At 57.3% G+C, this 112,700-nt stretch carries 107 protein-coding genes and 1 other RNA gene (2 of these 108 cut by a window edge); 52 read left to right on the forward strand and 56 right to left on the reverse strand.

Translation table 11 applies throughout. The annotated features are described in order from the left end of the window. Positions 1 to 373: the 3' portion of a uracil-DNA glycosylase gene (gene ung, locus JYB84_RS03200; protein WP_207322015.1), read on the forward strand. Its footprint begins 308 nt before the window's first position; only the last 373 of its 681 coding nucleotides appear in the window; the start codon falls outside the window, past its left edge; its stop codon occupies positions 371 to 373. Between the two features lie 67 nt (positions 374 to 440). On the opposite strand, the gene ispB is transcribed toward ung, so the two are convergent. After that, positions 441 to 1,412, reverse strand: a complete 972-nt coding sequence (gene ispB, locus JYB84_RS03205) for an octaprenyl diphosphate synthase (protein ID WP_207322016.1) — start codon at positions 1,410 to 1,412, stop codon at positions 441 to 443. Positions 1,413 to 1,683: 271 nt separating this feature from the next. Here ispB and rplU point away from each other — a divergent pair, with 271 nt between their 5' ends. The 7 genes from rplU (at position 1,684) to JYB84_RS03240 (ending at position 5,861) form a co-directional block, all read left to right on the forward strand. Next, positions 1,684 to 1,995 (forward strand): 50S ribosomal protein L21, encoded by a 312-nt coding sequence (gene rplU / locus JYB84_RS03210; protein ID WP_207322017.1) that lies wholly within the window; start codon positions 1,684 to 1,686, stop codon positions 1,993 to 1,995. Between the two features lie 15 nt (positions 1,996 to 2,010). Then, the gene (gene rpmA, locus JYB84_RS03215; protein ID WP_115136184.1) at positions 2,011 to 2,265 is read left to right on the forward strand and encodes a 50S ribosomal protein L27; all 255 of its coding nucleotides are present in this window, start codon (positions 2,011 to 2,013) and stop codon (positions 2,263 to 2,265) included. Positions 2,266 to 2,427: 162 nt separating this feature from the next. Then, a complete protein-coding gene (gene cgtA, locus JYB84_RS03220) occupies positions 2,428 to 3,594 on the forward strand; it encodes an Obg family GTPase CgtA (RefSeq protein WP_207322018.1) in 1,167 nt (388 codons plus the stop codon). A gap of 27 nt (positions 3,595 to 3,621) precedes the next feature. Then, positions 3,622 to 4,383 (forward strand): threonine/serine exporter family protein, encoded by a 762-nt coding sequence (locus tag JYB84_RS03225; protein WP_207322019.1) that lies wholly within the window; start codon positions 3,622 to 3,624, stop codon positions 4,381 to 4,383. 11 nt (positions 4,384 to 4,394) lie between these two features. Further along, positions 4,395 to 4,862 (forward strand): threonine/serine exporter family protein, encoded by a 468-nt coding sequence (locus tag JYB84_RS03230; RefSeq protein ID WP_207323077.1) that lies wholly within the window; start codon positions 4,395 to 4,397, stop codon positions 4,860 to 4,862. A 26-nt stretch (positions 4,863 to 4,888) separates the two neighbouring features. Continuing rightward, entirely contained in the window at positions 4,889 to 5,371 is a 483-nt protein-coding gene (gene folA, locus JYB84_RS03235; RefSeq protein ID WP_207322020.1) for a type 3 dihydrofolate reductase, read from the forward strand. A gap of 76 nt (positions 5,372 to 5,447) precedes the next feature. After that, positions 5,448 to 5,861 carry a DUF3718 domain-containing protein gene (locus tag JYB84_RS03240; RefSeq protein WP_207322021.1) on the forward strand — a complete coding sequence of 138 codons (414 nt, stop codon included), beginning with the start codon at positions 5,448 to 5,450 and terminating at the stop codon, positions 5,859 to 5,861. A gap of 118 nt (positions 5,862 to 5,979) precedes the next feature. On the opposite strand, the gene JYB84_RS03245 is transcribed toward JYB84_RS03240, so the two are convergent. From JYB84_RS03245 to lptD, 7 genes are all read right to left on the reverse strand, one after another. Next, positions 5,980 to 8,004: a methyl-accepting chemotaxis protein gene (locus JYB84_RS03245; RefSeq protein ID WP_207322022.1), complete on the reverse strand. Its 2,025-nt coding sequence runs from the start codon at positions 8,002 to 8,004 to the stop codon at positions 5,980 to 5,982. A gap of 104 nt (positions 8,005 to 8,108) precedes the next feature. Beyond that, entirely contained in the window at positions 8,109 to 8,921 is an 813-nt protein-coding gene (locus JYB84_RS03250; protein ID WP_207322023.1) for a symmetrical bis(5'-nucleosyl)-tetraphosphatase, read from the reverse strand. 12 nt (positions 8,922 to 8,933) lie between these two features. After that, entirely contained in the window at positions 8,934 to 9,314 is a 381-nt protein-coding gene (apaG, locus tag JYB84_RS03255; RefSeq protein WP_207322024.1) for a Co2+/Mg2+ efflux protein ApaG, read from the reverse strand. Between the two features lie 37 nt (positions 9,315 to 9,351). Beyond that, positions 9,352 to 10,155, reverse strand: coding sequence for a 16S rRNA (adenine(1518)-N(6)/adenine(1519)-N(6))-dimethyltransferase RsmA (gene rsmA / locus JYB84_RS03260; RefSeq protein ID WP_207322025.1), 804 nt, complete (start codon positions 10,153 to 10,155; stop codon positions 9,352 to 9,354). 11 nt (positions 10,156 to 10,166) lie between these two features. Beyond that, complete coding sequence (gene pdxA / locus JYB84_RS03265; protein WP_207322026.1) at positions 10,167 to 11,156, reverse strand: 4-hydroxythreonine-4-phosphate dehydrogenase PdxA; 990 nt, start codon at positions 11,154 to 11,156, stop codon at positions 10,167 to 10,169. 5 nt (positions 11,157 to 11,161) lie between these two features. Further along, entirely contained in the window at positions 11,162 to 12,466 is a 1,305-nt protein-coding gene (gene surA, locus JYB84_RS03270; RefSeq protein WP_207322027.1) for a peptidylprolyl isomerase SurA, read from the reverse strand. Positions 12,467 to 12,587: 121 nt separating this feature from the next. Further along, positions 12,588 to 14,885, reverse strand: a complete 2,298-nt coding sequence (lptD, locus tag JYB84_RS03275; RefSeq protein WP_207322028.1) for an LPS assembly protein LptD — start codon at positions 14,883 to 14,885, stop codon at positions 12,588 to 12,590. A 161-nt stretch (positions 14,886 to 15,046) separates the two neighbouring features. On the opposite strand from lptD, the gene JYB84_RS03280 reads away from it, so the two are divergent. From JYB84_RS03280 to JYB84_RS03315, 8 genes are all read left to right on the forward strand, one after another. Beyond that, on the forward strand, positions 15,047 to 16,048 hold the full coding sequence (locus JYB84_RS03280; protein ID WP_407696009.1) for an aminoglycoside phosphotransferase family protein: 1,002 nt from the start codon (positions 15,047 to 15,049) through the stop codon (positions 16,046 to 16,048). A 30-nt stretch (positions 16,049 to 16,078) separates the two neighbouring features. Then, entirely contained in the window at positions 16,079 to 16,759 is a 681-nt protein-coding gene (gene murU / locus JYB84_RS03285; RefSeq protein WP_207322030.1) for an N-acetylmuramate alpha-1-phosphate uridylyltransferase MurU, read from the forward strand. After that, complete coding sequence (djlA, locus tag JYB84_RS03290; protein ID WP_207322031.1) at positions 16,759 to 17,529, forward strand: co-chaperone DjlA; 771 nt, start codon at positions 16,759 to 16,761, stop codon at positions 17,527 to 17,529. The genes murU and djlA overlap by 1 nt, the downstream gene beginning before the upstream one ends. Positions 17,530 to 17,545: 16 nt before the next feature. Beyond that, entirely contained in the window at positions 17,546 to 18,163 is a 618-nt protein-coding gene (locus JYB84_RS03295) for an outer membrane beta-barrel protein (protein WP_207322032.1), read from the forward strand. A gap of 3 nt (positions 18,164 to 18,166) precedes the next feature. Beyond that, positions 18,167 to 19,117, forward strand: coding sequence for a D-2-hydroxyacid dehydrogenase (locus JYB84_RS03300; RefSeq protein WP_207322033.1), 951 nt, complete (start codon positions 18,167 to 18,169; stop codon positions 19,115 to 19,117). A 152-nt stretch (positions 19,118 to 19,269) separates the two neighbouring features. After that, positions 19,270 to 20,733 carry an AAA family ATPase gene (locus tag JYB84_RS03305; RefSeq protein WP_207322034.1) on the forward strand — a complete coding sequence of 488 codons (1,464 nt, stop codon included), beginning with the start codon at positions 19,270 to 19,272 and terminating at the stop codon, positions 20,731 to 20,733. 243 nt (positions 20,734 to 20,976) lie between these two features. After that, entirely contained in the window at positions 20,977 to 22,374 is a 1,398-nt protein-coding gene (gene dbpA / locus JYB84_RS03310) for an ATP-dependent RNA helicase DbpA (protein ID WP_228290866.1), read from the forward strand. A gap of 162 nt (positions 22,375 to 22,536) precedes the next feature. Next, entirely contained in the window at positions 22,537 to 22,839 is a 303-nt protein-coding gene (locus JYB84_RS03315; RefSeq protein WP_207322036.1) for a DUF1289 domain-containing protein, read from the forward strand. Between the two features lie 21 nt (positions 22,840 to 22,860). Here the strand turns inward: JYB84_RS03315 and JYB84_RS03320 are convergent, their stop codons facing one another. The 5 genes from JYB84_RS03320 to JYB84_RS03340 all read right to left on the reverse strand — a co-directional run bounded on the left by JYB84_RS03320 (position 22,861) and on the right by JYB84_RS03340 (position 27,082). Next, entirely contained in the window at positions 22,861 to 24,117 is a 1,257-nt protein-coding gene (locus JYB84_RS03320; protein WP_207322037.1) for an ATP-binding protein, read from the reverse strand. A gap of 2 nt (positions 24,118 to 24,119) precedes the next feature. After that, on the reverse strand, positions 24,120 to 24,830 hold the full coding sequence (locus JYB84_RS03325) for a response regulator (RefSeq protein WP_207322038.1): 711 nt from the start codon (positions 24,828 to 24,830) through the stop codon (positions 24,120 to 24,122). Then, positions 24,830 to 25,219 (reverse strand): DUF3019 domain-containing protein, encoded by a 390-nt coding sequence (locus tag JYB84_RS03330; RefSeq protein ID WP_207322039.1) that lies wholly within the window; start codon positions 25,217 to 25,219, stop codon positions 24,830 to 24,832. Before JYB84_RS03330 ends, JYB84_RS03325 begins: the two co-directional genes overlap by 1 nt. 11 nt (positions 25,220 to 25,230) lie before the next feature. Beyond that, positions 25,231 to 26,100, reverse strand: a complete 870-nt coding sequence (locus tag JYB84_RS03335) for a MipA/OmpV family protein (RefSeq protein ID WP_207322040.1) — start codon at positions 26,098 to 26,100, stop codon at positions 25,231 to 25,233. Positions 26,101 to 26,245: 145 nt separating this feature from the next. After that, positions 26,246 to 27,082, reverse strand: coding sequence for a LysR family transcriptional regulator (locus JYB84_RS03340; RefSeq protein WP_207322041.1), 837 nt, complete (start codon positions 27,080 to 27,082; stop codon positions 26,246 to 26,248). Between the two features lie 196 nt (positions 27,083 to 27,278). Here JYB84_RS03340 and JYB84_RS03345 point away from each other — a divergent pair, with 196 nt between their 5' ends. The 3 genes from JYB84_RS03345 to JYB84_RS03355 all read left to right on the forward strand — a co-directional run bounded on the left by JYB84_RS03345 (position 27,279) and on the right by JYB84_RS03355 (position 31,918). Beyond that, positions 27,279 to 28,454, forward strand: a complete 1,176-nt coding sequence (locus JYB84_RS03345; RefSeq protein ID WP_207322042.1) for an acyl-CoA dehydrogenase — start codon at positions 27,279 to 27,281, stop codon at positions 28,452 to 28,454. 141 nt (positions 28,455 to 28,595) lie between these two features. Then, the gene (locus JYB84_RS03350) at positions 28,596 to 30,854 is read left to right on the forward strand and encodes a dehydrogenase E1 component subunit alpha/beta (RefSeq protein WP_207322043.1); all 2,259 of its coding nucleotides are present in this window, start codon (positions 28,596 to 28,598) and stop codon (positions 30,852 to 30,854) included. Then, positions 30,851 to 31,918, forward strand: a complete 1,068-nt coding sequence (locus JYB84_RS03355; RefSeq protein ID WP_207322044.1) for an ACP S-malonyltransferase — start codon at positions 30,851 to 30,853, stop codon at positions 31,916 to 31,918. The genes JYB84_RS03350 and JYB84_RS03355 overlap by 4 nt, the downstream gene beginning before the upstream one ends. Positions 31,919 to 32,021: 103 nt before the next feature. Here the strand turns inward: JYB84_RS03355 and JYB84_RS03360 are convergent, their stop codons facing one another. Continuing rightward, on the reverse strand, positions 32,022 to 32,282 hold the full coding sequence (locus JYB84_RS03360) for a hypothetical protein (protein ID WP_228289680.1): 261 nt from the start codon (positions 32,280 to 32,282) through the stop codon (positions 32,022 to 32,024). Between the two features lie 222 nt (positions 32,283 to 32,504). Between JYB84_RS03360 and JYB84_RS03365 the strand changes: the two genes are divergently transcribed. Beyond that, positions 32,505 to 33,032: a GNAT family N-acetyltransferase gene (locus JYB84_RS03365; RefSeq protein WP_207322045.1), complete on the forward strand. Its 528-nt coding sequence runs from the start codon at positions 32,505 to 32,507 to the stop codon at positions 33,030 to 33,032. 72 nt (positions 33,033 to 33,104) lie between these two features. Further along, a complete protein-coding gene (locus JYB84_RS03370) occupies positions 33,105 to 33,449 on the forward strand; it encodes a DUF1971 domain-containing protein (RefSeq protein ID WP_207322046.1) in 345 nt (114 codons plus the stop codon). A gap of 6 nt (positions 33,450 to 33,455) precedes the next feature. Here JYB84_RS03370 and JYB84_RS03375 read toward each other — a convergent pair whose 3' ends face one another. From JYB84_RS03375 to JYB84_RS03385, 3 genes are read right to left on the reverse strand one after another with little or no spacing between them, the layout of a single operon-like run. Further along, on the reverse strand, positions 33,456 to 33,875 hold the full coding sequence (locus tag JYB84_RS03375; protein ID WP_207322047.1) for a VOC family protein: 420 nt from the start codon (positions 33,873 to 33,875) through the stop codon (positions 33,456 to 33,458). Between the two features lie 43 nt (positions 33,876 to 33,918). Further along, positions 33,919 to 34,317: a VOC family protein gene (locus tag JYB84_RS03380; protein ID WP_207322048.1), complete on the reverse strand. Its 399-nt coding sequence runs from the start codon at positions 34,315 to 34,317 to the stop codon at positions 33,919 to 33,921. 11 nt (positions 34,318 to 34,328) lie between these two features. Next, complete coding sequence (locus JYB84_RS03385; RefSeq protein ID WP_207322049.1) at positions 34,329 to 34,922, reverse strand: NADPH-dependent FMN reductase; 594 nt, start codon at positions 34,920 to 34,922, stop codon at positions 34,329 to 34,331. A gap of 139 nt (positions 34,923 to 35,061) precedes the next feature. Here JYB84_RS03385 and JYB84_RS03390 point away from each other — a divergent pair, with 139 nt between their 5' ends. From JYB84_RS03390 to JYB84_RS03400, 3 genes are read left to right on the forward strand one after another with little or no spacing between them, the layout of a single operon-like run. Next, the gene (locus tag JYB84_RS03390) at positions 35,062 to 35,679 is read left to right on the forward strand and encodes a helix-turn-helix transcriptional regulator (RefSeq protein ID WP_207322050.1); all 618 of its coding nucleotides are present in this window, start codon (positions 35,062 to 35,064) and stop codon (positions 35,677 to 35,679) included. 1 nt (position 35,680) lies between these two features. Beyond that, entirely contained in the window at positions 35,681 to 36,400 is a 720-nt protein-coding gene (locus JYB84_RS03395; protein WP_207322051.1) for a pseudouridine synthase, read from the forward strand. A gap of 10 nt (positions 36,401 to 36,410) precedes the next feature. Then, a complete protein-coding gene (locus tag JYB84_RS03400; protein ID WP_207322052.1) occupies positions 36,411 to 36,752 on the forward strand; it encodes an FKBP-type peptidyl-prolyl cis-trans isomerase in 342 nt (113 codons plus the stop codon). A 17-nt stretch (positions 36,753 to 36,769) separates the two neighbouring features. On the opposite strand, the gene JYB84_RS03405 is transcribed toward JYB84_RS03400, so the two are convergent. Continuing rightward, the gene (locus tag JYB84_RS03405; RefSeq protein ID WP_207322053.1) at positions 36,770 to 37,117 is read right to left on the reverse strand and encodes a DUF3634 family protein; all 348 of its coding nucleotides are present in this window, start codon (positions 37,115 to 37,117) and stop codon (positions 36,770 to 36,772) included. Between the two features lie 146 nt (positions 37,118 to 37,263). On the opposite strand from JYB84_RS03405, the gene JYB84_RS03410 reads away from it, so the two are divergent. From JYB84_RS03410 to gabT, 7 genes are all read left to right on the forward strand, one after another. After that, positions 37,264 to 37,440, forward strand: a complete 177-nt coding sequence (locus tag JYB84_RS03410) for a hypothetical protein (RefSeq protein WP_207322054.1) — start codon at positions 37,264 to 37,266, stop codon at positions 37,438 to 37,440. Positions 37,441 to 37,585: 145 nt separating this feature from the next. After that, positions 37,586 to 39,082 (forward strand): aldehyde dehydrogenase, encoded by a 1,497-nt coding sequence (locus JYB84_RS03415; RefSeq protein ID WP_207322055.1) that lies wholly within the window; start codon positions 37,586 to 37,588, stop codon positions 39,080 to 39,082. Between the two features lie 216 nt (positions 39,083 to 39,298). Then, positions 39,299 to 40,069 carry a gamma-glutamyl-gamma-aminobutyrate hydrolase family protein gene (locus tag JYB84_RS03420; protein ID WP_207322056.1) on the forward strand — a complete coding sequence of 257 codons (771 nt, stop codon included), beginning with the start codon at positions 39,299 to 39,301 and terminating at the stop codon, positions 40,067 to 40,069. 21 nt (positions 40,070 to 40,090) lie between these two features. Beyond that, entirely contained in the window at positions 40,091 to 41,446 is a 1,356-nt protein-coding gene (locus tag JYB84_RS03425) for a glutamine synthetase family protein (protein WP_207322057.1), read from the forward strand. A gap of 13 nt (positions 41,447 to 41,459) precedes the next feature. Beyond that, positions 41,460 to 42,743, forward strand: coding sequence for an NAD(P)/FAD-dependent oxidoreductase (locus tag JYB84_RS03430; RefSeq protein WP_207322058.1), 1,284 nt, complete (start codon positions 41,460 to 41,462; stop codon positions 42,741 to 42,743). An 89-nt stretch (positions 42,744 to 42,832) separates the two neighbouring features. Beyond that, complete coding sequence (gabD, locus tag JYB84_RS03435) at positions 42,833 to 44,275, forward strand: NADP-dependent succinate-semialdehyde dehydrogenase (protein WP_207323079.1); 1,443 nt, start codon at positions 42,833 to 42,835, stop codon at positions 44,273 to 44,275. A 19-nt stretch (positions 44,276 to 44,294) separates the two neighbouring features. After that, on the forward strand, positions 44,295 to 45,575 hold the full coding sequence (gene gabT / locus JYB84_RS03440; protein WP_207322059.1) for a 4-aminobutyrate--2-oxoglutarate transaminase: 1,281 nt from the start codon (positions 44,295 to 44,297) through the stop codon (positions 45,573 to 45,575). Positions 45,576 to 45,742: 167 nt separating this feature from the next. Here gabT and JYB84_RS03445 read toward each other — a convergent pair whose 3' ends face one another. Beyond that, the gene (locus JYB84_RS03445; RefSeq protein WP_207322060.1) at positions 45,743 to 46,489 is read right to left on the reverse strand and encodes a DUF4097 family beta strand repeat-containing protein; all 747 of its coding nucleotides are present in this window, start codon (positions 46,487 to 46,489) and stop codon (positions 45,743 to 45,745) included. Between the two features lie 339 nt (positions 46,490 to 46,828). Next, on the reverse strand, positions 46,829 to 47,485 hold the full coding sequence (gene rpiA / locus JYB84_RS03450) for a ribose-5-phosphate isomerase RpiA (RefSeq protein WP_207322061.1): 657 nt from the start codon (positions 47,483 to 47,485) through the stop codon (positions 46,829 to 46,831). A gap of 182 nt (positions 47,486 to 47,667) precedes the next feature. On the opposite strand from rpiA, the gene JYB84_RS03455 reads away from it, so the two are divergent. Continuing rightward, positions 47,668 to 48,579, forward strand: a complete 912-nt coding sequence (locus tag JYB84_RS03455; RefSeq protein WP_207322062.1) for a DUF808 domain-containing protein — start codon at positions 47,668 to 47,670, stop codon at positions 48,577 to 48,579. Positions 48,580 to 48,676: 97 nt separating this feature from the next. Here JYB84_RS03455 and JYB84_RS03460 read toward each other — a convergent pair whose 3' ends face one another. The 5 genes from JYB84_RS03460 to JYB84_RS03480 all read right to left on the reverse strand — a co-directional run bounded on the left by JYB84_RS03460 (position 48,677) and on the right by JYB84_RS03480 (position 50,819). Then, positions 48,677 to 48,886: a hypothetical protein gene (locus JYB84_RS03460; protein WP_207322063.1), complete on the reverse strand. Its 210-nt coding sequence runs from the start codon at positions 48,884 to 48,886 to the stop codon at positions 48,677 to 48,679. A gap of 249 nt (positions 48,887 to 49,135) precedes the next feature. Continuing rightward, positions 49,136 to 49,597, reverse strand: a complete 462-nt coding sequence (locus JYB84_RS03465; RefSeq protein WP_207322064.1) for a hypothetical protein — start codon at positions 49,595 to 49,597, stop codon at positions 49,136 to 49,138. Positions 49,598 to 49,667: 70 nt separating this feature from the next. Beyond that, the gene (locus JYB84_RS03470; protein ID WP_207322065.1) at positions 49,668 to 50,270 is read right to left on the reverse strand and encodes a 5-formyltetrahydrofolate cyclo-ligase; all 603 of its coding nucleotides are present in this window, start codon (positions 50,268 to 50,270) and stop codon (positions 49,668 to 49,670) included. A gap of 8 nt (positions 50,271 to 50,278) precedes the next feature. Next, a non-coding RNA gene (gene ssrS / locus JYB84_RS03475) (6S RNA) lies at positions 50,279 to 50,459 on the reverse strand. A gap of 51 nt (positions 50,460 to 50,510) precedes the next feature. After that, a complete protein-coding gene (locus JYB84_RS03480) occupies positions 50,511 to 50,819 on the reverse strand; it encodes a cell division protein ZapA (protein WP_207322066.1) in 309 nt (102 codons plus the stop codon). 230 nt (positions 50,820 to 51,049) lie between these two features. Here JYB84_RS03480 and JYB84_RS03485 point away from each other — a divergent pair, with 230 nt between their 5' ends. The 8 genes from JYB84_RS03485 (at position 51,050) to JYB84_RS03520 (ending at position 62,661) form a co-directional block, all read left to right on the forward strand. Next, positions 51,050 to 51,625 (forward strand): UPF0149 family protein, encoded by a 576-nt coding sequence (locus tag JYB84_RS03485; RefSeq protein WP_207322067.1) that lies wholly within the window; start codon positions 51,050 to 51,052, stop codon positions 51,623 to 51,625. Positions 51,626 to 51,715: 90 nt separating this feature from the next. Beyond that, the gene (gene ubiH, locus JYB84_RS03490; RefSeq protein ID WP_207322068.1) at positions 51,716 to 52,966 is read left to right on the forward strand and encodes a 2-octaprenyl-6-methoxyphenyl hydroxylase; all 1,251 of its coding nucleotides are present in this window, start codon (positions 51,716 to 51,718) and stop codon (positions 52,964 to 52,966) included. Then, complete coding sequence (locus JYB84_RS03495) at positions 52,966 to 54,174, forward strand: FAD-dependent oxidoreductase (protein ID WP_207322069.1); 1,209 nt, start codon at positions 52,966 to 52,968, stop codon at positions 54,172 to 54,174. The genes ubiH and JYB84_RS03495 overlap by 1 nt, the downstream gene beginning before the upstream one ends. 256 nt (positions 54,175 to 54,430) lie before the next feature. Then, entirely contained in the window at positions 54,431 to 55,525 is a 1,095-nt protein-coding gene (gcvT, locus tag JYB84_RS03500) for a glycine cleavage system aminomethyltransferase GcvT (RefSeq protein ID WP_207322070.1), read from the forward strand. Between the two features lie 26 nt (positions 55,526 to 55,551). After that, a complete protein-coding gene (gene gcvH, locus JYB84_RS03505) occupies positions 55,552 to 55,941 on the forward strand; it encodes a glycine cleavage system protein GcvH (protein ID WP_207322071.1) in 390 nt (129 codons plus the stop codon). Between the two features lie 108 nt (positions 55,942 to 56,049). Beyond that, the gene (gene gcvP, locus JYB84_RS03510) at positions 56,050 to 58,938 is read left to right on the forward strand and encodes an aminomethyl-transferring glycine dehydrogenase (RefSeq protein ID WP_207322072.1); all 2,889 of its coding nucleotides are present in this window, start codon (positions 56,050 to 56,052) and stop codon (positions 58,936 to 58,938) included. Positions 58,939 to 60,603: 1,665 nt separating this feature from the next. Next, positions 60,604 to 61,980, forward strand: coding sequence for an AAA family ATPase (locus JYB84_RS03515; RefSeq protein ID WP_207322073.1), 1,377 nt, complete (start codon positions 60,604 to 60,606; stop codon positions 61,978 to 61,980). Positions 61,981 to 61,995: 15 nt separating this feature from the next. Beyond that, positions 61,996 to 62,661: an HNH endonuclease family protein gene (locus tag JYB84_RS03520; protein ID WP_207322074.1), complete on the forward strand. Its 666-nt coding sequence runs from the start codon at positions 61,996 to 61,998 to the stop codon at positions 62,659 to 62,661. Between the two features lie 167 nt (positions 62,662 to 62,828). Here JYB84_RS03520 and JYB84_RS03525 read toward each other — a convergent pair whose 3' ends face one another. Continuing rightward, positions 62,829 to 63,644 (reverse strand): AraC family transcriptional regulator, encoded by an 816-nt coding sequence (locus JYB84_RS03525; RefSeq protein ID WP_207322075.1) that lies wholly within the window; start codon positions 63,642 to 63,644, stop codon positions 62,829 to 62,831. Positions 63,645 to 63,872: 228 nt separating this feature from the next. Here JYB84_RS03525 and JYB84_RS03530 point away from each other — a divergent pair, with 228 nt between their 5' ends. Continuing rightward, on the forward strand, positions 63,873 to 64,982 hold the full coding sequence (locus JYB84_RS03530; RefSeq protein ID WP_228290869.1) for a redoxin domain-containing protein: 1,110 nt from the start codon (positions 63,873 to 63,875) through the stop codon (positions 64,980 to 64,982). 114 nt (positions 64,983 to 65,096) lie between these two features. On the opposite strand, the gene JYB84_RS03535 is transcribed toward JYB84_RS03530, so the two are convergent. Continuing rightward, positions 65,097 to 65,507 (reverse strand): hypothetical protein, encoded by a 411-nt coding sequence (locus JYB84_RS03535; RefSeq protein WP_207322077.1) that lies wholly within the window; start codon positions 65,505 to 65,507, stop codon positions 65,097 to 65,099. A gap of 120 nt (positions 65,508 to 65,627) precedes the next feature. Further along, on the reverse strand, positions 65,628 to 66,530 hold the full coding sequence (locus tag JYB84_RS03540) for a zinc metalloprotease (RefSeq protein WP_228290870.1): 903 nt from the start codon (positions 66,528 to 66,530) through the stop codon (positions 65,628 to 65,630). A gap of 397 nt (positions 66,531 to 66,927) precedes the next feature. Here JYB84_RS03540 and JYB84_RS03545 point away from each other — a divergent pair, with 397 nt between their 5' ends. Beyond that, positions 66,928 to 68,070: a hypothetical protein gene (locus JYB84_RS03545; RefSeq protein ID WP_207322078.1), complete on the forward strand. Its 1,143-nt coding sequence runs from the start codon at positions 66,928 to 66,930 to the stop codon at positions 68,068 to 68,070. Between the two features lie 57 nt (positions 68,071 to 68,127). On the opposite strand, the gene JYB84_RS03550 is transcribed toward JYB84_RS03545, so the two are convergent. Further along, the gene (locus tag JYB84_RS03550; protein WP_207322079.1) at positions 68,128 to 68,682 is read right to left on the reverse strand and encodes a peptidylprolyl isomerase; all 555 of its coding nucleotides are present in this window, start codon (positions 68,680 to 68,682) and stop codon (positions 68,128 to 68,130) included. A 216-nt stretch (positions 68,683 to 68,898) separates the two neighbouring features. On the opposite strand from JYB84_RS03550, the gene JYB84_RS03555 reads away from it, so the two are divergent. Then, positions 68,899 to 69,180, forward strand: a complete 282-nt coding sequence (locus JYB84_RS03555) for a hypothetical protein (RefSeq protein WP_207322080.1) — start codon at positions 68,899 to 68,901, stop codon at positions 69,178 to 69,180. 208 nt (positions 69,181 to 69,388) lie between these two features. Next, positions 69,389 to 69,784: a c-type cytochrome domain-containing protein gene (locus JYB84_RS03560; RefSeq protein ID WP_207322081.1), complete on the forward strand. Its 396-nt coding sequence runs from the start codon at positions 69,389 to 69,391 to the stop codon at positions 69,782 to 69,784. Between the two features lie 53 nt (positions 69,785 to 69,837). On the opposite strand, the gene JYB84_RS03565 is transcribed toward JYB84_RS03560, so the two are convergent. The 5 genes from JYB84_RS03565 to JYB84_RS03585 form a co-directional block, all read right to left on the reverse strand. Next, a complete protein-coding gene (locus JYB84_RS03565) occupies positions 69,838 to 69,987 on the reverse strand; it encodes a hypothetical protein (RefSeq protein WP_207322082.1) in 150 nt (49 codons plus the stop codon). Beyond that, positions 69,977 to 72,514, reverse strand: a complete 2,538-nt coding sequence (locus tag JYB84_RS03570) for a diguanylate cyclase domain-containing protein (RefSeq protein ID WP_207322083.1) — start codon at positions 72,512 to 72,514, stop codon at positions 69,977 to 69,979. The genes JYB84_RS03565 and JYB84_RS03570 overlap by 11 nt, the downstream gene beginning before the upstream one ends. Positions 72,515 to 72,778: 264 nt before the next feature. Next, a complete protein-coding gene (locus JYB84_RS03575) occupies positions 72,779 to 73,267 on the reverse strand; it encodes a DUF3465 domain-containing protein (RefSeq protein ID WP_407696010.1) in 489 nt (162 codons plus the stop codon). Between the two features lie 330 nt (positions 73,268 to 73,597). Continuing rightward, positions 73,598 to 74,467, reverse strand: coding sequence for a universal stress protein (locus tag JYB84_RS03580; RefSeq protein ID WP_207322085.1), 870 nt, complete (start codon positions 74,465 to 74,467; stop codon positions 73,598 to 73,600). A gap of 267 nt (positions 74,468 to 74,734) precedes the next feature. Beyond that, positions 74,735 to 76,255 (reverse strand): DEAD/DEAH box helicase, encoded by a 1,521-nt coding sequence (locus JYB84_RS03585; protein ID WP_207322086.1) that lies wholly within the window; start codon positions 76,253 to 76,255, stop codon positions 74,735 to 74,737. Between the two features lie 367 nt (positions 76,256 to 76,622). Here JYB84_RS03585 and JYB84_RS03590 point away from each other — a divergent pair, with 367 nt between their 5' ends. From JYB84_RS03590 to cydC, 3 genes are all read left to right on the forward strand, one after another. Continuing rightward, the gene (locus JYB84_RS03590) at positions 76,623 to 77,762 is read left to right on the forward strand and encodes a DUF3626 domain-containing protein (RefSeq protein ID WP_207322087.1); all 1,140 of its coding nucleotides are present in this window, start codon (positions 76,623 to 76,625) and stop codon (positions 77,760 to 77,762) included. Between the two features lie 89 nt (positions 77,763 to 77,851). Beyond that, the gene (gene cydD, locus JYB84_RS03595) at positions 77,852 to 79,606 is read left to right on the forward strand and encodes a heme ABC transporter permease/ATP-binding protein CydD (RefSeq protein WP_207322088.1); all 1,755 of its coding nucleotides are present in this window, start codon (positions 77,852 to 77,854) and stop codon (positions 79,604 to 79,606) included. Positions 79,607 to 79,626: 20 nt separating this feature from the next. Next, the gene (cydC, locus tag JYB84_RS03600) at positions 79,627 to 81,438 is read left to right on the forward strand and encodes a heme ABC transporter ATP-binding protein/permease CydC (RefSeq protein WP_207323081.1); all 1,812 of its coding nucleotides are present in this window, start codon (positions 79,627 to 79,629) and stop codon (positions 81,436 to 81,438) included. A gap of 136 nt (positions 81,439 to 81,574) precedes the next feature. Here the strand turns inward: cydC and JYB84_RS03605 are convergent, their stop codons facing one another. The 8 genes from JYB84_RS03605 to JYB84_RS03640 form a co-directional block, all read right to left on the reverse strand. Beyond that, a complete protein-coding gene (locus tag JYB84_RS03605) occupies positions 81,575 to 81,751 on the reverse strand; it encodes a helix-turn-helix domain-containing protein (RefSeq protein WP_207322089.1) in 177 nt (58 codons plus the stop codon). A gap of 252 nt (positions 81,752 to 82,003) precedes the next feature. After that, positions 82,004 to 82,882, reverse strand: a complete 879-nt coding sequence (locus JYB84_RS03610; RefSeq protein WP_207322090.1) for a sulfurtransferase — start codon at positions 82,880 to 82,882, stop codon at positions 82,004 to 82,006. A gap of 1,464 nt (positions 82,883 to 84,346) precedes the next feature. Next, positions 84,347 to 84,802, reverse strand: coding sequence for an SRPBCC family protein (locus JYB84_RS03615; RefSeq protein WP_207322091.1), 456 nt, complete (start codon positions 84,800 to 84,802; stop codon positions 84,347 to 84,349). 421 nt (positions 84,803 to 85,223) lie between these two features. Continuing rightward, a complete protein-coding gene (locus JYB84_RS03620) occupies positions 85,224 to 85,664 on the reverse strand; it encodes a DUF6678 family protein (RefSeq protein ID WP_207322092.1) in 441 nt (146 codons plus the stop codon). A gap of 1,077 nt (positions 85,665 to 86,741) precedes the next feature. Continuing rightward, positions 86,742 to 89,921: a bifunctional proline dehydrogenase/L-glutamate gamma-semialdehyde dehydrogenase PutA gene (gene putA, locus JYB84_RS03625; RefSeq protein WP_228290874.1), complete on the reverse strand. Its 3,180-nt coding sequence runs from the start codon at positions 89,919 to 89,921 to the stop codon at positions 86,742 to 86,744. A 254-nt stretch (positions 89,922 to 90,175) separates the two neighbouring features. After that, positions 90,176 to 90,754 (reverse strand): TIGR04211 family SH3 domain-containing protein, encoded by a 579-nt coding sequence (locus JYB84_RS03630; protein ID WP_407696011.1) that lies wholly within the window; start codon positions 90,752 to 90,754, stop codon positions 90,176 to 90,178. A 110-nt stretch (positions 90,755 to 90,864) separates the two neighbouring features. Next, the gene (locus JYB84_RS03635; protein WP_207322095.1) at positions 90,865 to 92,133 is read right to left on the reverse strand and encodes an inorganic phosphate transporter; all 1,269 of its coding nucleotides are present in this window, start codon (positions 92,131 to 92,133) and stop codon (positions 90,865 to 90,867) included. A gap of 26 nt (positions 92,134 to 92,159) precedes the next feature. Next, a complete protein-coding gene (locus JYB84_RS03640) occupies positions 92,160 to 92,840 on the reverse strand; it encodes a TIGR00153 family protein (protein WP_207322096.1) in 681 nt (226 codons plus the stop codon). A 234-nt stretch (positions 92,841 to 93,074) separates the two neighbouring features. On the opposite strand from JYB84_RS03640, the gene JYB84_RS03645 reads away from it, so the two are divergent. After that, positions 93,075 to 94,544 carry a CYTH domain-containing protein gene (locus JYB84_RS03645; protein ID WP_207322097.1) on the forward strand — a complete coding sequence of 490 codons (1,470 nt, stop codon included), beginning with the start codon at positions 93,075 to 93,077 and terminating at the stop codon, positions 94,542 to 94,544. 67 nt (positions 94,545 to 94,611) lie between these two features. Here JYB84_RS03645 and JYB84_RS03650 read toward each other — a convergent pair whose 3' ends face one another. From JYB84_RS03650 to JYB84_RS03685, 8 genes are all read right to left on the reverse strand, one after another. Beyond that, positions 94,612 to 95,418 carry a potassium channel family protein gene (locus JYB84_RS03650; protein ID WP_207322098.1) on the reverse strand — a complete coding sequence of 269 codons (807 nt, stop codon included), beginning with the start codon at positions 95,416 to 95,418 and terminating at the stop codon, positions 94,612 to 94,614. 13 nt (positions 95,419 to 95,431) lie between these two features. After that, positions 95,432 to 95,773: a hypothetical protein gene (locus JYB84_RS03655; protein ID WP_207322099.1), complete on the reverse strand. Its 342-nt coding sequence runs from the start codon at positions 95,771 to 95,773 to the stop codon at positions 95,432 to 95,434. 4 nt (positions 95,774 to 95,777) lie between these two features. Further along, a complete protein-coding gene (locus tag JYB84_RS03660; RefSeq protein WP_207322100.1) occupies positions 95,778 to 96,422 on the reverse strand; it encodes a hypothetical protein in 645 nt (214 codons plus the stop codon). Positions 96,423 to 96,487: 65 nt separating this feature from the next. Beyond that, positions 96,488 to 97,177 carry a PspA/IM30 family protein gene (locus JYB84_RS03665; protein ID WP_207322101.1) on the reverse strand — a complete coding sequence of 230 codons (690 nt, stop codon included), beginning with the start codon at positions 97,175 to 97,177 and terminating at the stop codon, positions 96,488 to 96,490. 11 nt (positions 97,178 to 97,188) lie between these two features. Beyond that, complete coding sequence (locus JYB84_RS03670; RefSeq protein WP_207322102.1) at positions 97,189 to 97,602, reverse strand: YjfI family protein; 414 nt, start codon at positions 97,600 to 97,602, stop codon at positions 97,189 to 97,191. A 100-nt stretch (positions 97,603 to 97,702) separates the two neighbouring features. Next, positions 97,703 to 99,427 (reverse strand): polyamine aminopropyltransferase, encoded by a 1,725-nt coding sequence (locus JYB84_RS03675; RefSeq protein ID WP_407696012.1) that lies wholly within the window; start codon positions 99,425 to 99,427, stop codon positions 97,703 to 97,705. An 11-nt stretch (positions 99,428 to 99,438) separates the two neighbouring features. Then, positions 99,439 to 100,338, reverse strand: coding sequence for a DUF350 domain-containing protein (locus JYB84_RS03680; protein ID WP_207322103.1), 900 nt, complete (start codon positions 100,336 to 100,338; stop codon positions 99,439 to 99,441). Positions 100,339 to 100,355: 17 nt separating this feature from the next. Continuing rightward, complete coding sequence (locus JYB84_RS03685; protein WP_207322104.1) at positions 100,356 to 101,315, reverse strand: hypothetical protein; 960 nt, start codon at positions 101,313 to 101,315, stop codon at positions 100,356 to 100,358. A gap of 262 nt (positions 101,316 to 101,577) precedes the next feature. Here JYB84_RS03685 and glnE point away from each other — a divergent pair, with 262 nt between their 5' ends. Beyond that, positions 101,578 to 104,376, forward strand: coding sequence for a bifunctional [glutamate--ammonia ligase]-adenylyl-L-tyrosine phosphorylase/[glutamate--ammonia-ligase] adenylyltransferase (gene glnE / locus JYB84_RS03690; RefSeq protein WP_228290949.1), 2,799 nt, complete (start codon positions 101,578 to 101,580; stop codon positions 104,374 to 104,376). Here glnE and JYB84_RS03695 read toward each other — a convergent pair. After that, positions 104,373 to 105,254: a LysR substrate-binding domain-containing protein gene (locus tag JYB84_RS03695; protein ID WP_207322106.1), complete on the reverse strand. Its 882-nt coding sequence runs from the start codon at positions 105,252 to 105,254 to the stop codon at positions 104,373 to 104,375. The genes glnE and JYB84_RS03695 overlap by 4 nt on opposite strands. Before the next feature lie 135 nt (positions 105,255 to 105,389). Here JYB84_RS03695 and JYB84_RS03700 point away from each other — a divergent pair, with 135 nt between their 5' ends. Then, positions 105,390 to 106,856 (forward strand): amidohydrolase family protein, encoded by a 1,467-nt coding sequence (locus JYB84_RS03700; RefSeq protein ID WP_207322107.1) that lies wholly within the window; start codon positions 105,390 to 105,392, stop codon positions 106,854 to 106,856. On the opposite strand, the gene zapE is transcribed toward JYB84_RS03700, so the two are convergent. Beyond that, positions 106,853 to 108,016 carry a cell division protein ZapE gene (gene zapE / locus JYB84_RS03705; RefSeq protein ID WP_207322108.1) on the reverse strand — a complete coding sequence of 388 codons (1,164 nt, stop codon included), beginning with the start codon at positions 108,014 to 108,016 and terminating at the stop codon, positions 106,853 to 106,855. The genes JYB84_RS03700 and zapE overlap by 4 nt on opposite strands. 132 nt (positions 108,017 to 108,148) lie before the next feature. On the opposite strand from zapE, the gene JYB84_RS03710 reads away from it, so the two are divergent. Next, complete coding sequence (locus JYB84_RS03710) at positions 108,149 to 108,715, forward strand: DUF6942 family protein (RefSeq protein ID WP_207322109.1); 567 nt, start codon at positions 108,149 to 108,151, stop codon at positions 108,713 to 108,715. On the opposite strand, the gene JYB84_RS03715 is transcribed toward JYB84_RS03710, so the two are convergent. From JYB84_RS03715 to JYB84_RS03730, 4 genes are read right to left on the reverse strand one after another with little or no spacing between them, the layout of a single operon-like run. Continuing rightward, entirely contained in the window at positions 108,657 to 109,187 is a 531-nt protein-coding gene (locus JYB84_RS03715; RefSeq protein ID WP_228290877.1) for a hypothetical protein, read from the reverse strand. The two genes, JYB84_RS03710 and JYB84_RS03715, sit on opposite strands and share 59 nt — an antisense overlap. Before the next feature lie 7 nt (positions 109,188 to 109,194). Next, positions 109,195 to 109,989, reverse strand: coding sequence for an FAD:protein FMN transferase (locus JYB84_RS03720; RefSeq protein ID WP_228290878.1), 795 nt, complete (start codon positions 109,987 to 109,989; stop codon positions 109,195 to 109,197). Then, on the reverse strand, positions 109,986 to 110,537 hold the full coding sequence (locus JYB84_RS03725; RefSeq protein WP_207322110.1) for an FMN-binding protein: 552 nt from the start codon (positions 110,535 to 110,537) through the stop codon (positions 109,986 to 109,988). Before JYB84_RS03725 ends, JYB84_RS03720 begins: the two co-directional genes overlap by 4 nt. A gap of 48 nt (positions 110,538 to 110,585) precedes the next feature. Continuing rightward, positions 110,586 to 111,485, reverse strand: a complete 900-nt coding sequence (locus tag JYB84_RS03730) for a DUF6662 family protein (RefSeq protein WP_207322111.1) — start codon at positions 111,483 to 111,485, stop codon at positions 110,586 to 110,588. Positions 111,486 to 111,685: 200 nt separating this feature from the next. Here JYB84_RS03730 and JYB84_RS03735 point away from each other — a divergent pair, with 200 nt between their 5' ends. Beyond that, positions 111,686 to 112,700 carry the 5' portion of a class II fumarate hydratase gene (locus JYB84_RS03735; protein WP_207322112.1) on the forward strand. Its footprint extends 359 nt past the window's final position, so only the first 1,015 of its 1,374 coding nucleotides appear in the window; it begins with the start codon at positions 111,686 to 111,688; the stop codon falls past the right edge of the window.

Consider the following 112,700-nt stretch of genomic DNA (forward strand, 5'->3'; position numbering starts at 1 on the left):
TGAGATCCCGAGTCACGGCTTTCTGCAATCCTGGGCCGAGCAGGGGATATTGATGCTCAATACAGTGCTGACGGTGGAGCAGGGTAAGGCCCATTCCCATGCCAAGGCGGGTTGGGAAACCTTCACCACAAATGTGCTCAAGGCCCTTAATGCCAGGAAAGAGCCTATTATTTTCGTGCTTTGGGGCAGCCATGCCATCAAGAAGGGTAAGGTGATAGATGCACCCTGGCACAGGATCATTTCCGGCCCCCATCCCTCGCCGCTGTCCGCTTATCGGGGCTTTTTCGGCTGTCGCCACTTCTCATTGATCAACAGTATGTTGCAGGAACAGGGGCACAGTCCCATCCACTGGCAACCCCGAGCACAAAAATAAGTGCAAAATTAAGTCTCACAAATAAAAAAACCTCGCAGTGCGAGGTTTTTTATGGGGCAAGCGGATATTAATTGCTGCGGGAAACCGCAATCCGTGCCAGGGATTCCAGGGCTGTCTTGAAATCACTCTGTGGCAGCAGTGCCAGTGAGGCAATGGCTTTATCCGCCTCAGCCTCGGCCATTGCCCTGGTGTACTCCAGGGAGCCGCAGCGCTTGAGGGCGCTCAGAATTTCTTCGATGGCATCTGTGCCATCGGCCTTTTCGATGGCGCCACGGATCAGTGCCTTTTCGGTGTCATTGCCATTATGTATGGCATGGATCAGTGGCAGCGTGGGTTTACCCTCGGCGAGATCGTCACCTATGTTTTTACCCAGCTCCTCGGCGTCGCTGGTGTAATCCAGCACATCGTCGATAAGCTGGAATGCTGTGCCCAGGTATTTACCATATTCGCCGAGCGCCAGCTCAATGGTCTCATCACAACCTGCCAGGACAGCGCCAAGGCGGGTGGCGGCCTCAAACAGCTTGGCCGTCTTGCAATAGATCACCCGCATATAACTCTCTTCCGAGGTGTCGGGGTCATTGCAGTTCATCAGTTGCAGCACTTCGCCTTCTGCCAGGACATTGGTGGTATCGGCCAATACCCTGAGCACCTTCATGCTGTCCAGTTCGGTCATCATCTGGAAGGAACGGGTATAAAGGAAGTCACCCACCAGGACGCTGGCGCTGTTACCAAACAGGGCATTGGCGGTTTCCCGACCACGGCGCAGGGTGGACTCGTCCACCACATCATCGTGCAACAGTGAGGCGGTGTGAATGAACTCGATAATGGCGGCCAGTTTGGTGTGCTTGTCACCTTCATACCCCACGGCGCGGGCTGCCAGCACCGACAGCAAGGGCCGCAGACGCTTGCCACCACCATTTATAATGTAGAAGCCAAGTTGGTTGATCAGGGCAACGTCTGACTCGAGCTGCGTATAGATCAATTGGTTGACTGCCTGCATGTCAGCATCAGCCAGCTGACGAATGGCATTTAAATCCATATATAGACTCTGGTTACAGGACAGAGGGTCTGCTGCCCCGAGTTAGGCTTAAGTGTTATAATAGATGCGATTTTACCGGAAAATATCACACATGACAGCCATTGCGGGTCGGATGTGCGAAGGATAGGGATCTTTTTTTGATCTTTGCCAATTAGGGCTTGCCAGTACTGGATTCTTCGCGTAAAATCCGCGCCCATTGTCAATAAAGTTTTTATAGCACCCCAGCTCTACCTGTGAGTCGGCGTGTTAGGAATTTCGGAGTAAAATAGCTATGTACGCTGTTTTTCAAAGTGGTGGTAAGCAACACCGTGTTGCTGAAGGCCATACAGTTCGTTTGGAAAAAATTGAAGTTGCTACCGGTGAAACCATCGAGTTCGATCAAGTTCTGCTGGTTGCTGATGGCGAAAACGTGAAAGTGGGTGCTCCACTGGTTGAAGGCGGCAAAGTAGTTGCTACTGTTGTCAGCCATGGCCGCGGCGAAAAGGTAACTATCCAAAAGTTCCGTCGTCGTAAGCACCACGAAAAGAAGATGGGCCACCGTCAGTGGTTCACTGAAGTTAAAATCACTGCTATCAACGCTTAATTAGGAGTCTGACTCATGGCACATAAAAAAGCTGGCGGTTCTACTCGTAACGGCCGCGATTCAGAAAGCAAACGTCTTGGTGTAAAGCGCTTCGGCGGTGAATCAGTTCTGGCTGGTAACATCATTGTTCGTCAACGTGGTACCAAGTTCCACGCTGGTGTGAACGTAGGTGTTGGTCGTGACCACACTCTGTTCGCCCTGACTGACGGCAAGGTTAAGTTTGAAGTTAAAGGTCCTAACAACCGTAAGTTTGTTAGCATCGAAGACTAATCTTCAAACAGCCTAAGCTGACTAAGCCCCGCCATTGGTGGGGCTTTTGTTTTGTGGTTTCCGCCACAGCTTGTGGTCGGAAAGCTGGGATAAAATGAGTTTTTTGGCGACCCCTGGGGTTAAAAGGTATAATTCCTCCATTCTGGGGTGTCGGGAGTATGTATGAAGTTTGTCGATGAGGCAGTGATCCGGGTTGAAGCGGGTGACGGTGGCAGCGGTTGCGTGAGTTTCCGTCGCGAGAAGTATATCCCCGACGGCGGTCCGGACGGTGGTGATGGCGGTGATGGCGGCAGCGTATTCCTGCAGGCCGATGAAAACCTCAACACCCTGATCGAGTATCGCTTTGAGCGTTTCCACATGGCCGAGCGCGGTGAAAACGGCCGTGGCCGTGACTGCACCGGTCACAGCGGCAAGGACCTGATCCTCAAGGTGCCCGTGGGTACCCGTGCGGTGGATGAAGAGACCGAGGAAGTGCTCGGCGACCTGACCACCCACGGTCAAAAACTGCTGGTGGCGCAGGGTGGTTTCCATGGCCTGGGCAATACCCGTTTCAAGAGCAGCACCAACAGGGCGCCGAGGCAGAAGACCCTTGGTACCCCGGGTGAAGTGCGTAGCCTGAAGCTGGAACTGCTGTTGCTGGCCGACGTGGGCCTGCTGGGGATGCCGAACGCCGGTAAGTCGACCTTTATTCGCTCGGTTTCCCGTGCGACTCCCAAGGTTGCCGATTATCCCTTTACCACCCTGGTGCCAAACCTCGGGGTTGTGAATCCAAGACCCGGACAGAGCTTTGTGATTGCCGATATTCCCGGCCTGATTGAAGGGGCTGCCGATGGTGCCGGTTTGGGGATCCGCTTCCTCAAACACCTGGAACGTTGCCGTGTCCTGCTGCACATACTGGATATCGAGCCCGTTGACGGTTCCAATCCTGCCGATGCCGCCCGTGCCATTGTGGCTGAGCTGGAGAAGTATTCTCCCAAGCTGGCTGCCAAGCCCCGTTGGTTGGTATTCAACAAGACGGATCTCTTGCTGGAAGAAGAGCTGCAGGAAAGGGTGGATGCCATAGTGGCGGATTTGGGATGGGAAGGGGATGTTTATACCATCTCTGCCTACACCCGTTCAGGCACCAAGGAACTGGCCGAAAAGCTGTATGACTTTATCAGCAGTCTGCCTGCCGATGAGGAAGATAAAGATCCCGATGCTGACGTTGAGTTCAAATGGGATAACTATCACCAGGCCAGCCTGGAAGACGCCAACGAAGATTATGACGATGACTTCGATGACGACTTCGACGACGATGATTACGATGTAGAGATCATCTATCAAAGGTAAGCTTTTACCCCTGAAGTTGAGCGTGACGTGTACGCAGAAACGCAAAATGACATCACCCGCCAGGTAGTGCGCGTGGCGCAATTACTTTTGGCCTATGGCGCTGAGTCTGATCTGGTTGAAGAGATCAGCCAGCGCCTTGGCAAGGCGCTGGGCTTGGCCAGCGTCGAGCTTTCCATCTCTTCCAATGCCCTGGTGCTGACCAGTTTGGTCCATGGCAGGTGCATCACTACCACTCGCCGTATTCGTGAACATGGCATCAATATGGCCCTTATCTGCGAATTACAGCGCTTGTGCCTGTTGGCGGAAAAGGGGCTTTACGGGCCCAATGAGGTTCGTCGGCGTCTGGCCAAAATCTCGCCCAAATCTTATCCTGCGCACTTGGTGATCCCCATGATAGGCCTGTCCTGTGGCAGTTTTTGCCATCTGTTTGGTGGCGATCTGGCGGCCTGTTTTATCACGGCCTTTGCCTCTTCCATCGGCATGATAGTGCGTTTGCTGTTGACCCGACGTCATTTCAATCTGTTGGTCACCTTTGCCGCGACCGCCTTTGTTACCAATATCCTGTCCCAGATAGGTTATCGCTGGCCTTTGACCCAAACGCCGGAATTGGCCATGGCAGCCAGCGTGTTGATGTTGGTGCCGGGTTTTCCGATGATTAATGCCATTTCGGACATGGTGAAAGGACACATGAACGTGGGGATCTCCCGTTGGGGGCAGGCGAGCTTGCTGACTCTGGCCTCGGTGATTGGCATTACCTGTGCCATGCAATTGGGAGGCATTTTCCTGTGACCTCAAGCCCAATGGACATGCTGTGGCTGTTGCTTAACGATGCCCTGTTTTCGGCGATTCCGGCACTGGGCTTTGCCATGTTGTTTAATGTCCCCAAGCGTTTTCTGCCTTACTGCGCCATTGCCGCAGCCCTTGGGCACAGTTTCCGCACCGCCCTGTTGCAGCTGGAGTTGCCCATTGAGTGGGCCACCTTTGCTGCTGCGGCTTTGGTGGGCACAGTCACCATAGCCTTTGCCAGGCGGCATTTGGCGCCGCCGCTTTTGTATGCGGTGGCGGCCATTATCCCCATGATCCCGGGGACCTATGCCTTTAATACCGTGATTGCCCTGGTTCAGTTGACGGCACAGAGTCAGGTCAGTCCGGCACTCACAGGAGCCGTTATCAGCAATGGCCTGAAGACGGTATTTATTCTTGGGGCCCTGTCGGTGGGTCTGGCTTTGCCGGGACTCTTGTATTTCAGAACCCGTCCCGTAATATAAAAATTCAATCAAATTAGGGAATAAGCATGCGTATCGCCATGATAGCCGCGATGGCCAACAATCGCGTCATAGGAAAAGACAACCAAATGCCCTGGCACTTGCCTGAGGATCTCAAACACTTCAAGGCCATGACCCTGGGAAAGCCCGTGGTCATGGGGCGCAAAACCTTTGAGTCCATAGGTCGACCATTGCCCGGCAGGCACAATATCGTCATCAGTCGCAATACAGACTATCGCCCAGAAGGGGTGAGCGTTGTCACTTCTTTTGAGGCTGCAAAACACTTGGTGGCTGATTGTGAGGAACTGGTGGTCATAGGCGGAGGGCAACTGTATCAGAGTCTTCTTAGCCAAGCCGATAGGCTATATTTAACAGAGATTGCCTTGGACGTGGCTGGTGACACCCATTTCCCTGCCTGGGATGACGGTTCCTGGGAGCTGTTGGAAAAGAGTGAGCACATTGCCGCATCGGGTATTGAATATCGCTTTATCACATTGGCAAAAAAGTGTTAAATTAGCCGGTGTTGTGTACCCTGATGTGGATTTTTGACGAGTCCACTGAATAATGAAAAATACAAAGGAGTATCGGATGCGTGTATTGCCCGTGGCTATTGCAGCGCTGATTGCAGCTTCCTCTGTTTCTGTGTCCACTCCGGCCATGGCCGACACCGATCAGTTGGTTGCTAGTATTTGTGACTACGTGAAATCCAATGATAAAAACCGTCTGCGTAAAAAGCTCAAAGAAAGCCGGGTGAAATTGCGCAATGTGTACTCAGGCATCAGCTGTGATGGTATCAGTCTGTTGCGCACCGCCTATGTGGCCAATGCCGCGGATGTGGGCGAGTTTATTGCCAAGCGTTTGACAGCTGCTGAGCTCGGTGCTGCCGAAGCCGATGGCAAAACCATCGAAGCCTGGGCCGAGGCCAATGGCCATGGTGGCAGCCCAATCACGGCTGCGATTAAAGAGCGCCTCAGCGGTGGCGGTGGCGAAAGCGAAGATTAACAGTTTCATCAATAGAAAACCGGGCCTCAGCCCGGTTTTTTATTATCCTGATCAACTGCAGCGACAGTCCAGGCACAAAAAAGCCGCCTTATGGCGGCTTTTTTTATGGAACTTAAGCTTAGACCTTGAACTCACCTACCGAGGCTTGCAGTTCCTCCGCCAGACGCGCTACCTGATGGCTTGATTGTGCCGTTTGATCGGCACCTATGGCCGTTTCTTCGGAAATGGCGGCAATGTGTTCCAATTTTTCCGAGACCTGCTGACTCACCAGATTCTGCTCCTGAGCGGCATGGGCAATGTGAGTGCCGGCATCGAAGGCCTGGTGCACCGATTTGCTGATGGTTTCCAGTGCCACGTTGGCTTGCTCTGTCTTGTCGACGCAGGCTTTTGCCTGGGTCTGACCCAGTTCCATGACTGCCACCGCCTGCTGAGTACCCTGTTGCAGTACTTCGATCATTTGCTGGATCTCGCGGGTTGATTCCTGGGTCCGTGAGGCCAGGCTGCGAACCTCGTCGGCCACCACGGCAAAGCCGCGACCCTGTTCACCGGCACGGGCGGCCTCAATGGCGGCGTTCAGTGCCAGCAGGTTGGTTTGCTCGGCAATGCCGCGGATCACGTCGAGGATCGAGCCTATGGAGGCGCTGTCGGCATGCACCTTGTTGATCACCTTGCTGGCCTTGGCCACTTCTTCCGCCAGCGCCTGTATGGTGCGTTTGTTTTCATCGGCTATGGTGCGCATGTGGTGCGCTTCATCATCGGCCTGCTTGATTTGCTTCAGGGCATCATCCGCACTCAGGGTCACCTGATGGGCGCTTGAACTCAGTTCTGTGGTTGCCGTTGCCACCTGATCCACCTGGCTCTTTTGTTCCTGAATACCGGTAGTGGTCTGGGAGGTAATGGCCGAGGTTTGTTCAGCGGCCGCCGCCAGCTGGGTAGAACGATCGAGAATGCCCACGATCAGTGCCCGCAGGCTGTCCACCAAGCGGTTACAGTTGCGCGACAATTCGGCAAATTCATCGTGGCCGGAATCATCCAGCTTATGGGTCAAATCGCCCGATGCCAGCACATTCAGGGCATCATTGACCTCGTCCAGGGAGCGTTTGAGCGGCCTGACCACCCACAAGCTGACACCAATGGCGACAATAATGGCAATGATCACCAGCAACGTGGTTTGCATGGAGGCACTGTCGACATCGCTGATGGCTTTATTGCTGATTTCCTTGGTCACGCCGTCAATGCTCTTGCTCAGCTCACGCATTTTTGCCGAGACTTCCTTGGCATCTTTTTCAACGGCATTGAGTTTGGTCAGCGCGGCTTCTGCATTGTTGAGCTGACTGGCTTTCAGTGACAGCATGGTATTTTGTTTGCCATCGAGCATGCTGAACACCTTGCTGGTATCTTTATTGATGCCCTGCATCAGCTCCTGGTCAAGCAGTCCTTCGCCATGACGATTAACATATTCAATCTTGGTTTTGGCCTCACCGACTATGTAGTCCAGTTCCTTGACTATGATGTCGTACTTACTTTTCTCTTCGGTAGAAACCAGGTCATAGACAGTGGTGATAATGTTGCTCATGCTGGTGTCGATGGCGCTGGCGGCTGCGGCAATTTCCTTTTCCGTTTGGTTGGAGCTGCTTTCGAGATCGATAAGATCCAGCAGGCCAGAAGAGGCATCATCGGCGCTGTTTTCCAGGGTACTGCGCTGTTTAATCAGCTCTTCCTGCTGGGTCAGTGCCTGTTCCCGGGCATCGATCATCGCCTTGCTGTCGTTGGCAAACTTGAGATAGCTGCTGTTAAGCAGGTTTAGCTGGCTGAGATAGTTTTGATTGTTTTCCAGCAATCCACTGAGGGTGGTAAAACCTTCCTTGAAGTTTTTGCTGTGGGTGTTGAATTGCTTTTCCTGCTCGGGAATGGCGCTGGAATGGGCGCTGTGGTAAGCGATAAGGATAAGGCGCTGCTGCTCACTCAGAGTTTCGGACAGGTTACCCGTGGCCTCCAGGGCAGGCATGCTCAATTCCTGCACCAGCACGGTACTGTCCTTGAGACTGCTGTTGGTCACCAGAGAGGCGATACCCAGAATCACCAAGAGAAGGGTTACTACGCTGAAACCGCCAATGACTCGGGTGGCTACATTTATCTTCATATGATACTCCGGTGATTTTTATAGTTTTTCCCGAAAAATAACCAATTCAGTACTGATTGTACGCGACGGGCTCTATATCGGCTGGAACAAGGTTTAGTTTAACCCTATTTCATCCTTTTTTGGCTAATTTTTTCTCTGTTTTCAAGGTGCCAGAGTGTCAAATGTTCTCCCCAGCAGCAGCCGGTATCCAAGGCTATGCGCAGCGGATGGTCCACTTTGCCCATCAGGGCTGCCCAATGGCCAAACACCAGGGTATGGTCTTCCAAATGCGAGGGCAATTCAAACCAGGGATGCAGATCCGGCTCCTTGCAATCTTCCGGGGGGGTTTTACATTTGAAATCCAGTCGGCCATCGCTGTGGAGATAGCGCATTCGGGTCAGGGCATCGATGCAGTAACGCAGCCTCAGCTTACCCTGCAGAGTTTCAGACCAAGCTTCCGGCGTTTCTGTGTACATGAAGGCCAACAGTTCAAAGTAGTCCTCCTGTTGCAGCGCCATGTGCACTGCAGCGGCTTCGGCCCTCAGGGTCGGCAGGTCCCACTGTGGGGGCACCCCGGCATGGGTCATGATCAATTTATGCTCGGGTAATTCCTGCATCAGGGGTTGCTGCCGCAACCAGCCAATCAGCGTTGGCAATCGCTCGGATGCCAGCAGTTTCTCCAGCTTATCGGATGCTTTGGCGCGTTTGAGGCCATTATAGATGGCCAGCAGATGCAGATCGTGATTACCCAGCACTACCCTGGCCGAGCCATCCAGGGATTCAAAAAAGTTCAGTACCTTGAGGGAGTCCGGTCCCCTGGCAACCAGATCGCCAACGGCCCAGAGGGTGTCTTTGGAGGGATTGAAGTCTACTTTCGCCAGCAGAGACTGCAGTTCCTGATTGCAGCCCTGGATGTCTCCGACAAAGTAGTTGGCCATAGCAATCTTATCTCAGTGCAGGAGTCCTGGAACCGCCAATCGGAATGCCGGGATAAGGGCATCGAATGGTTCGCCGGACTCTGACGTCATACCATATTTGCCTTCCATGAAACCCAGTGGCGTTTCCAATACAGTGCCACTGGTATACTGATATGCGGTGTTGGGGGGGATCACCGGGGTTTCGCCTACCACACCGGCGCCCTGAACCTCACTGATATGACCATTGCCGTCGGTGATGACCCAATGGCGGGTCTCCAGTTTGGCGGCTCTGTCACTCAGATTGATGATGGTGATGGTGTAACTGAAGACGTATTTGCCTTCATCGGGATCCGATTGTTGTTCCAGATATTCGGTATCGACTTCTATCTTGATAGCTGGATCTGTGGCTGTCATGGAAATCCTGAATTCCGGGGCCGGGGCCCCCTTACACTTATTTCTTATCGTACAGGTAATTGGCTATGGCAACATACTGCTCGACACTGATGTCTTCCGGACGCAGACCGGCGTCTATCCCCAACTTGGCAAATTCGTCGTCGTTGAGCATGGGCTTGAGGTTGTTGCGCAGTGTTTTGCGCCGCATGTTAAAGGCAGTGTTGCACACCTTGCGCAGCAGCTCCACATCCTTGCAAGGCCAGGGCTTCTCGGCATAGGGCACCAAACGTACCACGGCAGAGTCCACCTTGGGTGGTGGTGTGAAACAGCCGGGCGGCACTTCCAGCACAGGCACTACCTGGCAGAAATACTGCGCCATTACTGTCAGCTTGCCATAGGCCTTGGTGCCGGGGCTGGCTGACAGCCTGAGCACCACTTCCTTTTGCAACATGAAGTGCATGTTTTCAATCTGTCCGGCAAATTCGAACAGGTGGAACATCAGCGGCGTGGAAATATTGTAGGGCAGGTTACCGAATACCTTGAGTTTCTTGCCCGGCTGGCACAGCTGGGCAAAATCAAATTGCAGCGCATCCCCCTGATGGATGTCGAGCTTGTCCTTGAGAGTGGGGTGCACCTTGAGGCGCTCCACCAGATCCCGGTCCAGTTCCACTACTGTCAGCTTGTCTATGGCCAGGGCCACAGGCTCTGTCAGTGCCGCGAGGCCTGGACCGATTTCGACCATGATATGGTCATTGTCCGGTGCTATGGCACCCACAATGCGGTTAATAATGTTACCGTCGGTCAGAAAGTTCTGACCGAAACGTTTTCTGGCCGTGTGGCCCAAGTGGACTTTATTGCTCATCTATCACTATATCAGTTGGTTTTGCCAGCCAATTCAATGGCTTTATGCAAGGCGCAGACAAAGCTGCCTGTGTCGGCCCGGCCCGTACCTGCCAGCTCCAGCGCTGTACCGTGATCCACAGAGGTGCGGATATAGGGCAGACCCAGGGTGATGTTCACTGCTTTACCAAACCCCTGAGCCTTGAGAACCGGCAAGCCCTGATCGTGGTACATGGCCAGCACCACATCGGCATGCTCCAGGTATTTGGGCTGGAACAGGGTATCGGCGGGCAGAGGACCGACGATATTGAAATGCTCTTGTTCCCTGAGCTCGTTGAGGGCAGGGATGATAACATCCAGTTCTTCCCGGCCCAAGTGACCGTCTTCACCCGCGTGAGGGTTGAGGCCACAGACATAAATAGTTGGCTTTTCTATGCCGAATTTACTGACCAGATCCTGGTGCAGGATCTTGATGATCTTGTGCAACCTGTCCCGGGTGATGGCCTTGGCGACATATGCCAGGGGGATGTGGGTCGTCACCAGCGCCACTTGCAAGCCGGGGCAAGACAGCAACATGACCACATCCTGACAGCCTGCCTGATTGGCAAAAAACTCGGTATGGCCGCTGAAGGAGATACCCGCCTGATTGATGATGCCCTTGTGCACCGGACCTGTCACCACGGCATCAAACTCGCCGCTCATGTTCTTCTCGCCGGCATAACGAAGAGTATCAATGACATACGCGCTGTTAAGCTCATTGAGCTTGCCACACTCCGCCTCGGTTGCCATTTGGAACGGCACCAATGTCAGGGTGCCTGCTTCCTGTGGCTTTGGGGCCTGTCCGGGTTGGTAGGGCCTGAGACTGAGCGGCAGACCGAGCTTTTTGGCTCTGGCCTGCAACAGCGCCGGATCGGCACACACCACCAGCTCCGCCGGCCAGGGACGCTGGGCCAGTTGGATCACCAGATCCGGACCTATTCCTGCCGGTTCACCCGGGGTAATGGCAATGCGCTTGACTGTCACGGAAATCAGCCTCTGTCGTTCTCGGGTTCAAAGACCTCAATGTAAGCCTCGGCGCGCATTTCGTCCAACCAGTTTTGCAGTTCCTCGTTGAATTTACGACGGAAAATCAACTGGTGAGCGCGATTGGTATTAAAGCGCTCGGTGGCATCTGTTTTGCGCTTTTCCTCCAGCTGGGCTATGTGCCAGCCGTGGGTGGTGCGAAACGGCTCACTGATTTCATCTATGGCCAGATTGTTGAGAGTCTGGGCGAATTCGGGCACATAAATACCGGCCTCGGCCCATCCAAGCTCGCCGCCTTTAGTGGCTGAACCCGGATCTTCAGAATACTGGCGGGCCAGATCTTCAAACTTGGCTTCGCCGCTGCGGATCTGCTTTACAAACTGGTCGAGCATGGCCTTGGCGCGTTCTTCCGACAGAATAGGTGAGGGCTTGAGCAGTATGTGACGGGCACGCACTTCCTCAATTTCCTTGGTCTGAAGGCCGCGAATATCCACTATTTTGAGAATGTGAAAACCGGCACCGCTCTTGATGGGGCCAATAATCTCGTCTTTCTTGGCGTTGCCCACCACTTCGGCAAACAGGGTGGGCATTTCGTTGATGTTCATGTAGTCCCAGATACCGCCTTCCAGCGCTTTGGGGCCGGAAGAGGCCGCAATGGCGGTGGAGCGGAAGTCGGCACCGTCTTTCAGGCGGTCAAGTACCGCCTGGGCGCGCTTGCTGGAAGCTTCCAACTGTTCGCTGCTGGGGTTGGCCGGTACTTCAATCAGGATGTGGCCAATCTTGAATTCCACATCCTTCATGCCCTGTTCTTCGATCATTTTGACCAGGTTATTGATTTCCTGTGGGGACACCTGAATGCGGCGCTGTACCTGAATACGCTGGATTTCGCCCAGGGTGATTTCTTCACGGACCTGTTCACGGTATTGGCTGAAGCTCATGCCTTCGGATTCGATCTGCTTGCGCATCTGATCCACTGTCAGCTTTTGCTCGCGGGCGATGTTTTCTATGGTTTGATCCAGCTGCAGATCGCCTATGTGCAGGCCGATACGGTCGGCCATTTGCAGTTGCAAACGGGTGAGGATCAGGCGCTCTATTACCTGGGTCCGCAGGGCGTCATCCGAGGGCAGGGTCTGGCCCGCTTCGGTAGCGTTTTTGGTCACTGTGGCGATCATATTGTCGATTTCAGATTCGAGCACTATGCCGTCGTTAATCTGTACCGCAATCCTGTCCAGCGGTTGAGGCGCAGCCTGAGCGGCGTTGCTCAGGGTCATGGCCAGCAGGGCAAACATCAAATTCTTTCTGGGTTTCATCCAAATAAATCCTTGGCAATCTGGGTTTTTTATCCACCTATCCGGCAGACAACCCCGGTAGTGTTAACCTGTTTGGACAGCAAGTCCCGAATGTGGTTTCGCAATCTACCACATTTCTGTGTTAATTCCTCAGATAAAGCGGCTTCCTGTAGTTGAACAGCCCCTCATCGAGCATGTCGCTGACACCCAAGGGGCCTGAGCCACCCAGCCCCTTGATCACGAAATTGAGGAAGATGCCGCGCTCAAACTGTTCCCGTTCGTCGATACTCGGATTGAACTCGTCGCTGTAGTTGGTCTTGATGTGGTAGTGGTAGCTTAAGCGCACCGCCCAGCAGCAGGACTCATATTGGAAGCCGGTGTAGGCCTCCACCGAACGGGCTTCCTTAAGATCGTAATACCAGTTGCCGACGAAATAGAGATCGTCCCTCAGCGGCCAGGTGGTTCTCAGGCCCGTCTGGGAAATGTCCACCCTGTCATTGGTGTTGCTGTTGAGCAAATCCGGCACGTAGCGGTAGCTGAACTGCACCAGCTTGTTGGCTTCGGGACGGAAGTCCAGGGTGAACTCGGACTTGCGGGTATCGCCGTTGTGAGTGTCGTATTGAATCGCGCCGGAAAAAAACCAGTCCTTGTAGATGCGGGTATCCAGTTCGGCGGCCAGCACCGACGCACTGGGACGCTCCTGACGCAGATCTTCGCTCAGGGCCACCTTGCTGTCGGTGAAATAAAAAATCTGACCGAAGCTGAATTTCATTTGCTCCAGATTATGCTCATCGAACAAGCGGGTGGTCAGACCCAGGGTCATCTGGTTGGCATCGGCAATCCTGTCCCAGCCGGAGAAGCGACGGGCGCGGAACAGACCATAATAGTCATCCTGCAATTGGGCCGTGTCGTACAGGCCTATGTGGGATTGATCTTCATAGCCCACGTACAGGTATTGGAACTGGGGCTCCAGGGTTTGACGCATCTGGCTGTCGAACAGCGAGGTGTTGCGTTCAAAGTTGATCTGGCCATGGATCTTGGCCCTGGGGATGGTGCGACTGACTGTCTCATCCAGATCCTGGTTTTCGGGCCGGTCAAGATTATGTTGCCAATAATTGGTTTGCAGCAGGGTCAGTTCACTGCTGAGGAAACCGGCGGGGCCGTGAATGGGCCAGGTAACGCTGGGTTGCAGGTGCAGGCGGTTGGCGGTAGCCATCTCGTCCTGTTGATGCTGGAAATTGCTGGCTTCGGCGTTGAAACCGAAGTCCAAATTCTGCCAGAAGTCATTGGCGCGGTAATTGAAGTTCAGCTGTGGCATTACCCGATAGGGCAGCTCTTCCTCACCCAGTACCTTGATATCCTGCACCCGGGTGCTGATATCCCAATCCTGTTCGAAATAGCTGACCTCGCCTATCCGCGATAACTGGTTGTCCGTGGCGCGGGCAACTTCCGATTTGAGATCGTTGAAATAATTGTTGTCCGATACCTGGGTGAAGTTGGCAAGCACACGCCAATGGGTGTCCAGGGCGCCCTGGTGTTGCCAATGATAGAGGTAACGATCCGGGCTGCCGTCGAGCTTATGGTCATTGCCCAGGTATTCCAGATTCAGTTGCCCCGCCTGGGCATCGCCCGCCAAATAGCGGAATTCTGACTTGAGAAACAGCCCGCGGGACGACATATAGTGCGGCGTCAGGGTCAGGTCGTACTCCGGGGCCAGGTTCCAGTACCAGGGGGTGGCAAATTCCAGGCCATTGGTGGTGCTGGTGCTGAACTCGGGGAACAGAAAACCCGTTTTGCGTTTGTCGGACACGGGCACCGTCATATAGGGAATGTAAAATACCGGCACATCGGCAATGCGCAGCTTGGCATTCCAGATTTCGCCCCATTCTTCCTTGCTGTCTATCTTGATACGGTCGGCTTCCAACATCCAGGAGACGTTGTCCGGCGGACAGGTGGTGAAGCTGGTGCGGCTCAGCTGTAAATTGTTGTCCGGCGTGATCTCCAGCCGCTTGGCCTCGCCGTGCACCTGCTGTCCATGGAGCCAATAGCTGGCGCCCGAGAGGGTGGCGCTGTTGTCCTGCATCCTGGCGGTGAGCGCATCCGCGGTCACGGTAAACATACTGTCCTGAAACACCAGCTGGCCGCTGGCATCCAGGCGCTGTTCCACATAATCCACAGATGCCTTATCGGCGGCAATGCGTCTGGAGCCCTGAGAGAAACTGACGTTGCCATCAAATTGCGCCCTTTGATTCATGGTCGCATCAGAGCTGTCGGACTCAATGCGTATCTCCAGCTGCTCTGAATCAGGCGTGACTGCCGCAGCGGGTATGGCCACCGGAGGCTCGACGCTGCACTGGGCGCCCGTCTCAGTGTCATCGAGCAGGTCGGCGTGTGAGAATGCGGGTAACAGGCTCAAGGCCAATAGGAATCGGATCTGCATCTTGTGGTCGATAATTCTTGTTTATTGTCTGGACACCGGGGGATGGGAAATGTTGCACTCAGTTCCAGAGCAACACAGCCGATTCATTCTGTTCAATTTATTGGCTGTTTCCTAAAAATATGCCAGCTATAATAAAGCAATTTTTTGCCCAGAGCCATGAAATGACCCCCTCAGATCCCAGATTTGTTTCGCTGCAAGAATGGCTTGGAAAGCAATTTGCGGCCGCCCCATCACTGCAGATAATTTCCGGTGACGCCAGCTTCAGGCGTTATTTCAGAGCCACCCACGGGAACCAGAGCTTTATCGTCATGGACTCCCCGCCTCAGCTAATCCCCCTTGGCCCATTTCAGCTGGTGGCCAAGGCATACGGCGAGGCCGGTATTCCTGTACCCAAGATCCTCGCCGCCGAGCCAAACCAGGGCTTTATGCTGCTGGAGGATCTCGGCGATGACCTGCTGCTGTCGCACCTGACCCAGACATCCGTGCTCGATTGGTACGGGCAGGCCCTGGAGCTGCTGCCCGCCATCGCCTCGGTCAAGGCCACGGATGCCGGCCCATTGCCGGAATACGACGCCGAGTTTGTGCAGCGGGAGCTGGCGATCTTTGTCGATTGGCTGCTTGAAGTACACCTGCAACTGCCCCTGGATAGCGACGAGCGCGCCATGCTGGAGCAAGCCTTTGAATTTTTGACCGAGAATGCCCTGGAGCAGCCAAGGCATGGGATGCACAGGGATTTTCACAGCCGCAACCTGATGTTGGTGCAGGGCAAACTTGCGGTGCTGGATTTTCAGGACGCGGTGCAGGGCCCCATTACCTATGATGCTGTGTCTTTGCTGCGGGATTGCTATGTCCGCTGGCCCGAACATCTGGTGGAGGAAGGCATGCTGACCCATTTTGAGCTTTGTCACCGTCATGGACTGATACCAATGGACACTGACTTCAACCGCTATCGCCGCTGGTTCGATTTAATGGGAATACAGCGTCATCTGAAGGCTGCCGGGATCTTCGCCCGCCTCAACCACAGGGACAACAAGCCAGGTTACCTTAAGGATATTCCCCTGACCCTGGGCTATATCCGCGATGTGGCCGTACGTTACCGGGAACTCGGTCCCCTGGCGCGCTTTATCAATGAAAGGGTCTGGCCCAAGGTTACGAACAAATGAAGGTTATGGCCAAATGAAGGTGACGGCTAAATGAAGGCGATGATTTTGGCTGCGGGCCGTGGTGAGCGCTTGCGGCCCCTGACCGACAGCCTGCCCAAGCCCCTGGTGCCCGTGCTGGGTAAGCCCCTTATCGAATACCACCTGGACAAGCTGGCCGCGGCGGGTTTCAGGGAGGTGGTGATCAACTGTGCCTGGCTGGGACACAAGTTGCCGGAAACCCTCGGTGATGGCGGCCGCTTTGGGCTGAGCATCAGTTACAGCCATGAGGCAGAAGCGCTGGAAACCGCCGGTGGTATTATCCAGGCCCTGCCACTGCTGGGGGATGAGCCTTTTCTGGTAGTCAATGGCGATATTTTTATCGACCAATTGCCGCCCTTGCCGGAACGCTTGCCCGAGGGCGCCGAGGCCTGGTTATACCTGGTGAACAATCCACCCCAGCATCCTCAGGGCGACTTTGTCTTAGACGGGCAACAGATAGGCGCCGAGGGTGAGCACTTGCTGACCTTTTCCGGCATGGGGATCTACAGCCCGGCGCTGTTTACCGGTCTCACGCCGGGGGCCCGGCCGCTGGCGCCCTTGCTGCGCAGCAAGATGGCTGCGGGTCTGGTTGCGGGCGCTAAATTTGATGGTTACTGGTGCGATGTGGGCACCATTGCACGGCTCGAGGACTTGGAGCAGCGTCTGCAAGGCCATGCCGGGAGAGCAAGTTAATGCGTTTTAAAGGCAAGTTTTTCGGCTTTTTAATCGGTTTTATGTTTGGCCGTATCTTTGGCGCCCTGTTTGGCCTGTATCTGGGTCATCTGTATGACAGGCGTAGCAGCGGTGGTCAGGGCGGTGCCAGCAAGCGCCAGATGGTGTTTTTCAGCACCACCTTCGCAGTGATGGGCCACATGGCCAAGGCCTCCGGGCGGGTGACCGAAGCCGATATCCGCCTCGCCAGCGCCCTGATGGACGAGCTCAGGCTGGAGGGCGAGGCCAGGCGTCAGGCACAGCAGGCGTTCAGGGATGGCAAAGCCAGTGACTTTGATCTTAAGGGCAATCTTAACAGCCTGAGGTTGCTGTCCATGGGGCGTCCCGAGCTGCTGCAGATGTTTTTGGAAATCCAGATCCAAACGGCACTGTCCGATGGTGAGCTGCATCCCCGGGAGTTGCAGTTGTTGCAAACCATGGCCGCCACCCTGGGCATAAGCGAAGCCCAGCTCAATGCGCTGCTGGGACGCTGGCAGGGAGAGTTCCGCTTCCAGCAAGGTGGTCGCAGCAAGGGGCCAACACTGGAGGATGCCTATCGCCTGCTGGGTATTTCAGCCGGGGATACGGATCAGCAGGTGAAAAAAGCCTATCGTAAACTGATGAATGAACATCATCCGGATAAGCTGGTGGCCAAGGGCCTGCCGGCGGAAATGATGGAACTGGCCAAGCGCAAGGCCCAGGATATTCAGGCGGCCTACGAAGCGGTGAAGGTTGCCCGCGGAATGCGTTGATATCGAGGAGAAATCCATGAAACACGGAATATATGCTGTCCTGTTGTTATTGGTTGTGCCCTTGGCGTCTGCCGAGGTGTTTGTTACTCCCTTCGGCGGTTACAGCTTTGGTGCCAGTGGCCTGGACGCTAATCTGACCAGAGATAATCAGAGCATAAGCGGGGATATTCAGGCCGAGGAATCGTCCCACTACGGCATCATGCTTGGAGTCTTGACAAGACACCCTGGCAATATCTACCTGCTCTATTCAAACCAGAACACGCAGCTCAAAAGTGGTGGTGACTTCAGTAATCAGCGCATCACCTCGCTCCAACTGGACTATGCCCACCTGGGGGGCAGCCTCTACTTTCCTGTGGGGGACTTTCATCCTTATGTGTCCGCTACCGCAGGCCTGACCCAGATGCGCCCGGGCGATGACTTTAGCAACGAGACCCGATTTTCCATGGGCCTTGGCATCGGAGCCGAGTATCGGCTTGGCGATAATCTGGCCCTGCTGGCGGAAATGCGTGGTTTTGCCACCTTTATCAACGGTGATAACGACTTGTTTTGCAGTGCCGACAACTGTGTGTGGAGGATTGAATCTGATCTCATGTGGCAGGGGCAGGCTAACCTGGGGCTGAGTTTCAGATTTTAACATATGCGTCTATGTGTGCTTGATGGCTATACCCTTAACCCCGGCGATTTGGACTGGTCACCGCTGGCAGCTATTTGTGATTTGCAGTTGTACGATCGCAGCGCTCCCGAAGAGGTGCTGAGCCGCGCCCTGGGAGCTCCCATGCTGCTGACCAACAAAACTGTGCTTAATGGCGATACCTTAAGACAGCTGCCGGGACTCAAATACATAGGGGTGCTGGCAACCGGCACCAATGTGGTGGACATGGAGGCGGCCAAGGCCCTGGGCATTGCCGTCACCAACGTGCCCGCCTATGGCCCCGATGCCGTGGCCCAGATGGTCTTCGCCCATATATTGCATCACGTCAGTCACCTGGCGGAGCACCATAGCGCTGTGGTGGCGGGGGAGTGGAGTCGCAGTCCGGATTTCTGCTTTACCCTGAGCCAGCTGCGCTCCCTCAAGGGCATGCGTCTGGGGATAGTGGGTTTTGGCACCATAGGCCGTCAGGTGGCGCGGATAGGCGCCGCTTTTGACATGGAACTGCTGATAAGCAGCCGCAGCCGGCCGCGGGATTTACCAAATGGTGCCAAATGGCTGCCGTTGCAAGAGCTGTTGCCCTGTGCCGACATAATCAGTCTGCATTGCCCGCTGACGCCGGATACCCGGCATTTGATAAACGAACAGACCCTGGCCCTGATGAAACCCGGCTGTCTCTTGGTCAATACCGCCAGGGGCGATCTGGTGGATGAAGTGGCCCTGGCCGGGGCCCTCAATGCCGGCAAGCTGCAAGCGGCTGTCGATGTGCTCTCCAGTGAGCCACCAAGGCCCGACAACCCACTGCTTCACGCCGCCAATATCAGCATCAGCCCGCATATCGCCTGGGCGACACTGGAAGCGCGGCAAAATCTGATGAATATCGCCGTGGCCAATGTGGCGGCGTTTTTGCGAGGTGAGCGCAGTAACCGACTGGTGTAGCACACCGAGCCTCCCGGAATTCCGGATATCGGCTTCAGTCAGGATGCTGAGGGGCTACTTCCTTCTGAAGGCATTGTTTTGCTGATGAATTTTGTCGCATAATCCCTGAGCCCGGTGGGCCCCTGGAACTGATCATTAAAGGAATTGGCAAGATGCAGGATGTACAGGATTTAGCGGCGGTATTAAGGTCCAACACTCCCATAGTGGTCATTGAAACCTACGAGGAATACCGGGTAATAGAGCTGCTGAAGCGGGTAGCCGCCACCCTGTATCAGCCACTGTTTACCTGGTCTATTACCAGCGGTTTGTCCCGGGTCGACAGGGACATGGGCAGCCAGAAATTCAACGCCGACCCCGGTGATTTACTCGGGCACATCAAATCCACCCAGCAGCAGGGCATTTATGTGCTGTGCGACTTCCATCCCTTTGTGCAGGATGCACCGCGAAATGTGCGTCTGCTTAAAGAGATAGCTCTGGAGTACGATGCGCTGAAACACACCTTGGTACTGGTGAGCCATGCTTTTGAGATCCCACCTGAAATCCGTCGTTACTGTGCCCACTTCCGCTTGTCGTTGCCGAGTAAGAATCAGCTCGAAAACCTGATTATGGATGAGATAGACAAGGTGCGGCGCCAGGGGCTGCCGCTGAGGGTGGACGATGAAGCTGTGGCATGTCTTGCCGATAACCTGCGCGGCGTGACCTTTGATGATGCCCGCAGGCTGATCCACAAGGCGATAGTGGATGATGGCGCCATCACCCATGAAGATGTGGATAAGGTTAATCGAGCCAAGTTCAGTTTGATGGATATGGACGGGGTTCTCAGGTACGAGTACGACACCAGCAGTTTCGCTGACATTGCCGGACTGCATAACCTCAAGGAATGGCTCAAGCTTCGTCATCCCCAAATGAGGGATACCTCCGCGCCATCGCCCAAGGGGATTATGCTGCTGGGGGTTCAGGGCAGCGGCAAGAGCCTTGCAGCCAAAGCGGTGGCCGGCGTGTGGCAGCGGCCCTTGTTACGGCTCGACATGGGCGCACTCTACAACAAATACATAGGCGAAACCGAAAAGAACCTGCGTCAGGCGCTGGAGCTGGCGGATTTGATGTCGCCCTGTGTGCTCTGGATTGATGAAATTGAGAAGGGCATCAGTGGCGGCAGCAGTGATGAAGGGACATCACAGCGCATCCTGGGCGCGCTGTTGACCTGGATGGCCGAACGTAAGAGCGATGTATTTCTGGTGGCCACGGCCAACGATATCCAGGCTCTGCCACCCGAGTTGATGCGCAAGGGGCGCCTGGATGAAATCTTCTTTGTCGATTTGCCCGATGAAGAGATCCGCAAGGCTATATTCCTCATTCACTGCAAAAAACGGGGAGTGGATGTGACCAGCATGGATCTGGGGCTCTTGTCACGCACCAGTGTGGGATTCAGCGGTGCCGAGATTGAACAGGCGGTCATTTCCGCCATTTATGCCGCCGCAGGACGGCAGCAGCAGGTAGATCAGGAGATTATCCTTGAAGAGCTGTCGCGCACCCGGCCCTTATCCGTGGTGATGCGGGAGAAAATTCTCGCGCTCAAGGCCTGGGCTCAAGGCAGGACTGTGAACGCTCACTAAGATGTATCCGCTTCACCGAACTCAACATTATCGCTCCCGCGCCACAGCAGCTTACAGGTGGCGCAGCTAAGCACTTCTATCTGCATCAGCTGATGTAGATTCTTGCACCAAAGCAAATCAGCGCAAAAATAGTTAATCTGCTACAATGGCGCCGGTCTTGGTGCCACACCTGCACCACACCCCATTTTCAGCCCGTTTGCTGTAGCTCCGGCCACAGCCCTATCGCAAGTGAAGGATATCCCCTTGAGCCAACAACAGTCACAGGCCTTTTCCACCTTGGCCCTTAAACCTGCCCTGCTTGAAAACCTCGGCACCCTTGGGTTCCAGGCCATGACCGAGATCCAGGCCCAGAGTCTGCCGGCCATCCTGGCCGGAACAGATGTGATAGGCCAGGCCAAGACGGGCTCGGGCAAGACCGCTGCCTTTGGTCTGGGATTGCTGCATCACCTTGAGGTGAAGCGCTTCCGCATTCAGAGCCTGGTGCTGTGTCCAACCCGGGAGCTGGCAGAGCAGGTGGCCCAGGACATACGGCTGTTGGCCCGCGGCATCCACAATATCAAGGTGTTGACCCTGTGTGGTGGTGTTCCCATGGGCCCCCAGGTGGGATCCCTGGAGCACGGCGCCCATATCATAGTCGGCACTCCGGGCCGGGTACTCGATCACCTGGAGCGAGGTCGCCTGGATTTGAGCCATCTCAACATGCTGGTGCTTGATGAGGCCGATCGCATGCTGGAAATGGGCTTTGCCGATGCGCTCGACAATATCATCGCCCACACCCCGGCCGATCGGCAGACCCTGTTGTTCAGCGCCACCTTTCCGGAGCAGATCCAGGCCATTGCCGCCCGTATCATGCGCTCTCCGCTGATGGTCAAGGTTAACGCTACCCATGACAGCGTCAGCATCAGCCAGCACTTCTTTGAGCTGGATAAGCACGGCAGCCGGATGCAGGCGCTGAAACTCCTGCTGCTGGAACACCAGCCCGGCAGTGCCGTGGTGTTTTGTAACACCAAGCGTGAAACCCAGATGGTGGCCGATGAGCTAGCCGACAATGGCTTCAGCGTGCTGGCACTGCACGGCGATATGGAACAGAAAGACCGGGAACAGACCCTGCTGCGCTTTGCCAATGGCAGCGCCTGTGTGCTGGTGGCCACAGATGTGGCGGCCCGGGGCCTGGATATCGAGGCTCTGGATGCTGTGTTTAACTTCCATCTGGCCCATGACACAGAGGTGCACATTCACCGTATCGGTCGCACCGGCCGGGCCGGCAGTCAGGGGGCGGCCTACAGTTTTTACAGTCATCAGGACGGCATGAAACTGGCCTTGCTGGAAGACTACTTGGGTTATGCCATAGTGGCCGAAAGCCTGCCATCACTGGCGGCGCTGGACAAGCAACCGCGCCAGGCGGCCATGGTGACCTTGCAGATTGACGGCGGCAAGAAACAGAAGCTGCGTCCAGGTGACATACTGGGCGCCCTGACCGCCGGTGATGATGGCCTTGCCGGCACCGAGGTGGGCAAAATTCAGATGGGTGACATCCGCGCCTTCGTGGCCGTGAGCCGCGGCGCCGCCAACCGGGCCCTTAAGCAGCTGCAAAAGGGCAAGATCAAGGGCCGCAGTTATCGCGCCTGGTTGCTGAAGTAATGCCGTTTGGGGCAAAGGCCTGCGTCTTTGCCCCGCTTTCTCCTTAGACCTGTTTTGCCCCTTGCAATAGGCCCGCCGGGCAAATTTTCGCCTTTTTTAAGCTAAGGTGATATACCTAGACAGATGCTTGCGCCAATGCGCGGTTTTTGCTCCCGGGTAGTCATGGAACAGTTAGCGTTTTTCGATATCCCCAGTCCCTGTATCAACGTCTGTCAGAATGACAGCCGTGGCTATTGCCTGGGCTGTTTTCGCAGCCGCGATGAGCGTTTCCACTGGAACAGCTATTCCGATGCCCAAAAACACGAAGTGATGCGCCTGTGTCGCGATCGCAAGCGGCGTAAGTTGCTGGCGCTGTACAAGGCCAGGCAGGAAGCTTTGGCGGCCGAGCGCGCCAATGCCAATGGCAGCCTGAACCTGGAAGAGAATGAACCACTGCTCGACCTCGGTGACTTCAATCTCGACTGATTCAATCTACCTTTAACCATTTCAGTCGGGATTAAAGGGAAAGCGCAGTTCAAAGCGGGTGTCGCCCGGTTGGCTGCTTAATACCACCTTGCCTTTGTGACGCTGCATGATGCGGCTGATGATGGCCAATCCCAAGCCATGGCCCTTGTTGGCATTGCGCTCCGAATCCAACCGGTAAAAGGGCTCAAATATCCGTTGCTGCTCTGCCTCCGGGATCCCCTGGCCATCATCCCTGACCTCAATGCAGGCGCCCCTGTGATTTTGCCACAGCCTGACCCTGACTTCCTTTTCGGCAAAACGCTGGGCATTGGTGACAAGGTTTTGCAGCGCCCGCTCCACCAGTGCGGCATCGGCACGGATAAGCAATGGTGTCGCCGGTAGCTCAAGCTGGATTTGCGGCCCCCCACGGCGCCCCAGACGCTCGACACCCTGCTGCACCAGGGCGCCCAGCTCGCATGGTTCAAAATGGATCCCGGCCTGCTGGGACTCCAACCTGGCATAGGTCAGCAGCTCCTGCACCAAATCTTCGATTTCGCCTATGTCCAATTGCATGTCCTGCATCAGCTGGGTGCGTTTTTCGGGATTGGGGCAATGGGTCGGCAACAGCGCCAGGGCAAACTTGAGTCGTGCCAATGGAGTGCGGATCTCGTGGGACACGGCATTGGTCAGCTGTTTCTGATCATCGATAAGGGCGCCTATGTGACGGGCCATCTCGTTAAAAGTGTCGGCCAGGGCTGCCACCTGGGAGCCTTTGGACAAGTTAATACGGGTATCCCAGCGGGCCCGCCCCAGCGCGGCGGCGGCCTCACGCAGAGTACGCAAATCCCGTGACAGGGGCCAGACCCACACCAGGGCCACGCCGGCAAGCAGCAGGTAAAAGAACAAGGTAAACAGCCACCTGAGATTTTCCTGCGGATCGACACGCACCGGCCCTGCGACCAGAACCTGTTCGCCCAGGCGCAGCAGATGTTGTTCATGACTGTCGTCGAGACGGATTGTAACCAGCTGGTTTTTGGACAGCTGGTCATTGTTGCCCATGGCGATATCCGCGGCGTTCACCAGGCTCAGGGGAAAATCCGGGTTCGGCTCCATGGCCTCCAAAAAATGGGCGCGTTCCGCCGGGGGGATGGCCTTGAGCAGCTGACCCAGAGCCAGCAAGGGGGCGTCTTCGCTGTGGCTGTCGGCCACCTTGCTTTGCCACAGGCTGTCCAGGGTCCAACCTATGCCGAGTACCGACAGGCTCAGAAGTAAATAGAGGCTGACAAAGAGTCGCTTCACCGTCAGCTGTTCCAGGCTTCGGGAGCAAACAGGTAGCCCTGACCCCAAACCGTCTTGATCCGAAACGGGGTATCCAGGTTATCCCCGAGTTTTTTGCGCAGCCTGGAGATGCGCACATCTATCTTCCTGTCCCGACCGTCGAAGTCTATGTTCAGCAGGTAGTGATAGATGTACTGGCGGCTCAGCACCTGACCGGCCTGTGAGGCCAGCAGCCACAGCAGTTCGAACTCGTGACTGGTGAGATCCACTTGCCTGTCTCCCAGACGGATCATCTGGGTGTGGGGATCGATACTGAGTTTGCCAAAGGTCAGGCTCTTGCTGTCGCTGGGCTTGGGCGGCTGACTGTGGCGCCTGAGCAGATTATTGATCCTCGCCACCAAGAGTGCCGGGTCCACGGGTTTGACCACGTAGTCATCGGCACCGAGTTCCAGGCCCTTGATTTGATCTTCACTGCTTCCCAGGGCGCTCATCAGCAATATCGGACCGGAGAAGTAATCCGGCAGCTTCTCACACAGGCTCAGGCCATCCATTCCCGGCAGCATGATATCCAGCAGTATGATGTCGGGATGATAGTTGATCAGCCGCGTCAATACCGTATCGCCGCGGCGTTCCACTTCCACGTGCATATCGTGGGTCTTGAGAAAGTCCACTATCAGGTTAGCCAGGCGGATATCGTCCTCCACCAAGAGGACACGATAAAGGGGCTGGTTCATCAGAATAAACTCCAGGGATTACGGAAACGTCTTCTGAAACTGGACTCGGTCACAGGTTTAACCTGCAACCTTGCCTCGGCCAGAGGTTGACTGTCGGACTTGTCCAGCAAGACAAATTCTACGTCCCTGTCGGCGCTGATATTAATGGTGAGCTCTGTGAGTCCTTCTTCGGGGCACCAGAGTGCCGGGGTCTCAAGTTTGGCTTCTATGCAGATGGGGCCCGGTGCCGTCCATTGCAGCTCCAGGCGAATGTCACAGTCGTTGGCATCCTTCTCTGTCAGGCACAGGCTGGGCCTGAGGCTCAGTGAAGGCTCGGGCGCTATATCCCCCCGGGCCTCGGCCTGCAGCAGAAGCAATAAGATCAATAGGAAGTAGAATCTTGATGCCATGGTCACATTCATCAGAAGCTGTACCCTATGCCGAGAAAGTAAGCCAGGCTGTCATCTTCCACCACCAGGGGACTGGCGCTGATACTTTCAGCCAGGCGGGTGTAACGCACCATGCCCAGCAGCTCCCAGTGCTGCGCCAACGGGTAGCTGAGGTTGAGTTCCAGACCCCGGTTCCAGCCCGAGGTGGCCTGATAGGTTTGACTCCAGTAAAGGTTTTCCGTGGGCCTGACGCCGTAGTAGTAAGCCACCAGGTCTTTGCTCTTCCAATCGGCAAACACCGAGGCTGTGGTGGTCAGATCGCCAAAATTTATCCCGTACTCCCATTTGAACTGGACTTCACTGCCCTGGTGGACCCCAAACAGGTCGTGCATCCAGGCCAGCTTGATCATCCCGAGCTTACTGAAGTAATAAGCTTCCAATCCCCCCAAATAGGTGAAATTCCGGGTTTCAAGTTCATCAAAGCTGGTCAGTTCATCTTCGCCACTGGGGTCTATTACCGGGCCTTGATCTATCGGCACGTCCCTGTTGCTCAGGTTGCCGGTAATAAACAGGTTGGCCGGATCCCAGCGATCGAAATAGGCCCTGTCGCTGGCGAAGTTGCCGGCGAGGTTAAGGCTGAAGCGGTCATCTTCCCACAGTATGTAGCCCAGGCTGCCGTTATCGAAATACCAGTCATCACCGTAGTAGGCTATCTCGGGTACCAGGTAGAGGGGGATGTCATTATGTTCACGCAGTGGATTGCTGCGCTCGCCGTAGCCCAATGCCAGCCCCAATTCCCAACTGTTACTCTCAATACACCCATGCTGTGCATCGCAACCCGGGGCAGCCCAGGCCGCAGGCAACAGCAATAGCGCAGTGCAAAAACTGAGAAGTTTAATCATTGTTGATTTGACGTTACTGAATCTGTTGAGGGGCACAAAAGTAACATTAATCGCAAATATCAGCAGCGGCAAATTCCCGGCTGTTGCAAATTGATACTTTGGTTACAAAAAAGCAGCAGGCCCCTTATCGCCCGGCGTGGCGCCGTTAGCGGAACAGGTTGCACAGGGCAGAGAGTTGCTTTTGCTGTGGGGTTTGGGCCTGTCCCAGGGGCATGGCCAGGCCGACGGTGCGTTTGAGCTCTATGTCTGCCAGCGGGCGGAACACTATATCCTGCTGCTCCAGCAGCGCCGGAATGGCCGGCACCAGGGCTATTCCCAGCCCCGCCGCCACCAAGCCGACGGCGTATTCCACCGTCTGGATCCTGGCCCTGACCTGCAGCTTGATACCCTCCATATCCAGCAGCTGCTGCAGGCTGGTCAGCGCCTCACAGGGAGCCCTGTGAATAAAGGGCTGCTGATGCAAATCCTCCAGCCTGACCGCACTTTTCAGCCCCAGGCTCATGGACGGGGGGATGGCCAGCACATAGGTGTCGTGCCACATGGGCAGAAAACTCTCGTTGATCCCCAGATCGCTTGTGGTAATGATGCGGGCATCGCTGTCCTCGGTAGGTTCCACCAGGGTGAGATCCATATCCGGACAGGCGGCGGTGAACTCCTTGAGCAGCATACTCATGCGCTGCACCCCGAGGGAGCGGATAAGCCCAAGGCGGAAGGGCACCTGGATTTCCTGTTTGGCAAACAGCGACTGAATGGCGCGGGATTCGTTCAGCAGCCGCCGCGCTAAAGGATAAAGCCGCATGCCGGCATCCGTGGGGGTAATGCCCTTGCCGTGGCGATGAAACAGCTGGGTATTGAGCTCGGATTCCAGTTGTGAGATGGCGGCAGATATCGACGGCTGGGCAATGTAGCAGTGCTTGGCGGCGGCACTGATGCTGCCCTTCTCCAGCACAACTACGAAGTAATTCAAGCTCTTGAGATTCATCTTTACCTCAGCGTCAGATATAGGGAAAAGCTATGGATGTTAAAGAAAAAGAATATTTTTCCTAAGCCAGCATTATGCCTATGCTAATGCCATTCGCAAATTCCCCGGACACTTTTGCCCGGGAGTTCACATAACCGCAGCCCTAAGCTCTGCCGACCAAGTTCGGAACTTAAGCGCCAAAAATAAGGACAACCCTATGACCCGCGTTCATTTTGACTGGCAAGACCCGTTGCAATTCAATTCCCTGCTGACCGAAGAAGAGCGGATGATCCGCGACATGGTCCATGGCTATGCCCAGGACAAGCTGATGAGCCGGGTGCTGATGGCCAACCGCGAAGAGCACTTCGATCGCGAAATCATGAACGAGCTGGGTGAACTGGGCCTGTTGGGGCTCACCTTGCCGGAACAGTACGGCTGCGCCAACGCCAACTATGTCAGCTATGGTCTGGTGGCCCGTGAAGTGGAGCGGGTCGACAGCGGTTATCGCAGCGCCATGAGCGTACAGTCCTCGCTGGTAATGCACCCTATCTACGCCTACGGCTCCGAGGCCCAGCGCATGAAGTACCTGCCCAAGCTCGCCACCGGTGAGTGGGTCGGCTGTTTCGGCCTGACCGAACCCGATGTGGGCTCGGATCCTGCCGGGATGAAAACCCGCGCCGAGCGCATCGATGGCGGCTATCGCATCAACGGTGCCAAGATGTGGATCACCAACAGCCCCATAGCCGATGTGTTCGTGGTTTGGGCCAAGCTCGACGGCGTGATCCGCGGCTTCGTGCTGGAGAAGGGTATGAAGGGTCTGTCTGCACCCAAGATTGAGGGCAAGTTCTCCCTGCGTGCCTCCATCACAGGTGAAATCGTCATGGACAACGTGGAAGTGGGCGAAGATGCACTGCTGCCAAACGTTGAGGGTTTGAAAGGTCCCTTTGGTTGCCTCAACAAGGCGCGCTTCGGTATCGCCTGGGGCGCATTGGGCGCCGCCGAATTCTGCTGGCACGCCGCCCGTCAGTACAGCCTCGACCGGATCCAGTTCAACCGTCCCCTGGCGGCCACCCAGCTCATTCAGAAGAAGCTGGCCGACATGCAAACCGAAATCACCACGGGTCTGTTTGCCTGTCTGCAGGCCGGTCGCCTGATGGATCAGGATGCCCTGCCGGTGGAAGCCATTTCCCTTATCAAGCGTAACTCCTGCGGCAAGGCGCTGGATATCGCCCGCGTCGCCCGTGACATGCACGGCGGCAATGGCATCAGCGACGAATTCCACGTTATCCGCCATGTGATGAACCTGGAAGCCGTCAACACCTACGAAGGCACCCACGACATCCACGCGTTGATCCTGGGTCGTGCCCAAACCGGCATCCAGGCCTTCGGCTGATTGCATTATTCCAGGGGGCCGACGGCCCCCTGCTTTTTTGTCGAACCCGGGGGCTTGCAGTCTGGCCCCCGGCATTTTGCCGTGGCCGGTTGCGGCCGCGGATGACGCCACTCAGGGTGGCCTTGCAAGGCAGGATGGGCAATGGAAGACAGAGCGATAGCCATAGACAAACAATTTCTGGAGCGGGTCGGCGACGGCTCGGTCCTGAACATACTCAATGACATCAGCGAGGGCTGGGATCACCGCAGCCTGGGGCTGAGCGACGCCGACTTTGTTGGTATCTTCGAATCCCAGCTCAAGAGCCGTTTGCTGGATTTGGAATCGCGGCGCATGCGGGCCCGCAATCAGGGTTTTTATACCATAGGTTCCTCGGGGCACGAGGGCAACGCCGCCGTGGCCGCAGCGCTGCGGCCGACGGACATGGCATTTTTGCACTACCGCAGCGGCGCCTTTATGGTGGAGCGTGGTCGCCAGGTACCGGGGGAAACCCAGCTGTGGGATATGCTGCTGTCCTTTGCCGCCTCCAGTGAAGATCCGATTTCCGGCGGTCGCCACAAGGTGCTGGGCAGCAAGACCCTGCTGATCCCGCCCCAGACCTCCACCATTGCCTCCCACTTGCCCAAGGCCGTGGGTGCCGCCCTCAGTATTCCGCTGACCAGTCGGCTCAGGGTTGAGGCCGTGATGCCCCATGATGCCCTGGTGATGTGTAACTTCGGTGATGCCTCGGCCAACCATGCCAGCGCCCAGACCGCCATCAATGCCGCCGGTTGGGCCGCCTATCAGGGCGTGCCGCTGCCGCTGATGTTTGTCTGTGAAGACAACGGCATAGGCATTTCCACCTCCACCCCCAAGGGTTGGATCCGCGCCAACTTTGAGCACAGGCCCGGGATCCAGTATTTCTATTGTGACGGCCGCGATCTGCTCGACACCTTCAAGGTGACCCGCGAAGCCGCCGACTGGTGCCGTCGTCACCGTAAGCCCGTGTTCCTGCATGTGCGCACCGTGCGCCTGATGGGCCATGCCGGCAGCGATGCCGAAATTGCCTACCTGCCGAAGGAGCGTATTTTTGCCACCGAGGCCCAGGATCCATTGCTGGTGAGTGCCGCCCAGCTGATCGATGCCGGTCTGATGACGCCTGCGGCCATTGTCGACTTGTACCAGGAACTCAAGGCCCGTATCGGCGCCATCGCCCTGGTGGCCGCCGGCAGGCCCAAGCTCACCACAGCCAAAGATGCCATGGCCAGCATAGTGCCACCCAAGGCCGATGTTGCCCCCATAACTCCGCTGGACGAGGCCCAGCTGGGCGAACTGTTCAAGGCAGACCGCCAGTCCATCGGCAAACCGGTGCACATGGGCAAGCTGATTAACCTGGCCCTGACCGAACTGATGGCCAGCCGCGACAACATAGTGATTTGCGGTGAAGACGTGGGCAAGAAAGGCGGCGTCTACGGCGTGACTTCGCGCCTGGTGGACCGCTTTGGTCCCAACCGGGTGATCAACACCCTGTTGGATGAAACCTCCATTCTGGGTATGGCCACGGGTATGGCCCATAATGGCCTGCTGCCGATCCCGGAGATCCAGTTCCTGGCCTATGTCCATAACGCCGAAGATCAGATCCGCGGTGAGGCCGCGACCCTGTCCTTCTTCTCCAATGGTCAGTTCACCAACCCCATGGTGATCCGCATCGCCGGTCTGGCCTACCAGAAGGGCTTTGGCGGTCATTTCCACAATGACAACTCCTTCACCCTGTTCCGGGATATTCCCGGGCTGATCCTCGCCTGTCCATCCAATGGCAAGGATGCGGTGGAGATGCTGCGTGAATGCGTGCGTCTGGCGCGGGAAGAGCAGCGGGTGGTGGTGTTCCTCGAACCCATTGCCCTGTACATGACCCGGGATCTGCATGAAGCAGGCGACAGCCTGTGGGCCGCCGATTATGTGCCCGAACGCGAGGCGACCCCCATAGCGCTCGGCGAACCCGGCATCCACGGCAAGGGCAAAGACCTGTGCATCATCACCTACGGCAACGGTTATTTCCTCAGCCGCCAGGCCGAGAAGCAGCTCAGGGAGCAGGGCATAGACTGCACCATAATGGACTTGCGCTTCCTGGTGCCCCTGAACGAGCAGGCCATAGCCGAGCAGGCGAGCCAATGCCGCCACGTGTTGATTGTCGACGAATGTCGCCGCAGCGGCTCGGTGTCCGAGGCCATAGTCACGGCACTGCATGAACGTCTGGGGGCGGCTTGTCCGCCGCTGGCACGCCTTAACGCCGAGGACTGCTTTATTCCGCTGGCCGATGCCGCCACCCTGCCGCTGCCGAGCCGCGACAGCATAGTGGCCGCAGCCCTTGCCCTGGTGCAAAAGGGCACGGCAGACATAATCAACATGGAGGCCCGCGCATGAGCCAGACAACAGAAAACCGCGTCAAAGAGCGGGTAGTGGTCATAGCCCCGGGCCGTGGCTGCTACAACAAGGAAGAGCTGGGCTACCTGGCGCGGCTGCATCCCGACAAGCAGGACTTTATTGCCGATATCGACAGTTACCGCCGGGCCTGTGGCCAGAGTTCCATTGCCGCACTGGACGGTGAATCCAAGTATTCCTTCAAGCTGCACACCCCGGGCGAAAATGCCTCGGCACTGATCTACGCCTGTGCCATGGCCGACTTTATGGACATAGACAGGGAGCGCTTTGAGATAGTGGCGGTCACGGGCAACTCCATGGGCTGGTACATAGCCCTGGCGCTGGCCGGCGCACTGGATGCCGAAGGTGCCATCGGGGTGATCAACACCATGGGCTCCATGATGGCCGATGGCCTTATCGGCGGTCAGTTGATTTATCCCGAAATGGATGACAAGTGGCACAAGGATGACGCCAAGAGCGCGCTTATCGACAGTGTCATAGCCCAGGTGAACCAGACCGAGGGCTGTGCCCTGTTCACGTCCATCTTCCTCGGTGGCTACCGGGTGTTGGCGGGCAACGAGGCCGGCCTCAAGCTGGCCGAAAGCCTGCTGCCGTCACTGGAAGATCGCTACCCCATGCGGCTGTATAATCACGGCGCCTTCCACTCGCCGCTGCTGGGGGCCATTTCCGAGCGCGGCAAGCGCGAGCTGCCCGAAAGCCTGTTCCGCAAGCCCGCCATCCCCATGGTGGACGGCCGCGGGCAGATCTGGACCCAATACAGCACAGATACCCACAAACTGTGGGATTACACCCTGGGGCATCAGGTGCTTGAGCCCTATGACTTCAGCAAGGCAGTGGCGGTGGCGGTCAAGGAGTTCGCGCCGGATCGGGTGTTGGTGCTGGGGCCGGGCAATACCCTGGGTGGCCCTGTGGCCCAGAGCCTTATCGACATCAACTGGTTTGGCTGGGCCGACAAGGCGAGCTTCAGCGCTGGCCAGGCCGAGGATCCGCGGATGTTGGCACTGGGAATGGAAAGCCAGCGCTCGGCGGCACTGAAACAAAAATAACCTTCCAAGGCCCCCTCAGCGGGGCCTTGATTTTTCACCGTCCCCGCAGCTTGGCAAGCGGTGCGGGGGCGGGCCTCTATTCGGCTTTAGCCTGTATCCCGGGTTAATCCAGGGACGTCAGTGGCTGGTAGCCCATCTCGTTCAACTGTTCGTTGAGGCAGCCCAGCAAGAATTTTTGCATGTCGGCGGCTTCCACCTGATCTTCCAGGGCAATTTGCTGACACACGGCCTTGATCTGCACTACATCTTCCGTGGGGGCGGGGGGTAAATCCGTGACCGGCTCATCCTCGGTGGCGCTGAGCGGCTGTGACAGCAGGGCCAGCAACAGGACAGACAGGGAGGAGAGGGCGGGGAGGTTACGCATTTTTTTTCCTTTAACTTAATAGGTTACCGGCCAATGGTGACGCTTGGCACCATTCCAATGCCGGTGACGGCGCCATTCTGACAGCTGAGTCAATAGTTGCATATTGATATATTTTCCCATTGTCGGTGAGCAAATTTTTCCTTGATGTCTTTTCGGCAACCCTTGCCTGTTGGCCTTTTAAGCTGGCATATTCAAGTAGTTATTTTTCAAGGAATATTCATCATGTATCCCGAACCACTGCAAGATCAGAAGGGGCGCATCAAGCTGCGTCACAGCGAGGAATCAGATGCTGCCGCCGTGCGTGCCATCTATGCCCAGCCCAGTTGTTTCGCCTCCACCCTGCAGGCGCCCTTTCCATCCCTGGCCCGCTGGCAGCAAAGACTCGGCAGTCTGCCGGACAATTGCTACAGCCTGGTGGCCGAAATCGATGGTGAAGTGGTGGGCCAGATTGGCATGGAAGTCTGTGCAGCCCCCAGACGCAAGCACGTGGCAACCCTGGGTATGGCGGTCAGTGAAGATTTTCAGGGCATAGGCGTGGGCTCGGCCCTGTTGGCGGCCATGATGGACTTGGCCCATAACTGGCTGGCGGTGCGCCGCATCGAGCTTGAGGTGTACACGGACAATCATGCGGCCATTCGCCTGTATAAACGCCACGGCTTTGTTATTGAAGGCGAGGCCATAGGCTATGGCTTTCGCAACGGTGAATACGTGGATGCCTTCCTGATGGCCAGCCTGAGAGAATTCAGTTGAATCATTTGCCGGGGCAGATGCACCGGCTTGGATTACACTTTATCCGGGTAATATTCCGAAGGAGCTGTCGCCATGATCCCCAAAGCTTGTATCAAGCTTGGTACCACCACGACCTTTGACAGTCGCAAAGCGCCGCAGCAGCTGCTGCAGCCCCATATCCCCAAGGCCGGATTCCATTGCCGGCTGGAGTTGCTCAGTGGTGAGCTGGACTACCTGAGCCTGCGCGCTGATGGGCAGCCATTGCAGCTCAGGCTCAAGGCCAATGAACGGGTGCTGTTGCACTCGGGTCACAGCTATTGCCTCAAGCCCCTGGCGGAAACCGCACAATTCCGCTTCAGTGTGTTCGCCACACCGGGTCAGGGGAGCCCGGGAGAGCAGAGCCTGAGCCAGTTTCTTGCCCCCGGCAGCGATAGCTGAGGCTGCTCAAGGGTATTGATTGCGCACCGCGGGGATATCGCTCAAGTACTCGACAAACTCCACCTCGAAACCATCGGGGTCGAGGAAATAGAGATTGCGACGGCCGCTGTCCGGTGCCCCGTCCTTGGCCACAGGAAACCCGGCCTGCGCCAGTCTTGCCACCAGGGCATCCAAGTTATCCACCACAAAGGCAAAGTGAGCCAGGCCCGTCTGGTGACCGCTCAGATCCCGGTTATCCCCCTCGCCATCGTTATTGAGCGCCAGGTATTGATAGTCATCGCCAAAGTGCAGCCATTGACGCGGCTTGCCGTACCAACTGCCCTCTCCGCCGCCGCGCACTTGCCAATGGGGGAAGGCCGCCCGGTAAAAACTCAGGCTGCGCTCAAGGTCTTTTACCACCAGGTTGATGTGTTCCAGTCTGATCATGATTGACTCCTTGTAAGGTTATTCGGCACCAGAGACCCTGGTGTCATGCCGTTGCATTCTTGCGGATATCCACCCGCCAGGGTGGGCTCAGGCGGTTGTCGCCACCATGGAACAACACCACCTGGTTGCCGGCGGGATCCCTGAGTCTGGCCTCCCGCCACAGCCAGCGCTCGTCCCTTGGCAAGGATTCAAAAGCCAGGCCCGCCTGCTGCAATTCTTCCACCCAGGCATCAAGCCGGTCCGATTCAAAGTAAATGCGCCAGCCGCTCTCTTGCAGCATCTGCGCATCCACCAGGTGCAGGGAAAAGCTGCTGTCACCCTCGGGGCAGACAAAGCGGGCATAGTGGGGGGTGTCCACTATCTGGATGGCACCCAGGGTCAGGTAGAAGTCGACTGCGGCGGCGAGATCTGTCGCCGGCAGGGTTATTTGGTTCATTCTCATCAGTTATCTCCTTACATGCCGTAACGGAAAGGATCCCGGTATTCTTTGAGTGGTTGCAGCGCCCTCGCGTAATGCCCAAGCAACTCCAGGCTGGCATCTATGCGCTCACGGATGGCGATATCGTGTGGCAGTTGCGCTTCCCTGGGCTGGGGATGGAGCATTTCATCCACGTCCCGGACTATGATGTTGGCGGGGATAAATACCAATTTGTTGTTTTTATTGCCGCTTTGCATCAGTTCCCCCAGGGGGAACACGCCGTTGATGCCGGCGCTGACCGACACCAACAGCGCCGGTTTGTGGCCGGTGACCGGCACGCTGGCGTTCATCAGCAATTGCTTTAACAGTGGTGTTGCCATGCCGCTCCACTCGGGGGTGATCAGTATGTAGGCGTCCGATGCGGCCAGTTTCGGCTCCAGCACCTGCCAATCGGTGCCCTTGCTTTCCTGGCTGTCGCCATCCCAAAAGGGCAATGACAGCTCGGCCAGATCCACCACTTCCAGTTGTGCAAAGTGTCCCTGGCGTTCCGCTTCCTGTGCCAGAAAGCGCGCGACCCGGCCGCTTTGGGAGGGGTGACGTTGGCTGCCGTTGATTATGGTGAGTCGCATTTTATAAATCCTTTGGTTTGCAAATTAAATTGTAAACTAATTGGTTTATTTAATCCTGTAAAGATAAAATAAATAAAAAAGTTTACTTAATCTGAAGATCAGCAATAATGCTGACAAGCACAGTAAGTACCGGATACAGATGAAGACCACAGACAAGATCCTTGAGCGCCTGAAATTGCATGGCCCCCAGACCGCCAACGAACTGGCGGCCGAGCTGGGATTGACCTCCATGGGGGTGCGCCAGCATCTGCTGTCTTTGGAGGCCCAGGGCCTGCTGGGTTTTGAGGACAGGAGCGAGGGCCGTGGTCGTCCGGCGCGGTATTGGTGCCTGACCGAGGCCAGCCAGAACCATTTTGGCGATCGCCACGAGGATCTGACCCTGAGACTGATAGAGTCGGTCAAGGTCATCTTCGGCGATGAGGGGCTGGACAAGCTTATAGGTCACAGGGAGCAGGCCAGCGCGGCTCAATATGCTGCGGCCATGGCCGACTGTGATGATCTGCGCGCCAGATTGGAAGCCCTGGCGACGGAGCGCAGTCGTGAGGGCTATATGGCCGAGGTGCAAGAGGATGAGCGTGGTCTGTGGCTGCTGGAAAACCACTGTCCCATCTGTGCCGCCGCCCGTGAGTGCCAGAATTTTTGCCGCTCCGAGCTTAAGCTGTTCAGCGAGCTCTTGGGGCCCGGGGTCAGCGTCAGCCGCGAGGAGCATATCCTCGGTGGCGCCCGTCGCTGTGCCTATCTGATCAAGGTCGACTGATATGCGCGGCAAAAGGGGGCGGCTCGACCGGCTGCTGGCGGTGCATTTGCAGATCCCGCGCAAAAGCGTGCGGGCCCTGTTGGCCGAAGGTCGCATCAGCCTCGATGGTGATACTGTCAGCGCGCCGGATCTCCAGGTGGACGAGTTTTGCAAGTTGGCGCTGGATGGCGAGTTATTGCTGGGCTGGGATCCCGTCTATCTGATGTTGCACAAGCCCGCCGGGATCCTCAGCGCCACCAGTGACGCCGAGCAGGCAACGGTGATGCAGTTGTTGCCCGAGGCGCTGCATCCCGGGCTGCATATAGTGGGACGGCTCGACAAACACAGCTCGGGTCTGGTGCTGCTGACCAACGACAGCCGCTGGTCCGAGAGCCTGATGCAGCCCGATGCCCATGTGCCCAAGTTGTACCGGGTGACCCTGGCCAACCCCATAGCGCCGGAGGCGGTGCAGGCCTTTGCCGAGGGCATGTATTTCGATTTTGAGGATATCACCACCCGCCCGGCCCGCCTGGTCATAGAAGCTCCCCGGGTGGCACTGGTGGAGCTGACCGAGGGCCGTTACCATCAAATCAAGCGCATGTTTGGCCGCTTTCGCAATCCTGTTGTGGCACTGCACCGCCTCAAGGTGGGCAATATCAGCCTGGATGCCTCTTTGGCACCGGGACAGTGGCGCCATTTAGGTGCCGCAGAAGTGGCCGATGCCAGAAAAATAGTTGAATAAGGACAATAAGATGTCAGCTGAATTGCAAATCGAGGATATCAAGCTTGGCGACGGCAAGACCGTGGTCAAGGGAGCACTCATTACCACCCATTACGAGGGCTTTCTCGCCGATGGCAGCAAGTTCGATTCCTCCCGCGACAAGGGCCGTCCCTTCCAGTGCGTAATAGGCACAGGTCGGGTGATCAAGGGCTGGGATCAGGGCCTGATGGGCATGCAGGTGGGCGGGGTGCGCAGGCTTAAAGTGCCGGCTCATTTGGCCTATGGTGAGCGGCAGATGGGCGATAAGATACCGCCCAATTCCGATCTGACCTTTGAGATAGAGCTGCTGGAAGTGCTGACCCGGGACGACTGAGCCGGGCGCCTTGTCCTTCAGCCGGTCTGCTTGCTGTTGTCGAGGGTTTTCTTGTCGTAATACTCGAACGGAAACAAATTGCGCAGCCTCTGGATTATGGTTTCTCCCACATTGGCGGATACGTGCAACCGCACATCCCCCAAGCGTTCGGCCCGCACAGTGCAGGTCAGTTTCTCCGCCTTGGCAATGGCCCGGCATTCACGCTCGAATTTTTCCGGGATCTTGCCCTTGTGACTCACCAGACGGCCCTGTTTGAAATGCATTTCGAACAGGGTTAATCCCTTGCGACTGCCGGCAAAAAACAGCCGGTACAGCAAGGCGAGACCTATGAGGACAAAGACGATTTTCAGCACTGTGGCTACCATGGCATTTCCTTGTGGTGTTTTTGTTAAAGATACCCCCTAACTTTTGTCCGGAAAAGAGTCCGGGATCGCAAAAATCGCTCTTGTCCGCGGCGGGTGGAAGCTCTACCCTGATACAGCAATAATGCGGCCGGATAGAGGAAGGAATCATGTCACTTGCCAATGCCCGAGGATGGGCTCAGGTCTGCGATAAGCAGATCCAAATACTGCAGAATTTGCAGTCCACATTCCCGCAGCGCCAGAGCGCCCTGACGCGCCTGAGTCAGCAGTGGAGCGAATTGAAGCAGCAGCTCAATGACGGCAAGGTGCCGCGCCTGGCTCAGTAGCCAATTCAACAACAGAAACCGCCCAAGGGCGGTTTTTTTATGGCCGGGAGATACTTGTAAAAGCCGCCCCAATCGGCCTAGTCTGGGTGTAGTTGCTTAAGCGGCGGGTAACTGCCGGCCGCGCACTCAGGTACAGGGAGGATGTATGGGGATAGCCAAAAAGCGCAGTGACTGGGAACATCTGGCCGCCAGCCTGACCATTAATGGCCGGGCCTTTATCAATGGCAGCTATGTGGAGGCCGCGGGCGGCGACAGTTTCGACTGTATCAGTCCCATCGATGGCCGGGTGCTGGCCAAGGTGGTCAGCTGTGGCCCCGAGGATGCCGACAGGGCCGTGGCCGCTGCCCGTGAAAGTTTCGAGTCCGGCAGCTGGTCGCGCCTGGCGCCGGTTAAACGCAAGCAGGTGATGCTGCGCTTTGCCGAGCTGCTGGAGACCCATGCCGATGAACTGGCACTGCTGGAAACCCTCGACATGGGCAAGCCCGTGTCCCATGCCCGCAGCGTCGACCTGCCGGCCGCCGCCCGCGCCATTCGCTGGTCCGGCGAGGCCATAGACAAGCTCTATGGCGAGCTGGCGCCCACGGCACACAACGAAATAGGCATGATCACCCGCGAGCCCATAGGTGTGGTCGCCGCCATAGTGCCCTGGAACTTTCCCCTGTTGATGGCCTGCTGGAAGCTGGGGCCGGCGCTGGCCGCCGGCAACAGCGTGGTGCTCAAACCCTCGGAAAAATCGCCGCTGACCGCCATTCGCATGGCGGCCCTCGCCAAAGAGGCCGGGATCCCCGACGGCGTGCTCAATGTGCTGCCCGGTTTCGGCCACCTGGTGGGCGAGGCACTGGCGCTGCACATGGATGTGGACACCCTGGTGTTCACCGGCTCGACCCGGGTGGCACGGCAGCTGATGATCTATGCCGGCCGCTCCAACATGAAACGGGTCTGGCTGGAGGCCGGTGGCAAGAGCCCCAACATAGTCTTTGCCGATGCCCCGGATCTGGGACTGGCCGCCAGGGCGGCAGCCGAGGCCATCGCCTTCAATCAGGGCGAGGTGTGCACCGCGGGCTCACGCCTCCTGGTGGAGTCACCCATCCGCGATCAATTCATCGCCCAGGTAAGGGCCGAGCTGGCCAAGTGGCAGCCGGGGCACCCGCTGGAACCCGAAACCCGCTGTGGCGCCCTGGTGGACCGGCAACAGTTGCAGACAGTGCTGGGCTACATAGCCGCAGGCCGGGAGGAAGGCGCGACCCTGGTGCAGGGCGGCAATCAGGTGCTGCAGAGCACGGGCGGTGTTTACGTGGAGCCGACCCTGTTTGACGGGGTGCACAATCAGATGAAAATCGCCCGGGAAGAGATCTTCGGCCCAGTACTGTCTGTGATTGAATTTGACGGCATGGAGCAGGCCATAGCCATAGCCAACGACAGTATTTACGGTCTGGCGGCGGGGGTCTGGACGGCAGACTTATCCAAGGCCCACCGCATGGCCAAGGCGCTGCGCTGCGGCTCTGTCTGGGTTAATCAATACGATGGCGGTGATATGACGGCCCCCTTCGGTGGCTTCAAACAATCGGGCAACGGCCGGGATAAATCCCTGCATGCCTTTGACAAGTACACCGAAATCAAGGCCACCTGGATAGCCATCTAGCGTCGTTCGCCCTTGCCGCTGAGGGCTGGGGCTTCAGGCAGACGACGCTAAAGCCTGCTAATATTGATAGTTGCAAGGTGCTGTATTTCAAAGCTTAAAGCTTGGCAGCTCCCGGCAATATCAGTCCGTGGTGTGGTTGTCAGCATCCGGTGAAGGGTGTAACGTCGAAGACGTGACCCGAGATGGATGGACTGCGCCGCCACAAGAAGGTGACCCATGAGTGAACCCCGCCCGCCGCTGGTCGGCGTGATTGCCTGTACAACCCAACTTGGCCTGCACCCGTTCAATATTGCCGGTGAGAAGTACCTGCGCGCCGTTATCAATGGCGCCGGGGCCTGGCCGCTGATCATTCCTTCGCTGATCCTCCCTGATGATCCCTGGCCGCCAACGGCACTGCTTGAACGCCTCGACGGCCTGTTGTTCACCGGCTCGCCCTCCAATGTGGCCCCGGTGCATTACCAGAGCGCCAAGACTCAGGCCGAGTCCCCTGAAGATCATCCCCGCGATGCCACCAGTTTGCCGCTGATCCGCGCCGCCATTGCCGCAGGTGTGCCGCTGCTGGGCATTTGTCGCGGCTTTCAGGAAATGAATGTGGCCCTGGGGGGCAGCCTGCATCAGGCTGTGGCTGACACCGGGTTATTCGATGATCACCGCGAGGATAAAACCGCGCCTTTGAGCGAGCAGTACGGTCCGGCCCATGACATCAATCTGGTGCCCGGCGGTTTGCTGGCCGGGCTTTGGCCCGAGCCCAGGGTCAGGGTCAATTCCCTCCATGGCCAGGGGATAGCGCGCCTGGCGCCGGGGCTCAGAGCCGAGGCCTATGCCGAGGATGGGCTGCTGGAGGCCTTTTCTGTGGCCGGCGACAGTTTCGCCCTCGGAGTGCAGTTCCACCCCGAGTGGCAGGTGGCCGACAACCCCTTTTATCTGGCCATATTCCAGGCCTTCGGCGCCGCGTGCCGGGCCAGGGCGGCATTGGGCGCAGGCTAAAGACCACGCAGGGTGGACATAATGGAAAAGCTCATCGCATTTTTGAAAGACAAGAAAATCACCGAGGTGGAGTGCGTCATCAGCGATATGACGGGCATAGCCCGGGGCAAGATCTCGCCGGTGGACAAGTTTGTTAACGAGAAGGGCATGCGCCTGCCGGAAAGTGTGCTGCTGCAAACCGTCACCGGCGACAACATAGGTCAGGAGGTGTATTTCGAGCTGCTGGACAGCGCCGAAATCGACTTCATCTGTGTCCCCGATGAAAATGCCGTATTCCTGCTGCCCTGGACCCTGGAGGCCACGGCCCAGGTGATCCACGACACCTTCGACAGGATGGGCAACCCCATAGAGCTGTCACCGCGCAACGTGCTGAAAAAGGTGATTAAACTCTACGACGATCACGGCTGGCAACCGGTAATCGCTCCCGAGATGGAGTTCTACCTGGTGGCGCGCAATGAAGATCCTGACCTGCCACTGAAGCCGCCCATGGGCCGCTCCGGCCGCGCCGAGTCCGGCCGCCAGTCATTCTCCATCGATGCCGCCAACGAATACGATCCCCTGTTTGAGGACATGTACGAGTGGTGCGAGGCCCAGGGGCTGGACATAGACACCCTGATCCACGAGGAAGGCACAGCGCAGATGGAGATCAACTTCAGCCACGGCGATGCACTGTCCCTGGCGGATCAGGTGTTTGTGTTTAAACGCACCCTGCGCGAAGCGGCGCTCAAGCACAATGTCTGCGCCACCTTTATGGCCAAGCCGGTCACCAACGAGCCCGGCAGCGCCATGCATATTCACCAGAACGTGCTCGACAAGACCAGCGGCAAGAATATCTTCACTTTGGATGACGGCACCAAGAGCCCTTTGTTTTTAAGCCATATTGCCGGACTGCAACGCTATCTGCCGGAATTCCTGCCACTGGTGGCCCCCAGCGTCAATTCCTTCCGGCGATTTTTGCCCGGCACCTCGGCGCCGGTGAACCTGGAGTGGGGCGAGGAAAACCGCACCTGCGGCCTGCGTATTCCCGAGTCGCCGCCGCACACCCGCCGCATCGAAAACCGCCTCGCCGGTGCCGATGCCAATTGCTATCTGGCGGTGGCTGCCAGTCTGCTCGCCGGCTACATAGGCATGGTGGAAGGGCTCAAGCCCAGCAATCCCGTCCATGGCAAGGCCAACGAGAGCCGCACCGCCAACGTCAACTGCCTGCCCCTGACCCTCGACGAGGCGCTGGTGGCCATGGAAGAGAGCGAGGCTTGCCGCAAGTATCTGGGGGATGCCTTCACCACAGGTTATGTGGCGGTGAAACAAGCCGAACTGGAAAACTTCCGCCGGGTGGTCAGCGCCTGGGAGCGGGAGTTTTTGTTGCTGACAGTCTAGAAAGGATGCCGCCATGACCACAGCCCATGCCGATTCCTATTACGCCGCCAGTGCCAACGACAAGCGCGAGCGGCCGCGCCTCAGAGACGCCATTGAGACCGATGTCTGTATCATAGGCGCGGGTTACACCGGCCTGTCGACGGCGCTGCAACTGCTGGAGAGGGGATTCAAGGTGGTGGTGCTGGAGGCGGCCCGCATCGGTTGGGGCGCCTCGGGCCGCAACGGTGGTCAGATAGTTAACAGCTACAGCCGCGACATAGACGTTATCGAGCGCAGCGTCGGCGCCGAGAAGGCCAGGCAGTTCGGCGCCATGGCGTTCGAAGGGGCGCGCATTATCCGCGAGTATGTGGACCGTTACCAAATCGATTGCGATCTTAAGGACGGCGCCGTCTTTGCCGCCCTCAACCGGCGGCAGCTTAAACATCTGGAGTCCCAAAAGGCCCTGTGGCAAAAACACGGCCACCAGGGCGAGTTGGATCTGCTGGACCAGAGTGGCATCCGCAACTATGTCGGCAGCAGCCGCTATGTGGGTGGCATGTTCGATGGCAGCGGCGGCCATCTGCATCCGCTGAATCTGGCGCTCGGTGAAGCGGCGGCGGTGGAGCGCCTGGGAGGCTTAATCTTCGAGGATTCGGCAGCCATCGACATTCAGGAGGGGGAACCTGTGCGGGTGCGCACCGCCGGGGGCGAGGTCAGAGCCCGCTTTCTGGTGGTGGCGGGCAATGCCTACCTGGGGCATCTGGTGCCCGAGCTCTCGGCCAAATCCATGCCCTGCGGCACCCAGATGATAGCCACAGAGCCTCTGGACGAGTTCCAGGCCAAACATCTGCTGCCCGGCGATCACTGCGTCGAGGACTGCAATTACCTGCTGGATTACTTCCGTCTGTCCGCCGACAAACGCTTGCTGTACGGTGGCGGCGTGGTCTATGGCGCCCGGGATCCGGCCGATATCGAGGCCATCATTTTGCCCAAGCTGCTCAAAACCTTTCCCCAGCTGGAAGGCGTGCGGGTCGACTATGCCTGGACCGGCAACTTCCTGCTGACCCTGTCGCGCCTACCCCAGGTGGGCCGTATCGGCGGCAATATTTATTACTCCCAGGGCTGCAGCGGCCATGGGGTGACCTATACCCACCTCGCCGGGCGCTTGCTGGCCGAGGTGATCAATGGCCAGGCGAGCCGTTTTGACCTGTTCGCCTCGCTGCCCCATTATCCCTTCCCCGGTGGCCACGCGTTGCGGGTACCCTTCAGTGCCCTGGGGGCCTGGTATTATTCGCTGCGGGACGCCCTTGGCATATAGAGATTCAGGCACTGGGTATTGGGAATTTAGGCATTTAATTAGGTATTTAACCAAGCGGCCAGGCCGCATGCATGAATTGGAGTATTAAGGTGCAATTAAAGGATCCAAGCCTGTTTAAGCAGCAATGTTATATCGACGGTCAGTGGTGCGATGCCGCATCGGGCCAGACAGTGGCCATTGCCGATCCCGCCAGCGGTGAAGTGTTGGGGCCTGTGCCTGTGATGGGCCAATCCGAAACCAGGAATGCCATCGAGGCCGCCGATAAGGCGCTGGGCCCCTGGCGCGCCTTGACCACCAAGGAGCGCGCCGTGCTGCTCAGACGCTGGTTTGAGCTCATCAACCAGCACAGTGACGATCTGGCGCTGCTGATGACCCGCGAGCAGGGCAAACCGCTCGCCGAAGCCAAGGGCGAGGTGGGCTACGCGGCCTCTTTTATCGAATGGTTTGCCGAGGAGGCCAAGCGGGTCTACGGCGAGACCATACCCGGTCACCAGGGCGACAAGCGCATCATGGTGATCAAGCAGCCGGTGGGCGTCTGTGCCGCCATCACCCCCTGGAACTTCCCCGCCGCCATGATAACCCGCAAGGTGGGCCCGGCGCTGGCAGCAGGTTGCACCATGGTGGTCAAGCCCGCGCCCCAGACCCCCTTTACCGCCCTGGCTCTGGCCGAATTGGCTGACAGGGCCGGGATCCCGCCCGGGGTGCTGAACATAGTCTGCGGTGATGCTGTGGCCATAGGCAACGAGCTGTGCGCCAACCCCACGGTGCGCAAGTTGTCCTTCACCGGCTCAACCGCCGTGGGCAGCAAGCTGATGGCCCAGTGCGCGCCCAATATCAAGAAGCTGTCGTTGGAGCTGGGCGGCAACGCGCCCTTTATCGTGTTCAAGGATGCGGATCTCGATGAAGCAGTCGCCGGCGCCATGATCTCCAAGTACCGCAACGCCGGCCAGACCTGTGTCTGCGCCAACCGCATCTATGTGCAGGATGAGGTCTACGACGCCTTTGCCGCCAAGCTGGCCAAGGCCGTCGCCGAACTCAAGGTGGGCAAGGGCACAGAGCCCGGAGTCACCACAGGGCCACTGATCAATGCCGCGGCGCTTGCCAAGGTGCAGGATCACCTGCAGGACGCGCTGTCCAAGGGTGCCAAACTGCTGCTGGGCGGCAAGTCCCTCGGCGGCAACTTTATGGAGCCCGCCATTATCACCGAGGCCAACAGCAGCATGAAGCTCGCCCGGGAGGAAACCTTCGGCCCGCTGGCGCCCCTGTTCCGCTTTAAAGAGGTGGATGACGTGATCGCCATGGCCAACGACACCGAGTTTGGTCTGGCGGCCTACTTCTACGGCCGGGATCTGTCGCTGGTGTGGCATGTGGCTGAGGCGCTGGAGTACGGCATGGTGGGGGTCAATACCGGCCTTATCAGCACAGAGGTGGCGCCCTTTGGCGGCATCAAGTCCTCGGGCCTGGGCCGCGAGGGCTCAAGGCACGGCATAGAGGAATACCTGGAACTCAAATACATCTGCCTGTCGGTGTAGCAGGCGCAAGGAGCGGCCCATGACCAAGAACAATGCTTCCCTGATGGCAAGACGCCAGGCGGCCGTGGCCACCGGTGTTGGCCAAATTCACCCCGTGTTTGCCGAGCGGGCCGAAAATGCCCGGGTGTGGGACGTGGAAGGCAAGGAGTACCTGGACTTTGCCGGCGGCATTGCCGTGCTCAACACCGGGCATCTGCATCCCAAGGTCAAGGCCGCTGTGGCGGCCCAGCTGGAGCATTTCTCCCACACCTGTTTTATGGTGCTGGGGTACGAGAGCTATGTGGCCCTGTGTGAAAAGCTCAACAACCTGGTACCGGGGAACTTTGCCAAGAAGACGGCCCTGTTCAACAGCGGCTCCGAGGCGGTGGAAAACGCCATCAAGGTGGCCCGCGCCGCCACGGGCCGGGCCGGGGTCATAGCCTTTACCTCGGGTTACCATGGCCGCACCATGGCGGCACTTGCCCTGACCGGCAAGGTGGCGCCCTACAGCAAGGGCATGGGATTGATGCAGGCCAACGTATTTCGGGCCCGTTTTCCCAGCGCCCTGCACGGCATCAGCGAGGACGACGCCATGGACTCCATAGCGCAGATCTTCCGTAACGATGCCGAGCCCGCCGATATCGCTGCCATCATACTTGAGCCTGTGCAGGGGGAGGGCGGTTTCTATGTCGCGAGCCCCGGCTTTATGCAGCGCCTGCGGCAGCTGTGCGATCGCGAAGGCATAATGTTGATAGCCGATGAGGTGCAGACCGGCGCCGGTCGTACCGGCACCTTTTTCGCCATGGAGCAAATGGGTGTGGCCGCCGACATCACTTGTTTTGCCAAGTCCATCGCCGGCGGCTTCCCCCTGTCGGGGATCACCGGCAAGGCGGAAATCATGGACGCCATAGGCCCGGGGGGACTGGGTGGCACCTACGGCGGTAATCCGCTGGCTTGCGCCGCGGCCCTGGCGGTGATCGAGGTGTTTGAGCAGGAAAAACTGCTGGCCCGCTCCCAGGCCATAGGCCAGCAGCTGACCCGCGGGCTGCGGCAGTTACAACACCTATATGGGCAAATCGCCGAAGTGCGCGGTCTCGGGGCCATGGTGGCCATGGAGCTGATGGAAGATGGTGCCCCGGCGCCCCAGTACAGCGCGCCCATATTGGCGGCGGCGCGGGATCGGGGACTGATCCTGCTCTCCTGCGGTACCTTTGGCAATGTGCTGCGTATTCTGGTGCCCCTGACCGCCTCCGATGAGGACATTGCCGAGGGGCTGGCCATCCTGGGTGAGTCGCTCAAGGCCGTGCTTGGCGGCGGCTAAATAGCTGATAGTTGGCTGGAAGCTGGTGGATAGAAAGGGAAGAGATAATTAATCGGGGCCGCAAATTTGCGGCCCCGATTTTTTCTGCTTCGGCGGCGAAGCAGTGGAAAGGGTGGGCAAGACGGGCCGGCCCCAAATGGCCAACCCGCCCGGCGCCGGGAAGTTGGTCAGCGCAGGTTCACCGGACCATTGATACTGTCGTATTTGATGCCGCCTGAGCCGGCATTCAGTACCGTCAGGCCCTGGGTGTTGTGTACTTCGATATTGCCCGAGCCATCGGACAGGGTCACCAGGCCGCCGATATCGGTCAGCACCATGGAGCCGGAACCGTCGGTGACTGTGACATCGGCACCTGTCTTGGCCACCTTGATATCTCCTGAACCGTCGGTGATATTGATCTTGCCTGTGCTGCCTTCCACCAGCAGATCGCCTGAGCCGTCGCTGATATCAATATTGCGACCACCGCGGATTTCCAGATCGCCTGAGCCGTCGTTAACACTGATATCGGCATCCACGCTGCCGATGCGGATTGCGCCCGAACCATCGTTAATATCCAGGGCCAGTTCCGCAGGCACCTTGACCAAGAGATCTATATAGGGGGAGTTGCCCTTATAGGCATGCTCCTCGAAGCGGGCCTCCAGCTTGGCATGTTTGCCCTCGCGCTTCAGGGTGAGAATGGCCGGAATATCGGTACGGGTGTAGATGTCGGCCTCGACCTCAATCCGCTCCAGTCCGGGGACGCCCATGATCACCAGCTCACCGGCACCTGTATCGGCCTTGAGCGAACTCAGGCTGGCGGTATCCAGGTTCAGTTGTTGGCGGCTGTGCTCCAGGGGGGCGCTGTTGACCTGGAATACGCAGCCACCCAGAACCAGGGCGGCGGTGATAACGGATAATACTGACTTGTTGGACATGATCTGAGCTCCTGAATGCGGACTAAAGGTTGAGTTCCTTATCGGCACTTAGATCTGCAATTAGGATGCCAATATATAAAATGTTTAAAATCAATTGCTTGTGTTTTTAACTTTGTCCGTTGCCACAGTGGACACTGTCCGCGGACACCAATGTCCGCGGTTTTTCACCACCTGTTGGCGAGAATGGCCAAGGGACTGGGTGTTGGTGTGAAGCTCAAGTTGAGATGCGGAATTCGGGAGCCGGCGGGGCAGGCTGCGGATGAGGGCTTGGCAGTCAGAGACTAAGAACGTGGCAACAAAAAAGGAGCCCTTGGGCTCCTTTGAATACGGTGCAGACCTTTATTTGAAGGTCTTGACCCCGTCCGGTGTGCCGACCAGCAGCACATCGGCACCGCGCTTGGCAAACAGGCCGTTGGTGACCACGCCGACAATGGCGTTGATCTTGTCTTCCAGAACCTTGGGTTCCATGATCTTCAGGTTGTAGACGTCAAGGATCACGTTGCCGTTGTCTGTCACCACGCCCTCACGGTAGACGGGATCGCCACCCAGCTTCACCAGCTCGCGGGCCACGTAGGAGCGGGCCATGGGGATCACTTCTACCGGCAGCGGGAAATTGCCCAGAATGTCCACCTGCTTGGTGTTGTCCACTATGCAGATAAACTTGTCGGCCACGGCGGCGACAATTTTTTCCCGGGTCAGAGCAGCGCCGCCGCCCTTGATCATGTCCATGTGCGGGTTGATTTCATCGGCACCGTCCACATACACGGACAGCTTGTCCACCGAGTTCAGATCGTAAACTGGAATACCCAGGGCCTTGAGTTTGGCGGTGGAAGCTTCGGAAGAGGACACTGCGCCTTCGATATCGGCCTTGATGGTGGCCAGGGCATCGATGAAGTGGTTGACGGTAGAACCAGTGCCAACACCGACAATACTATCTCTTTCAACATATTGCAGTGCGGCCCAACCGGCGGCCTTTTTCATTTCGTCTTGGGTCATGATGACTTCCTGTTAATGCGGATAAAGCGAAAAGTTGCCCACATTATACAAGCAAAGGCGCAGAAAGGTGGTCGGCGACCGACAAAATTCCGCTTTTGTGATTCGCTTCGGGGCTGTGTTTTTGCCATGGCTTGGGTAGGATAGCCGCAAACAGCAACAGGATGAAAATTAAAGGAGTCATTATGGCGGGAGCCAGTCTGCTGACCTTGTTGGATGATATAGCCACCATTCTCGACGATGTGTCGGTCATGAGTAAGGTGGCAGCCAAGAAAACAGCCGGGGTGCTGGGGGATGACCTGGCATTGAATGCCCAGCAGGTGACCGGGGTCAATGCCGATCGTGAACTGCCCGTGGTCTGGGCCGTGGCCAAGGGCTCTTTGCTCAACAAGGCGATATTGGTGCCGGCAGCGCTGCTGATAAGCGCCTTTATCCCTTGGGCCGTGACCCCACTGCTGATGCTGGGGGGCCTGTTCCTCTGCTTCGAAGGCTTTGAAAAGCTCTGGCACGGCAAGGAGGAGGCCGAACATAAGGCGGCTCAACCGGTGGAGACCATCACAGATGTCCACGCCTATGAGAAAGACAAGGTGAAGGGCGCCATACGTACCGACTTCGTGTTGTCGGCAGAGATCATCGCCATCACCCTTGGCATAGTGGCCGAAGAGGCCTTTATGACCCAGGTGGCGACTCTGTGCATTATCGCCGTTGTCATGACGGTCGGCGTATATGGTTTGGTGGCCGGGATAGTTAAACTCGATGACCTCGGCCTGTGGCTGTCGAAAAAGACCACGGCAGTGGCCCAGTGGGTCGGTGGCCTGTTGCTGGCCGCAGCTCCAAGGTTAATGAAACTGCTGACCATAGTGGGCACTGCCGCCATGTTTATGGTCGGTGGCGGCATACTCACCCACGGGGTGGATTACCTGCACCATGGCATAGAGCATGCGGCCGGGCTGGTGGCCAATGTTGCCGTGGCAGGTCCGCTGCTGGCGGTCCTGACCCCCAGTGTGCTGAACCTTATCTTCGGTGTGATTGCCGGCGCCGTTGTCGTTTTTTTGTTTGGTATCATTGCCAGGTTACGGGGAAAGGCCGAACACTGAGACTCAAGATTGGATAATGAGCGGAATAAACAAAAAGCAGTGCCAAGGCACTGCTTTTTGTTTAATGGCGGCAGTCAGTACTGCCTTGTCATCAACCTCAGTGATGGCTGGGTTGGTCATTGGCGGCGGCATATTTAAAGGCCACCACCCCCACGGCCATCAGCACGAAGGGTACTGGGGCGGCCAGCATGCCAAGGGCACTGAAGTTACCCATAAAGGCCATAGCTATGTGTCCAACCAGGGCCACCACCAGCGCCAGGGTGGCTATCAGCAGCACGATAATTTCGGTTTTTTTGCCAGTGTTCATAATCCAATTCCTTTTCCAGAAGACCTGAGAGAAAAACGTGATGGCCTGAGTATGGCGACTTGATGTGATTGAATATTGACCTGGGTCAATTTTGTATTGGCTTGAGTCTGATAGGCAGCCAAAAGCTTGAGCCAGCGCAAATTTTTATATGTCTCTTGGAAAGTGCAAAAGCTTGTGGCCCGACTTATGCCTGACGCTGGTTGGATAAAAGGGAAGTTGTATTCAAGGGGCGCCCGGCGGCCGGGGTGATTATTTCAATTTGCCGAGCTTGGCCTGCCACAGGGCTTTTTGCTCTGTGACTGTAAGGCGTTTGCGGGCGACAAACATGGCAAGCCCAACGCCTGCGGGCACTATGATGAGATCCAGATAGTTGAATTTCAGTGCCGCGAGTATGACGACCAGTAAACTCAGCAGCGACACGGCTCCCGGGATTAACAGCAGAGGCCACTCGTAGCAATGTCCGAGGGCTCTGGCACCCAGGCCGATGAAAAGTGGCGGCACCAGATAGAGCACCAGCACGCCGGACAGGGTGCTGTTCAGGTAAGCAAACAAGGCCAGGGCCGGGACTGCGCCAAGCAGTGCCCCGAGCAGCGTCCGGTAGGCGGATTGCTTTTGCCGCAAGCCGTCATAGGCGTTTTGCAGTATGTCCAGCTTGGCCTTGGCGGCGTTGGCACTGTCGATTTTTCCTGCGTGACTGCGTCTTGGGCGCATTCCTGTTTCCTGCACAAAGAAAAGCTTTGTTTACTTTACCCTAACCTGTGCCGGTTCTGGCAAGGGCCGGCTATTGGTTCGGCTCAGAACCAAAGCGATAGATCCGGGACGGGGTGACTATCATGGGCAAGGGCACATCCCAGGCTTCCACCGGCAGGGCCGGCAGACGCTGGCAATCGTGTGCCAGGCCTATGACCTTGACCCTGTCCGGCAGGTGGGCCAGGGTGCGGTCATAAAAGCCACCGCCCATGCCGAGGCGGTTGCCTGTGCTGTCAAAGGCCACCAGTGGGGTAATGATGGCATCCAGTTGGTCTGCCGGACACAGGCGCTGGACCGATAGTTTGGGTTCGGGAATGCCGTAGATATTGGCCGTCATCTGCGTATCCGCTTCGTAGTGGATAAACAGCAGATGGCCCTCGGCAAAGGGATGCAGCACAGGCAGGTAAGTCTCGCAGCCCTTGGCCCACAGGGCTTCAATCAGTGGACGGGTTCCCAGTTCACCGTCATTTTCAAGGTAGAGGGCGACTCTTTGGGCATGGGGCAGGGAATCGAGCACATGGGATGCGGCTGCCCGACTGGCAGTGTGCTGCTCATCCGGGGTCAGTGCTTTTCTGTTGGAACGTATGTCTTTACGGATGGCGCTGCGCGCCCTGGCGATGACTGACATGGTCATGAAATGAGATGCTCCCCAGAATGCCGCTGCCGGTGTAGCCCTTGAACCGTAGGTTCAAGGCGGGTAAATGATTACTTCCTAAGGCTTCTCGGTACTGGCCGAGCCTGCTCAATGTCGGCAAAACATTCACCCTGAGGTCAAAAATATCGGCACAGGGACATTACCAGCTGGCGCACACCCCAGGGAGCAAATTTTTGAGCGATACGCGCCAGTAATGGCGGTACCGGGCTCACTATCAGTTTAATCTTCCTTGCGGCTGCGCTCAACCAGCGCATGCTCAAGGGTGGATTGCAGCAGACGGATGCGATCATCCATCTGGCGCATATAATCATGATTTTTCTTCTGTTCCTGATACAGCTCGTGGCCAATATTCAGGGCAGCCATGATGGCCAGTTCTTCCCGGCTCAGGCTGTTGGTCTTGGCCTTGAGGCTGGAAAGCTGTTGCTCCACCTTGTTGGCCACGGCTCTCAGGGCCTGCTCCTGGCCTGTTGGGCAGGCAATAGAGTAAGTGCGACCCAGGAGGGTGATGTCAATGGCACTGCTACTCATGTCGGGCGGCATCCTTTCAGGGCTTGATTGAGGCGGACTATATAAGTCCCCCGCCAAAAGTGCAAGGACGCAGCGCTCGCCTCTTGAGGGCAGTTCATCCGATCGCTGCTTGTATGAGCATTTCGTGCGCTGTACAGCTAAATTGCCATATTTATCCGGGCGCTGCTTGGTGACATCCGCTCCTGTCTGATAGCATGAATGCGAATTTTTGACTGCATGAGCCCGAGACCATGGCCACTCCTCCATCCCTGAAAATAGACAAGCTGTTGCAAGCCCTGGAACAGGCCGAAATCGGCCAGCATCCGGTGGAAGTTCACGGTGCCCTGGTGGGCCTCTTGTGTGGCGGCGTGGAGCAGGGGCGGGGCGCCTGGATCAAGCCCTTGCTGGAGCTGATGAATGACGGCCAGGCATTGCCTCCCGAACTGTTGCAGCTGGTGGATGAGCTGTTCCAGGATACCGTCGCGCGGCTGACCGATGTGGAGTTTGGCTTTGTGCCGCTGCTGCCTGAAGAGGAAGAACCCCTGTGTGACCGGGTCGAGGCCCTGTCCCTTTGGGTGCAAAGCTTCCTCACCGGCATTGCCATTATCCAGCCCAAACTGGGGCAGGCCTCCGACGATGTGCGCGAAGTAATCCGCGATCTCGCCGAGATAGCCCAGGTGGAATTTGATGTCGGCGAGGATGAAGAATCCGAAAATGCCTTCAACGAGCTGCTGGAGTTTGTCCGTGTCGCCGCCATCCTCTGTTACCAGGAGTTTGGTCCGGAATTGCCCCACGGGACCGAGGACAACGGCGCCATTTTGCATTGATTTGAAGCATTGATTTGAAGCATTGAATTGAAGCATTGACTTGACCTTGCCCCGACCGGAGGAACCGGCTGGGATGGGAGCTGAACAGCCATGAATCCATCAACCCCAGAGTCTGCGCCACAAGCGCTGGATATCGCCATCATAGGTGCCGCCATGGCAGGCACCACCCTGGCGCTGGCCCTGGCCAAACGGGCCAAAGCCCTGGGACGGCCGCTGCGCATTGCCCTCATCGAGGCCCATGAACAGGGCTCCGGCCATCCCGGCTTTGACGCCCGCTCCATTGCCATTGCCCATGGTTCGGTCACCGAACTCAAGCGTCTCGGCCTCTGGCCCCTGTTGGCGCCCCTGGGCTGCGCCATCAACGACATACATATTTCCGATCGCGGTCACTTCGGCATGACAGAGCTGAATCGTGAGGGCTTTGATTTGCCCTTTCTGGGTGAGGTGGTGGAGCTGGAAGCCGTGGGCCAAAAGCTGCTGGCGGCGGTCAAGGACGCGGGTATCACAATCTATTGTCCCGATGGTTTGCGCGAGCTTGCCAGCGACAGCGATGGCCACACCCTGACCCTGGAAAGCGGCGTGCGGCTGCGCACCAAACTGCTGGTGGCCGCAGACGGCCTCCACTCCCGGGTGCGGGACTGCTTCAAATTGCCGCTGGAGAGCCGCGACTTTGCCCAGTGCGGCCTGGTGGCCAATATCGGCTGCGACCGACCCCATGGTCATTGGGCCTGGGAACGTTTTACCGACACAGGGCCGCTAGCGCTGCTGCCGATGCAGGACAGCGCGGGTCAGCACAGGTTGTCTCTGGTGTGGGCCCTGCCGCCGGAAGAGGCGGAGCGCTTGGCAAGTGCAGATGAGGCTCTGTTTCTCTCCCAGCTGCAGCGGGCCTTCGGCAGCCGCGCCGGCAAGTTTATCAGCGTCGGCAAACGCCATGTGTATCCGCTCAAATTGAGCTTTATGCCAAGACCCATACACCACAGGTGCGTCTTTGTCGGTAATGCCGCCCAAACCCTGCATCCCATCGCCGGGCAGGGCTTTAACCTGGGGCTGCGGGACGTGGTGGATCTGCTGCAGGTGCTGGACAGTGCCCTGGTGGCCGGTACCGATGTGGGTGAGCATTCACTGCTGCACCACTATCTCGAGCTGCGGACCGATGACCGCAATCAGACCCTGTGCCATATCGAAGCGTTGGTACGGGGATTTTCCAATCAATACTGGCCCCTGGTGGCCGGACGCAGCCTGGGGCTGAGGTTGTTGTCATGGTGTCCGCCGCTCAAGGCGCCCGTGGCCAGCCGCGCCATGGGCTGGCGCAGAGGCAAGCGCCTGAGTGAGAACTGCTGATGTTGACAACCCAAACCTATGATGTGGCCGTCGTTGGCGGCGGTATGGTGGGCCTGGCCACGGCAATCGGCCTGGCGGAAGCCGGGTTGCAGGTGGTGGTGCTGGATGCCGGCAGCCAGGCGCCCGTGTCCGGCGAACCCAGGCTCAGGGTCAGCGCCATCAACAAGGCCAGTGAGCGTTTGCTTACCCGCCTCGGCGCCTGGAGCCTGCTGGATGAGCGGCGCCTGGCCCCCTATGGCCGGATGCAGGTCTGGGACAAGGACGGCATGGGCCGCATCGGCTTTGATGCCGCCGAGCTTGGGGAACAGACCCTGGGCACCATAGTGGAAAACGACGCCATCGCCTTTGCCCTGGCCCGCCGCGCCGCGGATTTTTCCAATCTTGATTACCGCGAGCAGCAACGCCTGTCACGCATTGCCTTCGGTGAGCGTGAGGCCTGGTTGACCCTGGAAAGCGGCGACAGTTTCAGCGCCGCCCTGGTGGTGGCCGCCGACGGCGCCAACTCCTGGGTGCGCAGCCAGTGCCAGATCCCGCTGACCTTCTGGGATTACGGCCACAGCGCCATAGTGGCCAACATAGCCACAGAGGTGCCCCATGGCGATTGTGCCCGCCAGGTGTTCCTGCCGGAAGGACCGCTGGCCTTCCTGCCTCTGTACCAGTCCAATCTGTGCTCCATCGTCTGGTCGGTGCCAGAACCCAGGGCCGCTGAGTTGCTGGCCATGGATGATGAAGAATTTTCACGCAGCCTGACCGCCGCCTTCGATGGCCGCCTGGGGCTGTGTAAGGTGGCCGGAGCCCGTCAGAGCTTCCCGCTCAGGATGCGCTATGCGCGCCATTTCGCCCGCCACCGCCTGCTGCTGGCCGGCGATGCCGCCCACACCATACACCCGCTGGCGGGGCAGGGAGTAAACCTGGGGTTCCTTGATGCCGCCGCCATAGTGCAGCAGGTCTGTGAGCTGCATCAGGCCGGCCGTGACATAGGCGATTATCGCTTGCTGCGTCCACTGGAGCGGGCCCGCAAGGCCGATGCGCTGGAGATGATCGCCGCCATGGAGGGGTTCAAGCGCCTGTTTGCCGGTAATAATCCGCTTAAACAGGCCATCCGCGATCTGGGGTTGAACCTGGTGGATCAGTTGTCACCGCTGAAAACTGTGTTCATCAAACAGGCCATGGGCAATAAGCAAAACTTACCCGATTTGTGTCGCTGACATATCTTCACTTGAAGTAACAGATTTGTGAGTAAAAAGACGGCAATATTCAAATCATTGCCGTCTTTTTGCCCTTCAGTGGGTTACAAATGTAAAAAAATTACATGTGAGTCATAAGAAAAACTAATCTGGTAACTGTTCGGATTAGAAAATTCTCTTGTATACAAATTTGCTCCACAAGGTATAATTTCGCCGCATTTTAACCCTGTGCCGCGCACTGCTCCGGCACAGAAAGCCCCGGACAGAAGGGATAATAATGGCTAATAAAACTGTACTCTTTAACAAGCACCTGGAAGCCAACGCCAAGATGGTGGATTTCCACGGTTGGGATATGCCGCTGAACTACGGCTCCCAGATTGAGGAACACCACGCCGTTCGCCGCGATGCCGGTATGTTCGACGTTTCCCACATGACTGTGGTGGATGTGGAAGGCAACGACGCCCGTCCTTTCCTGCGCAAACTGCTGGCCAACGATGTGGCAAAGCTGACCGTTCCCGGCAAGGCCCTTTACGGCGGCATGCTGGATGAAAACGCCGGGGTGATTGACGATCTGATCACCTACTTCCTGAGCGATACCCAATACCGTGTGGTAGTGAACTCCGCCACCCGTGACAAAGATCTGGCCTGGATAGGTCAGCAAGCCAAGGCCTTTGACGTGACCGTCACCGAGCGTCCCGAGCTGGCGATGATCGCCGTGCAGGGCCCCAACGCCAAGGCCAAGGCCGCCACAGTGTTCACCGCCGAGCAAAACGCCGCGGTGGAAGGCATGAAGCCCTTCTTTGGCAAGCAGGCCGGTAGCCTGTTTATCGCCACCACTGGCTACACAGGTGAAGCCGGTTATGAAATCATAGTGCCCGAGGCGGAAGCCGAGGCCCTGTGGCAAGCCCTGCTGGATGCCGGTGTGCAGCCCTGTGGTCTGGGCGCCCGTGACACCCTGCGTCTGGAAGCCGGTATGAACCTGTACGGCCAGGACATGGACGAAACCGTTAACCCGCTGGCCGCCAACATGGGCTGGACCATTGCCTGGGAACCAAGCGATCGTGACTTCATCGGCCGCAGCGCCCTGGAAGCCATCAAGGCCAAGGGCAGCGACAAGCTGGTGGGTCTGGTGATGGAAGAGAAGGGCGTGCTGCGCCACGGTATGCCGGTGTTCTTCACCGACGCCGCCGGTGTCGAGCAAGAAGGCGTGATCACCAGTGGTACTTTCTCACCCACTTTGGGCTATTCTATTGCGATGGCGCGCGTACCCGGCTCCATCGGCGACACGGCTGAAGTGGAAATGCGCAAGAAGCGTGTGGCGGTGCGTGTGGTTGCCCCCAGCTTTGTGCGTAACGGAAAACAAGCATTTTAAAAATACCCGATAAAGGAACAAGAACAATGAGCAATATCCCGTCAGAACTGAAATATGCTTCTTCCCACGAGTGGATCCGCAAGGAAGAAGACGGCAGCTACACAGTAGGTATCACTGAGCACGCTCAGGAACTGCTGGGCGACATGGTGTTCGTTGAACTGCCTGAAGTGGGCGATACCGTGTCTGCCGGTGAAGACTGCGCCGTGGCCGAGTCTGTAAAGGCCGCCTCTGACATTTATGCTCCTATCTCCGGCGAAGTGGTTGCCGTGAACGTGGCCCTGGAAGATTCTCCAGAGCTGGTGAACAGCGATGCCTACGGTGATGGCTGGTTCTTCCGCATCATGCCTTCAGACGAGTCCGAAGTGGACAGCCTGCTGGATGCAGAAGGCTATCAAGCCGTTATCGACGAAGAATAATCGTCGCATAAAACGAAGCCCCCCGGGGCTTCGTTTGTTTTATCTGTAACCAAGATGAGACCGGTGGCTCCCCTACGGCCATACCGGCGCAAATAGATAAGGTTTATCATGACCAAGCAAACCCTCACCCAACTGGAACAGCACGAGCTGTTTCTTTCCCGCCACATTGGACCGGACAGTGTTCAGCAGCAGGAGATGCTCAACTTTGTTGGTGCCGAATCCCTGGATGATCTGACCAAGCAAATCGTGCCCGAGGCCATTCGCCTTGACCGTGAGCTGGCCGTAGGCCCGTCTTGTTCCGAGGCCGAAGGTCTGTCCTATATTCGCGCCCTGGCCGATAAAAACCAGGTATTCAAGAGCTACATAGGTCTGGGTTACTACGGTACCGAAGTGCCAAACGTTATCCTGCGCAACGTGCTGGAAAACCCAGGCTGGTACACTGCCTACACCCCTTACCAGCCCGAGATTGCCCAGGGCCGCCTGGAAGCCATATTGAACTTCCAACAGCTGGCCATCGACCTGACAGGTCTGGACCTGGCATCCGCTTCTCTGCTGGACGAAGCCACCGCCGCTGCCGAGGCTATGGCCCTGGCCAAGCGTGTTTCCAAGGCCAAGAAAGCCAATGCTTTCTTCGTTGCCGACGACGTGTTCCCGCAAACCCTGGACGTGGTAAAGACCCGTGCCGAGTGTTTCGGTTTTGACATTGTGACCGGCCCTGCAAGCGATGCCCTGAACCATGACAACCTGTTCGGTGCCATGTTCCAGTACACCAACAGCCAGGGTCAGCTGACCGACTTCACCGAGCTGTTTGTCAAGCTGGCCGAGAAGAACGTGATTGTCACCGTCGGTGCCGACATCATGTCGCTCATTCTGCTCAAGAGCCCAGGCGCCATGGGTGCCGACGTGGTATTCGGCTCAGCCCAGCGCTTCGGTGTACCCATGGGCTTTGGTGGCCCACACGCCGCCTTCTTCGTTTCCAAGGACGAGCACAAGCGCTCCATGCCCGGCCGTATTATCGGTGTGTCCAAGGACAGCCGTGGCAATACCGCCCTGCGTATGGCGATGCAAACCCGTGAACAGCACATCCGCCGCGAAAAGGCCAACTCCAACATCTGTACCGCCCAGGTGCTGCTGGCCAACATGGCGTCTTTCTACGCCGTGTACCATGGTCCACAGGGCCTGAAAGTGATCGCCGAGCGCATTCACCGTCTGGCCGACATCCTGGCCGCCGGTCTGGCAGCCAAGGGCGTGTCCCTGGTGAACAACCAGTGGTTCGATACCATCAGCTTCAAGGGCGATGTGGCCGCCATCCGCGCCCGTGCCCTGGCCGCCGGTGTGAACCTGCGCTTTGACGCCGACGGCGTCATGGGCGTTGCCCTGGCCGAAACCACTACCCGTGCCGATGTGGCCGAACTGTTCGACATTATCCTCGGTGCCGGTCACGGTCTGGATTGCGCTGCCCTGGATGCCGAGATTGTCGCCAAGGGTTCAAGCTCTATCCCTGCCGCCCTGGTGCGTCAGGAAGCCTTCCTGACCCACCCGACCTTCAACCGCTACCACAGCGAAACCGAAATGATGCGCTACATCAAGCGCCTGGAGAACAAGGATCTGGCCCTCAACCACTCCATGATCTCCCTCGGTTCCTGCACCATGAAGCTGAACGCCGCGGTGGAAATGATCCCCGTCAGCTGGCCCGAGTTTGCCAACATGCACCCCTTCTGCCCATCCGAGCAGGCCCAGGGTTATGCCCAGCTGATCAAGGAATTGTCCGATTGGCTGGTGGACATCACAGGCTACGACGCCGTGTGCATGCAGCCCAACTCAGGTGCCCAGGGCGAATACGCCGGCCTGCTGGCCATCAAGAAGTACCACGAGTCCCGTGGCGAAGGTCACCGTAACGTGTGTCTGATCCCTCAGTCCGCCCACGGTACCAACCCAGCCTCGGCCCAACTGGCCGGTATGAAGGTTGTGGTTACCGCCTGTGACAAGCAGGGCAACGTGGATCTGGACGACCTGCGCGCCAAGGCCGCCGAAGTGGCCGACAGCCTGTCCTGTATCATGATCACCTATCCGTCCACCCACGGTGTGTACGAAGAGACAGTGCGTGACATCTGCGACATCATTCACCAGCACGGTGGCCAGGTGTACCTGGACGGCGCCAACATGAACGCCCAGGTGGGTCTGACCGCTCCCGGCTTTATCGGTGCCGACGTATCGCACCTGAACCTGCACAAGACCTTCGCCATCCCACACGGCGGCGGTGGTCCAGGCATGGGCCCCATAGGCGTGAAGAAACATCTGGCACCATTTGTGGCCGGTCACGCCGTGGTCAAGCAAGGCATTGAAAGCGACAACAACGGCGCCGTATCTGCCGCACCGTTCGGCAGCGCCGGTATCCTGCCAATCAGCTGGATGTACATCAAGCTGCTGGGTACCAAGGGCCTGACCCGTTCTACCCAGACCGCCATGCTGAACGCCAACTACCTGACCAAGAAGCTGTCCGAGCACTACCCAGTGCTGTTCCGCGGCCGTAACGATCGTATTGCCCACGAGTGCATCATCGACCTGCGTCCGCTGAAAGAAGCCTCCGGCGTGACCGAGATGGATGTGGCCAAGCGTCTGAACGACTATGGTTTCCACGCGCCCACCATGAGCTTCCCCGTGGCCGGTACCCTGATGATTGAACCCACAGAGTCCGAGTCCAAGGTAGAGCTGGACCGCTTCATCGAGGCCATGGTTGCCATCCGCGGCGAAATTGCCAAGGTGGAAGCCGGTGAGTGGCCTGCGGACAACAACCCGCTGCACAACGCGCCGCACACCCTGGAAGACATCATGGACCCGGCATTTGATGCCCGTCCATACAGCCGTGAACTGGCGGTGTTCCCCACCGCTGCGGTGAAGGCCAACAAGTTCTGGCCAACCGTGAACCGTATCGATGACGTGTACGGCGACCGGAACCTGTTCTGTGCCTGTGTGCCAATGAGTGACTACGAGTAATTGCTGCTTGGACTCGCTACTGCGGCGTTAAATCTCGGTTCCAGTGGCCATTGACCTAAGCTCATCGCGAAGAGTCAACTGCGCGCTGGAACCAGCGATTTGCCTTGCATTAGCGTCGTCAGCAACGCAATTGCGGCCTGATTGAACCCAGGTTCAGTTAGGCAATAAAAAACGAACCCCAGGGTTCGTTTTTTTATGGGCTCTTGTTAGCCCCACTAGTGGTTGGCGTTGTTGAAACCCTGGCGGGTTTAGCCGCTGTGCCAGCGGCGAAAGGTCGTGGGTCTCCAACCCACACCCGGGCAAGGGGTATTGCTTGTCCAATACCCCTTGCAACCCCAAGGACACCCCACCGACGCTGACAGCCCCTCGGCCTTATGCTGAAAATTGGCTAACGCGTCAGACGCTCATCCCTGATTCGACTGACGCTGCTTCGGCATCCATGCCTCGCCACGCCATTTTCAGCAACGCCCTCGGCAGCGTCGGAACGGGGAGTGGTGTAACGGTCTGGCTTCAGCTCTTTGATTCGAAAGTTCACTGATGCCGGAGAGGAATACCTTTAATCAAGCACTGCCGCACCAGTGACCATCGGCGACAGGACGTCGCCGCTGAGCCTCCAGGGAGGGATTCACGGCGTGTCACTGGGGTGGCAGTGCGAAAGCCCACGGCCGGTGATTTATGGCATCCGATGCCGGAAGTTAAGACGAAGCAAGAGATAGCCGCTGTGCCAGCGGCAGAAAGTCGTGGGTCTCCAACCCACACCCGGGGAAAGGGGGCAGTGTCGACTTGCCCCCTTATCCAATCCCCCAGCGACCCCCAGCCGGAGCCGAAAGCCCCTCGGCCTCTTGAGCTTGGTCTTGCTACAGCTTCGGACTCGCGTCCTGCTCGACCGAAGCAGCCTCGGTATCCCTACCTCGGCTACGCGCCCATGCTCATCGTCCTCAGCGGCTCCGAAGGGGGAACAGGTGCAACAGTTCAGCACTGTTGCTTTTCCTGTAGTCCCCTGTAGCCAAAAGGAAACACCAATAAACTGGAGCGATCATCGACCGAGAGAGCCTGTGTCGGCATAACTCCGTGCTCGCATAGAACACCGTACCCGCTTGAAGCGGCCGAAGGGCATTGATGCCTGAAGCGTGGCCGAGGCATGGATGCCGAGGCAGCGTCAGTCGAATCAAGGATGAGCGTCTGACGCGGTAGCGGGAAGGCGTCAAATGCCCGAGGGGCTTTCCGCTTCGTCGCGGGCGTCCTTTGGGATGCAAGGGGCTTTGGACGCGCAAAGCCCCTTGCCCGGTGTGGTGTGGAACACCACGACTTGCTTCGGCCGGAAGGCCGACTATTCAGCTGGTAGCCGTAAGGCCAACCTATTGTGGTCAACAACTTCCTGACTGTGAAGTCGGTTGAGCCTCAGTAGGTAAAAGGGGGTCGCTAACTCACAGGCCGAACATAAATCAAAAAGGCTCAGAATCCCCACCTGATCTAACTCGTTTTTGTCTCGTCGCAAACCAATGCGAGTATTTTAATTTAGTTAAGCTATTGCTTATGTAGACAAAAATGTTGTCAGATGTTTTTTAGATTTATAAAGTATAGTTGTGATAGTGTATCAACAGCAGAAGGGAAAAGTACAAATACAGCATTAGTTTCTGAAAATCAGTTTAGGGAATAAGTATCGTGAAAATTGAGAGTATACAGGGAATAATTCCTTTTACAGATAAAAAAATAAAAATCGAATTAAATGGTAAAAATTTAATAGTTACTGGTAAAAATGGATGTGGAAAAACTCAGTTACTTGAGTCAATTTTTGAAGTGCTTTTAAGATCTCCTAACTTTATGAGTCAAAAGTATGCCTACAAAAATCAACTCGAAAGTCAGCTGAAAAGTTTTAGTCACAATGTTGAAATATATACTGCCAGCATTGACAACGCTGTTGAAAATATAGAGTCTCAAAAAAAGTTATTGCAAACCAATCTCGCAAACATTCAATTGAAACAAGTTGAGATGAATATTTCTGAACTAGAAAGTCAAGTGGTTCGCGATAGAGCTCAAATTGAAAATTTTATTTCGAAAATAAATTTAGCTAAAAATAACTTTAATGATCAAGTTTCATCCTTGACCACATATACTGAAATAAAACAGTCCGAGACAATTAAACATACAGAAGTTTCATACATAGAGAGTGAAGCTAAAATTGAGTTATTAATGTTTTTTGATGCTTTTCGTAAATCTTCTTTTCAACCTGTTCAGAATATAACCTCTCTAGAGCATGAAAAGCAAAATATTAAGTCTCAAACGACACAGGTAGCTAGAAATAAAGGAAGAGGTAATGCAGGTTCATTAATTGAGAAGTTTCTTGCAAACTGGGAAGTTAAAAGCGCCTTGAGAGAAAGAAAGCAGGATTTTTCAGTGACCAAAGAGTTGGAACTTTGGAAGGAAAGGTTTGTAAATCAACTAAAAATACTGCTAGACGATGATTCGACAAATTTACATTTTGACGATGACACGCTTAACTATTCAATTACTCAGAGTCATAAGATAGACTTTTCATTCAGAGATCTATCTGCTGGGTATTCATCAATCTTAAAAGTATTTACTGAATTGTTAATGACTGTCGAGGTTTCTGATTTTACTCCGGAGAATATTACTGGCTTCGTGGTTATAGACGAGCTTGACGCTCATTTGCACCCATCACTACAAAGAAAAGTATTACCTTTTTTCAGTGAGCTATTTCCAAATGTTCAGTTTATTGTCTCAACTCACTCTCCTTTTGTTACATCTTCCGAAGATGACTCAGTAGTGTATGATTTATCCACTACTACCTTAGTCAATGAAGACTTAAGAACATACAGTACTGATGTGATTCTAGGTGCAATTTTTGATGTTCCTAATTACTCAATTTATTTGGAAAATATATTAAATAGATTAGATGATGATGCTTATGTTTCTGAAAATATAGGTTCAATAAAAAGACTTTCTCAATCTTTAGGCATTCTGGATGATGAGTCTAAAGTACAGCTGGCTGCCGCAGTTAATAAGTTTAATAATAAATAGAAAGGACTTCTTAGTATGTTCAATGTGGTAAGAACAAATCCAGCTCCTCAACCAATTTTAGATGGAATAAGAAACCATAATCATCCCCTAATACTAGAAGAGTTAAGTCGGATGTTTTACTCAAAATGTTACATCTGTGAGGTTTTAGATCCGCAAGCTTGTGCGGTAGAGCACTTTGATGCAACTAACGCGGACAGGGTTGACTGGAATAATTTGTATTTTGCTTGTCATAGATGTAATTCGAACTTCAAAAATGCTAATTACAATAATTTGATAGATCCAGCTGACCCTAACACTGATGTGTTTAGAGCAATTAAACATAAGTTCCCTACCACGCCAAACAGTCACGTTGAAATATCTAGAAATGAAGCTGTACAAAATTCTCCTAGTATTTCTCAAACTATTGAGCTAATTGATAAAGTTTTTAATGACGATTCAACAGGTAATAGGAAAATAACTCGTACAATGTTACGTAAAAAATTGTTTTCTATTCTGGTAAAAGTATTCAAAGAGATATCTGTTATTTCGGATGATGATAGTACTCCTCAACAGAAAAAAGAAGCAGAAGAAAAAATTATTCATTTTTTAAGAGTAGAACAGGAGTTTTCTGCATTCATAAGATGGATGGTGTTAGATGATCAAACATTGAGACGGTTGTTTGAACAGTATATTAGAGATTAATTGCCTTGCCTCGACATATGTTATCCATCGCCCAACACCCTCGGCAGCCCAAAAAGGGGAAACGGTGTAACGGATCGGTTTCGGTGCTACGTGTTGGGCTGAAGTGGTAATCCAACTTGGGCACAGGGCTACTTCCGAGTGCACAGATGGCGAGGTTGAATTTAACCTCAGCGCCTAAGCAACGCCTTGCTTCTATATTGCCCTGGGGTGATGCCAATCACCTGCTTAAATTCGCGGATGAAGTGGGCCTGGTCGTAGAAACCGGCGTGGTAGCCTATGTCGGTGAGGGACTGGTCGCTGTCTTGCCTGAGCAGGTCCCGGGCGAAGGAGGTGCGCTGCAATATGCTGTAATACTTGGGCGACAGGCCCAGGTTTTGCTGGAACAGGCGCTCGAGCTGGCGCTGACTGACATCCAGCTCCGCCATCAGGCTGTGGATGTCTGCCTGGCCCCTGTGCTTGTCTATCCAGTTCACCGCATGCTGAATTCTCGGCTCTGTGCTTTCCCCCAGACCGCTGGCGGCCAGGTATTGCAGCAAGGAGGCTTCCAACAGGGCGATGCGCTCGGCCGTGGTTGGCAGGGCCGCCAGCTTTTCTACCAGGTCATCACCCAGGATTGCCAGCGACAGATCCCGGGGCGTCAACAACTGGCCCAGCATGTCCGACAGCGGGCAGCGGAAAAAGGCCCGCCCGGCGCCGGGCCAAAAGCGAATGCCGAGTGCATCGACCTTGCCTGCGAGTTCAAGCTTGGTGCTGTGCTTGGTGGGGCCATTGATCAGGCAATGGGACAGGTATTGACCGCCATCGAAGGTGAGCGGGTCAGCAAAATTGAAGAATACGCCGCTGCCGCCTTCCGGGTGCATGAACTCTGTGACCAGGGGCGCCGGGCCCGCTGGCTTGAAGATGCTCCAGTAGCAGCTGATAAAGGGCCGCAACCGGGGGCAGGGTTGGAAACGCTGAAAACCAAGATGAGGCAGTGTCGACATAAAGACGCCTTCCTTGTATCGGTAGTCGCAGTATATCAAAGCCATGCGCTGTGCACAGATTTCCCTGGCTGTGGGCGCAGCATGTCGGAAAAGTACAATTCCCGCCGCCAGCCCCCAGCTATGCTGCCTCAGTCGCAGCGCCGGTGCCTTTGAATTCTTAGCCTGGCGCGCAACCCGAATTATTTCTGACAATGGGGATCCCGGATGTTAAAGCGTAAAAGCCAACTAATGAAATTGCTCGTCGCCAGCCTCGCCGCTCTGAGCCTGGGCCAGGCGCTGGCAGAAGAAGACTACAGCGCCGAAGGGGAGAGAAGGGCCAAACTGGCGGGCAAGGGGCTGCTTGGAACAACAGCCCCACAGCTGCTGATCAAGACCCTTGATGGCAAGACCATAGATTTAAGCCAGCTTTATGGTCACAAGCCGGTCTACATCAAATATTGGGCGACCTGGTGTGCCCCCTGCCGCAAACAAATGCCCGGCTTTGAAGCGCTTTATCAAAAGTACGGTGAGCAAATTCAGGTGATAGCCGTTAACACCGGGCTCAGCGACGATCTCAAATCCGTCAGTGCCTTTAAGGACAAGGCGGGGCTCTCCATGCCGATTGCCATTGATGATGGCACCCTGGCGCGGGCGCTGAATTTCCGGGTAACGCCGCAGCATCTGCTGATCAATAAACGCGGTGAGTTTGCCTATGTGGGTCATGAGGACGATGGCAATTTCTATCGGGCACTGGAGCAGGTGATTGCCGAGGAAGCGCCCGAGGTGGCCCCGACAGCCTCGGTTATCGCCACCCAAATCAAAGGCTATGACATAGGCGATAAGCTGGCTCCCATCAGCCTGAAGTCAATTGCCAACCAAGGCTTTAGCGTACCGGCTGGAAACAGTGTTGGCGCACCGGCGACCAACAGCGCCAGCCTGCCTTCGACCAGCAGCGACGCCAAGGAAACCGTGCTGGTGTTTTTTGCCCCCTGGTGTGAATGGTATCTGGAGCAAACCGAGCCACTAACCTCAAAGTCCTGCACTCTGGTGCGACAGATGCTGGAAAGTCATGGCACTGACAGACCAGATGACAGCGACACCCAGTGGTTATCCGTCTCAACCAATCTGTGGACCTCCAAAGAGGATTTAACCGAATATCAAGCCAGCCATGGCGCTGTGGGGCCGATCATATTTGATGCAGATGGCGAGCTGTTTGCCAGGTTCGGTGTCACCCAGGTGCCGACCGTTATCACTGTGGATCAAGCGGGCAGGGTGACCGACAAGGTGGATTTCAGACAGCGGGGCTTTAAGGAAAAGGTCACGGCGCTGTTCTCAAAGGCATCATTCTCCAAGCCATAAAGCCAAGCCGCGAATGTTGGCTACTGGGCATGGATGCCTTATTCATGGATTTTCACCGGGCCAATTCATGTTGAGTAGCTGTTCAATTTGAGCCGCTATTCACTTTGCGGCTCTTTATTCACTTTGGGTTCCGGGCCCTGTGTGCCAATCCAGGATTATCGGCGCATCAGCGCAAACCCAGGCCGTCAGGCGCATGCCTTCGCGCAGCACCCCGGGGGCGGATTCGATTTTTGGCCAGTCATCCGTGTTAAAGGGTCTGCCTTCAAGGAAGAGTTGCGCCAGCAGATCATGGTGGGCGTCCCCCTGCAGATTGACGGATTCCGTGGTGTCGGCATCCGTTGCCAGGGTGAGGCTGAGGGATTGTCCCCGGTGTTGATAGCGGGTCACTGTGCCGGTCCAGGAGGTCAGCAGATTGGGGTCGCAAGTGACAAACTCAGGCACCCGCAGGCGACCTGTTTGTGCCAAGGGCTCTGCCATGGCCTGTGGTGAGCTGAGTGCGATAGCCAACAGTATGACTCTTATCATTTGAATACCTCATTTGAATGCTTCATTTGAATGCTTCATATGAATGCCTCGGACGTTAAAAAATAAAAGAGGCACCGGGGTGCCTCTTTTTTCACAGTCATTTCTGAAGCGCGTTAAGCATCAGAGATTTCTGTAGGTCTGGCTCTGCTCATCGGCACGGATGGCCTGACCATTGGTGAACTCAAACATACAGCTGTCGTCGGTGTAATCCATGAAGTTGAAGATAGGATCCACACCGGCTGCGCTCTTGCCTTTAGTGCAGGAGTCGCGATTGACCGGGCAACCGTAGGCGGCACTCTTTTCAGCAGGAGTGTCGGACACATAGTCACCGCTGCCGCTGCAACCACCCTGGAAGGTGTGGTACAGGCCGAGCCAGTGGCCAACTTCGTGAGTGGCGGTGTCACCTTCATTATAGGGGGCCGCTGAACCACCTGGCAGTGTGCTGTAGAGGATCACTACGCCGTCTTTGATGGGGGCTGATGCATAGTCACTTGGGAAGGTTGCCCAGCCGAGCAGGCCGCCACCCATGTTGTTGGTGTAGATGTTGAGATCTGCAGCATCACCCTGGCGCAGGGCCGACTTCATGTCGGTCTCGGCAGTTGAGCCGTGGCCGGCGGTGTACCAGCTGTTGTTGGCGGTCACATCGGTCGATACCAGATTGAATCTGAAGGGGGTATTGCTGTAGGCATTGTTCAGCACGCTCATCTGGGCATTGATGTCAGCGGTAGACAGGTTGCCGTTGTTCTGGCTGTCGGTGATCACGTGCATGTAGACATTAATAGTCACTGAGCCGTTGGCTCTTTGTTGCATACCAGTGTCACCGCTTCTGGCGCGCAGAGTTTGGAAGTGTTTTTCTTTCAATGCAGACTCTTCGGCACTGGGGTGTTTGGTGCCACAGCGCAGGAAGGAGGCATTGGGATTGGCGTGATCGAAGGCCGCATCGTTATTGGCCATGCCGCTCAGGGGGGCGGCTGTCAGGCCCAGGGCAAGCATCAGGGTAGAAGTTTTTAGAGTTATTTTCACAGTTTTTTCCTTTTTAATATTATTGGATTTCTATGTCACTGATTAAGCAGAACCGGTCCCCCGACTTGTCATACATAGTCCCTTAGGGAAAAAATCATCCTTTTTAACTGCTCCAAATGTGAGACATGGTCTGCCCATACCCACCGACCACGTGGCAGCTTGCCACGGTGAGACGACATAAAATAATGGCCAAAACAAACTTATTCAACATTTTTGTAACATTATTTTATCCGGATGGTGTTCCGTTCACCGGATAACTGCATCGTCATCTCGGCATGGCGCAGTGAATTCCCCTGTTTCACTGGCATGGCGGCTGTTTTTTTACTCTGGTGTAACATTTCCCTTTCCAGTATCTTGGGAGACTTATCTGAAACAATGGATTGGCTCGAATAAAATCATGCTATTACCTGCGCTCACCACCACCATTCGCATGAAATTCAGTCGCATGAAGTTCAGCGAACTTTTTGACCGCCCCGTTACCAGGCCCCTGGCCACAACCCTGATGCGGTTCAAGGGCTTTTGGCACAGTCTGAATTTCGCCCAGCGCTGCTACTTGCTGGCGACCTTGCTGTTCCTGCTTGAGGCTGTGATGGTGGCAGACAGGGTCAATTGGTTCACCGGCGCCTTGACCTTGTTGGTGTTGGCGGGACTGGCCAGTGAGTTCTGGCCGCGGTTTTTGCATGTGTGGCACAGCCTGCCGGGCAAGGCATTTATCCTGCTGTTTTATGCCGTGGTGGCCAACTTTGCCCTGGGCAACGCCGCGGGTATGGTGAACGATATCACCGGCGTGTCGGCCGCCAGCCTGCCCTACAGTCACAACTTTGCCATTCTGCTCAGCCTTCCCGGCTGGTTTTTCATGACCTCGCTGCTGGTGCTGTTGTTTGTCCAGGTGGCCATGCCCTTTTATCTGCTGTTGCTGTTGTTGCTCAAACCCTTCGGTTTGCACGGCCTGTGGCATCCGCCCCATTATCGTTTTGTGTTTACCACGGCCCTGGTGCGTTATGTCTGGAGCTTTGCCCTGCTGATCCAACTGTTGATGCTGGGGGCTGCCACCGGAGTTGCGGCCGATGCCGGCGCCTTTGGCCGCGGGGTTTATGATGAAATCCTGGCGGAGCTGGAGGAAAGCGGTAACAAGGCCAAGCAGAAAAAGGCTGACTCAGGCCAGGGGGACGAGGAGGCCAAGGCAGAATTGGTGCAGGATACCCAGGGTAATGTTGGTATCCATATCGTCAGCGAAGGCGAGACCACCTCTGTGGTGTCCATGCCGGTCGAGGACATGCAGAACCGGGCCAATCGCTATCACTCGTTGCAGCAATCGGCACTGGCGCTGTTTATTTTCCAATTTGAGGCCGACGGCCGCTCCCGCTGTGAGCATGCCGAGGGCAGCAAGATAGTGGAGCTGAACGATTACGAGATCCTGGAGATTCTGCCGGACCAGAGCCAGCCCCAGGGTTACAGCTATCGGGTCAGAAGCTGTATCTCGGCCGCCTTTGGCCGGACCCCGGAAAGCAGAGGGGCAGTGAATCCGCCGCCGCAATAACTGCCCCCGAGTTTGCCAATTCGCTGCGGCCGGCTGTGCTCAAGCCGGCATTGGCGGTCAGTGCAGGCGCACCGCCTTGATTAACACCGGCTTTTGAGGTTCATGGAAGGCTATCTTCTTATCATCGCCATACCACTTTTCGGTCACAGCGACATTGGCAATGGCGTCCAGTACGGCTTCACCTTCCACCAATTGACCGAACACTGTGTAGCGGCCATCAAGGTGAGGCCGGGCTGCATCGCAGATGTAAAATTCGGTGGAGCCTGAGTTGGGATCTTCGTCCCGAGCCAGGCCCAGGGCACCTTTGATGTGGGGATGACTGTTGAACTCGGCCACCACTGTGGGCTCATTGTTTTCATCCATACTGCCGGCCTGGATCACATGGCCTTTCACCACCCGGTAAAAGGCTTTGCCTTCGTACCAACCTGTTTGTGCCAGGCGCTGGAAGTTAGCCACTGTTTTGGGGGCCTCGTCGGGGAAGAACTCAAAGGTCATGTTGCCCATATCTGTCTCTATGGTGACCCGGTTTTCGGCCTGGGTGCTGAGGGATATCAAACAGGCCAGGGCTGGCAGCAGCAGGTGGATAAAGCGCATGATTATTTTCCATTCCATTGATTTTTATCCCAAGTTACAGCCATTGCAGTAAAACTCAAGTGGCGCTGCCTGATGATTTTTCATCCGGGCTCTGTCGTTTGATGAAAGTGGGTGCTACGGGAAGGTCGAGATCCATAAAGCGTGACCGCAGCCACCTTTGTTAACCCGGGCGCTGGTGCCGAGCAAAGCCGGGCTTCTACAATAGCCGAAATGCCAACAGCCCGGGGGAGCAAAGTGACCCGAAAGCCCGACAGGATCACCGCCATGCAGCAGATCATAGATGCGGTCAAGGCCGAGTTCCCCCTGTATCTTGAGGACACCTTCAAGTGTGGCCCGGATAACACTTGTCAGGGGTGCCCCAAGAAGCTGATGGAGCTGGTGGATGGTGAGCTGCAATATTGGCAGCACAGGATCAATCAGGGGATAGCGCCGGGATTCGACGATCTCAACCAGTTCGGTAAGCTGTGCCGTAATGTCCGCCGCGCCCTGGTGCGCAATCAACGTATCGATTCCTGAGCCCCTTTCCTTTTTGCCCGTCAAGCCTTGATGCCAGTCCGCTGCTGCTGAATTAACCATGAAAAATATGTGGTGAAAGGGTGTCAGCAACTACACTTAACCCTATGGCAGGGTGTTGATTTTGAGAGGCTTCAACCCGATTGGGGCGATTTGCCCCGACCGAGCCGGGATCAGGCCTGCCGCTGGAGTCTATGGCTAAGGGGGAATTATGTTATCGAATAAAGTTTCCCTGATGCTGCTGCTGGGTGCCGGAGTGGTGCTGAGTGGGTGCAGTCGTCAGGTCAGTTATCAGGAAGAGGTGCTGCCTATTTTGCGGACCTCATGTTTCAGTTGCCATGTGGCGGGTGAAGGTGCGCAGAATGCGGGATTAATACTCAACAGCTACAGCAGCATGATGGCCGGTACCAAGATGGGGCCTGTGGTTGTCCCCGGCAGCGCGGCGTCAAGCACCCTGTATCTGGTGATTTCGCACAATGTGGATCCCAAAATCCAGATGCCACCGCACCATGAAGACAAAATGGCCCAGGGCCAGGGCGAGCCCTTGAGCATGGAGCAGATTGACACCATCAAGCTGTGGATAGATCAAGGCGCCAAGAATAACTGAGCCGCAGTGATAGCGTCACGCGCCCTGCCCGGCGGCGGGGCGCTTTGCCTTGCTCAGTCGAGGTAACAGAGCAGCACCACAGCCGCCAGTGCCAGGGTCAGGCAAGCCAGCTTCAGGGGCCAGGAGATACGGTTCTGCGGGCTGCTTTGCTGTTGTTGCGCCAGCCGGTTTTCCAACGCAGCCGCCTTTTGCTTACAACTCATGTTTGTCCGCCTTGCCTCCCGGCTCCAACGCTTGTTTCAACCCCATGAGCTGCATGTCATTTCTATAGTGCTGTATGGTGTCGCGCCCGGCCGCTTTGGCGGCATACATGGCGGTGTCGGCATTTTTCAACAGCTGCAGTTCGTCCAGGCCATCGTCCGGATACAGGGCCAGGCCTATGCTGGAGGAGATGCAGATCCTGTGGTTGTCGAGCATAAAGGGCTCGCTCAGGGCGAGACGGATTTTCTCGGCAACCCTGAAGGCATCGTCGAGGGTCTTAATCGATGGCAGCAGCACTATGAATTCATCACCGCCGATGCGCGACACTGTATCGGCCTCACGGACACAGGCCTGCATTCGGGTCGCGGCCTGCTTGAGCAGTTCATCGCCCCAATGATGACCGAGATCGTCATTGACGGGTTTAAACCTGTCCAAATCGATAAACATCAGCGCCAGCATCTGCTTATCCCGCTTGGCTGAGGTCAGATGCTGCCGAAAACGATCGTCGAACAGGCTGCGGTTGGGCAAGCCGGTGAGGGCATCGTAATGGGCCAGACGCTGCACCAGTTGTTCGTGCAGTTTGCGCTCTGTGATGTCGGTCTGGGTGCCAATTACCCGCAAGGGCCGACCATTGTGGTCACGGCTGACCACCATGCCGCGGTCAAGGATCCACTTCCAGCTGCCGTCGCGGCACCTGAGCCTGTGTTCTATGGTGTAAATTGGGGTTTTACCGTCGAGGTTGGCCTGCAGCGCCGCCAGGGTGGCCGCCTTGTCATCAGGATGCAGGCGGTTTTTCCACTCGTCCACGCTGTCGCTGATCTCTTCCTTGTCATAGCCGAGCATCTCTTTCCAGCGCCTCGAAAAGAACACCTTGCCGTTGGAGACATCCCAGTCCCACACGCCGTCGCCGGCACCTTCGAGGGCAAACTTCCAGCGGAACTCGCTGTCCCTGAGCTTGCGGGTCCGGTCTGCGACCTGGGCCTCGATGCGGGCCGTGTAGCCAGTGCTCAGCAGCAGCAGGGCGCTCAGCAGTCCGGTACTGAGAACACTGATGGCCAGCACGCCCCAACTCTGCCAGCTGCGGTGCATCTGGTTGTAAAGCGGGGTGGGTGCGGTTTCCAGGCGGTAGCTGCGACCGCCGAAATCCAGGGTGCGGGAAAACAGCGGCCTTGGTTGCTCCGGGCCAAAATTGTCGTACAGGGTGCTTTGCTCTTCGGCATCGGTCAGGCGCATGTAGAGATGGGGACTGACTTCCGGCAGCAGCTGGGTCATGAATTCCCCCATCCGCAACACCGAGGTCACCACGCCGGAATAAGGATCCTGGGGATTGATGGCCATAAACAGCAGCACCCCCTTTTGGCCCTGCTTTTCCTGTACCAGTTGCAGCGGTGCCGATGCCACCAGGGCGCCGGTCTGCTTGGCGGAGACTATGGCGGTCAGTCGCAACGGATTGGAGGCAAGATCAAAGCCCAGGGCCTCCTGATTGCCGCTCAGGGGTTCAATAAAGGTCACGGGATAATAGAAGTCCCTGAAGCCTGCAGCCTGCAGCTTACCCTGGTCGTTGCGCTCCGTGATGGTAAATTGGGTCAGCTCAAACTGTTGCTTGGTGATAAATGCCTGACGCCGCTCGCCGGTGATCCTCGGCGCATAGCTCAGGGCCTGGATCATGGGATAGCGACTGAGGGAGCGATCGGCAAAGCGGGCAAATTCATTGCGGCTCACCGCATCATCGCCGTCGCGGGCAAACAGGGCCGCGGTTTGGGCCAGCAGGGCTTCCTGGGTTTCCAGTTTGGATTGAAACTGCATCAGGCTCTGCTGTGAATACTGCTTGAACTCGGACAGGGAATCACCGTATTCCCATTGGCTGGTTTTGATGAAGATGGCCACGAAAAACACAAATACCGCGCTGATGGGCAGGGCCACTGTTTTGATGCGGCTGCGCCAAAGAGTAAAGGGGGCGGCGGTGAATATCATGGTCAGGGGGAACAACACCACGGCCCCCAGGGTATCGCCAATCCACCAGGCTACCCAGTTGCTGATAAGCTCCCTGGCGTCAACCAAGCCGAGCAGGAACAATCCGCCCACCGACAAGCTGGCGCTGGTCAGACAAAACACCGGCGCCAGCAGTAAAAAGCCGGCGACCTCGCGGCTGTTGTCCAGGGAGGTGGGCAGGGACATGATTTTGCGCAACATGGCGCTGCCGAGAATGGCTTGCAGCAAAGAGGCCAGGGCAATGATAGTGGCCACCAGCGCGCCTGTGGTGCCAATGTTGCCCTGATCCTGATAGCCAATCCACAGATTCAGCAGCAAGGAGCCAACAAAAATGAACGGCCAGGTGCGCCTGCCTGCCAGAAAGGCTGCCGCCAGAGCGATACCCGCAGGTGGAAAAATCGGGCTGGCATATCCCGGTGGCAGGGCCAGCATCAAGCCCAGTTTGCCGCTCAGTATGTAGACCAGGCTCAGCAAAAATAAGGGCAATAACCCCAATTCAAACAGAGAGAGTAAGTTATCGTGTTTGGTGCGGGACATAGGCAAAGTAGCGCTTTCCTCTGGATGTTTATTTCTGGCAGCGGAAACACTCATCCATGAGTGTTTTACACAGGTCAAACCCCAGACTCAGAGTTTGCGCGCAGTCAGTTTTTATTGTGGATGACGCAGGAGTCACAGGTCAATTTTTGCCTGCTAAATTAGGGCCATCTATCACATATTCAGTCGGAGAACTGCCAAGCTGAACCCTCGCCGTTTTCTGACGGATAAGAACCTTTTTCTGATGGGTAAGGGCAAGAGACCGCCTCAGCGGTCTTTAAATTTCAACCAGCCTTCGGGATGGTGTCCCTTGGGGTCGGCGTGGGTCCAGTGTATGACGCCCCCCTTGGGATTCCACTCATACTGGCCATAAAAACTGACCCAATCGCCGATATTGAGGGGGGACAGCCGCGGTGCCAGGTCGATGTTATGGGCAATCAGCAGGGTTTGCCCCGACGCCAGGCGGATAATAAACCTCTGATGGCGACTGCCCTCGTTATCATCGGCCAATAACTTAATCACTTCCCCCTCGCCCTGCACCTGCAATTGACTTTGCCGATTGGCAAAGGCTCTGGCGAGTTGGGCATCGCCACTGGAGATTTGGGTTGGGTCAATCTCGGTGAGATCTGTCTCGGTTTGGCCAATTTCGGCCAGGCTGGCGTGAGCGGGTGGCGCCGTCTGTTCCTGTGACGGATACCTGTGCCAGGTCCAGACTACAGCAAACAGGGCGATACAAAGGATCAGAATGCGGTTCAAGGAGTCTGTCCGTGGAGTCATAACTGGAGCGAGTATAGCCCCTTGAGCGAGCGCCCGTCACTTAACCCAGTCAAACCGGGCTCAAGGCTCAATTGCGGGCACTGCCAGGTGAGCGGACTGTAAGCTCAGTACCGTTATGCATTGTTACCGCCATTCTCCAATGGCAGCGTCAGTCGGAAACAGGCGCCCCCCAGGTCGGCGCTGGCAGCGGCACTGAGCTCACCGCCGTGCCAGTCGACTATTTTGCCACCATTTACCTCATTGTCCGGTTTTGCATCTGATGCGTGGTAAGAATCGCAGGGGTGTGTTTTTACCCGGTATGATTTGGCGTCAATGCAGGTTGGTTCTCAGGGCGAGTATGTCGCACTGCAACTGATTCAGCAGCGCCTGGGAGGTATGGCCCTTGATTTCGCTGAGCCAGTCTTCGTGGGCATTGGCGCCCAGCACCACTATGTCGCTGTTGCAGGCCCGGGCGGTATCGGCAATCACAAAGTCCGGCAGGCCGTTGCCCAGGTGCAGCCTGTCGTCGGTCAGTGCCAGTTCCTCTGCCAGTTGTCTGAGTTTTTGCCAGTGATGGCTGGCCTCGTCCGGCGCCTGATTGGCGCTGAAGGACATGCCCAGTTCATTATCCTGATAACAATTGAGCAGATGCAGTTGTTGATGCAGCAACTCCGCCAGATCCCCGGCAAAGTGCAGCAGGGCACGGTTGAAGGTTGGCGTTTCCTGATCGTCGTCAATGTCGAGGGCGGTGAGGATACGGCCGTCCGAACTCCAGGGCTGCTCACCGGCAAACAGTACCGGAAGGGCCACGTCTTTCAGCAGTTGCCAGTCGTCGGTACTGGCAAATTCACATAGCCAGGGCGCGTAGTGGTGATGTTCCACCAGCAGCAGATCGTAATCTTCTTGCCTGATTTCGTTGACTACGGCGGCAGCCAGAGAGGCAGCACGGCAATGCTTCACCCGTACCTTGATGTCCTGATTCGGGTAGCTGTCATGGCGGGGGAACTCGTTTTTCTGCTCATCGTGATGGGACAGGTGTTGATCCAGCCAGTGGACCACCCCCTGATATTCAGGCAGTTGTACCCTTAACAGGGTTAGATTTCCGTGGCAGAGATTGGCCAGCTGAATGGCTTTTTGCAGGGCGGCGCGGGATTGGGTACTTTCATCTGTGACGGCCAACAGATTTTGAAATCTGCTCATGGCGATGACTCCAATGGTATACCGGAGCATTAATTTTACGCCTAATGCGGCTTGGCGGTCAGATTCTTTTGCTCTGTCAGAGAGCGGTGATAGTGACAATCCATCTTTAATGCGCTAGGGGACATGGCGTGCTTTTTGCCTGAATCAAAGTGAGATTCACTCTCGCTGCCGTTGGCATTAGCGCTGTTGTGCTGTGGAGCTGGGTGAAAAAATACCCGGGCACTGGGCCCGGGCATGTTCTAATCAAGTCTGAATTCAAGCGTGCAATCAAGCCGCCGGTTTTGGGGCGCCCTGCGGTTTTGGACGACGACGGCGTACCTGGGGCTTGCCCTCTGCTGAGCTGCCTTGAGGTTTGCTGGCCTGAGATCTGTTGCCCTGTGGCTTACTGCCCTGTGGCTTGCTTTGTTGGGGCTTGCGGCCCTCGGGCTGTTGACGTCTGTCACCGCTGTCGCGTTTTTCCGCATTGCCACGACTATCGGCGGGCCTTTGCTCGCCGCCCTTGCGGCCATCGGTCCTGCGTTCGGTGCGTTGTTGTTCACCCTGTGGCTGGCCGGTGCGACCTGGACGCTTGGCGCCCTGGCCCTGTTTGGCGCCTTGACCCGGCTTGGCCTGGGAGCGGCTGCCGCCCCCGGCTTGCTGGCTGGTTGGCAGCGGATGGGTGGGGATAAAACCGTCGAATTCCTTGCGGGTCAGCGATTGCTTGATCAGGCGCTCAATGTCGCGCAGCTGTTTGACCTCTTCATGGGTCACCAGGGACACGGCCTCGCCGTCGCTGCCGGCACGACCGGTGCGACCGATACGGTGTACATAGTCTTCGGGTACGTGTGGCAGTTCAAAGTTGACCACCTGGGGCAGCTCGGCAATGTCGATGCCGCGGGCGGCGATGTCTGTCGCCACCAGCATGCGGATGGCGCCGGATTTGAAATCCGCCAGCGCCTTGGTGCGGGCACTCTGGCTCTTGTTGCCATGAATGGCGGCGGCCTTGATGCCTTCGGCCTCCATCTGTTTTGCCAGGCGGTTGGCACCATGCTTGGTACGGCAGAAGACCAGTACCTGTTCCCAGCGATAGAAGCGGGTCAGCTCGGCCAGCAGGGCCGGTTTCTGGTTCTTGTCCACCGGACAGATCCACTGGCGCACCCGATCGGCGGTGGAGTTGCGCGGCGTGACCGAAACTTCGGCGGCGTTGTGCAACAGGCCGTGGGCCAGGGTGCGGATCTCTTCCGAGAAGGTGGCCGAGAACAGCAGATTCTGGCGCTTGGGCGGCAGCAGCTTGAGAATGCGTTTGATGTCATGGATAAAGCCCATGTCCAGCATACGGTCGGCCTCGTCCAGCACCAGCACTTCCAAACCGTGGAAGCTCAGGGCATGTTGCTGATACAGATCCAGCAGGCGACCCGGGGTGGCCACCAGGATATCGACGCCGCGGGCCAGGGCGCTGATCTGCGGATTGATGGACACGCCGCCGAACACTACGGTGCTCTTGAGTGGCAGGTACTTGCCGTAGGCCGTGACGTTGTCGGCTATCTGCGCCGCCAGCTCACGGGTCGGAGTCAATACCAGGGCACGCACCTGCTTGGGGCCGGCCTTCTGGCCCTTGCTCAGATTTTCCAGCAAAGGCAGGGTGAAGCCTGCGGTCTTGCCCGTGCCTGTCTGGGCCGCGGCCAACAGGTCACCGCCCTTGAGCACCACAGGAATTGCCTGGGCCTGGATGGGGGACGGGGTCTGATAACCTTTCTGGCTCAGGGCCTTGAGAATGGGGGCGGACAGCCCCAGGGAGGCAAAACTCATGCAGATCTCTCTTGCTGGAAAAACGGGATGTGCCGGTCGGGCCGGTACAGGGGGACGCAAGCTTACCCTATGCGGGCTCCGGCCGCCATCGATACCTCATTTTAAGCCACTGATAAGCCCCGGTCGAATTCAGCTGTTTGTTGTCCGAAACCTGCAGTTGCCGCTGCCCTGCCGGGCCTGTTGCAGCTTTGCCATCGGATCGCTGTGCATTAAAAAGGGTTAATAAACATGGAGTCGCCCGGAGTGCTCTGCTATCTTGAGCCCCAGTTCCAGGCGCAGGGATGGGCATAGCTCACAAAGGCATAGCTCAAAAGGGGATAGCTGATGCCTGCCGTGTTCCAGTGCCCGACAATGAGCGTGCGAAACTATGGCTAATGTGAAACCTTCGGTCACCGCTAATCTCAAACCTTCGGTCACGGCTAATCAAAAATCCAGCCCACTCAACACCGCGGCCACTTATCCCGCCATCGACAGCATCCGGCGCTATGCCCTTGAGCAGCGGGAGAGCGCCCAGGCGCTGATCCGCAACGTGTTGCAGATGTCTGATATCTCCCCCCAAAGATTCAATGCCGCCATGGATGCCATCATGACCCATGGCCGCATTGCGCTGCATTTTCATCCCGATCGCCTCGATTGCCGCGGCCAAATGGTGGCCGAGGGCCTGTTCAATGACGGCCTGTATCGCAACCAGTTTGAGACCCATGTATCCAATGGCCTGCTGTCGCCCGAGATTGGCGGTCCCCGGGATCATTGGGAGCGGGCGTTTTTCGGCAGCCTCTGCAATGACAAGGCGGCCCGTCCCAAATACGGTGCCCTGGATCTGGGGTTGTTTGCCGATGGCCCCTCACCCCGTTTCGGCAGTTGCTACTTTCTGTGCTCTGCGGCGGCGCTGCAACGCAGCACCTTTTGTTACCTGGACTCCTATCGCACCCCCAGGGAAAAGGGCACCCTCGATTGTTTCGAGCTGCCGATGGCGGCACTGCTGAGCGAAAGCTTTGAGCGGGGTTATGCCCTGGGGCAGGAAGGATTGCCGCCGCCGAAACTGATAGCACACCTGCTGGAGCATCTGGGGCAAGGTGACGCACGGCAGCAGGTTCCCGGCCTGAACCGACCCATGAGCGGTAATCTGGATCATTACATTGAGGCCCAGATCCACGGCCCCCTGTCACTGACAACAGATGTGGACTGCCTGGTGGCCGATCCCAGCTTCAGGGGCACGCAAGTGGGGGAGCTGTTGGTTGCCCTTTGTCGCCGTTATGCGCTGCAATTGCACTGGCACGGGGGACGACACTTGCTGCCGGAGCAGGTGCCGCGGGATTTTCGCGGTGCAACCATGCCGGCGCTGGCCAGGCAGGTTGCCATTGATGGCCGGGTCACAGCCCATGCCATAGGTGTAGCGGCGAGAAAACTGGGTACTCATTCTGGTGGCGGCAGCAGCAGGCACCTTGAAGAGCTTAAGTGGCTCTGGCATGTGCTGGTGCGCTTCGGACGTCCCCTGGCGGACTGATTTACTCCTTTATTCCCGGCGCCCGGGCTGAGATACTGCGCTCAATTCACAGGCCCTCTCTGGATGGCCAACACAAGTTACGGTTTTGCATGGATAAATCCCTCGAGAAACAGCTGACACTCTGGCTCAGACAACAAAAGCGCGTCTGCGGCCTGTTCCTGCCGCTGAGCCTGCTGCTGGGAACGCTCAATGCCGCCGCCCTGGTGGCCCAAAGCTGGCTGCTGGCCCGGGTGCTTGGCGATCTGGTGCTTAACGGTACTCCCGCTGCTGCTCATATGCCCGATTTGCTTGCCATGGCGGCACTCCTGTTGCTGCGGGCTCTGTGTGCCTGGGGGCGTGAGCGGGCCGGCTTCGAGGCCGGGCTCAGGCTGAGGCGCGCCCTGCGGGGGCGGGTGCTGGATAGGTTAAGCACCCTGGGACCGGCCTATATCCGCAGTCAGAGCGCCGGCAGCTGGGCCAGCAAGTTGTTGGAGCAGGTGGAACAGTTGCAGGATTTTTACGGCCGCTATCTGCCGCAAACGACACTGGTGGCCCTGGTGCCCTTGCTGATCCTGGCCTGTGTCTGGCCGCTGAACTGGGCCGCCGGGCTGATATTGCTCGGCACGGCGCCGCTGATCCCGCTGTTTATGGTGCTGGTGGGCATGGGCGCCGGCGATGCCAATCGTAAACACTTTCAGGCTCTGTCCCGGCTGTCGGGGCACTTTATGGACAGACTCAGGGGGCTCTCTACCCTGAGGCTGTTTGACCGTGCTGCCGCCGAGCAGCAGGCCATAGAAAACGCCTCGGAAGAATTTCGTCGCCGCACCATGGCTGTGCTGCGCCTGGCTTTTTTAAGCTCGGCGGTACTGGAGTTTTTCGCCGCCGTCAGCATAGCCCTGCTGGCGGTGTATTTTGGTTTCAGCCTGCTGGGGCACCTGGACTTTGGCCACTACGGCGCCGGGGTGCAACTGGGAAGCGCCCTGTTTGTGCTCTTGCTGGCGCCCGAGTTTTACCAGCCGCTGCGGGAGCTGGGCACCCACTATCATGCCAAGGCCCAGGCGGTGGCGGCGGCCGAGGCCTTGCATCAGTTGTTGGAGGGCGAACTGCACGCCCCTGAGGCGGGTCGGCAAGCCGTCCCCGACACACTGGCCATTTGCGCCAAGGAGCTCAGGGTCTTAAGCCATGACGGCCATTGCCTGCTGGGGCCCTTGAGTTTTGCTGTCGCCGAGGGGGAGCAGGTGGCCATTCTCGGCCCCAGCGGCGCCGGTAAGAGCAGTCTGCTCAATGCGCTGCTGGGCTTTTTACCCTATGCGGGCAGCCTGACGGTGGGCGGTGTCGAACTCCGTGACCTGGATTTGAGTGCCTGGCGGGCGCAACTGCTGTGGCTGTCCCAGGAGCCGCAGCTGCTGCACGGCACTTTGAGGGATAATGTGGCCATGGGTCGGCCCCTGAGTGATGCGGAGATCTGGGCCTTGCTGGACCGGGCTCACATAGGTGATTTCGTCCGCGGTCTGCCCGCAGGATTGGAACAGATGCTGGCGGAGCAGGGGAGTAGCATTTCCGTGGGCCAGGCCCAGCGGCTCGCACTGGCGCGGGCACTGGCGGGTGCCGGGCGGATTTTGCTGCTGGATGAACCCGGTGCCAGCCTGGATGTGGACAGCGAACGCCTGGTGATGGATAGCCTTAAACAGGCTTCCCTTGGTCGTACCCGGCTGCTGATAAGTCACAGGCTCGATGAACTCGATGGCGGGGATACAGTGCTGTATCTGGCGCAGGGGCAACTGCAACAGCAGGGCAAACTCAGGGAACTCGCCCTGGCTGCGGGCCCGGTGGCGAAGCTGCTGGCGCAGGAGGGCTTGCAATGATGACTTCGAGAGGACCCGGCATGGGCGCCGGCATCAGGTCCAATACCAGCTCAAGTGACTGGCTGTGGCCACTGCTGAAACGCCACAGCCTGATGATGCTGCTGGGGCTGCTGTTGTCGCTGCTGGCGCTGCTGACCGGTATGGGGCTGTTGTCGCTGTCGGGCTGGTTCCTATCGGCCACGGCGCTGGCTGGCCTGACCGTCACCACGGCCCAGGCCTTCAACTTCTTTACCCCGGCCGGGGGCGTGCGGGCCCTGTCCATCGCCCGTACCGCCAGTCGCTATGGCGAGCGGCTGGTGACCCATGAAGCCACCTTCAGGGCCCTGACTACCCTGCGTTCCCTGGCCTGGCAAGCGCTGCTGCCCCTCGGCGAAGCGCGTTTGGGGGGCGAGCGCCGCGGCGAGCTGCTCAACCGTCTGGTGGCCGACATAGATACCCTGGATCACTTGTATCTGCGCCTGGCGGTGCCTCTTTTAAGCTTCCTGCTTGGGCTGCTGACCTTGCTGGGCATGCTCGCCTGGCTCGACCCAACCCTGGCCTTGATCCTCGGTACCGGTTTACTGTTCAGTGCCCTGTGCTTGCCGCTGCTTACCTATCCCTTGGGGCGCAAGGCCGCCCGCGGGCAGGTGCAGGGGCGGCGCAATTACCGGGTGGCATTGCTGGAGTTTATCTCGGCCCAGGGTGAGTTGGCGCTCTTTGGCGCCACAGATCGCTACCGAGCCGCACTCGATGAGCTGGAGCTGGGCTGGCAGCATTGTCAGCGGCAACTGGCGGCGCTCGCCGGTCTGAGCCAGGGCTTCACTATTCTGCTCCATGGCGCCCTGGTGCTGCTGATCTTGTTGCTGGTTTCAAATGGCGTTGGCAGCAGTCAACCGCCGGGCGCCCTGGCGGCATTGGTGTTGTTTGTTGCCCTGTCGACCATGGAACTGCTGTCGCCCCTGAGCACCGCCTTCGCCCAATTGGCCGGCACCCTGGAGGCGGCAAAGCGGGTCGATGACTTGCTCACCGCCCCGTCCGGCGTGCAGTTTGTGAGCCAGGGGCCGACGGTCACAGAGGGCCGTATCGAGTTAAGGGATGTCGATTTTGCCTATCCCGGCAACGGCCCTGTGCTCAAGGGCATCAGCCTGGAACTGGCACCCGGCAGCTGCACCGTCCTTATCGGCAAGACCGGCAGCGGCAAGTCGAGCCTGTTGTCGCTGCTGACCCGCAGCTGGGAGCCGGTACACGGCGAGATACTGCTGGATGGGCTGCCACTGGCAGCTTACAGCGAGGCCGAACTGCGCCGTGCCATTACGGTCGTGAGCCAGAGAGTGCATGTGTTCAGCGCCAGCCTGAGGGATAACCTGCTGCTGGCCAATGAGGCAGCGACAGATGCCGAACTCACAGCCGTGCTCACCAAGGTGGGCCTTGGCCATCTGGCGTTGGATGCCTGGCTCGGCGACGGTGGCCGGCCCCTGTCCGGCGGTGAAACCCGCCGCCTTGGCATAGCCCGGGCGCTGCTGCGTGACAGTCCTATACTGCTGCTGGACGAACCCACGGAAGGACTCGACAGGCACACCGAGGCGCAGATGCTCAGGCTTCTGCTGGCCCACTGTCGGGGCGGGGACGGAGAATCTGCTGGGGATGAGGGGGTGGCCGGGGGCGAAACCAAGGCGTTGACCAAGGGCGAGCGCAAGCAAGACAGGACGCTGCTGATGATAAGTCACAGGCTGACCGCCATGGGGCAAATGGATCAGATCTGTGTGCTGGAGCAGGGCCAGATAGTGGCGAGGGGCGATCATGGACAACTGCTCTCGGAGTTCACCCCCTATGCCCGTCAATACCGGCGCTAGCAGCTAATAGCTCAATCCGCTGCTAGCTGGACTTGGTGATAGCTGCATCCGGTGATAGTTGCTACGAGCGGTGAGCAGCTTATCGCAACAGGCACCGCTGACCTGGCCCTTTAACCTAAGGTTCCAGCCAAAAGCCTTAGCCGAGCCGTTTGGAAAATTCCAGAAACCGCAGTACTTCTTCCTCATGGAATAACAAATTGTCGCCGTCCCTGATGCTGGATAACAGATTTTCCCTGGCATAACGTTTGATAGTGGTGGGGGTCTTGTCGAGCAACTGACAGACCTCGTCCAGGGTCAGCAACTTGGAAGCCATGGGGTTCTCCTGCGATTGAGTGACAGCCTCAAGTATAGACTGTGCTTTTTCAGCGCCCCAAATGGTGAGGCTGGGGATTTGGCTAAGGCTGGCGGTGGGAAACTTGGGCGGCAAATGCCAAGTGTAGTTGCCTGGCATTCGGTAAAGATTGGCAGTCTTAAGAAATTGATGCCAATAAAAATAGGACATGAGAGAGGCTGTGAACAGCGACGAGAAGCAGGTTAATTTGGTCAAGCGCCCCTTGTTTGCGCCTTATTCACCGAGTTCAAGTGGCAAGTTGTCTGTCGACCATTCAATAAGCCCGCCGTCGTAAACGGCCACGTTTTGATGTCCCAGCAAGTGGAGAATAAAGGCGTCACTCGAAGAGGCAATACCACCGCCGCAGTAGGTAATTACGCGTTCAGTCTCCAGCATAGGGCGAAACAATTTGCGCAGATCTTCGGTCGGACGATAGCGCATGGTCTCCCGGTCGAGGATTTCCCACGCGGTTACATTTTTTGCACCTGGGATATGGCCTCGTGCACCGTATTCCTTCCGCTCACCACTGTGCTGCCGCCGACCGAGAGCGTTCACTATGCAGGTCTTTGAGTCTTTAATGGCGGCCTGCACCTGCTCTTTGTCGGCGATGAGTTCCGGTCTGAGGTGCGGGGTAAAGGTCGCCGCCGGGTAAGCGCATGGTGTCGAGGAGACAGGTCTGTCTTCAAGCCGCCAGGTAGTCCAGCCGCCGTTAAGTACCGACGCGTTGTCGAATCCAAAGGTGCGGAGCATCCACCACAAGCGCGCGGCCCACATGTTTTCCCGCCCATCATAAAGCACGACACGGGTGCCGTCTCCGATACCAAGCCGGCCCATCTGGTCGGCGAACCAGTCAGCGGTTGGCATGGTGAAGGTGTAGGAAGGCCGTTGGGGATCCGATATCTCCAGGAGATCGGCAAAGGCAGCACCAGGAATGTGAGAGCGCTGAAACTCACGTCTACCACTCTTAACCCGCGGGAACGGCCACAGCTTAACCTGCACAGTTGCATCCACCACGCGCAGGTCGGGATCGTTCAGATGTTGCTCCAGCCACTCAGGTTCAACGAGCGGATGCTGTGTGCCTGTTTCGGGGATAGGGGGATGGGACTCACTCATGGCAACCTCCCGGAGGTTCCGTACTGGTGCCTTAGTACAGCCTAACACCTTAATAATGATAATGCCTGTTCATTACCCCAACCATGCAGTCGTTGGCGGCTCTGAAGGGGGAAATGGTGCAACAGTCAAACTTCACAATGTCTCTTTGAGTTTCCTCGACTGTTCCGCCATGTCTGGAGTGGAACTCCCATTAGCCAGCACTGCCGCACCAGTGACCATTGGCGACAGGAAGTCGCCGGTGAGCCTCCAGGGAGGGATTCACGGCGTGTCACGGGTGCGGCAGTGCGAAGGCCCACCGCAGGTGATTTATGGCATCCGATGCCGGAAAGTTGCAGTTGAAGCAAGAGATAGCCGCTGTGCCAGCGGCACAACGTCGTGGGCTTCCAACCCACTCCCGGGCAAGGGGCTTTGCTCATCCAAAGCCCCTTGCATCCCAAAGGATGCCCCCAGCCGGAGCCGAAAACCCCTCGGGTTTATGGGCGAAACGGCCAACGCGACAGACTCGCGTCCTGCTCGACTGTCGCTACCTCGGCGTCCGGCCTCGGTTGTTGCCGTTTCTTGCCCAACACCCTCGGCGGCTCCGAAGGGGGAAGCGGTGCAACAGTCAAACGTCATAATGTCTCTTCGAGTTTCCTAGACTGTTCCATCATGGCTGGAGTGGTACACCAATAGACTAGCACTGCCGCACCAGTGACCATTGGCGACAGGGATGTCGCCGCTGAGCCCCCAGGGATGCTGATGTTTAAACCAAGAGTCGCCGTGTCACTGGAGTGGCAGTGCGAAGGCCCACCGCAGATGATTGATTGCATCCGACGCCGGACGTTGCACGAAAGCACAAGATAGCCGCTGTGCCGGCGGCACAAAGTCGTGGGTCTCAAACCGGGAGCGCCGAGCCCACACCCGGGCAAGGGGCTTTGCTCATCCACGAACAACTTCCATGTTTAACGGCCAGCTCGCCATCAATGGCTCGCGCTCATAAGCACGCTTGCCGCAGGCAAGCATTCGCCCTCACCACGCCATTTTCAGCAGCGTCCTCGACTCTGGCTCCTGCTTTGTCCTAACTCCTGCATCCATGCAGTCGTCGGCGGCTACGAAGGGGGGCGGTGCAACACTCAAACTTTTAACCAAGTATCACTACCTGTGAAACTATCGAGTTGCAGCAATTGCTGGAGTGGAACTCCAATAGTTTGCACTGCCGCACCAGTGACCGTCGGCGACAGGGATGTCGCCGTTGAGCGCCCAGGGACGGGTTCACAGCGTGTCACTGGAGTGGCAGTGCGAAGGCCCACCGCAGGTGATTGATTACTTCCCATGCCGGAAGTTGCAGAAAAGCAAAAGATTACCGCTGTGCCAGCGGCAGAAAGTCATGGGGCGCCGTGGGCGAGCATGACATAAACGGCTCTGATTACTTTCGTATCAGCCCTTTTATTTAAGTACGCCAAGATTGCGTGCTTGAGTGACCTGTCAGGCCTCGGGCTCGGCATAAGGCATCCCTTTACCTGTCTCTATGTAGCTTTTAAGACTTGCCAGAAAATGACCCCAGCCCTGACTGCAAATGTCGAAGCATTCAATTTGCTGCGTCAGACCTTGATGTTCCAGAGCGAGGCGCGTGGTGGATTCGGATGGGCTTGCAAGTTGGAATACGATTGTGGTGCCAATCCATTCCTTCGTACGTGTCAAACCTGGAACAACTAGTTGGGCGTCGATGACATTCCAACGAACCTCAGATTGTGGCCGCAGGGATTCAATGCGCATCACTTTGAAAGTTTCTCCAAATCTTATGGTTATTAAATCGCCAATGCCTGTACCGACCTCGCAGGAAGTCGTCCACCAATCGGAAATACCGCGTTGCGTGGTCAATGCTGCGTAAACGTCAGAGGCTGGTGCAGAAATAAGCAGGTTGTTTTTGTAGCTGTCCATAGCATGTCTCCATGTCAGATGTTGATAAGAATCATCTAATGCCGTTGCTAATGGGGTAACCGAAACATAGTGTAGTTTGTCCGGCGGAGGGGCTGCATTTTGCGGCTGGATAATACTTGGCAACTTGCTAGGTGGAGATCAAAAACAAGATTGAGACAACCACACATGAAGTCCCTAAAACTCTATAAAACATCCTGGCTTTTCTCACACCTTCTTCTTTGTCTTTAGTATGTTCATATAGCCAACGTCCCGTTTGGCCATCAAATGCCAAAATGAACTCAGTTGGGAGCAAGAGCAAAAAAACACCGATTACTCCAATGACTATCAATATGAAGGTCACCATAACTAGAGCCTAATGCCGCCAGCAGAGGCTGAGTGAACCGGGGCCTGCGACCTTGGTGAGCTTTGCTGGCTGCCTATGTTAGATATCTTTGGCATTGAACTCTTTATAACACTTTGGCGCATAGCCCCAAACTCTAACAAAATCAGATGTGACCTCAAATTCAACTCCAATAGCCCTAAGACACTTTAGAATCTCATCTTTCAGGTTTATCTCTTCTTCATATCTGCCGCCATCTCGGATGATGAATACCGTTTTTTCAAACTTAATATCAAACCATTCAACACCGAGAAACGGAAATGGAAGGTGATAAAACCAATCATTTTCCCAGTGAGATATAAAACCGTTAATCCATTTAGAGCGATTACATACGATCCACTTATTTGTTCTAAATGCGGTTAAAAGTTCATTCCACTTAGTATTGTTACAGAGTCCCACCAAGTTCTTTGATTCTATTTCTTTTTTTAACTTCTCCAAATCTACATTTTCAGGACAAGACTCTGACATTGGCAGAATGTTCATAGATACCTCACATTTTATTATTGCGACCTTGCAAGGTTCGTTACCTTGCAGGCTATCCGACATCACAGGTTTTGTATAGCTTGATCAGTTGTCCTCAACTGGTTGATCAATAGGCGTTAATGGTAATGCTACCTCGGTTGCTGCCGTTTCTTGCCCAACGTCCTCGACTCTGGCTCCTGCTTCGTCCTAACTCCTGTATCCATGCAGTCGTCGGCGGCACCGAAGGGGGAAATGGTGCAACAGTCAAACTTCACAATGTCTCTTTGAGTTTCCTCGACTGTTCCGCCATGTCTGGAGTGGAACTCCCATTAGCCAGCACTGCCGCACCAGTGACCATTGGCGACAGGACGTCGCCGGTGAGCCTCCAGGGATGCTGATGTTTAAACCAAGAGTCGCCGTGCCACTGGAGTGGCAGTGCGAAAGCCCACCGCAGGTGATTTATGGCATCCGATGCCGGAAGTTGCAGTTGAAGCAAGAGATAGCCGCTGTGCCAGCGGCACAACGTCGTGGGCTTCCAACCCACACCCGGGCAAGGGGCTTTGCTCATCCACGAACAACTTCCTTGTTTAACAGCCAGCTCGCCATCCATGGCTCGCGCTCATGGCGCTCTAGCGAGCTTCGCCCTTACAACCCAAAGGATGCCCCCAGCCGGAGCCGAAAACCCCTCGGGTTTATGGGCGAAACGGCCAACGCGACAGACTCGCGTCCTGCTCGACTGTCGCTACCTCGGCGTCCGGCCTCGGTTGTTGCCGTTTCTTGCCCAACACCCTCGACTCTGGCTCCTGCTTCGTCCTAACTCCTGCATTCATGCAGTCGTCGGCGGCTCCGAAGGGGGGATCGGTGCAACAGTCAGACTTCGCAATATCTCTTTGAGTTTCCTTGCCGATTCCGCCATGACCGGCGTGGAACACCAATAGCCAGCACTGCCGCACAAGTGTCTGCTCAAAAAGGTGGCATCATTATCATGCAACTATGGGGGGTTACCGAGCAAACTCAATCATGTGCCTTGCCGCCACAAGGGGGCATAAAAAAAGCCAGGCATTTAGCCTGGCTTTTTAGGGTTAACAGCGACAGCTGTTATTCGTCTGAGTCGCCCAGAGACAGCAGAGTCGCGTTACCGCCGATAGCGGTAATGTTATTGGTGCGGGTCTTCTCGGTTACAAAACGGGTCAGGTAGTGTGGACCACCGGCCTTGGGACCTGTGCCTGACAGGCCCTGGCCGCCGAAGGGTTGCACGCCAACCACGGCACCGATCTGGTTGCGGTTGATGTAGACGTTACCCACGTTGACCTTGTCGGCCACTTCCAGGGCATGGCCCTCGTTGCGGCTGTGGATGCCCAGGGTCAGACCGAAGCCTGTGCTGTTGATATCGTCGATGACCTTCTGCAAGTCGGAGGCCTTGTAACGGATCACGTGCAGGATAGGACCGAAGTGTTCTTTCTCCAACACCTTGATGGAGTCGATTTCCACTGCAGTGGGCGCCACAAAGTGACCGTTCTCAGTGCCTTCCGGCAGGCGCAGCTGGTGAATTGGACGACCCACTTGCTTGATGTGGTCAATGTGGGCGTTCAGGTTGGCCTTGGCGGTGGCGTCGATAACAGGGCCCACGTCGGTCTTCACCGAGCCGGGGTTGCCGAGGCTCAGTTCGTCCATGGCGCCCTTGAGCACGTCGATAACGCGATCGGCAATGTCTTCCTGCAGGTACAGTACCCGCAGGGCGGAGCAACGTTGACCGGCGCTGGTGAAGGCGGAAGAAACCACGTCGTTCACCACTTGCTCTGGCTGGCTGGTGGAGTCCACCACCATGGCGTTCTGGCCACCGGTTTCGGCGATCAGCGGAATGATGGCGCCGTCACGACCGGCCAGGGTGCGGTTGATGACCTTGGCGGTCACGGTAGAACCTGTGAAGCACACACCACCAATGCGTTCATCGGCGGTCAGGGCTGCACCCACTGTGGCACCTGTGCCTGGCAGGTATTGCAGCACGTCCTTGGGAATGCCGGCCTGGTGAGCCAGTTGCACCGCGCGGTAACCGATAATACAGGTCTGCTCGGCAGGCTTGGCGATAACAGTGTTACCCGTTGCCAGGGCAGCGGCTACCTGACCGAGGAAGATGGCCAGCGGGAAGTTCCAGGGGCTGATACAGACGAACACGCCACGGCCCTGGAGGAAGAGTTCGTTCAGTTCACCTGTGGGGCCGGGCAGCAGCTCGGGCTTGGTCATCATCTTCTTGGCCTGCACCGCGTAGTAACGGCAGAAGTCCACGGCTTCGCGCACTTCGTCGATACCGTCCTGGATGCTCTTACCGGCTTCGCGGGTACACAGAGCAATCAGTTCTTCGCGGTTTTCTTCCAGCAGATCCGCCAGCTTTTGCAGGGCATTGGCGCGGGTCTCAACCGGGGTGCGGCACCAGGAGGCGAAGGCGTTGTCGGCAGCGGCCAGGGCCTGCTCGATGGCGGCGTCGTTGGCGAAAGCCACCTGACCCACTTTCTGGGTGGTGTCGAAGGGGCTGACCACGTCACGGACTTCACCGGCCAGGGTTTCACCCTTGACCAGGGGGCCTGCGGTCCACTGGGTGTCCTTGAATTTTTCCAACGCGGCGAAGAATGGCTCGGCTTCGGAGATGATGTTCATATTGAGTCCCTTGGAGTTTTTGCGCTCGGGGCCGAAGATATCGGCTGGCTTAACTATCTTGTTGTTTGCCAGGGTTTTGTAACCCAGCAGGGTCTTGATTGGATGGGTCACCAGCGACTCGATGGGGGTCTTGGGATCCACCAGCTTGTGTACGAACGAGGTGTTGGCACCGTTTTCCAGCAGACGACGTACCAGATAGGGCAGCAGGTCCTTGTGGGCACCTATGGGCGCGTAGATACGCACCGTGGGTACCGCGGCCTCGGCCAGCACTGTGTCATACAGTTCCTGACCCATGCCGTGCAGGCGCTGGAATTCATATTTGCGATCGCCTGCCATGGCGCTGATGGCGGCCACGGTTTGGGCGTTGTGGCTGGCAAACTGCGGATAGATGACACCGCGGGTGGCGTCAGACAGCAGGTAACGGGCACAGGCCAGGTAAGACACGTCGGTGGCGGCCTTGCGGGTAAACAGCGGATAGCCGGCTTCACCTGCCTGTTGGGCCCACTTGAGCTCGCTGTCCCAGTAAGCGCCTTTCACCAGACGCAAAGGAATTTCATCGCCCTGTTCCCTGGCGAGCTTGGTCAGCCACAGCAGCACCGGCAGGGCACGCTTGGAGTAGGCCTGGACCACTATGCCCAGCAGACCCCAGCCCTTGGCGGCATCGGAGTTATACAGACGTTGGAACAGCTTGAGGGACAGCTCCAGACGGTCCATTTCCTCGGCATCGATCTGGATACCCACGTTAACGCTGCGGGCCTGCTCAATCAGCTTGATCAGTGTGCTGTAAAGCTCGGTCATCACCCGGTCTTCGTTGGCCACTTCATAGCGGGGGTGCAGGGCCGACAGCTTGATGGAAATGGTGGGGCGCGGAGCTTCGGACTCGTCAAACTCACCCTTGCCGAGGGCGGCAATGGCGTTGGCGTAATCCTTGTAGTACTTGATGGCGTCCTTGGTGGTGAGCGCCGCTTCACCCAGCATGTCGTAGGAGTGGGTGTAACCGAGCTTGCGCTTGTCGACGGCGTTCTTCAGGCCTTCTTCAATGGTGCGGCCAAGCACGAATTGCTTGCCCATGATCTTCATGGCAGCCAGCATGGCTTGGCGGATAACGGGTTCACCCAGACGGTTAACCAGGCGGCTCAGCAGGTTGCTTGGGGTGCCGTCGAGGTTCTTGTCCAGTTTGATGATCTTGCCGGTCAGCATCAGGCCCCAGGTGGAGGCGTTTACCAGCACAGAGTCACTCTTGGACATGTGCTCATCCCACTTGGCACCGGACAGTTTGTCGGCGATAAGGGCATCGGCGGTTTCGGCATCGGGAATACGCAGCAGGGCTTCGGCCAAGCACATGAGGATGATGCCTTCCTGGGTTTCCAGGCTGTACTGCTGCAGAAAGGCGTCAATGCCGACCATCAGACCTTTCTTTTCATACTGGCGCACCTTGGCCACCAGGTCGTGGGCACGGCGGGTTACGCGTTCGATGTCATCATCGCTCGACGGCACCAGCTGGATCAGCTCCTTAAGATATTGTTCTTCATCAACAATATAGTTGTGGGTGATCGCACTGAACAATTCGTCGAGAGTGGCGTTGTCGTAGCGACCCGCCAGTACTTCACTCGCTTTGAACATAGTAGTCGTTTCCATCTAGGCCGAAAATAGGGCGGTTTGAAAGGGTCTTTTTCTGACCCTGGCCCACCCGCTTTTAATTTTGTATACAATTTCGCGCGTCGGGCGCGCAGATTATACCTGCAAAAGCACAAGTACAACACTCCGGCACCAAGGATAGTGAATTTTGTTTGATTTGGATTAATTTCAGCGTGCGTAACGCTGGATTGACAGGGTTCCCTTGTTTGATTGCAAGGGAACCCGGGGATAAAGCAGGGTTACATCCAGCGGTTCTTTTTACGGCGCTGTGGGCGGGGCAGGTACACCAAAATAATGCCTATCAGGGCACCGATGGCGGCGATCAGGCCACCTTCCTGCCACATGCGGTAGCGGGCGTTATCCTGCACATCATTGACCTTGGCCATGGCGCTGTCACGCTCCAGATTGGCCTTGGCGAGGGCATCCTCGGCTTGCTTTAACTGGGTCTGCAGATTTTCAATGCGACTGCCGGCATCGCTCTGATTCGCTTCCAGATTGGCGAGTTGTTCTTTCACGCTGGCCAGTTCGGTTTCCAGTTGCGGCATGCGCTCCCGCAGGCTGGGCTCATTGCTGAGCATGTCATTGGCGACCCAGCCTTCGCGGCCCTTATGGTCGATGACCTTGCTGTAGTCATCCTGGGTTTCACCCAGAAACTGCACCGGTTGGCCGGCTTCGATGGAACCCAGAATGCGGTACTGGGTACCGGGACCATTGTGAAGGTAGATGAAGACGTTGTCTGAGATGTAACGCTGTTGTCCTGCGGCGAGCAGGGCGGGGGACAGGAGCAGGGCTCCGGCCAGGAGAAGGAATCTCATCACTGCTGAATTCTCTAAGGCAAAAGATAGCCACATGCTAGGGATTCATGGCCGCCAATGCAAGAGGGAAGTCCTTGGACTTCCCTCTGTAATCAGCCTATTGGCGCGGTAAATCAGCTGAATGTGCCTTTGATCATGTAGAAGAAGATGATCGACAGGCCGGCACCGGCAGGCAGGGTTACTACCCAGGACACCACAATGTTGCGTACCACGCCAATGTTGATGGCGGCGATACCACGGGCCATACCCACACCGAGAACCGCACCCACCAGGGTTTGGGTGGTGGAGATAGGCAGACCGGTTCCGGAGGCTATCACCACGGTCGCAGCGGCAGCCAGTTCGGCGGCGAAGCCACGGCTTGGGGTCAGGTGAGTGATGTTCTTACCTATGGTCTGCATTACGCGACTGCCGAAGATGGCCAGACCGGCAACGATACCGAAACCACCCAGGGGCAGGATCCACCATACCAGTGGCGACTTGGAGGCAATTTCACCACCGCTGTTGACCACAGATACCACGGCAGCCAGGGGGCCGATGGCGTTGGCCACGTCGTTGGAACCGTGGGCAAAGGCCATACAACAGGCAGAAACCACCATCAGCACGGCAAACACTTTTTCCACGTTGGCAAACTGGGTATGGCGGTCTGTCTTCTCGGACATCTTCAGACGACCGATGAACAGCTTGCCGACAATGGCGATAACCACGCCGATGGCCAGGGCCAGACCGTAGGCTTCAACATCGCTGAAGTGCAGACCCACGTGCTTGAGGCCTTTCTTGATGGTCACCAGCGACAGCACGAAACCGGCCAGCATCATGTAGAAAGGTACGTAACGCTTGGCGTTTTCCAGCGGCTTGTCGGTGTTGAAGATCAACTTCTGGGCACTTTGGAAGATCAGGAAGGCGATGAAACCGGAAATGGCCGGGGTAACAACCCAGGAACCCACTATGCCAACCACCTTACCCCAGGCAACGGAATCTGCGCTCACGCCCACGGCGGCAAAACCAATGATGGCACCGACGATGGAGTGAGTGGTGGATACGGGCCAGCCCAAAGCTGAAGCCACTACCAACCAGATACCGGCGGCCAACAGTGAGCCTATCATGCCGTACACCAGCAGTTCAGGCGTATCGGTGAAATAGCTGGCATCTATGATGCCATCACGGATAGTGCTGGTCACTTCCCCACCGGCCAGATAGGCGCCGGCAAATTCAAATATCATCGCAATGATGATGGCTTGTTTAATGGTAATGGCGTTGGAACCAACGGAAGTCCCCATGGCGTTAGCCACGTCGTTGGCGCCGATACCCCAGGCCATAAAAAAACCAAATGCGGCCGCGATGGCAATCAGCCACGGGCCATAGGTGACAAATACATCAACCATGTTATTACCTTGATAACCTTAGACAGTTAGACGCGAGCCAGCATCAGCTCAAGGCGGGAACCTACACGCTCGGCAAGATCTGCCAGGTCTCCAACCCACTCTATTATCTTGTAGAGGAACATCACGTCGACGGGATTCAGTTCCGATTCTACGGCGTACAAGCCGCGACGGACCTGGATCTGCAGATCATCAGTGTCTTCTTCGAGCACATCGAGTTCACTGATCATTTTGGCCACCAAGTCCACTTCGCGACCGCGGAAACCCGTTTCCAGCAGTTCGTCGAGTTCGTTGATGGCTTCTTTTGCCAGGCTGACAGCATCGAGACAACGCTGCAGGTAGGCAGAGAAGGGCGCCTGAATGGCAGGCGGGATCACCAATTGACGACCGATAACACGGCCGGAAATGTCCTTGGCTTTATTGGCAATCTTGTCTTGCTGAGTCAGCAGTTCCAGCAGGTCGGTACGTTCGACCGGCATGAACAGGCCACCGGGCAGGGTCAGACGGATTTCACGCTTGAGGGCATCCGCTTCTTTTTCGGTTTTGCTGATCTGCTTGCGAAGCTCGGTTGCGGTATCCCAGTCACCGGAGACAGTCGCATTAAAGAAGGGAACAAGTATGGACGCACACTCATTCACTTTGTCGATATGGTCTTGCAGAGGCTTGATTGGCGATTTTGCAAACACGCCCAAAATAGAGTTTACTGGCATAGCCGTTTACCTATTTAGGTTATTCCACCGTTGGAAATTGCGGGCGCATGGTAACTCAAGCGTCCGCGTATTGAAACTGTGTTTTCACATATTTGAAGACAGTTCTTATACATTCGGGTTATAACCCAACCCGAGTCCCAAATTCTAGATGAGTTTTGTGACAGCAATATGACATTATGAATTTATAGTGACATATACATGAATTATTGATGACAAAGTGAGCATTTCTCCCCCATGGATGCCGAGATAGAACTTAAGCTGTTTTTTCCACCGGAACACAAATCCGCACTCACCTCCCTAATTAACGATCTCAATGGCGCACAAAGCAAGGGCGCCAAGCAGTTATTCAACGGCTATTTTGATACCCCGGATCTGCAGCTGCGGCGTTGGGACATGGGCCTGCGGGTCCGCGGTATAGATGATTTCCGGGAACAGACCATAAAAACCGCGGGCAAGGTTGCCGGTGGCATTCACTCACGCCCGGAATACAATGTCACCATCAGGGGTGATGTGCCGGATCTTGGGCTGTTTCCCGCCGAAATCTGGCCTGAAGGTGCGGATCTGACTGAGGTGCAGGCCCAGCTCGGTTGTGTGTTCAATACCGATTTCAACCGCCACAGTTGGCACGTACGCCTTGATGACAGCCTGGTCGAAATTGCACTGGATCAGGGTGTTATCCGAGCCGCAGGTCGAGAAGAACCCCTGTGTGAGATCGAATTTGAACTGCTGGAAGGCAGCCCCAAGGCACTGCTGACCCTGGCGCAGCAATTGGCGAACAAGGTGCCGCTGCGGCTGGGCAAGGCCAGCAAGGCCCAACGCGGCTATCAGTTGGCAGGCAAGGGCAAGGCGCAGACACTGGATGCCCTGGCTGTGATGCCGCTCGCGCGGGATCTGGAACTCGGCCAGTGCTTTACGCTGCTGCTGGAAACCGCACTGGAGCGCTGGCAACTGTTGGAGGCCATGATACTTGCCTCCGTGGACCAGCCCCGGGATTGTGCCGATCTTTGGCAGCGTTTGCTGGCCTGTATCACCTTGCTCGAATCCACTTTGAGCCAGTTCGGCATGCTGGAGCCCAACATGGCCGAGGGTTTTGCCGAGGTGAGGGCACAACTGGATTTTGTCGACGACGCCCAGGCGCTGGCACAATTGGCCGGTAATCAGCAGCAGATCTTCGGTCGTCGCAGCGATGCAACCGAGCTGTCCCAGCGGGCGCTGCAGGCTTTGGCGGAGCTTAACTTTGCCAGCAGGCTGGAAAAGTTGTGGCAACTTCCGGCCTACGGCCAACTGCAGTTGCAGCTGGTGTCCATGATGCTGGAAGGCTTGAAGGGCGGAAACGGCACCCTGGCGGACTTTGCCTGTGGGCAGTTGGAGGCGGCGTGGGAAGCGATCCACCAGGCTATGCCGCTGGGTAAGCCCTTGAGTCTGGATGAATATCGCCAGGCGGGCCGGGCCCTGGACGCGGCGCTGCTGGTGGGGCTGGCCTATGGCAATCTGTTTCCCATGGACAGCCGCCGTGTTTTCCGGGCACCGTGGGAAGATCTGCGCCAGGGGATCCTGGTGTTGCTGGCCTATGGCTTGATGGGGCAGATGTGTGGAGACAATGGCGAGTTGCAGCAATGGCTGGACGATAAGACCCAGAGCCTGGCGTTTGCCATGGAACAGTCACGCCAGGCGGCGCTGAAACAACAACCCTATTGGCGCTGAGACCGGGCCGCATGCAGCGCCCGTGCTATTGCTGCGGGGCGCTGCGCTATTTATGTCGGTCGCTGCGCTATTTATTTCGGTCGCTGCGCTCGGATAGGGCCTGTTTTAGTTCGGTCACCTCCTTGAGCAAGGCGGCCTGATTGGCTTCCATCCGTGCCAACACGGCATCGAGATCCTGGCGCAGGCTGTCGCTCTTGGCCTCCAACATTTCTTCTTCGTCGGGCATCACGAACAGCGATGCCATGTAACCGGAAATCACCCCGAAGAAACTCACGCCGCAGATGATCACCAAAGCGCCCACGAAATGGCCGGCACTGGTGACCGGATAGTGATCGCCGTAGCCCACAGTGGATATGGTCACCATGGCCCACCAGATGGCCTGCTCGGCGGTATGGATATTGGCCCCTTCGGCACCGGCTTCCACCAACAGAATCGCCACCGAAGACAAGGTCAGTATGGTCACCATGGCCACCAACAGGCTGGCGACCGTGGCCTGGCGGCGCTGGCGCACCAGTTGTTTGAACAGAGAGCGGCTCATGCGCAGCAGGCGGATCACCCGCAGGATCTGGAACAGCCTGGCAAATCTCAGGGTTTCAATGGCGGGGATACTGGCCACCAGATCTATCCAGTGGTGGCGCAGAAAAAACACTTTATCGCGGGCGCGCAGCAGCTGGACGCCGAAGTGGCTGAGAAAAATCACGCAGATGCTGGTGTCTATGTAGAACAGCAGCCGCTCGGTTTCGTCGTCGAGTTTGACAAAGGTCAGGGTCAGCACCACCACCACAGACAGCAAGGATAACAGCATCATCGCCAGCTCTATGGGGCTGGGCGCCAGGAGTTTCAGATTGCTGTGGTGTTTTGTCTGTGCCGTCATTTGTGTGCCATCGTCAGTCCTTGGCCTCTTCCTGGTCGACGAAGTGCACCAGGTCATCCAGCACCCGCCGTTTGATTTCCAGTTGGGCATCGCTGGCCAGGCCATAGCGCTCCGCCAGCTGGACATAATCCTCTTCGCTCAGGGAGACTGTGAGCCTGGGGCGTTTGGGACGCTTGGCCACAGACAAGCCCAGTATGGTGCGAATTTGATCCGACGGGCTCACCCCGGCATCCAAAGCCGCTTTGCGAATGGAATACTGGAACTTTTCATCCAAATCAAAGGCCACCTGGGTGGCTTTGGCGGCCTTTTGGTTTTGCAGCCAGGTATCCGGCAAAGGGTGTTTGGTTTTGCTCATGGCATTAACTTCCTGGCCAGTATTCTCGTATGTCGCTCAGTGGGCGGTACAGGCTGACACAAACCTCGGTATCACCGCCTTCATAAACTTCCACTTCCAGAGCCCGCTCACCGCTGTCATCCTCCAGCCCATAAGCTTCGAAGGCGTCACCACAGGCACCATTGGCATCCTGGGGTGGTTTCAGGCCGCGATAGTCCTGACGGTGGAAGTAGCCAAACTCGGCGAAACTGACTTCATGGTATTGTTTTCCAACCCATTGCTCAAGACGCTCGGGGACGGCGAGGGTCTGCAACTCGGCCTTTTGCTCTTCCTCGAAAATCTCACCGAAGGCATCCAGGCCAAACAGGCTGTCGACCTCTGGGCGGGTGATGGTGATGGAAAACACCAATGAGCATTCATCGTCTTCGTCCAGTCCAAGGAATACGGTATCACCGCTGTAGCCCTTGAGTACCCACTCGGGATGCTGGCTGCGGCTGTATTCATAGGTGTTGACCGCTTCTACCCTGAACTGCTGGCCCCTAAGTTGGGTCGGCAGGCCGAAGTCGGTGTCCAGAGTGATCATGTCGCCCACCTGCAATTGGCGCGGGTGGTTGAGTTGGCGTTTTGGTGGCTCGGCTTTGGTGCCGAACAGGCCTTTGAGGAATCCCATGGTTACTCCTGATGCTGGATCAACAAAGACACCCGGCCAGGGCCGGGTGTCCATTGCAAGGGGGCTTAACCCTTGCGGGCCTTGATGCGCTCAAGGACAGAGTTGGCGTCGTTCTTGGACTCGCCAATGCCGGCTTCGGCCAGTTTGGCGGCCAGTGACTTGTCACTGTTTTCCGCTTCCAGCGTCTCGGCGGCCTTCAGACGGTCGTCGAATTGCTGCTGGCGGGCCTTGATCCGCTCCAGTGAGTCCTTGGCATTAAGCAGCTTGGAGTTGCTGGAGGCGAAGGAGTCAGTGATGGAAGCCGTGGCCTTCTGCACGCTTTCCGTGGTCTTGACCATGGACAGCTGACGCTGATAGTCCGCCAGTTGGCGTTCGGTCTTCTTCACCAGATCCTTGAGCTTGACCGCGTGGGCGCTGTAGCTCTCGTTGGCGCTTTGTTGATCGGCCAGTTCTTGCTCCAGCTGGGCAATCTTCTCGGCCACTTCCAGGGCCAGGGTTTCGTTACCCTTGTCCAGTGCCTGGGTAGCATAGCCTTCGTGTTCGGCGACGGCGCGCTTCAGGCGGTCGATTTCACGGCTGGCCTGCATTTCCTTGGCCATTACGTCGGTCAGATCGCGCTTGGCCTTGGTCAGGTGACGCTCGGCATCACGGATTTCCTGTTCGAAGATACGGGTGGAATTGGCATCGACAATGCTTTGGCCAATTTCGGTAGCGCCGCCACGAAAGGCGGTGAGGATTTTGTTCAGTATGCCCATAATCTGGCTCCTTATTTCAGGTAATCGACCATTTCATCAATGATTTCGAGGCAGTTATCGGACAGGACTGCCAGTTCCTGCTCAATCTCTTCCATGCTGGACTTGAGTGACAGGGCCCCGTAGGCCACGTACTTGTCGTCAATCTTGGCGAAGGCCGACAGTGGCATGGGGATGTTCAACTCCAACATGGTTTCAAACATTTCGGCGCGGCGTTCCTGCCTGACTTCATCTTCGCCCCAGAGGTAGCTGATGCAGAGGATTTGGTTGTCAGTTACCGACACAAACACAGGTATTTCTTCACGGCCAACAACGTTGACCTGCAGTACTTCCACATCTCCATCGATGGGATAACAATCAAATTGGAAACCCGTCTGGCTGTTATCTCCCAGTCCATTGAGGTGATTGGCAATCGCGTGGATATTCATATTTGTCCTCTCTGACATATTATGTCTGTGTTCCAAGATAGCATTGCGACATAATATGTCAAGCACTATCCCGACGGTTTTTACTGCTGATTAATAAAGCTTAATAAAGAGCTTCCCCTTCGCTCTCGGCCCAGGCCTTGAGGTGGTACTGATACAGGGTGAAGGAGCCTATGCTGTTGGCCTTAATCGCGTCACTGTCGCGGTAGAAATCCGCCGGAAAGGCGAAAGCGCCCCGCAGCAGCTCCGGGGTCATCCAACCGTCGGTCACCGGCAGCGTGGTTAGCGTATCAATCCTCTGTTTGCCATCGGCGCCGTTCAGGGTCCCCAGGGTCCAACCCCATTCGCCGAAACTCGGCACATTGTGGTGATATTGATTCACCTTGAATCCTGCCTCGGCCAGGGTCTTGCCTATGCTGATAAAGGCCGCCCTGGCGTGATAGGGCGAGGTGGACTGGATGCTGATGGCGCCATCACGGCTCAGCAATTCCGCCAACTTGCGGTAAAACAGATCCGAATACAGCTTGTTCAGATCCGGATGGCTGGGGTCCGGCAGGTCCACTATGATGGCATCGAAACTGGCCCCCTTGGCTATCAGCTCATCGACACCGTTGAAGGCATCGTTGAATACCAGGTTCAGGCGCGGATCCCTGAGTGCGTCCTGATTGAGTGCCAACAGTGCCTTGGCAAGCCTTGGCGGCATGTCCTCGGGCGGTTCCCGAAACAGCTGCACCAGCTGTTCGTCCAAATCCAGCAGGGTCACGGACCGGGGTTGCCAGCGCAATACATCCCGGGCCGCCAGGCCATCGCCACCGCCGACTATCAATATCCTGTCGTGGCGGGCGCTGGCCAGCAGTGGCGCCTGGGTCAGGAAGCTATGGTAAATCTTCTCATCGGCGGAGGAGAATTGCAGCCGCCCGTTAATGTACAGGCAGTACACGGGGGCCAGTCCCTTGCCGCGCAGACGTTCGGTGAAGGTCAGCTGCTGAAAGCGGGTAGCCTGGCTGTAGATGACCTTGTCCTTGTAAAGCAGATTATTGAAGTCCTGCTCCCAATCCGGCCCCTTGATGGCCAGCAGTCCCAGCAGCAAGGATGCCAGCAGGTGGGCCAGCAGCAGATAATTGGCGCCGCGGATCTTGCCGTGGAAGCGGGTGATAAACACCAGGCCCGCCAACAGGTTAAAGGCGGCGGTCAGGCTTGCCGACAGCTGCACATCCAGGGTCAGCATACAGCCGACCCAGAGGGCGGCGCCGACACCTGCGCCTATGTAGTCGGCCCCGTAAATAGTGCCGGCGTTATGGATTAGGTGGGCCTCGGACAGGGACTGGCGCACCCGGGCTATCAGTGGAATTTCCATGCCCACCATCAGTCCCAAAAGGACGCCGAACACGTAGGGCAGGTATTGGGTCAGTTGTTGCAGCTGGCCGAACATGCCACCGGCGGGCAGCCTGTCGGGCGGCAATTCCAGGGTTTCCGCCAGCAGCATGGGCAGTTGCTGGCTTATGCCGATGGCAGCGGCGGTAAAGATTATTGCGCCGGCACCGGCAAGGGCCACCAAGAGTTCCAATATGGCAAAGCCGGTGAAGGCACAGCGGATCTTGCGGGCGGCAAAGGCACCCAGGCCCATGGAAACTATCATCAGGCCTATCATGGTGTAGACCGCGGCTTCCAGGGCTCCGAGAATGCGCCCGGCATAGTGGGACAAGAGGTACTCGTAGATAAGTCCGCAGCCCGCCAGTACCGCCATTATGCCCAGCAGCAGGCCGTCATCCAGCCTGCTCAGGCGGCTTTTGGGCTGAACTGGTTCCATCAGGCCCTGTTCGCTCACGCCCTGTTCCATCAGGCCATAAGCCCGGTAAGGATCAGCGCCACTGCGATACTGATGGCCAGCTCCACGGCGGCTATGCCTGTGTTGTGTTGCCGCTCCACCTCATCGGCGAGATTAATCCGCGCCAATACCAGTTTCTTCACCAGCCACAGCAACAGGGTCAGTGCCAGCAGCATGATGACGGAAAACAACAGCCAGCCCAGCAGGTTACCCAGATAAGCCGTAGGTTCGAACACAATGAAGTGACTGGCGGCATTGAAGGTCAGTGCCAGCGCCAGCATGTGGCCGCTGTGGCGTATGGCCAGCGCCGTGTGACCGCTGCACAGGGCCTGCTGCATGGAGGCGCCCTGATTGCGGCCGGCATAGCCGCGTTCCAGCAGCCGGGTCAGCAACACCAGCATCAGCTGGGATACGGCGAAGGCCGAGGCGATGGCAATAAAGGTGTTGAGGGTCAGATCCTCGGCCCACAGCAGCACGGCGCGGATGATGATGGCCGTTGCCAGGGCGGCGCTGGCATCCACCAGGGCCACGGACACGTTGCCCTTGAGTACGTGCTCGTTCTTGTTCAGTTCGTTGAGGGCAATCTTGTCATGCAGCCAGCGGCCACACTTGATAAGCACCAGGCCAAACAGGCCATAGGCGGCCATGCCCATGGCCTCGGTCAGGTAATCGTGGGCGGCAGCGCCTGTGATGGCGCCGGTGAGCACTATACCCAGGGCCAATACGGCCCCGGCCGTGCTGATCCCGAAGGCGACGTTATCCCTGACCGCCAGCTCGTCGCTGCTGTTGACCTTGATGCTCCAGCCCTGCAAATAACGCATGGCGGTCAGCAGCGCCACGGCAATGGACAGATCGATAAGCAGAATGATCGCCAGTTCCTGGGTGATGCCGTAATCAGTAAAGAGTGTCATGTTGGATCCTTTTGCTGTTATTTGCCGCGGCGCACGCTGCGGGTGGTACGGGAGCGCGAATCGCGAAAACTGCTGTCCTTGCCATAGTTGGAACGGAACTTGGGTTTTTCGGCACTGGGGCGGCTGCTGGGCGCCTGGCTGCTTTGGCGCGACAGGCCGCTGGCGCCGCTGCGGGTCTTGGCATAGGGGCTGTCAAAACGCTTGCCCTGGGAATCAAAGCGTTTCTTTTCCTGCTGGAATACCCTGTCCTGCTGCAACACGTCCCGGGGCGAGCTGTAACGGTAGCGGCCCACATCGTGGTAATAGCTGTAGTTGCGACCACGGGACCAGTTGTCGTAATAAACGGGACGGTTGAACAGGTTGGAGAACATGGAGTACATGCCGTACCAGGCCCAGAAGGAGGTACCATTGCTGTTGGTTTGCCATTGACCATAGGCTGGATTGCCCACCAGCTGGCTGCCGGGGCCCAGATCGTCAGCGCCGTTGGCGAGAGATTCTGACTCGCGGCTGATTGCATTGACCCTGGCCAGTTGACCGTCGGACATGTCCGCCAGCACATTGACCGGATCCGACAGCAGATCGTTGTACAGGGCGGGATCGGCGGCCTGATACAGGTTTTCCAGCTCCTGCAGCCGGGTTTCCTCATCAATGAAGTTGGCCGGATCTTTGGCTTCCTCCAAACGACGCTTGAGGCTGCCATAAAGGGCACCGTCGGTACCTGCATCCAGCGCCAGCTGCTTGACCAGGGGCGCCAGCGCGGGCTTTTGCGACTCCAACAAGCCGGCATAGTGCTCCAGCAGCATGGCGTTGCGTATGCTGCCTTGCTGAAGCTGCTCGCCGAGACTGGCGATTCTCGACTCGCTGAGCTGGCTGTACTTGTTGATTTGCGCCGCCACCTGCTCCTGGCGGTTGTCACCACAACCGGCCAGTAAAAGCAGTAACGCGGCCACCAGGGCTCGGGTAAGCATACCTGCCATTTTCTCTCCCAATGCACCGCTGCGGCCGGGATCACGAATTATCTTCTTTGCCGATATGCCGCAAGCGGATGTTTATAGTAACCTTATTCCCAGTCGTTCCAATCCAGGGGACGGTAGCCGGGGATGGTGCACCCGGAAGGGCGCAGCCCTATCTATAGCATTAATGACATAATATGTCGACAGTCAACTTTGCCAGGGAATATGTATGCTTAAGCCTTTATCGCCCCCGCCAACCGCCATCAGGGATGCCGCCGTAATACCCATGGAGCGTCTGCAGGAGATCTGGGGCGAAGGCCTGGCGGCCCTGAGTGCCGAGCAGCGGCTGGAGCTGGAAACCGTACTCGGGCTCAGCGATTTTATTGCCCGGGAACTGTGCCGCCATCCCGAGTGGATCCCCGAGTATTTTGCCGGTCAGCTGGAAAAAGTAGAACGCAGTGAGTTCGACAAAAAACTGCACCAGGATTTGACCAATGTCCGCAGTGAAGACGAAGCCAAGGCTGTGCTGCGCCAGTTCCGCAATCGGCACATGGTGCGCCTGGCCTGGCGTGATTTTCTCGGTTACAGCGAACTGGAAGAATCCCTGCTGGACATTTCGGCCCTGGCGGAGGCGCTGATCGTCGCCGCCCGGGATTGGCTGTACCAGGACATGTGTCAGAGCCTGGGCACGCCGGTGGACGGCAATGGCCGGCCCCAGACGCTGATGATCCTCGGTATGGGCAAGCTTGGTGGCCGGGAGCTGAATTTCTCCTCCGACATCGACCTTATCTTCACCTTCCCCGAACACGGCGAAACCCAGGGAGGCCGTCGCAGCCTCGACAACCAACAGTTTTTTATCCGCATGGGCCAGCGCCTGGTGAACCTGCTAAACCAGGTGACAGTGGATGGCTTCGTGTTCCGGGTGGATATGCGCCTGCGCCCCTACGGCGAAAGCGGTCCCCTGGTGGTCAGCTTCAGCGCCCTGGAAGATTACTACCAGGAGCAGGGCCGCGACTGGGAACGTTATGCCATGGTCAAGGCCCGGGCCCTCGGCCCCTGGAGCAGCGACAGCGACGAGCTGCACAGCCTGCTGCGCCCCTTTGTGTACCGTCGTTATATCGACTTTTCCGCCATCGAATCCCTGCGGCGCATGAAACAGCTTATCGCCCAGGAGGTGCGCCGCCGTCAGCTCAAGGACAATATCAAGCTCGGCGCCGGCGGCATCCGTGAGGTGGAGTTCGTGGTGCAATCCTTCCAGCTTATTCGCGGTGGCCGGGAGCCGGCGCTGCGCACCCAGAGTCTGTTCGGTGCCATAGACACCCTCTACAGCCTGGGTCAGTTGGAATACCTGGCGGTGGATGAACTCAAACACAGCTATCTGCTGCTCAGACGGGTGGAAAACCTGCTGCAGGCCATAGATGACAAGCAAACCCAGACCCTGCCTGATAACCCGCTGGACTGGCAACGACTGTGCTATGCCATGGAGCTGGCCAACGAAATCGATTTGCGTACCCATCTGGAAGCAGCCATGGGCAAGATCCATCGCCATTTCCGCGCCACAGTCGGCGGCGAGGAGGGGGACGATAACCAGGAGCACTGGACCCACCAATTCTGGAACGTGCAGCAGGACGATCACGCCGAGGCCCTGCTCAGGGATCAGCAAATCGATGACCCGGATTTCTGGCCCCTGCTCAGCGCCTGGCGCGACACAGTGAGTCGCCGCTCCATCGGTCCCCGCGGCCGCGAGACCCTCGACAAGCTGATGCCGCGGCTGCTGGCGGAGCTGGTGGCCATGCCCCAGCCCTCCAAGGCGTTCAAGCCGGTGTTCGGCGTGGTGGAGCAGGTGCTGACCCGCACTACCTACCTGGAGTTGCTGTGCGAAAATCCCGGCGCCCGGGCCCAGCTGGTGAGCCTGTGCTGCGCCAGTCCCTGGATTGCCACCCAGCTGGCTCGTTTCCCCATGCTGCTGGACGAGCTTATCGACCCGGCCCAGCTGTACGACACCACCTCCCTGGATGACTATGGCAGCGAGTTGCGCCAGTACCTGCTGCGGGTACCCGAAGAGGACATGGAACAGCAAATGGAGGCGCTGCGGCAATTCAAGCTGTCGCAGCAGCTGAAAATCGCCAGCGCCGATGTCACCGGGGTGTTGCCTATCATGCAGGTCAGCGATCACCTGACCTTCCTTGCCGAGGCCATCATCGAGCAGGTGGTACACCAGGCCTGGCAACAGGTGTCGGCCCGCCACGGGATCCCGGAACACCTGACACCGGGGCAGATGGGCTTTGCCGTGGTCGGTTACGGCAAGCTTGGCGGTATTGAGCTGGGGTATGGTTCGGATCTCGACCTGGTGTTCCTGCACAACTACCAGGGCAGCGGCATGACCAATGGCGATAAGCCGATTGAGATAAGTCACTTCTATTTGAAGCTGGCCCAGCGCATTCTGCACCTGTTCTCCACCCGCACCACCTCAGGCGAGCTGTACGAGGTGGACATGCGCCTGCGGCCCTCCGGCGCCTCCGGCCTGCTGGTAAGCGAGATTGAACGCTTCGGCGAATACCAGCGCGACGAGGCCTGGACATGGGAGCATCAGGCCCTGGTGCGCTCACGCTTTGTGTTCGGCGACAACCCGCTGGCGGTGCGCTTCAGCGCCATCCGCGCCGAGGTGCTGGCCAAAGAGCGTGACGCCGACAAACTCAAGGCCGAGGTGCGTGATATGCGCACCAAGATGCGTGAGCACCTGCTGAAGGTGGACAGCGGCATGTTTGACCTCAAGCAGAGCGCCGGCGGCATTGCCGACATAGAATTTATTGCCCAGTATCTGGTGCTGGCCAACAGTCACAACTGGCCGGAAATGGCGGTGTGGAGCGACAATGTGCGCATCTTTCAGACCGCGGCCGAACTGGAGCTGCTGGAGCTGCCGGTGGCCCAGCACCTGACCCAGGCCTATTGCACCTTAAGGGATGAAAACCACAGGTTGACCCTGGCCGGTCAGGCAGGGCAACTGCCGCTGGATCAGGTGGAGGACCATGTGGAGCGGGTCTGTACCATTTACGAGGCCGTGCTCGGCGCAGGGGCGAATTAGTAGGCGCTTCCTGACATCAGCAGGTCGCAATGGCGCTGAATTTCCCGGGCCAGGAACTGCAGTTCGGGCCCGGCGACGGGGGCCTGATGCAAGGCCAGCTCCATGGGTAAGGCCGGGGGCAGGGCTTGCACCTCGCTATGTTGCCCGGGTCTGAGCAGGCGGGCCGGCAGCAGGCTGACACCCAGGCCCGCCGCCACGGCACACAGCACCCCTTCGAGGGAGTTGCTGCTGTAGGTCAGTTGCCAGGGGATGCCGGCCTCATCCAACAGCTGGCCCATTTCATTGCGATACAGCCCCCCCGGTGGAAAAGACACCAGGGGCAAGGGCTGCCCGCTGTCAAACTGCCAGCCCTTGGCTGCCATCCAGCACAGGGGTTCGGGCCAGCTGGCCCGGGCGCTGTGCTCAGCCTGGCGCTGCTTTATCAACACCAGATCCAATTCTCCTTCCCTGAATCCCTGGTACAGGGGCTTACTGAGCCCTGAGCTGAGCTCCAGGCGCAGATCCGGATACTGTGCTCGAACTGCCTGCAGAACCGGCATCAGGGTATCACCGGCAAAGTCTTCGGCAACCCCGAGCCGCAGCAGGCGTTGACGCTGCATAGTGCTGCCGGCCTCCAACATCAGCGCCAGTATGTTTCTGGCATAACTCAGAAGACGCTCGCCCTCCGGCGTCGGCACTGCATAGCGGCCCTTGCGGTCGAGCAGCTCATAGCCCAATTGCTGCTCAAGCCGTTTAAGCTGCTGACTGACGGTGGACTGGGTCAGGTGGGTGGCCGCCGCAGCGCGGGTGAAACTGCCGCTGTCGGCCACGGCCACAAAGGCGCGCAGCAATACGGGATCCAAAAGTCCCTGGTTCGCGGGAGAGGCCGGGTCTGTCATAGAGTTCAGTCTGTTTTCGGTTTAAGTCGTAGTGGAAAATCCACTGATGATTATTTCTTTATTTAATTTCTAAATCAATTTGTCCGCCCCTAGACTGGGTTGATTACAACAATATTCCCAAAAGGACCCAAGCCCATGCCCCTGCTCAAGCTCTCTTCTCCTCATCCCGGAAAGCACCCAAGCCTTGTTTCCGCACTCTGCCTGGCCTTGGCCTTGGCTGCACCACTTCAGGCCGAGACCCTGAAACTGACCCATTTCCAGCTGGTGGACGTGGAGCAGGGACGGCTGCTGCAGGACAGGCAAATGCTGATTGAAGATGGCCGCATAGTGCGTATCGCCCCGGCAACCGAGGTGCTGGTGGCGGACAGCAGTCGGGATCTGGGGGGCCGGTATCTGATGCCGTCGCTGTGGGATATGCATGTGCACTTTGAGGGCCGGGAGTTGGTGGAGGACAATGCACTGTTGCTGCCCCTGTACCTTGCTTACGGCATCACGGCGGTGCGGGAAGCGGCCAGCGATCTCGCCCCCGAGGTCATGGTGTGGCGTAAGCAAATCGCCAATGGTGAGCGTGTGGGGCCGCGTATTTTCTCCGCCGGGCAAAAATTTGAGGGCATAGATTCCCTTTGGAATGGCGATCTGGAAGTGGGCGATGAGGCGGCCATGGCGCGGGGTATGGACAAGCTCACCGCCATGGGGGTGGATTTTATCAAGATCACCGAAAACACATTGCAACCGGAACTCTATCTGAAAACCGTGGCCGAGGCGCGTCGCCGTGGCTACCGGGTATCAAGCCACATTCCTTATGGCGTCTCTGTGGCTGAGGCCGCGAATGCCGGGCTGTCGAGCATAGAGCATCTGTCCTATGTGCTGCGCCTTGGGCATCAGGATGAGCCGGAGATAGCGGCATCGGTGCGCTCCGGCACCCTGGAAGTCAAGGAGGCTGCGGCCCGTTATGGCCTGGGATTCGATCAGACCCTGGCCGACAAGGGCTACCGCATGCTTGCCGCCCAAGGTGTGGCCGTGACCCCAACCCTGATAGGCGGTTATCAGCTGGCCAACCTCGACGCTACCGACCACAGTGCCGACGGCTTTTTGCGTTACCTGACCTCGGCCTTCACCGACAAATACAGTTGGCGCATTGAGCGCATGGGCGAGCAAACGCCGGCCCAATGGCAAGCCCGAAAGCAGAAGTATCAGGATGAAGCGGCGCAGCTATCCAGGTTGGACGCGGCCGGGGTCATGTTGCTGGCGGGCAGTGATTCGGCAGCGCTCAATACCTATGTGTACCCGGCTGAGGGGCTGCACAGCGAGCTGCAACTGTGGCAGCAGGCGGGATTGAGCCCGGCGAGAATTTTGCGTGCCGCCACCCTCGACGGCGCCAGATTTATGGGACTGGAAAAGGATTATGGCAGCATAGCCGAGGGCAAGCGGGCGGATCTCTTGCTGCTGCGTGCCAACCCCTTGGCGGACATCAGCGCCACCATGCAGATAGAGGCGTTAATCCAGGGTGGCGAATTCCATGAAAGGGCGCAGCTGGACACCTGGCTTGGCAATGCAGCCGCTGCGGTGCAGATCCTCAATACCGGCCGCCGCGGGATTTAACCCGGCCAGTCGGCGCGCAGCATCTGCTGCAGCCGGCTGTGGGTGCGGCGAAATTCAAAACTCAGGGCGCCCTGACAATACAGCTCGGTCAATGGCACCAGGGTGTGCAGGTACAGCTGTTTACCCTGGTCATAAAATTCGTCCACCAGGGCGATAAAGCGCCGGGCGGCATCGTCCTCCGGCGCATAGCTGAGGATGCGCTCGCCTGTGGCCGTGGCCTCAACCCCATCTTCGGTACCGCGGGCGCGGATCCAGCCCCTGGGCTCGCCGCCGAGGCGCGGCACATCGCTGAGCACCAGCAAGTCAAACTGCTCTGCCAGCGCCATGTAATCGAGCTGGGACCTGGGCCCTTCACAGAGGGCGTTAAAGTTGAACCAGGCTCGTCCGGCTCCGGCGCGAACCGCGGCTATGGGCCGTCCCAGCACCTGCACCTCAAGTGCATTCTTCCCCTTTTCACTGAGCAAGGCATCATTGAACAAGGCATCGAAATTGGGTTCACCCCCCAGTTGCCAGCGCGGCAGCGGGCCGTGGGGAATATCCGTTGCCATAGTTTTTAGCCTGTGATCCCGCTTGCCATCGAGGTGAATCGACTCCAGTTGCTGCTCCAGCAGGGCAATGGCGGGCAGGAAGCGCTCCCGCTGCAGCCCGTTCTCATACAGCCTGGGGATGGGGGTATTGGAGGTCGCCACCAGCAGCACTCCCTGCTCGAACAGGGCCTCGCACAGGCGCCCGAGTATGATGGCATCCCCTATGTCGGAGACAAAAAACTCATCAAAGCAGAGCACCTTACAGTCTTTGGCCAACTCCCGCGCAAGGTGCTTAAGGGGATCCCTGACGCCGCTGAGCAGGTTCAGTTCCCTGTGGATCCGGGCCATAAAACGGTGAAAGTGCAGCCTGAGGCTGGGCATGTTACCGAGGGAGGCGTGAAACAGGTCCATCAGCAGGGTCTTGCCGCGGCCCACATCGCCCCAGAGATAGAGACCGCGGCCGCGCTCGCCCACATTGAGCCCTTCGAATCGCTGTTGCAGTGCCGCCAGCGCCGCCTGCTGGGCGGGATCAAAGTCCAGCGCCAGCTGTTGGCACAACTGGTGATAGCGCCCGTAGGGCGAGTTGGCATCTAAGGGAGAGTTGGCATCAAAGGCGTGGCTGCTGTCCGGCATCTGCTTGGCAATAAGATAAACAAGGCCGTCAGTATACCAGCCCGGCGGCAGTCCTTGGAGTCTTGCGGCGGATCTCCTATGCTGGTGGCCATTTCAGTCCCGCATACCGGGATGTTTGGCGAGGTAGAAGGCATGAGTGGGGAAAACACGCCCGTGGGCCTGGGCGATGGCAATTATCAATTTGGCGTCTGCATAGGCAACAGGCCGCCCTTTATGGGCTTGCAGCAGCTGGATAGTTGCCGTCCCCTGGTGGCGGGTGAGATCAAGGCCATAGGGGATGCCTGTGGCAATGGCTGGCGCAAGGTGTTCAATGTCTACGCCAAACTGCTGTGGGCCATGAAGCAAGCGGGATTGGCGCAAGAGCCGCCGCTGGCCCGGCTAGAGGAATTTTCGGAATGGCAGCAGTACCGGGATGACCTCTTGCTGCAACCGGGCTCGGGGACGGCGCTGCTGTTTGAGCCCCCCGCAACCCTTGATGACGGCCGAGTGCACCTCATCATGGGCCGCACCTGGGCCAAGCAGTTACTGGACGAGGGGCGGCTGGTGGCCGAGCTGGACTGGCTTAATCCTGAGTTTGCCATCGACCGCCGCAGGCGGCTGATTGTCTGCCCCTACTTCGACTACCGCCAGCTGTCTGATATCAAGATAGAATTTCTGGTGTCCCTGCTGGCTGAGGGATTTGATTGGTCCGGTGCCTGACAGACTGCCTGTGTTTGGCCGCCTCTATGGTTGCCCGCCTGACCTTGATGCCATGGTGCCAGTGCCAGAGGAACAGCAGCAGCAGCAGGTTCCCCAGGCCTGAGTGCAGCAGGCTGGCGTAAAGTTGCCAATCTTCGTCGCCAAGGTAATAGAGCCCAAGCCCCGTCAGTGCCAGCAACAGCAGTGACAACGTCAGGATCAGACCGCTGCGGTGGTTCTCGCGCCGACGCCAACCGGCGCGGATATGCACCTGCCACAGGGCGCCGAGCAGCAGCAACAGGCCGTAGGCCGCCAGCATATGGCTCACCACTATGGGTTGGCGCCAGCCATGAGCGAGTTGGATGCCCACATCCAGCTCCAGTTTGAATTCCGCAACCCAGGGCAGCATGGCCAGGCCCGACAAGCCCACCAGCGCCATGGCGCCAATCAGTAAATAGAAAAATCCGTTGGGATAACCATTGAGCCTTTTCATTCTGTCCTCAATCAAAATCGACCAGGGTGCCACCAAGCTCCGCCAGCAGCTCGGGGCCTCTGTGCCAGGCAGCGACCTTGGTCAGGGCATCGGCACGCCAGGCAAAGCGGGCGGCGACACTCAGCATGCGCTCGCCATTGGTGGTCGCATCGCAGAGCAGCAGTGATGGAAAGCTGGGATCGGCAGCGCCACCGAGGCGTGAGCTGGCGATGGCCATGTTTTCCAATGCCATGGGGGCGCTCAAACCATCGCAACGCCTTTGCCGCAGTGCCAGGCGCATATCACCGAAAACCCGGATATCACCGCCGGCATTGACGCTGCCGCTTTGAATACCTTGCGCCTTGAGTGCCCTGACCGCCAGATCCACCGCGTAGCCCTTGGCTATGCCATCCAGGGTCAAGAGCACGGGGCGGGCCAGCCTGGCGCCTTGAGGGCCAAGTTCAATATCCCGCCAACTGCCGAGGGTCAAAAAATCCCGGGCCTTGTGCCTTGGCAGGGCGCCACGCTCCACCAAAGACCCACCGACCGTGACGTTGAATTTATCCTCTGTCCGCCGCCCAAGGGCCCTGGCCAGGCGCAGAATCCGCAGGCCGTGGCGCCCCATGGGCTGCCATTGCCCGGGATGGGCGTTGAGCCTGGACAGTTCGCTGTCCGGGCGATGGAAGCTGAGGCTACTGTCTATCTGCGCCATCACCGCAAAAGCCGCCCCGAAGGCGGCCTGTGCCTTGGCACTGTCATCACAGCGGAGGGTTAACTCCACCAGGGTGCCCAGCAAGGGCCGGGCGCGGCGTTGCAGTGTCATGCGTCTTTGGCAAGGTAAAGCTGTTGTATGGTCAGCAGGCGTTTGACCCCATCGAGCAGGTTACGACAGCTCAGGGTGGCACCGCTGATGTTGCTGACGTCTTCATCCAGCTTGAAGGGTTGCCCCAGGTGCTTGCCCTTGAACTGATCGCGCCAGGCCTGTTCCCGCACCTGACCACCGTGGGTCTCACGATAGCTGAGCACTTCCATTCCCAGCACCTCGCCCTCGGGGCTGATGCCGACCGCATAGGTGATGTATTCATGCTTGCCTATGACGTCATCGACGATAAACCAGCCACGGAATTCGCCGTTTTCTTCCACCCGCCAAATGGGTTGTTGATCCTGACGCTGGCGGGTGCCGGCCTTGTGCTTGATCTCGTCCTTGGCATCGCCGTTAAACAGGGTGGGGCGCTCGATAAATTGCGCCTGGGACGAGAACAGCAGCTGCTGGGCCTGGGGAATGCTGAGGTAATCGGCGGCAACCGCGGGGGCGGCCACCAGGGCCATGGGGATGAACCACAGGCTGTTGTTGAACAGATTGTCTGACATGGAGAGCTCCTCAAAAATGGCGGGCATGGGACCATGCCCGCCGCGGCATCAGAAGTTGAAGGCCACTTTCAGGCGGATTTCCTGCTCGGTTTTCTCGATCAGGTGCAGATCCGTATCCTGACCATCGAACTGCTCACCACCACCGGCCAGTTGCGGCAACCAGGTCAGGGTTGCCCACCAGTTGGCGCTGCCGTAGTGCAGGGAAGGGCCGGCAAACCAGGACCAGCGCTCCTGACCCACTTCGGTTTCAAATTCGGTTTCGTACAGCACTTCGGCGCTGACAAACCAGTTGGGGGCGAAGCGGTAGCTCAGACCGGTGCCGAACTTGAGTTCGATTTCCATTTCAGGATCGGTTGGCCAATCAAAGTCTTCCGGCAGGTTATTGATGGCGGCGCGATCGGCATAGGTGGCTTCAACAGCCATGTTGCCAACCCAAACCAGCTCACCTTCGAGCATGTACTTCTGGGTTTGCAGTCCCATTTCCAGTGACAGTGTGTCCTTGTCATAGCCCGAGTGCTTGTCGACCCAGTCATAGTCCAGCGACAGGGAGGCCTGCAGGCCCAGATCATCCTTGGCGGGGCTGAGGAACATGTAGGCCATGCCGAGCTCTGCACCCGAGGTCTTGAAACCTATGTTCTTGTCACCGGGCAGGTAACCATCAACGCTCAAACCCTTGGCGTCCAGGGACATGAATTTGGCCGAGGCGGACACGGAGAACTTGTCGCTGTAGCCGTATTCCAGCTCGGTTTCATAGTCTATGCCCTGGTAGCTGCCGATGCTTTTGCCATCGCGTACCGTGACTTTTTGGTACAGCTCTACCGCATCCTTGGGCAGGGATTCAGCCCCTTTTACATAGCCGAACAGGTCTTCACCGGCTTGGGCATTTTGCATCAGGGCGCCTGTAATGATCATTGCCAACGCACTGAGTTTTAACGAAGTTGTTTTCATTATTTCCTTTTCCCCATCTTGGAATATCAGTTGATGGCGCGAATTGTATAGAGAACTTAATCTAAATGCAAATCACTATCATTAAGATCATTGTAAATCTCATCGGGCTGTGGCAGGGAAGGGGCGGGTGCCCCGAGCCTGAACTAACATGGGTAGAAGAAGCCTGGGTTGGCCGGGCTCAGGCATCAGGAATCTGTGTGATGGAAACCCGGATTGAACGCGACAGCATGGGTCAGGTCGCCGTGCCGAAAGAGGCACTTTATGGTGCCCAGACCCAGAGGGCGGTGGATAACTTTCCCATCAGCGGCACGCCCATGCCCAAGGCTTTCATTCAGTCGCTGTTGCAGATAAAGGCCGCTGCGGCGAGGGCCAATGCCCACCTGGGAGTATTGGCTCCGGATTGCGCCCATGCCATTGCCGAAGCCGCCCTGTCCCTGGCCCGCAATGACAGGCTAATGCAGCACTTCCCGGTGGACGTATTCCAAACCGGCTCAGGCACCAGCAGTAATATGAACGCCAACGAGGTACTGGCCAGTTTGGCGGCCATAGGTCTGGGACGCCCCGTCAGCGCCAACGATGAGGTCAACCAAAGCCAGAGCAGCAATGATGTGATCCCAAGCTGCATCCATGTGGCGGCCGCCAAGGCTTTGGCAACCGAGCTGTTGCCGGCGCTGGAGCAGCTTAAATCCAGCATTCGGACCAAGGCCACCGGTCTGTCCGGTTCAATCAAAACCGGCCGCACCCACTTGATGGATGCCATGCCTGTGCGCCTGAGCCAGAGCCTGGAGACCTGGGCCAGTCAGCTGGATGCCCAGGCGCTGCAACTCCAATCCCATTTGCAGGCGGTGCAAAATTTGCCCCAGGGTGGCACAGCCGTGGGTACCGGGGTTAATGCACCCCCAGGCTTTTCCCGGACCTTTTGCGATGAGCTGAATCTAATTACCGGCCTGGGCTTTCAACCGGCCGCCAATCTGTTTACCTATATCGCCAGTCAGGACGCGGCGGTGGCTTTGTCGGGTCAGCTCAAGTCCCTGGCGGTGACCCTGATGAAAATTGCCAACGATCTGCGCTGGATGAACTCCGGCCCCCTGTCCGGTCTTGGGGAAATCCGTTTGCCGGCGCTGCAGCCCGGCTCTTCCATTATGCCGGGCAAGGTGAATCCTGTGATCCCCGAGGCGGTGGCCATGGTCGCCGCTCAGGTGATAGGCAATGATG

Origin of the sequence: Shewanella cyperi (assembly GCF_017354985.1) — a bacterium.
GTDB lineage: Bacteria > Pseudomonadota > Gammaproteobacteria > Enterobacterales > Shewanellaceae > Shewanella > Shewanella cyperi.

What these genes read in the sequence shown, in the direction of transcription:
- ispB (WP_207322016.1), bottom strand. Translation starts at nt 1,412, where the DNA reads ATGGATTTAAATGCCATTCGTCAGCTGGCTGATGCTGACATGCAGGCA.
- rplU (WP_207322017.1), top strand. Translation starts at nt 1,684, where the DNA reads ATGTACGCTGTTTTTCAAAGTGGTGGTAAGCAACACCGTGTTGCTGAA.
- rpmA (WP_115136184.1), top strand. Translation starts at nt 2,011, where the DNA reads ATGGCACATAAAAAAGCTGGCGGTTCTACTCGTAACGGCCGCGATTCA.
- cgtA (WP_207322018.1), top strand. Translation starts at nt 2,428, where the DNA reads ATGAAGTTTGTCGATGAGGCAGTGATCCGGGTTGAAGCGGGTGACGGT.
- JYB84_RS03230 (WP_207323077.1), top strand. Translation starts at nt 4,395, where the DNA reads ATGGACATGCTGTGGCTGTTGCTTAACGATGCCCTGTTTTCGGCGATT.
- folA (WP_207322020.1), top strand. Translation starts at nt 4,889, where the DNA reads ATGCGTATCGCCATGATAGCCGCGATGGCCAACAATCGCGTCATAGGA.
- JYB84_RS03240 (WP_207322021.1), top strand. Translation starts at nt 5,448, where the DNA reads ATGCGTGTATTGCCCGTGGCTATTGCAGCGCTGATTGCAGCTTCCTCT.
- JYB84_RS03245 (WP_207322022.1), bottom strand. Translation starts at nt 8,004, where the DNA reads ATGAAGATAAATGTAGCCACCCGAGTCATTGGCGGTTTCAGCGTAGTA.
- JYB84_RS03250 (WP_207322023.1), bottom strand. Translation starts at nt 8,921, where the DNA reads ATGGCCAACTACTTTGTCGGAGACATCCAGGGCTGCAATCAGGAACTG.
- apaG (WP_207322024.1), bottom strand. Translation starts at nt 9,314, where the DNA reads ATGACAGCCACAGATCCAGCTATCAAGATAGAAGTCGATACCGAATAT.
- rsmA (WP_207322025.1), bottom strand. Translation starts at nt 10,155, where the DNA reads ATGAGCAATAAAGTCCACTTGGGCCACACGGCCAGAAAACGTTTCGGT.
- surA (WP_207322027.1), bottom strand. Translation starts at nt 12,466, where the DNA reads ATGAAACCCAGAAAGAATTTGATGTTTGCCCTGCTGGCCATGACCCTG.
- lptD (WP_207322028.1), bottom strand. Translation starts at nt 14,885, where the DNA reads ATGCAGATCCGATTCCTATTGGCCTTGAGCCTGTTACCCGCATTCTCA.
- JYB84_RS03280 (WP_407696009.1), top strand. Translation starts at nt 15,047, where the DNA reads ATGACCCCCTCAGATCCCAGATTTGTTTCGCTGCAAGAATGGCTTGGA.
- murU (WP_207322030.1), top strand. Translation starts at nt 16,079, where the DNA reads ATGAAGGCGATGATTTTGGCTGCGGGCCGTGGTGAGCGCTTGCGGCCC.
- djlA (WP_207322031.1), top strand. Translation starts at nt 16,759, where the DNA reads ATGCGTTTTAAAGGCAAGTTTTTCGGCTTTTTAATCGGTTTTATGTTT.
- JYB84_RS03295 (WP_207322032.1), top strand. Translation starts at nt 17,546, where the DNA reads ATGAAACACGGAATATATGCTGTCCTGTTGTTATTGGTTGTGCCCTTG.
- JYB84_RS03300 (WP_207322033.1), top strand. Translation starts at nt 18,167, where the DNA reads ATGCGTCTATGTGTGCTTGATGGCTATACCCTTAACCCCGGCGATTTG.
- JYB84_RS03305 (WP_207322034.1), top strand. Translation starts at nt 19,270, where the DNA reads ATGCAGGATGTACAGGATTTAGCGGCGGTATTAAGGTCCAACACTCCC.
- JYB84_RS03315 (WP_207322036.1), top strand. Translation starts at nt 22,537, where the DNA reads ATGGAACAGTTAGCGTTTTTCGATATCCCCAGTCCCTGTATCAACGTC.
- JYB84_RS03325 (WP_207322038.1), bottom strand. Translation starts at nt 24,830, where the DNA reads ATGAACCAGCCCCTTTATCGTGTCCTCTTGGTGGAGGACGATATCCGC.
- JYB84_RS03330 (WP_207322039.1), bottom strand. Translation starts at nt 25,219, where the DNA reads ATGGCATCAAGATTCTACTTCCTATTGATCTTATTGCTTCTGCTGCAG.
- JYB84_RS03335 (WP_207322040.1), bottom strand. Translation starts at nt 26,100, where the DNA reads ATGATTAAACTTCTCAGTTTTTGCACTGCGCTATTGCTGTTGCCTGCG.
- JYB84_RS03340 (WP_207322041.1), bottom strand. Translation starts at nt 27,082, where the DNA reads ATGAATCTCAAGAGCTTGAATTACTTCGTAGTTGTGCTGGAGAAGGGC.
- JYB84_RS03345 (WP_207322042.1), top strand. Translation starts at nt 27,279, where the DNA reads ATGACCCGCGTTCATTTTGACTGGCAAGACCCGTTGCAATTCAATTCC.
- JYB84_RS03350 (WP_207322043.1), top strand. Translation starts at nt 28,596, where the DNA reads ATGGAAGACAGAGCGATAGCCATAGACAAACAATTTCTGGAGCGGGTC.
- JYB84_RS03355 (WP_207322044.1), top strand. Translation starts at nt 30,851, where the DNA reads ATGAGCCAGACAACAGAAAACCGCGTCAAAGAGCGGGTAGTGGTCATA.
- JYB84_RS03360 (WP_228289680.1), bottom strand. Translation starts at nt 32,282, where the DNA reads ATGCGTAACCTCCCCGCCCTCTCCTCCCTGTCTGTCCTGTTGCTGGCC.
- JYB84_RS03365 (WP_207322045.1), top strand. Translation starts at nt 32,505, where the DNA reads ATGTATCCCGAACCACTGCAAGATCAGAAGGGGCGCATCAAGCTGCGT.
- JYB84_RS03370 (WP_207322046.1), top strand. Translation starts at nt 33,105, where the DNA reads ATGATCCCCAAAGCTTGTATCAAGCTTGGTACCACCACGACCTTTGAC.
- JYB84_RS03375 (WP_207322047.1), bottom strand. Translation starts at nt 33,875, where the DNA reads ATGATCAGACTGGAACACATCAACCTGGTGGTAAAAGACCTTGAGCGC.
- JYB84_RS03380 (WP_207322048.1), bottom strand. Translation starts at nt 34,317, where the DNA reads ATGAGAATGAACCAAATAACCCTGCCGGCGACAGATCTCGCCGCCGCA.
- JYB84_RS03385 (WP_207322049.1), bottom strand. Translation starts at nt 34,922, where the DNA reads ATGCGACTCACCATAATCAACGGCAGCCAACGTCACCCCTCCCAAAGC.
- JYB84_RS03390 (WP_207322050.1), top strand. Translation starts at nt 35,062, where the DNA reads ATGAAGACCACAGACAAGATCCTTGAGCGCCTGAAATTGCATGGCCCC.
- JYB84_RS03395 (WP_207322051.1), top strand. Translation starts at nt 35,681, where the DNA reads ATGCGCGGCAAAAGGGGGCGGCTCGACCGGCTGCTGGCGGTGCATTTG.
- JYB84_RS03400 (WP_207322052.1), top strand. Translation starts at nt 36,411, where the DNA reads ATGTCAGCTGAATTGCAAATCGAGGATATCAAGCTTGGCGACGGCAAG.
- JYB84_RS03405 (WP_207322053.1), bottom strand. Translation starts at nt 37,117, where the DNA reads ATGGTAGCCACAGTGCTGAAAATCGTCTTTGTCCTCATAGGTCTCGCC.
- JYB84_RS03410 (WP_207322054.1), top strand. Translation starts at nt 37,264, where the DNA reads ATGTCACTTGCCAATGCCCGAGGATGGGCTCAGGTCTGCGATAAGCAG.
- JYB84_RS03415 (WP_207322055.1), top strand. Translation starts at nt 37,586, where the DNA reads ATGGGGATAGCCAAAAAGCGCAGTGACTGGGAACATCTGGCCGCCAGC.
- JYB84_RS03420 (WP_207322056.1), top strand. Translation starts at nt 39,299, where the DNA reads ATGAGTGAACCCCGCCCGCCGCTGGTCGGCGTGATTGCCTGTACAACC.
- JYB84_RS03425 (WP_207322057.1), top strand. Translation starts at nt 40,091, where the DNA reads ATGGAAAAGCTCATCGCATTTTTGAAAGACAAGAAAATCACCGAGGTG.
- JYB84_RS03430 (WP_207322058.1), top strand. Translation starts at nt 41,460, where the DNA reads ATGACCACAGCCCATGCCGATTCCTATTACGCCGCCAGTGCCAACGAC.
- gabT (WP_207322059.1), top strand. Translation starts at nt 44,295, where the DNA reads ATGACCAAGAACAATGCTTCCCTGATGGCAAGACGCCAGGCGGCCGTG.
- JYB84_RS03445 (WP_207322060.1), bottom strand. Translation starts at nt 46,489, where the DNA reads ATGTCCAACAAGTCAGTATTATCCGTTATCACCGCCGCCCTGGTTCTG.
- rpiA (WP_207322061.1), bottom strand. Translation starts at nt 47,485, where the DNA reads ATGACCCAAGACGAAATGAAAAAGGCCGCCGGTTGGGCCGCACTGCAA.
- JYB84_RS03455 (WP_207322062.1), top strand. Translation starts at nt 47,668, where the DNA reads ATGGCGGGAGCCAGTCTGCTGACCTTGTTGGATGATATAGCCACCATT.
- JYB84_RS03460 (WP_207322063.1), bottom strand. Translation starts at nt 48,886, where the DNA reads ATGAACACTGGCAAAAAAACCGAAATTATCGTGCTGCTGATAGCCACC.
- JYB84_RS03465 (WP_207322064.1), bottom strand. Translation starts at nt 49,597, where the DNA reads ATGCGCCCAAGACGCAGTCACGCAGGAAAAATCGACAGTGCCAACGCC.
- JYB84_RS03470 (WP_207322065.1), bottom strand. Translation starts at nt 50,270, where the DNA reads ATGACCATGTCAGTCATCGCCAGGGCGCGCAGCGCCATCCGTAAAGAC.
- JYB84_RS03480 (WP_207322066.1), bottom strand. Translation starts at nt 50,819, where the DNA reads ATGAGTAGCAGTGCCATTGACATCACCCTCCTGGGTCGCACTTACTCT.
- JYB84_RS03485 (WP_207322067.1), top strand. Translation starts at nt 51,050, where the DNA reads ATGGCCACTCCTCCATCCCTGAAAATAGACAAGCTGTTGCAAGCCCTG.
- ubiH (WP_207322068.1), top strand. Translation starts at nt 51,716, where the DNA reads ATGAATCCATCAACCCCAGAGTCTGCGCCACAAGCGCTGGATATCGCC.
- JYB84_RS03495 (WP_207322069.1), top strand. Translation starts at nt 52,966, where the DNA reads ATGTTGACAACCCAAACCTATGATGTGGCCGTCGTTGGCGGCGGTATG.
- gcvT (WP_207322070.1), top strand. Translation starts at nt 54,431, where the DNA reads ATGGCTAATAAAACTGTACTCTTTAACAAGCACCTGGAAGCCAACGCC.
- gcvH (WP_207322071.1), top strand. Translation starts at nt 55,552, where the DNA reads ATGAGCAATATCCCGTCAGAACTGAAATATGCTTCTTCCCACGAGTGG.
- gcvP (WP_207322072.1), top strand. Translation starts at nt 56,050, where the DNA reads ATGACCAAGCAAACCCTCACCCAACTGGAACAGCACGAGCTGTTTCTT.
- JYB84_RS03520 (WP_207322074.1), top strand. Translation starts at nt 61,996, where the DNA reads ATGTTCAATGTGGTAAGAACAAATCCAGCTCCTCAACCAATTTTAGAT.
- JYB84_RS03525 (WP_207322075.1), bottom strand. Translation starts at nt 63,644, where the DNA reads ATGTCGACACTGCCTCATCTTGGTTTTCAGCGTTTCCAACCCTGCCCC.
- JYB84_RS03530 (WP_228290869.1), top strand. Translation starts at nt 63,873, where the DNA reads ATGAAATTGCTCGTCGCCAGCCTCGCCGCTCTGAGCCTGGGCCAGGCG.
- JYB84_RS03535 (WP_207322077.1), bottom strand. Translation starts at nt 65,507, where the DNA reads ATGATAAGAGTCATACTGTTGGCTATCGCACTCAGCTCACCACAGGCC.
- JYB84_RS03545 (WP_207322078.1), top strand. Translation starts at nt 66,928, where the DNA reads ATGCTATTACCTGCGCTCACCACCACCATTCGCATGAAATTCAGTCGC.
- JYB84_RS03550 (WP_207322079.1), bottom strand. Translation starts at nt 68,682, where the DNA reads ATGGAATGGAAAATAATCATGCGCTTTATCCACCTGCTGCTGCCAGCC.
- JYB84_RS03560 (WP_207322081.1), top strand. Translation starts at nt 69,389, where the DNA reads ATGTTATCGAATAAAGTTTCCCTGATGCTGCTGCTGGGTGCCGGAGTG.
- JYB84_RS03565 (WP_207322082.1), bottom strand. Translation starts at nt 69,987, where the DNA reads ATGAGTTGTAAGCAAAAGGCGGCTGCGTTGGAAAACCGGCTGGCGCAA.
- JYB84_RS03570 (WP_207322083.1), bottom strand. Translation starts at nt 72,514, where the DNA reads ATGTCCCGCACCAAACACGATAACTTACTCTCTCTGTTTGAATTGGGG.
- JYB84_RS03580 (WP_207322085.1), bottom strand. Translation starts at nt 74,467, where the DNA reads ATGAGCAGATTTCAAAATCTGTTGGCCGTCACAGATGAAAGTACCCAA.
- JYB84_RS03585 (WP_207322086.1), bottom strand. Translation starts at nt 76,255, where the DNA reads ATGAGTTTTGCCTCCCTGGGGCTGTCCGCCCCCATTCTCAAGGCCCTG.
- JYB84_RS03590 (WP_207322087.1), top strand. Translation starts at nt 76,623, where the DNA reads ATGGCTAATGTGAAACCTTCGGTCACCGCTAATCTCAAACCTTCGGTC.
- cydD (WP_207322088.1), top strand. Translation starts at nt 77,852, where the DNA reads ATGGATAAATCCCTCGAGAAACAGCTGACACTCTGGCTCAGACAACAA.
- cydC (WP_207323081.1), top strand. Translation starts at nt 79,627, where the DNA reads ATGGGCGCCGGCATCAGGTCCAATACCAGCTCAAGTGACTGGCTGTGG.
- JYB84_RS03605 (WP_207322089.1), bottom strand. Translation starts at nt 81,751, where the DNA reads ATGGCTTCCAAGTTGCTGACCCTGGACGAGGTCTGTCAGTTGCTCGAC.
- JYB84_RS03610 (WP_207322090.1), bottom strand. Translation starts at nt 82,882, where the DNA reads ATGAGTGAGTCCCATCCCCCTATCCCCGAAACAGGCACACAGCATCCG.
- JYB84_RS03615 (WP_207322091.1), bottom strand. Translation starts at nt 84,802, where the DNA reads ATGGACAGCTACAAAAACAACCTGCTTATTTCTGCACCAGCCTCTGAC.
- JYB84_RS03620 (WP_207322092.1), bottom strand. Translation starts at nt 85,664, where the DNA reads ATGAACATTCTGCCAATGTCAGAGTCTTGTCCTGAAAATGTAGATTTG.
- putA (WP_228290874.1), bottom strand. Translation starts at nt 89,921, where the DNA reads ATGTTCAAAGCGAGTGAAGTACTGGCGGGTCGCTACGACAACGCCACT.
- JYB84_RS03635 (WP_207322095.1), bottom strand. Translation starts at nt 92,133, where the DNA reads ATGGTTGATGTATTTGTCACCTATGGCCCGTGGCTGATTGCCATCGCG.
- JYB84_RS03640 (WP_207322096.1), bottom strand. Translation starts at nt 92,840, where the DNA reads ATGCCAGTAAACTCTATTTTGGGCGTGTTTGCAAAATCGCCAATCAAG.
- JYB84_RS03645 (WP_207322097.1), top strand. Translation starts at nt 93,075, where the DNA reads ATGGATGCCGAGATAGAACTTAAGCTGTTTTTTCCACCGGAACACAAA.
- JYB84_RS03650 (WP_207322098.1), bottom strand. Translation starts at nt 95,418, where the DNA reads ATGACGGCACAGACAAAACACCACAGCAATCTGAAACTCCTGGCGCCC.
- JYB84_RS03655 (WP_207322099.1), bottom strand. Translation starts at nt 95,773, where the DNA reads ATGAGCAAAACCAAACACCCTTTGCCGGATACCTGGCTGCAAAACCAA.
- JYB84_RS03660 (WP_207322100.1), bottom strand. Translation starts at nt 96,422, where the DNA reads ATGGGATTCCTCAAAGGCCTGTTCGGCACCAAAGCCGAGCCACCAAAA.
- JYB84_RS03665 (WP_207322101.1), bottom strand. Translation starts at nt 97,177, where the DNA reads ATGGGCATACTGAACAAAATCCTCACCGCCTTTCGTGGCGGCGCTACC.
- JYB84_RS03670 (WP_207322102.1), bottom strand. Translation starts at nt 97,602, where the DNA reads ATGAATATCCACGCGATTGCCAATCACCTCAATGGACTGGGAGATAAC.
- JYB84_RS03680 (WP_207322103.1), bottom strand. Translation starts at nt 100,338, where the DNA reads ATGACACTCTTTACTGATTACGGCATCACCCAGGAACTGGCGATCATT.
- JYB84_RS03685 (WP_207322104.1), bottom strand. Translation starts at nt 101,315, where the DNA reads ATGGCAGGTATGCTTACCCGAGCCCTGGTGGCCGCGTTACTGCTTTTA.
- glnE (WP_228290949.1), top strand. Translation starts at nt 101,578, where the DNA reads ATGGAGCGTCTGCAGGAGATCTGGGGCGAAGGCCTGGCGGCCCTGAGT.
- JYB84_RS03695 (WP_207322106.1), bottom strand. Translation starts at nt 105,254, where the DNA reads ATGACAGACCCGGCCTCTCCCGCGAACCAGGGACTTTTGGATCCCGTA.
- JYB84_RS03700 (WP_207322107.1), top strand. Translation starts at nt 105,390, where the DNA reads ATGCCCCTGCTCAAGCTCTCTTCTCCTCATCCCGGAAAGCACCCAAGC.
- zapE (WP_207322108.1), bottom strand. Translation starts at nt 108,016, where the DNA reads ATGCCGGACAGCAGCCACGCCTTTGATGCCAACTCTCCCTTAGATGCC.
- JYB84_RS03710 (WP_207322109.1), top strand. Translation starts at nt 108,149, where the DNA reads ATGAGTGGGGAAAACACGCCCGTGGGCCTGGGCGATGGCAATTATCAA.
- JYB84_RS03715 (WP_228290877.1), bottom strand. Translation starts at nt 109,187, where the DNA reads ATGAAAAGGCTCAATGGTTATCCCAACGGATTTTTCTATTTACTGATT.
- JYB84_RS03720 (WP_228290878.1), bottom strand. Translation starts at nt 109,989, where the DNA reads ATGACACTGCAACGCCGCGCCCGGCCCTTGCTGGGCACCCTGGTGGAG.
- JYB84_RS03725 (WP_207322110.1), bottom strand. Translation starts at nt 110,537, where the DNA reads ATGTCAGACAATCTGTTCAACAACAGCCTGTGGTTCATCCCCATGGCC.
- JYB84_RS03730 (WP_207322111.1), bottom strand. Translation starts at nt 111,485, where the DNA reads ATGAAAACAACTTCGTTAAAACTCAGTGCGTTGGCAATGATCATTACA.